At 44.0% G+C, this 115,343-nt stretch carries 100 protein-coding genes and 5 pseudogenes (1 of these 105 running past the window's edge); 56 read left to right on the top strand and 49 right to left on the bottom strand.

Going from position 1 to position 115,343, the window contains the following annotated elements; translation table 11 throughout:
• A protein-coding gene (locus BG32_RS16105) for a heavy metal translocating P-type ATPase (protein ID WP_259459460.1) crosses the window boundary here: on the top strand, positions 1-733 show its 3' portion. Its footprint begins 527 nt before the window's first position; only the last 733 of its 1,260 coding nucleotides appear in the window; its start codon lies off the left edge, out of view; its stop codon occupies positions 731-733.
• Positions 733-1,521, top strand: a complete 789-nt coding sequence (locus BG32_RS16100) for an HAD-IC family P-type ATPase (RefSeq protein ID WP_259459459.1) — start codon at positions 733-735, stop codon at positions 1,519-1,521. Before BG32_RS16105 ends, BG32_RS16100 begins: the two co-directional genes overlap by 1 nt.
• Positions 1,522-1,632: 111 nt before the next feature.
• Here the strand turns inward: BG32_RS16100 and BG32_RS02670 are convergent, their stop codons facing one another.
• Genes BG32_RS02670 through BG32_RS02660 form a run of 4 tightly spaced genes read right to left on the bottom strand, consistent with a single transcriptional unit; the run spans position 1,633 to position 5,019 of the window.
• Positions 1,633-2,298 (bottom strand): nitroreductase family protein, encoded by a 666-nt coding sequence (locus tag BG32_RS02670; protein ID WP_014731545.1) that lies wholly within the window; start codon positions 2,296-2,298, stop codon positions 1,633-1,635.
• Between the two features lie 17 nt (positions 2,299-2,315).
• The gene (locus tag BG32_RS02665) at positions 2,316-3,215 is read right to left on the bottom strand and encodes a metallopeptidase TldD-related protein (protein ID WP_259459458.1); all 900 of its coding nucleotides are present in this window, start codon (positions 3,213-3,215) and stop codon (positions 2,316-2,318) included.
• Positions 3,216-3,235: 20 nt separating this feature from the next.
• Positions 3,236-3,589, bottom strand: a complete 354-nt coding sequence (locus BG32_RS16095) for a hypothetical protein (RefSeq protein WP_259459457.1) — start codon at positions 3,587-3,589, stop codon at positions 3,236-3,238.
• The gene (locus BG32_RS02660) at positions 3,589-5,019 is read right to left on the bottom strand and encodes a TldD/PmbA family protein (protein ID WP_099771289.1); all 1,431 of its coding nucleotides are present in this window, start codon (positions 5,017-5,019) and stop codon (positions 3,589-3,591) included. The genes BG32_RS16095 and BG32_RS02660 overlap by 1 nt, the downstream gene beginning before the upstream one ends.
• Positions 5,020-5,278: 259 nt before the next feature.
• Here BG32_RS02660 and BG32_RS02655 point away from each other — a divergent pair, with 259 nt between their 5' ends.
• From BG32_RS02655 to BG32_RS02645, 3 genes are all read left to right on the top strand, one after another.
• On the top strand, positions 5,279-6,028 hold the full coding sequence (locus tag BG32_RS02655) for an ABC transporter ATP-binding protein (protein ID WP_099771288.1): 750 nt from the start codon (positions 5,279-5,281) through the stop codon (positions 6,026-6,028).
• The gene (locus tag BG32_RS02650) at positions 6,021-7,208 is read left to right on the top strand and encodes an ABC transporter permease (RefSeq protein ID WP_099771287.1); all 1,188 of its coding nucleotides are present in this window, start codon (positions 6,021-6,023) and stop codon (positions 7,206-7,208) included. The genes BG32_RS02655 and BG32_RS02650 overlap by 8 nt, the downstream gene beginning before the upstream one ends.
• Positions 7,209-7,334: 126 nt before the next feature.
• On the top strand, positions 7,335-8,615 hold the full coding sequence (locus BG32_RS02645) for a DUF3887 domain-containing protein (protein ID WP_099771286.1): 1,281 nt from the start codon (positions 7,335-7,337) through the stop codon (positions 8,613-8,615).
• A gap of 61 nt (positions 8,616-8,676) precedes the next feature.
• Here BG32_RS02645 and BG32_RS02640 read toward each other — a convergent pair whose 3' ends face one another.
• The 7 genes from BG32_RS02640 to BG32_RS02610 all read right to left on the bottom strand — a co-directional run bounded on the left by BG32_RS02640 (position 8,677) and on the right by BG32_RS02610 (position 17,095).
• On the bottom strand, positions 8,677-9,672 hold the full coding sequence (locus tag BG32_RS02640; protein ID WP_099771285.1) for an ABC transporter ATP-binding protein: 996 nt from the start codon (positions 9,670-9,672) through the stop codon (positions 8,677-8,679).
• A complete protein-coding gene (locus tag BG32_RS02635) occupies positions 9,669-10,655 on the bottom strand; it encodes an ABC transporter ATP-binding protein (protein ID WP_099771284.1) in 987 nt (328 codons plus the stop codon). The genes BG32_RS02640 and BG32_RS02635 overlap by 4 nt, the downstream gene beginning before the upstream one ends.
• A gap of 5 nt (positions 10,656-10,660) precedes the next feature.
• Positions 10,661-11,593, bottom strand: a complete 933-nt coding sequence (locus tag BG32_RS02630) for an ABC transporter permease (RefSeq protein WP_014731537.1) — start codon at positions 11,591-11,593, stop codon at positions 10,661-10,663.
• Between the two features lie 2 nt (positions 11,594-11,595).
• Positions 11,596-12,582, bottom strand: coding sequence for an ABC transporter permease (locus tag BG32_RS02625; RefSeq protein ID WP_041928219.1), 987 nt, complete (start codon positions 12,580-12,582; stop codon positions 11,596-11,598).
• Positions 12,583-12,587: 5 nt separating this feature from the next.
• On the bottom strand, positions 12,588-13,955 hold the full coding sequence (locus tag BG32_RS02620) for a M14 family zinc carboxypeptidase (RefSeq protein WP_099771283.1): 1,368 nt from the start codon (positions 13,953-13,955) through the stop codon (positions 12,588-12,590).
• 65 nt (positions 13,956-14,020) lie between these two features.
• Positions 14,021-16,108, bottom strand: coding sequence for a peptide ABC transporter substrate-binding protein (locus tag BG32_RS02615; protein ID WP_099771282.1), 2,088 nt, complete (start codon positions 16,106-16,108; stop codon positions 14,021-14,023).
• Positions 16,109-16,243: 135 nt separating this feature from the next.
• A complete protein-coding gene (locus BG32_RS02610; RefSeq protein ID WP_099771281.1) occupies positions 16,244-17,095 on the bottom strand; it encodes an aminotransferase class IV in 852 nt (283 codons plus the stop codon).
• 135 nt (positions 17,096-17,230) lie between these two features.
• On the opposite strand from BG32_RS02610, the gene BG32_RS02605 reads away from it, so the two are divergent.
• The 4 genes from BG32_RS02605 to BG32_RS02595 all read left to right on the top strand — a co-directional run bounded on the left by BG32_RS02605 (position 17,231) and on the right by BG32_RS02595 (position 21,705).
• The gene (locus tag BG32_RS02605; protein ID WP_014731532.1) at positions 17,231-17,692 is read left to right on the top strand and encodes a hypothetical protein; all 462 of its coding nucleotides are present in this window, start codon (positions 17,231-17,233) and stop codon (positions 17,690-17,692) included.
• 52 nt (positions 17,693-17,744) lie between these two features.
• Entirely contained in the window at positions 17,745-17,876 is a 132-nt protein-coding gene (locus tag BG32_RS16090) for a hypothetical protein (RefSeq protein WP_259459456.1), read from the top strand.
• Positions 17,877-18,037: 161 nt separating this feature from the next.
• Positions 18,038-20,194, top strand: a complete 2,157-nt coding sequence (locus tag BG32_RS02600) for a hypothetical protein (RefSeq protein WP_259459455.1) — start codon at positions 18,038-18,040, stop codon at positions 20,192-20,194.
• A 434-nt stretch (positions 20,195-20,628) separates the two neighbouring features.
• The gene (locus BG32_RS02595; RefSeq protein WP_014731530.1) at positions 20,629-21,705 is read left to right on the top strand and encodes a hypothetical protein; all 1,077 of its coding nucleotides are present in this window, start codon (positions 20,629-20,631) and stop codon (positions 21,703-21,705) included.
• On the opposite strand, the gene nadE is transcribed toward BG32_RS02595, so the two are convergent.
• On the bottom strand, positions 21,692-22,531 hold the full coding sequence (gene nadE, locus BG32_RS02590; RefSeq protein WP_099771279.1) for an NAD(+) synthase: 840 nt from the start codon (positions 22,529-22,531) through the stop codon (positions 21,692-21,694). The genes BG32_RS02595 and nadE overlap by 14 nt on opposite strands.
• Before the next feature lie 166 nt (positions 22,532-22,697).
• On the opposite strand from nadE, the gene ggt reads away from it, so the two are divergent.
• The 3 genes from ggt (at position 22,698) to BG32_RS02575 (ending at position 26,826) form a co-directional block, all read left to right on the top strand.
• Entirely contained in the window at positions 22,698-24,380 is a 1,683-nt protein-coding gene (ggt, locus tag BG32_RS02585; RefSeq protein ID WP_099771278.1) for a gamma-glutamyltransferase, read from the top strand.
• Between the two features lie 177 nt (positions 24,381-24,557).
• On the top strand, positions 24,558-25,010 hold the full coding sequence (gene mscL, locus BG32_RS02580; protein WP_099771277.1) for a large conductance mechanosensitive channel protein MscL: 453 nt from the start codon (positions 24,558-24,560) through the stop codon (positions 25,008-25,010).
• A gap of 169 nt (positions 25,011-25,179) precedes the next feature.
• On the top strand, positions 25,180-26,826 hold the full coding sequence (locus tag BG32_RS02575; RefSeq protein WP_099771276.1) for a S8 family peptidase: 1,647 nt from the start codon (positions 25,180-25,182) through the stop codon (positions 26,824-26,826).
• A gap of 50 nt (positions 26,827-26,876) precedes the next feature.
• On the opposite strand, the gene BG32_RS02570 is transcribed toward BG32_RS02575, so the two are convergent.
• The 6 genes from BG32_RS02570 to BG32_RS02545 all read right to left on the bottom strand — a co-directional run bounded on the left by BG32_RS02570 (position 26,877) and on the right by BG32_RS02545 (position 33,154).
• On the bottom strand, positions 26,877-27,317 hold the full coding sequence (locus tag BG32_RS02570; protein WP_099771275.1) for an OsmC family protein: 441 nt from the start codon (positions 27,315-27,317) through the stop codon (positions 26,877-26,879).
• Positions 27,318-27,691: 374 nt separating this feature from the next.
• A complete protein-coding gene (gene cysS / locus BG32_RS02565; RefSeq protein WP_099771274.1) occupies positions 27,692-29,080 on the bottom strand; it encodes a cysteine--tRNA ligase in 1,389 nt (462 codons plus the stop codon).
• Between the two features lie 30 nt (positions 29,081-29,110).
• Positions 29,111-30,364: an adenylosuccinate synthase gene (locus BG32_RS02560; RefSeq protein ID WP_099771273.1), complete on the bottom strand. Its 1,254-nt coding sequence runs from the start codon at positions 30,362-30,364 to the stop codon at positions 29,111-29,113.
• Entirely contained in the window at positions 30,365-31,666 is a 1,302-nt protein-coding gene (purB, locus tag BG32_RS02555) for an adenylosuccinate lyase (protein WP_099771272.1), read from the bottom strand.
• A gap of 231 nt (positions 31,667-31,897) precedes the next feature.
• Positions 31,898-32,233, bottom strand: a complete 336-nt coding sequence (locus tag BG32_RS16085; RefSeq protein WP_259459454.1) for a hypothetical protein — start codon at positions 32,231-32,233, stop codon at positions 31,898-31,900.
• A 477-nt stretch (positions 32,234-32,710) separates the two neighbouring features.
• Positions 32,711-33,154, bottom strand: coding sequence for a CGGC domain-containing protein (locus BG32_RS02545; RefSeq protein ID WP_099771271.1), 444 nt, complete (start codon positions 33,152-33,154; stop codon positions 32,711-32,713).
• A 140-nt stretch (positions 33,155-33,294) separates the two neighbouring features.
• On the opposite strand from BG32_RS02545, the gene BG32_RS02540 reads away from it, so the two are divergent.
• Positions 33,295-34,626 (top strand): MATE family efflux transporter, encoded by a 1,332-nt coding sequence (locus BG32_RS02540; protein ID WP_099771270.1) that lies wholly within the window; start codon positions 33,295-33,297, stop codon positions 34,624-34,626.
• Positions 34,627-34,700: 74 nt separating this feature from the next.
• Here the strand turns inward: BG32_RS02540 and pepV are convergent, their stop codons facing one another.
• Genes pepV through BG32_RS16080 form a run of 3 tightly spaced genes read right to left on the bottom strand, consistent with a single transcriptional unit; the run spans position 34,701 to position 37,102 of the window.
• Positions 34,701-36,086, bottom strand: coding sequence for a dipeptidase PepV (gene pepV, locus BG32_RS02535; RefSeq protein WP_099771269.1), 1,386 nt, complete (start codon positions 36,084-36,086; stop codon positions 34,701-34,703).
• A 12-nt stretch (positions 36,087-36,098) separates the two neighbouring features.
• A complete protein-coding gene (locus tag BG32_RS02530) occupies positions 36,099-36,803 on the bottom strand; it encodes a mannose-1-phosphate guanylyltransferase (RefSeq protein ID WP_259459453.1) in 705 nt (234 codons plus the stop codon).
• Positions 36,773-37,102: a sugar phosphate nucleotidyltransferase gene (locus tag BG32_RS16080; RefSeq protein ID WP_259459452.1), complete on the bottom strand. Its 330-nt coding sequence runs from the start codon at positions 37,100-37,102 to the stop codon at positions 36,773-36,775. Before BG32_RS16080 ends, BG32_RS02530 begins: the two co-directional genes overlap by 31 nt.
• A gap of 222 nt (positions 37,103-37,324) precedes the next feature.
• Between BG32_RS16080 and BG32_RS02525 the strand changes: the two genes are divergently transcribed.
• From BG32_RS02525 to BG32_RS02480, 10 genes are read left to right on the top strand one after another with little or no spacing between them, the layout of a single operon-like run.
• Positions 37,325-37,717, top strand: coding sequence for a hotdog domain-containing protein (locus tag BG32_RS02525; protein WP_180274795.1), 393 nt, complete (start codon positions 37,325-37,327; stop codon positions 37,715-37,717).
• Positions 37,710-38,534, top strand: coding sequence for a 3-keto-5-aminohexanoate cleavage protein (locus tag BG32_RS02520; protein ID WP_099771266.1), 825 nt, complete (start codon positions 37,710-37,712; stop codon positions 38,532-38,534). The genes BG32_RS02525 and BG32_RS02520 overlap by 8 nt, the downstream gene beginning before the upstream one ends.
• Positions 38,531-39,562 carry an L-erythro-3,5-diaminohexanoate dehydrogenase gene (locus BG32_RS02515; protein WP_099771265.1) on the top strand — a complete coding sequence of 344 codons (1,032 nt, stop codon included), beginning with the start codon at positions 38,531-38,533 and terminating at the stop codon, positions 39,560-39,562. The genes BG32_RS02520 and BG32_RS02515 overlap by 4 nt, the downstream gene beginning before the upstream one ends.
• Positions 39,563-39,572: 10 nt before the next feature.
• The gene (ablA, locus tag BG32_RS02510) at positions 39,573-40,841 is read left to right on the top strand and encodes a lysine 2,3-aminomutase (RefSeq protein WP_014731519.1); all 1,269 of its coding nucleotides are present in this window, start codon (positions 39,573-39,575) and stop codon (positions 40,839-40,841) included.
• Positions 40,838-41,248 (top strand): MaoC family dehydratase, encoded by a 411-nt coding sequence (locus BG32_RS02505; protein WP_099771264.1) that lies wholly within the window; start codon positions 40,838-40,840, stop codon positions 41,246-41,248. The genes ablA and BG32_RS02505 overlap by 4 nt, the downstream gene beginning before the upstream one ends.
• Positions 41,245-42,249 carry a hypothetical protein gene (locus tag BG32_RS02500; RefSeq protein WP_099771263.1) on the top strand — a complete coding sequence of 335 codons (1,005 nt, stop codon included), beginning with the start codon at positions 41,245-41,247 and terminating at the stop codon, positions 42,247-42,249. Before BG32_RS02505 ends, BG32_RS02500 begins: the two co-directional genes overlap by 4 nt.
• Entirely contained in the window at positions 42,246-43,622 is a 1,377-nt protein-coding gene (locus tag BG32_RS02495) for a MutS-related protein (protein WP_099771262.1), read from the top strand. The genes BG32_RS02500 and BG32_RS02495 overlap by 4 nt, the downstream gene beginning before the upstream one ends.
• On the top strand, positions 43,619-45,181 hold the full coding sequence (locus tag BG32_RS02490; RefSeq protein WP_099771261.1) for a lysine 5,6-aminomutase subunit alpha: 1,563 nt from the start codon (positions 43,619-43,621) through the stop codon (positions 45,179-45,181). The genes BG32_RS02495 and BG32_RS02490 overlap by 4 nt, the downstream gene beginning before the upstream one ends.
• Positions 45,174-45,950, top strand: a complete 777-nt coding sequence (locus tag BG32_RS02485; RefSeq protein ID WP_099771260.1) for an OAM dimerization domain-containing protein — start codon at positions 45,174-45,176, stop codon at positions 45,948-45,950. The genes BG32_RS02490 and BG32_RS02485 overlap by 8 nt, the downstream gene beginning before the upstream one ends.
• 48 nt (positions 45,951-45,998) lie before the next feature.
• Positions 45,999-46,901 carry a diacylglycerol kinase family protein gene (locus BG32_RS02480; RefSeq protein ID WP_099771259.1) on the top strand — a complete coding sequence of 301 codons (903 nt, stop codon included), beginning with the start codon at positions 45,999-46,001 and terminating at the stop codon, positions 46,899-46,901.
• Here the strand turns inward: BG32_RS02480 and BG32_RS02475 are convergent.
• Together BG32_RS02475 and BG32_RS02470 are read right to left on the bottom strand one after the other, a co-directional pair.
• Positions 46,893-47,765, bottom strand: a complete 873-nt coding sequence (locus BG32_RS02475) for a hypothetical protein (RefSeq protein WP_099771258.1) — start codon at positions 47,763-47,765, stop codon at positions 46,893-46,895. The two genes, BG32_RS02480 and BG32_RS02475, sit on opposite strands and share 9 nt — an antisense overlap.
• A gap of 4 nt (positions 47,766-47,769) precedes the next feature.
• Positions 47,770-48,213 (bottom strand): PspC domain-containing protein, encoded by a 444-nt coding sequence (locus tag BG32_RS02470; RefSeq protein ID WP_006487862.1) that lies wholly within the window; start codon positions 48,211-48,213, stop codon positions 47,770-47,772.
• A 363-nt stretch (positions 48,214-48,576) separates the two neighbouring features.
• Here BG32_RS02470 and BG32_RS02465 point away from each other — a divergent pair, with 363 nt between their 5' ends.
• From BG32_RS02465 to BG32_RS02385, 17 genes and pseudogenes are all read left to right on the top strand, one after another.
• Positions 48,577-49,590, top strand: a complete 1,014-nt coding sequence (locus BG32_RS02465; RefSeq protein ID WP_099771257.1) for a LacI family DNA-binding transcriptional regulator — start codon at positions 48,577-48,579, stop codon at positions 49,588-49,590.
• Positions 49,591-49,608: 18 nt separating this feature from the next.
• The gene (rbsD, locus tag BG32_RS02460) at positions 49,609-50,055 is read left to right on the top strand and encodes a D-ribose pyranase (protein WP_257211844.1); all 447 of its coding nucleotides are present in this window, start codon (positions 49,609-49,611) and stop codon (positions 50,053-50,055) included.
• 67 nt (positions 50,056-50,122) lie between these two features.
• On the top strand, positions 50,123-50,971 hold the full coding sequence (locus tag BG32_RS02455) for a BtpA/SgcQ family protein (RefSeq protein WP_014731511.1): 849 nt from the start codon (positions 50,123-50,125) through the stop codon (positions 50,969-50,971).
• Positions 50,964-51,908, top strand: a complete 945-nt coding sequence (gene rbsK, locus BG32_RS02450; protein WP_099771256.1) for a ribokinase — start codon at positions 50,964-50,966, stop codon at positions 51,906-51,908. Before BG32_RS02455 ends, rbsK begins: the two co-directional genes overlap by 8 nt.
• Positions 51,909-51,911: 3 nt before the next feature.
• Positions 51,912-53,405 (top strand): sugar ABC transporter ATP-binding protein, encoded by a 1,494-nt coding sequence (locus tag BG32_RS02445; protein WP_099771255.1) that lies wholly within the window; start codon positions 51,912-51,914, stop codon positions 53,403-53,405.
• Between the two features lie 5 nt (positions 53,406-53,410).
• A complete protein-coding gene (locus BG32_RS02440) occupies positions 53,411-54,376 on the top strand; it encodes an ABC transporter permease (RefSeq protein ID WP_257211843.1) in 966 nt (321 codons plus the stop codon).
• Between the two features lie 29 nt (positions 54,377-54,405).
• Positions 54,406-55,296, top strand: a complete 891-nt coding sequence (locus BG32_RS02435; RefSeq protein WP_006487874.1) for a substrate-binding domain-containing protein — start codon at positions 54,406-54,408, stop codon at positions 55,294-55,296.
• Positions 55,297-55,831: 535 nt separating this feature from the next.
• Positions 55,832-56,236, top strand: coding sequence for a hypothetical protein (locus BG32_RS16075; RefSeq protein WP_259459451.1), 405 nt, complete (start codon positions 55,832-55,834; stop codon positions 56,234-56,236).
• A complete protein-coding gene (locus BG32_RS02425) occupies positions 56,229-57,086 on the top strand; it encodes an ABC transporter ATP-binding protein (protein ID WP_099771252.1) in 858 nt (285 codons plus the stop codon). Before BG32_RS16075 ends, BG32_RS02425 begins: the two co-directional genes overlap by 8 nt.
• A complete protein-coding gene (locus tag BG32_RS02420) occupies positions 57,083-58,129 on the top strand; it encodes an ABC transporter permease (protein ID WP_099771251.1) in 1,047 nt (348 codons plus the stop codon). The genes BG32_RS02425 and BG32_RS02420 overlap by 4 nt, the downstream gene beginning before the upstream one ends.
• A gap of 4 nt (positions 58,130-58,133) precedes the next feature.
• Positions 58,134-59,144, top strand: a complete 1,011-nt coding sequence (locus tag BG32_RS02415) for an ABC transporter permease (protein WP_099771250.1) — start codon at positions 58,134-58,136, stop codon at positions 59,142-59,144.
• Positions 59,145-59,460: 316 nt separating this feature from the next.
• Positions 59,461-60,624, top strand: coding sequence for a Gfo/Idh/MocA family protein (locus BG32_RS02410; RefSeq protein WP_014731502.1), 1,164 nt, complete (start codon positions 59,461-59,463; stop codon positions 60,622-60,624).
• Between the two features lie 15 nt (positions 60,625-60,639).
• Positions 60,640-61,631 (top strand): annotated as a pseudogene (locus tag BG32_RS02405) (sugar phosphate isomerase/epimerase family protein).
• 11 nt (positions 61,632-61,642) lie between these two features.
• Positions 61,643-63,136, top strand: coding sequence for a sugar ABC transporter ATP-binding protein (locus BG32_RS02400; protein ID WP_099771249.1), 1,494 nt, complete (start codon positions 61,643-61,645; stop codon positions 63,134-63,136).
• Entirely contained in the window at positions 63,137-64,111 is a 975-nt protein-coding gene (locus BG32_RS02395; RefSeq protein WP_014731499.1) for an ABC transporter permease, read from the top strand.
• 36 nt (positions 64,112-64,147) lie between these two features.
• Positions 64,148-65,110 carry an ABC transporter substrate-binding protein gene (locus BG32_RS02390; protein ID WP_099771248.1) on the top strand — a complete coding sequence of 321 codons (963 nt, stop codon included), beginning with the start codon at positions 64,148-64,150 and terminating at the stop codon, positions 65,108-65,110.
• Positions 65,111-65,303: 193 nt separating this feature from the next.
• Positions 65,304-67,418, top strand: coding sequence for a VIT domain-containing protein (locus tag BG32_RS02385; RefSeq protein ID WP_099771247.1), 2,115 nt, complete (start codon positions 65,304-65,306; stop codon positions 67,416-67,418).
• A 146-nt stretch (positions 67,419-67,564) separates the two neighbouring features.
• Here the strand turns inward: BG32_RS02385 and BG32_RS02380 are convergent, their stop codons facing one another.
• Together BG32_RS02380 and BG32_RS15740 are read right to left on the bottom strand one after the other, a co-directional pair.
• Complete coding sequence (locus BG32_RS02380) at positions 67,565-70,657, bottom strand: S8 family peptidase (protein ID WP_099771246.1); 3,093 nt, start codon at positions 70,655-70,657, stop codon at positions 67,565-67,567.
• Positions 70,658-72,148: 1,491 nt separating this feature from the next.
• On the bottom strand, positions 72,149-72,532 hold the full coding sequence (locus BG32_RS15740; protein WP_306556628.1) for a PfkB family carbohydrate kinase: 384 nt from the start codon (positions 72,530-72,532) through the stop codon (positions 72,149-72,151).
• 37 nt (positions 72,533-72,569) lie between these two features.
• On the opposite strand from BG32_RS15740, the gene BG32_RS15735 reads away from it, so the two are divergent.
• On the top strand, positions 72,570-72,707 hold the full coding sequence (locus tag BG32_RS15735) for a hypothetical protein (protein WP_218962678.1): 138 nt from the start codon (positions 72,570-72,572) through the stop codon (positions 72,705-72,707).
• Positions 72,708-72,751: 44 nt separating this feature from the next.
• On the opposite strand, the gene BG32_RS15730 is transcribed toward BG32_RS15735, so the two are convergent.
• The 10 genes from BG32_RS15730 to BG32_RS02325 all read right to left on the bottom strand — a co-directional run bounded on the left by BG32_RS15730 (position 72,752) and on the right by BG32_RS02325 (position 82,346).
• Entirely contained in the window at positions 72,752-72,955 is a 204-nt protein-coding gene (locus tag BG32_RS15730; RefSeq protein WP_218962677.1) for a PfkB family carbohydrate kinase, read from the bottom strand.
• 139 nt (positions 72,956-73,094) lie between these two features.
• Positions 73,095-73,973, bottom strand: coding sequence for a D-ribose ABC transporter substrate-binding protein (locus BG32_RS02365; protein ID WP_014731494.1), 879 nt, complete (start codon positions 73,971-73,973; stop codon positions 73,095-73,097).
• 49 nt (positions 73,974-74,022) lie between these two features.
• On the bottom strand, positions 74,023-74,946 hold the full coding sequence (locus BG32_RS02360; RefSeq protein ID WP_014731493.1) for an ABC transporter permease: 924 nt from the start codon (positions 74,944-74,946) through the stop codon (positions 74,023-74,025).
• On the bottom strand, positions 74,946-75,863 hold the full coding sequence (locus tag BG32_RS16065) for a sugar ABC transporter ATP-binding protein (RefSeq protein ID WP_259459448.1): 918 nt from the start codon (positions 75,861-75,863) through the stop codon (positions 74,946-74,948). The genes BG32_RS02360 and BG32_RS16065 overlap by 1 nt, the downstream gene beginning before the upstream one ends.
• Positions 75,854-76,327, bottom strand: a complete 474-nt coding sequence (locus BG32_RS16060) for an ATP-binding cassette domain-containing protein (protein ID WP_259459464.1) — start codon at positions 76,325-76,327, stop codon at positions 75,854-75,856. The genes BG32_RS16065 and BG32_RS16060 overlap by 10 nt, the downstream gene beginning before the upstream one ends.
• Before the next feature lie 99 nt (positions 76,328-76,426).
• Positions 76,427-77,407, bottom strand: coding sequence for a LacI family DNA-binding transcriptional regulator (locus BG32_RS02350; RefSeq protein ID WP_014731491.1), 981 nt, complete (start codon positions 77,405-77,407; stop codon positions 76,427-76,429).
• 966 nt (positions 77,408-78,373) lie between these two features.
• A complete protein-coding gene (locus tag BG32_RS02340; protein ID WP_099771245.1) occupies positions 78,374-80,140 on the bottom strand; it encodes a diguanylate cyclase domain-containing protein in 1,767 nt (588 codons plus the stop codon).
• A 48-nt stretch (positions 80,141-80,188) separates the two neighbouring features.
• Positions 80,189-80,863 carry a protease inhibitor I42 family protein gene (locus BG32_RS02335; RefSeq protein ID WP_099771244.1) on the bottom strand — a complete coding sequence of 225 codons (675 nt, stop codon included), beginning with the start codon at positions 80,861-80,863 and terminating at the stop codon, positions 80,189-80,191.
• Positions 80,864-80,875: 12 nt separating this feature from the next.
• Positions 80,876-82,126: a M24 family metallopeptidase gene (locus tag BG32_RS02330; protein WP_099771243.1), complete on the bottom strand. Its 1,251-nt coding sequence runs from the start codon at positions 82,124-82,126 to the stop codon at positions 80,876-80,878.
• A complete protein-coding gene (locus tag BG32_RS02325) occupies positions 82,119-82,346 on the bottom strand; it encodes a hypothetical protein (protein WP_014731487.1) in 228 nt (75 codons plus the stop codon). The genes BG32_RS02330 and BG32_RS02325 overlap by 8 nt, the downstream gene beginning before the upstream one ends.
• Positions 82,347-82,464: 118 nt before the next feature.
• Here BG32_RS02325 and BG32_RS02320 point away from each other — a divergent pair, with 118 nt between their 5' ends.
• The 7 genes and pseudogenes from BG32_RS02320 to BG32_RS02290 all read left to right on the top strand — a co-directional run bounded on the left by BG32_RS02320 (position 82,465) and on the right by BG32_RS02290 (position 90,548).
• Positions 82,465-82,836: a hypothetical protein gene (locus BG32_RS02320; RefSeq protein WP_099771242.1), complete on the top strand. Its 372-nt coding sequence runs from the start codon at positions 82,465-82,467 to the stop codon at positions 82,834-82,836.
• Between the two features lie 44 nt (positions 82,837-82,880).
• The gene (locus BG32_RS15475; RefSeq protein ID WP_257211850.1) at positions 82,881-83,177 is read left to right on the top strand and encodes a GNAT family N-acetyltransferase; all 297 of its coding nucleotides are present in this window, start codon (positions 82,881-82,883) and stop codon (positions 83,175-83,177) included.
• 96 nt (positions 83,178-83,273) lie between these two features.
• Positions 83,274-84,449, top strand: a complete 1,176-nt coding sequence (locus tag BG32_RS02310; protein ID WP_014731485.1) for a threonine synthase — start codon at positions 83,274-83,276, stop codon at positions 84,447-84,449.
• Between the two features lie 309 nt (positions 84,450-84,758).
• Positions 84,759-86,602: pseudogene (dnaK, locus tag BG32_RS17030) on the top strand (molecular chaperone DnaK).
• A 37-nt stretch (positions 86,603-86,639) separates the two neighbouring features.
• Positions 86,640-87,089, top strand: a complete 450-nt coding sequence (locus tag BG32_RS02300) for an Hsp20/alpha crystallin family protein (RefSeq protein WP_014731483.1) — start codon at positions 86,640-86,642, stop codon at positions 87,087-87,089.
• Positions 87,090-87,145: 56 nt separating this feature from the next.
• Positions 87,146-89,530: an ATP-dependent Clp protease ATP-binding subunit gene (locus BG32_RS02295; RefSeq protein WP_099771239.1), complete on the top strand. Its 2,385-nt coding sequence runs from the start codon at positions 87,146-87,148 to the stop codon at positions 89,528-89,530.
• 64 nt (positions 89,531-89,594) lie between these two features.
• The gene (locus BG32_RS02290) at positions 89,595-90,548 is read left to right on the top strand and encodes a D-glycerate dehydrogenase (RefSeq protein WP_014731481.1); all 954 of its coding nucleotides are present in this window, start codon (positions 89,595-89,597) and stop codon (positions 90,546-90,548) included.
• Here BG32_RS02290 and BG32_RS02285 read toward each other — a convergent pair whose 3' ends face one another.
• Positions 90,549-90,983, bottom strand: coding sequence for a hypothetical protein (locus BG32_RS02285; RefSeq protein ID WP_099771238.1), 435 nt, complete (start codon positions 90,981-90,983; stop codon positions 90,549-90,551).
• Positions 90,984-91,056: 73 nt separating this feature from the next.
• Between BG32_RS02285 and BG32_RS02280 the strand changes: the two genes are divergently transcribed.
• Entirely contained in the window at positions 91,057-91,182 is a 126-nt protein-coding gene (locus tag BG32_RS02280; RefSeq protein WP_099771237.1) for a desulfoferrodoxin FeS4 iron-binding domain-containing protein, read from the top strand.
• Between the two features lie 28 nt (positions 91,183-91,210).
• Here the strand turns inward: BG32_RS02280 and BG32_RS02275 are convergent, their stop codons facing one another.
• Positions 91,211-91,732: a hypothetical protein gene (locus BG32_RS02275; RefSeq protein WP_099771236.1), complete on the bottom strand. Its 522-nt coding sequence runs from the start codon at positions 91,730-91,732 to the stop codon at positions 91,211-91,213.
• Between the two features lie 300 nt (positions 91,733-92,032).
• On the opposite strand from BG32_RS02275, the gene BG32_RS02270 reads away from it, so the two are divergent.
• Positions 92,033-92,638 carry a xanthine phosphoribosyltransferase gene (locus tag BG32_RS02270; RefSeq protein ID WP_006487935.1) on the top strand — a complete coding sequence of 202 codons (606 nt, stop codon included), beginning with the start codon at positions 92,033-92,035 and terminating at the stop codon, positions 92,636-92,638.
• On the opposite strand, the gene BG32_RS02265 is transcribed toward BG32_RS02270, so the two are convergent.
• From BG32_RS02265 to BG32_RS02245, 5 genes and pseudogenes are all read right to left on the bottom strand, one after another.
• Entirely contained in the window at positions 92,635-93,258 is a 624-nt protein-coding gene (locus BG32_RS02265) for a hypothetical protein (protein ID WP_259459445.1), read from the bottom strand. The genes BG32_RS02270 and BG32_RS02265 overlap by 4 nt on opposite strands.
• 65 nt (positions 93,259-93,323) lie before the next feature.
• Entirely contained in the window at positions 93,324-95,021 is a 1,698-nt protein-coding gene (locus BG32_RS02260) for a DUF4910 domain-containing protein (RefSeq protein WP_099771234.1), read from the bottom strand.
• A gap of 12 nt (positions 95,022-95,033) precedes the next feature.
• Positions 95,034-95,783, bottom strand: a pseudogene (locus BG32_RS02255) (SDR family oxidoreductase).
• 51 nt (positions 95,784-95,834) lie between these two features.
• A complete protein-coding gene (locus tag BG32_RS02250) occupies positions 95,835-97,127 on the bottom strand; it encodes a hypothetical protein (protein WP_259459444.1) in 1,293 nt (430 codons plus the stop codon).
• A 129-nt stretch (positions 97,128-97,256) separates the two neighbouring features.
• Positions 97,257-97,841: a hypothetical protein gene (locus BG32_RS02245; RefSeq protein ID WP_099771232.1), complete on the bottom strand. Its 585-nt coding sequence runs from the start codon at positions 97,839-97,841 to the stop codon at positions 97,257-97,259.
• Positions 97,842-97,980: 139 nt separating this feature from the next.
• On the opposite strand from BG32_RS02245, the gene abc-f reads away from it, so the two are divergent.
• The gene (gene abc-f, locus BG32_RS02240) at positions 97,981-99,798 is read left to right on the top strand and encodes a ribosomal protection-like ABC-F family protein (protein ID WP_099771231.1); all 1,818 of its coding nucleotides are present in this window, start codon (positions 97,981-97,983) and stop codon (positions 99,796-99,798) included.
• Here abc-f and BG32_RS02235 read toward each other — a convergent pair.
• Positions 99,793-100,227 (bottom strand): hypothetical protein, encoded by a 435-nt coding sequence (locus tag BG32_RS02235; RefSeq protein ID WP_099771230.1) that lies wholly within the window; start codon positions 100,225-100,227, stop codon positions 99,793-99,795. The two genes, abc-f and BG32_RS02235, sit on opposite strands and share 6 nt — an antisense overlap.
• Positions 100,228-100,870: 643 nt before the next feature.
• Here BG32_RS02235 and BG32_RS02230 point away from each other — a divergent pair.
• On the top strand, positions 100,871-101,236 hold the full coding sequence (locus tag BG32_RS02230) for a hypothetical protein (protein WP_099771229.1): 366 nt from the start codon (positions 100,871-100,873) through the stop codon (positions 101,234-101,236).
• A gap of 306 nt (positions 101,237-101,542) precedes the next feature.
• Here BG32_RS02230 and BG32_RS02225 read toward each other — a convergent pair whose 3' ends face one another.
• From BG32_RS02225 to BG32_RS02200, 6 genes and pseudogenes are all read right to left on the bottom strand, one after another.
• Positions 101,543-102,751 carry an ATP-grasp domain-containing protein gene (locus BG32_RS02225; protein ID WP_014731473.1) on the bottom strand — a complete coding sequence of 403 codons (1,209 nt, stop codon included), beginning with the start codon at positions 102,749-102,751 and terminating at the stop codon, positions 101,543-101,545.
• A 454-nt stretch (positions 102,752-103,205) separates the two neighbouring features.
• Positions 103,206-104,857, bottom strand: a pseudogene (locus BG32_RS02220) (phosphoenolpyruvate carboxykinase (ATP)).
• Positions 104,858-105,108: 251 nt separating this feature from the next.
• Complete coding sequence (gene pepT, locus BG32_RS02215) at positions 105,109-106,347, bottom strand: peptidase T (protein WP_099771304.1); 1,239 nt, start codon at positions 106,345-106,347, stop codon at positions 105,109-105,111.
• Entirely contained in the window at positions 106,343-107,701 is a 1,359-nt protein-coding gene (locus BG32_RS02210; RefSeq protein WP_257211838.1) for an MFS transporter, read from the bottom strand. The genes pepT and BG32_RS02210 overlap by 5 nt, the downstream gene beginning before the upstream one ends.
• A 380-nt stretch (positions 107,702-108,081) precedes the next feature.
• Positions 108,082-108,942, bottom strand: a complete 861-nt coding sequence (locus BG32_RS02205) for a DegV family protein (protein WP_099771227.1) — start codon at positions 108,940-108,942, stop codon at positions 108,082-108,084.
• Between the two features lie 133 nt (positions 108,943-109,075).
• Complete coding sequence (locus tag BG32_RS02200; RefSeq protein WP_099771303.1) at positions 109,076-110,407, bottom strand: GH1 family beta-glucosidase; 1,332 nt, start codon at positions 110,405-110,407, stop codon at positions 109,076-109,078.
• A gap of 269 nt (positions 110,408-110,676) precedes the next feature.
• Here BG32_RS02200 and BG32_RS02195 point away from each other — a divergent pair.
• The 4 genes and pseudogenes from BG32_RS02195 to BG32_RS02185 all read left to right on the top strand — a co-directional run bounded on the left by BG32_RS02195 (position 110,677) and on the right by BG32_RS02185 (position 114,923).
• Positions 110,677-111,728, top strand: a pseudogene (locus BG32_RS02195) (sodium ion-translocating decarboxylase subunit beta).
• Between the two features lie 13 nt (positions 111,729-111,741).
• Complete coding sequence (locus BG32_RS16035) at positions 111,742-111,873, top strand: hypothetical protein (RefSeq protein ID WP_014731466.1); 132 nt, start codon at positions 111,742-111,744, stop codon at positions 111,871-111,873.
• Between the two features lie 72 nt (positions 111,874-111,945).
• Positions 111,946-112,983 (top strand): 3'-5' exoribonuclease YhaM family protein, encoded by a 1,038-nt coding sequence (locus tag BG32_RS02190; RefSeq protein ID WP_099771302.1) that lies wholly within the window; start codon positions 111,946-111,948, stop codon positions 112,981-112,983.
• Positions 112,984-113,075: 92 nt separating this feature from the next.
• Positions 113,076-114,923: a CehA/McbA family metallohydrolase gene (locus tag BG32_RS02185; RefSeq protein ID WP_099771225.1), complete on the top strand. Its 1,848-nt coding sequence runs from the start codon at positions 113,076-113,078 to the stop codon at positions 114,921-114,923.
• The last annotated feature ends 420 nt before the right edge of the window (positions 114,924-115,343 follow it).

Raw genomic sequence — 115,343 nt, 5'->3', positions numbered from 1 at the left:
GAGAAGATCGGTGAAGGAACTGATAGATTTAAGGGCTGAAGAAGTAAATCAGATCATTGACGGACAACTTCGGACTGTACCGGCAAGTCAGATCCAGCCGGGTGACAGATTTGTTGTCAAACCAGGAGAGAGAATTCCCATAGACGGTCTTGTTAACTCTGGAAGCACCTGGATAGATAAATCACTTCTCACAGGAGAAAGTAGTCCCGTACCTGTAAAAGAAGGCGATATAGTTCTTGCCGGAACCATAAACAAATCAGGTGTAATAGAAGTCACTGCATCCACAAATCTTCAGAAATCTTACACTAGCAGAATGCTGGAGTTAGTTGAAGAGGGAACTTCTAGAAAATCTAATAGGGAGCGGTTCATTACCAGGTTCTCGAAGCTGTACACTCCCACTGTGGTCTCCATTGCTACCGCAATAGCGGTATTTCCCCCTCTGCTGTTCGGAGGGGGATTCTCAGATTGGGTTCATAAGGCCTTGATCCTTCTTGTCATTTCCTGCCCTTGCGCATTAGTCATCTCTGTTCCCTTAAGCTATTTCGTCGGCATTGGAAAGGCCTCAAGAGAGGGAATATTATTCAAGGGGAGTAATTATCTGGAATCTCTTGGCAAGATTGATTCGATTTTCATAGACAAAACGGGAACATTGACCAAGGGAAAGCTAGAGATCTCTCAAATAGAGACTTCTGGCCGATATGACAAGAGAGAATTATTGGAATACGCGGCCTGATGGAAAGCTACTCCACCCATCCAGTGGCAAGTTCGTTTAGAAGTTTTATCCCAGAGATTCCCGAAGACATGAAAATCTCTCACCACTCAGAAATCGCCGGGAAAGGTATCACAGCAGAAATCAACGACAAGAAAATGGGCATTGGCAACTCCTCTCTGCTAAAAGATCTCGGAGTTGATTATAAAGAGCGAGGCGAATCAGGAAAGATATTTCTTTCCATCGATGGCAGAGTAGAGGGAGTATTCACTCTGTCCGACGTTCTGAAGGTTGATTCTGCCGATGCCATCATCAAGCTTAGAGAACTCGGAATTCATGAGATAGTTATGCTCACGGGTGATAGTCATGATATTGCTGGTTCTATATCGTCCAAACTGAACCTTGACGGTCTGATTTCCGAAGCAACTCCTGAAGATAAGATGAGAGCAGTAGAAGACGCTATCAAAAGCGGGAAGCGTACTGCATTCGTCGGTGATGGTATTAATGATGCACCGGTAATTGCAAGGGCCGATGTTGGAATCGCTATGGGCTTCTCTGGAGCCGACGCAGCTATAGAGACGGCCGATGTTGTTCTTTCAGGCGAGTCTCTATCTAAAGTCGCAAGAGCTATAGAGATATCGAGATCTACGAACAGAAATGCCATCCAGAATATTACAGCAGCCCTCGGAGTGAAAATGGCATTTATCGCTCTAGGCGCGTTTGGCTTAATGAACATGTGGGGGGCAGTATTTGCCGATGTTGGGGTAACTTTGCTTGCGGTTCTGAACTCACTCAGAATGTTGAACAAATGAGGTACTGTGAGTCTTCAAAGCTCTTCCCGCATAAACCTCTCGGGGATGCTACCATCTCAATGTGCACATCAAGTCACTCCAAATGTAGAGGATCTGGTCTGGCATTAGGGATTACTTCATTATCACTCTGTAACGATCCCCGGCAGCCTTTTCTATAGAGACATTCTTAAAGAACTCTAAAGCAGTTATGTATGCATGTGAAAGAACAATTCCAAGATCTAACCAGTGACCTCCTCCAATCATGTTTGCCTTTGTCCAGATGTAAAGATCGCCTTCAAGAACACTGAATCTCCACGGCTGCCTGTTCATGGACGAAGGGGCTAGTCTACACGATTCAAGTATCTGAAGCAGTCTCTCGTCTTCGGGAACTGGTCCATCAATCAGAGCTCGAAGTTCCTTTCTCCTACCCATACCCGTAAGAATGTCGTTGATACTAACTTTCCCCTGGTCTTCCTTACCGATAATTATACCTGCCGGCGATCCCGCCTCTCTGATACCGGCATTCCAGCAACTACCAAAGCCCATTTTCGTCACTTCCAGGACAATAATCTCTCCCTGAAAGCCATACTCCACGAGACAGTTTGGCTTATTGGTACAAGGTGCATAGATCGCGGATGATCCTTTATTTAGATCCTTCAAGGCCCATTTCAGACGCAAGGAATGGAGAGTGGGAATAACTTCAAAAAAATCGACAAGCCTTTCCCGCTCCTCAGAAGAGAGTCCATATGGAAGGAACTTTCTAGTCGAATGTCTCATCTTTATTGTCTCGATTATCATATGAACCTCCAGAAACCCTATTCTCCCGAGATCTTCATTCCTTTCATCATCAGCGAAACAGGCCCGTAGTAGTCTCCATTTAGCTCTGTCTCTCTAGAGAGATAAAGAGAATCAAGACTCTTCAAATTTCCTGTCACAGAACCCCCAGTAACGGGAATTCTCTTTGAACCATCGAAATACCATCCGAGTCGGATTTCTCCACCGAAATCTCCTGTCGTCTCATCGACATCCACTGCAGAAAAATGTGTGACTTCTAAATGAGATTCTTTTCTCATCTCTTCAACACTGAGACTTCCTTCTCCGACAGAGAAGTTCATTGCAGCGCCAGTAGGTTCGATTCCTATGTAATAAGAGTATCTTATGTCACCCCAGAAACTATTCAAGATACCGTTCTCAATTACCTTCCTTTTCTTCATAAGAAGACCATCATTATCGAATGGAAGGCTGTAGTATGAACCCTCCAGTTCAGGTACAACCTCTACTGTTATTCTGTCCCCTGCTTCCTCAGACTGAACAGAGTTACCAAGCTCGGCTTCAGAAATTTTGTCGTACTTGAGATGGGCATTAGACTGCATCAAGTAATACCTCAATGCCTCTTTAGCAGGTTCTCCTGTAAGTATTACCGGAACTCCTTTAACTGCGGGAGTGGCAGTAGCATTAGCTCTCTCACGGACCATTTCCAGCAGTCTTGAAATTCTCATACTAATCCGCTCGTGATCAGGAACTGATAGGAGAAGTTGATCATAAAGCTCCACTTCTTCTCTACCTGATGAGCTCACTATGCTTTCTATATAGGTTCTGTATTTCGAAAGTGAGACATCTACTCCCTCGGAACTGAGAATTCTGTCCCTGTTTTTTATGACGAAAATCTCGACGGAGTTCAACCAGGAATTTACGGGTTTCGATTGAGAGAACACTGCCCCAACTGCCTCGCTTGCTAGTTCGGATAACTCATACTCCTCTGAACAAAATTTTCTCGAAAGGCTGGAGCTAATGGATACCAGGAATTCTTGACAAACCCGGCAGCGAAGAATGCCTCTTCAATTGCTTTACTGATTTCAGCATCTTCCATCCCCGGGCTAATGTAGAATACAGAACTACCCCTGTATTTCTCGTTCTTATCTTCGAAATCCTTATACAGGGTAACCTCGTACTTACTTACCTTCTTGGATCTTCCGAGGTCAACCTTGTCCTTAACAAAAAAGTATTCCTCACTTTCGACGTTTTCTTCCTTGATCTTCCATCCACTTATCGCAACCGACTTAAGCTGTCTAGAAATCTTATCTATCATTATCCCAACCTCGCTTTCGCTTTTATGTATGGACCACCAGCAGAGACTTTAACGAACTCTTTGTGTCCCTTGCCACAGGCTCCGGTGCCAGAAAGTCTGAAATCCTTTGACACCATTGAAATCGACTTAAGCAGAGTTGGAACATATCCCGTCATCATAACCGGTGATACGATTCTTCCTGTCAGCTTTCCCTTTACGATTTCTCTACCATAAGCTATGACACATTGGATACCCCAGTTCTTGGGATCTTCCATTCCACTATAATAATCTTCGAGAAGAAATCCATAATCTATCGAAGTTATCATTTCCACCAGATCATCCTTCCCTGGCGAGAAGTAAGTATTGGTCATTCGAGCATACGCCTTCCTCTCAAAGGACTGCCTCTTTCCGTTTCCCGTTGGCTCAGTTCCAAGAATGGATGCTGAGATCACATCAGATATTCCCGTTAAAAGAATCCCCCTATCAATTATCACAGTATCTTTTGCTTCGCATCCCTCATCGTCAAAAGCGTAGGAAGACACTTCTCTTACACCAGCCGCGCCATCATGCATAGTAACTAACTCAGACGCAACCTGTTTCCCCAAATACTCGACAGCCTTTGCGCGTTCCTTCACAAACATATCCATTTCCACTCCATGGCCAAAAGCTTCGTGAGCAATGAGTCCAGCTACGTCGGGGGAGCATATAACGTCGTAAGTACCGGGATTTATTCGTTCCGCAGAGAGCAGCATTCTTGCGTTTTCTACAACTTTCTCCACATACTCATCCATTTCATCTAGAATCTCTGCTCCCTTGAGACCTGAAAATCCCTTCATGCTGTACTTTGTCATCTTTCCCCTTCTCGTAACAACATACAAGTATCCCTGCGACCATATGTAAGATTGAAAGAGGTCTTTCTTACTTGATATGAAGAGCTTGCTCACCTGTACGTTCTCCATTAAAGTCATTACGTTTATTACTTCCACAGATAATGAATGAGCCTTACCTTTTAGGTTGGATAATCTGCCCAAGATCTCTTCGGCCGACAGCATACCCGGCAGGATCTTAACTTCGTCGTTGAAACTGAGTTTCCATTCCTTCTCCTCTGGAATCGGTGTCTTTGCCGCCTCAAGATTGTTCTTAACCATGGCCTTTCTGAAAACGGCGACTCTCTTCTTCACAAGCTCAACAATTCCATTAAGAGATTCACTATCTATTTCATTGAAAGAAAATTCAAAATAGCCTGTTCCATCATGAACTCTCAGAACAAAGCCCCTTTCTGACCATCTGGAATCGTTGACGCTTATCCCAGTAGTAGTTACCTGGAATAACTTTCCCTTCACATCGGTACCCAGAATAGAAACGTAGGGGAAATCATTCTCCAAAATTGAAACAAGATTCCGCAACAAGTCACGTCTATCGTCTAGATACTTTGAACTGGCTACCTTCATTTAGAACCTCCCATTATCAAAGGGTTATTTTTCATACTAAGAACTACTGTAGCATCGCATGGAAGCAAATCGATACCCTTGACTTCCAATATTATACTATAATTCATCTTAAAATGAAATAAATGAATCTAACACTCAATATAATTGATAATTATTTCTTCAATTATGAAATAATTTTTCTGATATCTTCACTACTAAACTCTAATGTAACATACCAGTGTTATTCTTCATTAAGAAAGATAGCTGGAGGTTAGGATAAATGGTAAAGGTTGAGAGAGTCACGAAGACCTTCGAGAATCGAAGGAAAAAAGTAACCGCTGTAGATTCACTCAGTTTTGTCGCAGAACCAGGTAGCATATACGGACTACTGGGTCCCAATGGAGCGGGAAAGACCACAACACTAAGAATCATTTCCACTCTCCTTAAGCCCGATAGCGGAAGAGCAACCGTTATGGGGTTTGATTCTGTAGATGCCCCCACAGAAGTGAGGAGGAGAATTGGATTCCTGACGAGCGACATGAAGCTATCGGGTAATCTCACCCCAAGAGAGCTTCTTCGATTCTATGGAGAACTAAGCCATATGCGAGAATCTGATATTTCTGAGCGGACGAAATTTCTTTCTGACTATCTGAACATGAATGATTTTCTCGACAAAAGAATCGGGAAGCTATCATCGGGAATGAAGCAAAAGGCTGCTATTGCAGTCAGCCTGATCCATGATCCCGAGGTAATCGTGTTTGATGAGCCGACCAATGGTCTAGATATTATTACAGCAAGAACCGTGACCGAATTTCTAAAGGACTATCGCAAGAAGGGAAAGACAATAATTATCTCCACACATATCATGTCCGTGGCCGAGAAGCTTTGCAACAAGGTGGGAATAATCTTCAAAGGCAAGCTGGTCGCCGATGACACTCTTGGGGGACTTTACAGAAGATTCGATGAGTCCAGTCTGGAGGATGTCTTCTTCAAGATCGCCGATTTGGAAGGGGTGACTGAGAGTGTTTAGAGACGCCCTAATAATCTTCCGCAAAGAATTAAAGAATGTGTTCAAAGATCCTAGAACAATATTCGCGGTACTAATACTGCCGATGTTGATTATGCCTATAATCTTCCTGGTTATGAACGCCGTATCTCAATCACAGGCAAAAACTTATGAAAACGCCGTTTACAGTCTGAAGGTGACCAACCTGCCCGACGAAAGATTCTTGAAGATTCTCGAAGGAATGATCTCCTTCGAGCTCGTAGATGAACTAAACGAAGAGACGGTAAAGGACTTCGAAAACTCGATAGTGGTTGAGTTTCCTCCAAATTCAGCTGAGAGAATTGAAAACGGAGAAAGAATTGATGCCCTCGTCTTTTACAACTCTACTTCGAGAGGATCGGCGTATGGAGCACAAATGGTTCAGAACGCTCTGGCTTCTTATTCTTCGTTTCTCTTATCGGAGAAGCTCTTGGAACACGGTTTAACCATCGAAGACCTCAACCCTGTTAATGTAGAGAAAATGGATGTTGCTCCCGAGGAATCTCAGGGAACGGAAATGCTCGCGACACTGATCCCATATTTTCTACTTATCTATATCTTTGCCGGAGCAATGAACATTGGGCTAGATACAACCGCTGGCGAAAAGGAAAGAGGAAGCATGCCTGTGCTCTTGGTGAATCAGGTTTCTAGATCATCGATCGCAACGGGCAAGATTCTCTACGTAATGACCATAGCGATTCTGAACAGCATTTTCACTTTCATAGGATTGATAATTGCCTTCAAATTAGGAGGCCCGGCATTTGGGGCAGAGAATCTAAATTTATCATCTCTTTCGGCCTCGACTCTTGTGGGTCTTTTCATTACACTGCTTACCATGTCGGGAGTTGCCGCCGCTCTGATCGTTCTTCTGGGTTCCATTGCAAGAAACGTAAAGGAAGGAAGCGGATACGTGATGCCGATATATATCATGGCTATTGTCCTCGGAATAGCAACGATGCAGATGGAATCGCCAGATAATCCGCTGCTTTATCTTATCCCTCTGGTAAATTCAATCTTCGTAATGAAGGATATTATCACCGTCAATTTCGTAATTGCTAGATTTCTGCTTATGCTAATCAGTAATCTGGCATACGTTTCGATTTTCATTTACTTTCTTACAAGGGTTTTCAACAGTGAAAGGATAATGGATAGTTCCGGATCATGAAAGGTTCAAGATAAACTCGAGTGTAATGCCATTGTAGAGCCGAGGCTCTCCAACTCTTTCTCCATTCAAGGCAAAGTGAGTTATCATTGAGATAGAACGTTAATAATTGTAATGGGAGAAATCCGGTTGAAGAGAATCTTTTCGATTGGCGCTTTTATATTTCTGATTATTGCTACGCTTTTTGGATCTGAGGTACTTGCTGACAGGTACCTTCAGCTTTTATTGCGAGGCAATTACCATCTCGCTTACGAGATGCAAAGCGTTAGAGCCAGAGCTCTCTATACCGTCGATAACATGGTGCAGGAGTTTCAGCAGTTAGAAGAGGAGTATGGCAATTATCTGTTCATCTTCTCCACCGAAACAAGTGTATTGAGAGGCTACACGGTATATATCTTCCACGCTCAGTTTGAGAGAGGATTCATTGACTTCAACGTGGTGGTAGATGATCAGGGCAAAATCGATACATTTGTGGTCCAACCGACGTCACAGCCGGGTGCAATAGCTGAATATATAGATACTAGCAAGTTCGATGAATTTGAGATCACTATAGGTGAGGGAAGATACCGTCTCCCAGCAGTAATAACGGTCCCCAAGGAGATAGACAGGTACCCGCTTGTCATTCTGATTCACGATTCCGGAGCTCTTGACAGAGATTCGACAATAGGTCCCAACAAACCCTTCAGACAGATTGCATGGGGCCTTGCGACCCAGGGCGTGGCCGTTCTTCGTTATGACAAGAGAACATTCGTGTTCGGAGAGCGCTTATCCCAGACTTCTCCAAGTATCGAGACGGAAGTAATAGAAGATGTAATCAAGGCTATAACTGCCGCTTCAAGAATTCCTTCGGTTTCTTCGATCTTTCTTGCCGGTCACGGACTTGGAGGAAGAGTTGCCCCCACCATAGCAATGAGAGATTCAAGAGTCGATGGAATAATTCTGATGGCTACTCCCTCTAGAAGAGAGCTCCAGGTAATAATTGACAAACAGAAGTACATTTCCTCGCTCAACAAGGGGGAGATTGGACAACAGACTCAGCTCCTAACAGATTATCTGCAGATCGCTTTGGAAGGGAAGCTACCTCCAGGAGCTCCCGTGCTTGCAGCGACAGCCGGTTACTATTATGAACTCGACAGGATGAGCCCAATAGAAACAATAAGGGAGCTGGAAATACCTGTGTTGATAGTGCAGGGTGACGCCGACTTTGAGTCGACCGTCCAGGATTACATAATGTTCATGAACGCACTCTGGACAAAAATCAATGTCTATTTCCAGTTGTTGCCCGGCCTCGATCATTACTTCATGCCTGTAGAGGGTGAGATATCAACGCCTGACAACTACTATGAGTTCCGACATGTCGATGGTCGTCTCATAGATACCCTATTTTCATGGATCTATATTTTCGATTGAGAGATTTGCTCACAGCGGTTCGCAATTCAAGACGGGTCGAGAACTTCTTCAGAACAATCTATTAATCATAAAGAAAGCACGAAACAAAGTGACCGTCACTCACTTCCTTCAATGAAGGGCTTTCTTTCCAGCATCTATCGAATGCCCTTGGGCATCTCTTAACGAATCTGCACGTTTCTGGTGGATCGACAGGTGAGGGAATATCCCCTTTCACTATCTCTCTATTTCTGGCACTTCTTAAGTGGGGATTCGGGATAGGAATCGAGGATAACAATCCCCTAGTGTAAGGGTGCAGAGGATCGTTAAAAAGGCAATCGGTTTCGGCCGTTTCAACAATCTTTCCAAGATACATCACAGAAATCCTGTCACAGATGTGTTTTACGACTGCCAGATCGTGAGCAATGAAGAGATATGTGAGGCCAAAATCATGTTTCAGATCCTCGAGAAGATTTATCACCTGAGCCTGAACTGAGACATCGAGAGCCGAAACCGGCTCATCACAAATGACCAGACTCGGGTTAAGAATTATTGACCTTGCTATTCCAATTCTCTGTCTCTGACCACCAGAGAACTCGTGAGGATAGCGGAACATGTACTCCGGTCTAAGACCGACCTTTTCAAGTATCTCGGCTATCATTGCCTTGCGCTCTTCTTTGCTCCTACCAACTGAATGGACTCTCAAACCTTCTGCAATTATATCGAATACAGTCATGCGTGGATTCAGAGAAGCGTACGGATCCTGGAACACCATCTGTATCTCTCTTCTGAATGGCCTCATTTTGGATTCAGAGAGGGAAAAGATATCAATGCCACCTTCGGGGGAGCCTTCTCCTCTATAGAGAAACTCACCTCCAGTAGGCTGGTAAATCTTTATCAAAGTCCTTCCTATCGTTGTCTTACCGCAACCCGATTCTCCAACCAATCCAAGAGTCTCTCCCTTTACTATTTCTAGGTCAACACCATCCACGGCCTTCAAATGGGACTTCACTTTAAACCCACTCTTCACGGGAAACCATTTTCTGAGATCCCTAATCTCTACCATCGGAAAGGCTTTCATAATACATCACGCCCTTCGAAAAGCCAACATCGAACGGAGTGCTGTCTCTCAATCTGAACTACTGGCGGCTGCTGTAAGCACTTTTCGAACGCTATAGGACATCGGGGCCTGAATCTGCATCCTTCCGGAAAATTCGATGGATGTGGTACGTAACCGTTTATTACATTGAGCTTCTTTTGATCCTTTTTTGCAACATCTATCTTAGGTATAGAACTTATGAGACCTTTTGTGTAGGGATGAACTGGTTTGTCAAAGATATCGAATACTCCTCCGCTTTCAACAATCTGGCCGGCGTACATCACAACAACCCTGTCGCACATTTCAGCGATTACGCCCAAGTCGTGAGTAATTATTATAGTTGCGGTGTCAAACTTGCTTTTCAATTCGTTCATAAGTTCAAGCACCTGGGCCTGTATCGTGACATCCAGTGCAGTAGTCGGCTCGTCAGCTATCAGTAGCTCAGGACTGCAAGCAAGAGCCATGGCAATCATTACCCTCTGCCTCATCCCCCCGGATAATTGATGAGGAAACTCCTTCACTCTCTTCTGGGGTTCCGGAATTCCTACAAGTCGCAGCATTTCAATGCTTCTCTTCATCGCATCATCTTCATCAAGACCTTCGTGCAGTCTGTACACTTCCGAGATTTGCCATCCAATTGTATAAAGAGGATTCAAAGAAGTCATGGGCTCTTGAAATACCATGGATATTGACTTTCCCCTGATTTTCTGTAGCTCTTGTTTACTCAGCGTAGAAATGTCCCTTCCCCTGAAAGAGATCTTAGTTTTGTAGCCCAGGAATGCGTTTTTGGGAAGTAGTCTAATAATTGAAAAGGCTGTGATCGTCTTCCCACACCCGGACTCTCCCACGATTCCTAGAGTTTCGCCTTTTGACAATCCAAAAGAAACGCCATCGACCGGTGTTATTTTTCCGAGCTGTGTCCTGAAAGAGATTTTCAGGTCATCAACTTCTAGTATTCTCTCCATGAACTTCAACTCTCACTCACAAATTTGGGATCTAAAGCGTCTCTAAGCCCATCTCCCAGGAAGTTTACGTTCAACACGGTTATGAAAATAAAGAACCCTGGAAAGACGGTAAGCCACCAGGGATTAGTACCAGCAGTGGTTCCCAATATGTAATTCATTGCCCTCTGAAGCATATTTCCCCATGAAGGCATCGGAGGTTGAATGCCAAGTCCCAGGTAACTCAGCGATGATTCGGCAAGAATTGCGTAAGACATGTTCAAGGTGGCAGAGACAATAACTATCGGTATAACGTTGGGCAGAACATGCCTCAATATGATTCTTCCATTTCTCACACCCATAGCCCTTGCTGACATTACGTACTCAGTCTCTCTTATCGAAAGAACCAGTCCTCTAACCAATCTTGAAACTCCCATCCAGCCAAACACAGTAAGTACAAGAATGATATTCATAATTCCCGAACCAAAAACAAGAGTAAGGGTTATCAAAATTGGGAACATCGGTATAGAAAGCATTACGTCTACGAATCTCATCAACAACCTATCAACGATTCCACCGTAAAAACCCGAAAACAATCCCACGAGCGTTCCTATTAGAGTCGTAATGACTGCTGAAGCAAAACCCACAAATAACGATATCCTTCCGCCGTACATAACTCTCACGAGTACATCATGTCCAAGTTCATCGGTACCAAAGGGATGACCCTCAGTCAACGGTGGAGAAAAGAGATTTGAAAAATCCATATCTTCGTACCCTACCTCAACGAAGAGGGGGCCAAGCAGAGTGAAAAACGCTACACCAATCAACACCACGGCACCAAAAAGGGCAAGTTTGTGGCTCTTGAATTTCGTCCACACGAGTTGTTTGTAGCTGTTTATGTGAACAGGTCGCGCTTTCTCCTCTATCTCATCCAGTTTTCTCTTGTAAAAAAACTTTGCCATAACTAAGCTCCCTTTCTTCCCATTCTGATTCTGGGATCGACCATCACGTACAGGAAGTCGGCAACAAGATTCGAAATCAACGTTATTATTGCCAGAAACATTAGACAGCTGATCGCAAGATTATAGTCGCTGGAAATAACTGCATTGTACATAAGCCTTCCCATTCCGGGCCATGAAAAGACAGTTTCAATGATCAACGCTCCACCGAAGAAATACGGAATATCAAGTGCAATTATAGTGATTATCGGTATCATCGCATTTTTCAGCGCATGTTTAATGATTACTTTTCTGTCGGGCACTCCCTTAGCGTAAGCAGTTCTTACATAGTCTTGATCGAGAACTTCGAGCAGCGACGTCCTGATGTATCTTACCCATGATGCCACCTGAACCAATCCCAATACAAAGGCAGGCAGCACAAGGTGTCTCACTCTGTCTGCAAAGATATTCCAAAAACCGGTTATTCCATAGGTTGCCATACCCGAAACGGGGAACCAGCCTAAATTAACACTGAAGATAATGATTGCGATCAAAGCAAACCAGAAGCCCGGCAATGAAATGCCGATAAAAGCAAATATGGTGGTTGCGTAGTCGAAGGTCGAATACTTTTTAACGGCTGAAATAATGCCTATTGGAAGTGCAAATACAAGCCCGATTAGCCAGGCAGTGATCGTGAGCACTAGCGTGTTGGGCAAACGTGAAGCAATCAGATCTATTACAGGAGACTTGTACATACTTGAATAACCCAGGTCACCGGTTAGAACACTCTTCAACCAGGTAAAGTACTTAACCGGAAGAGGGTCATCAAGATGATAGTACTCTCTGAGTTCCTTCATTCTTTCGGGGTCATTGGTCATTGCACGAGGGTTTTGCATTCTCATTTGCAGTAGTGGGTCACCTGGCATTGAGTTCATTATGACGAATATTATTATTGAGATTGCGAAGAAAATCGGGATAAGTTCAAGAAACCTCTTTAGAAAATACACCTTCACGACTTCTAGCTTTCCCTTCTCTGAATATAGTCGGCGACGTTCAAACCTGCAATCAACTGAACACTGACAAGGCTCTTTATGGGGACTGCAGTGTAGTTCAGATTGTTTTCAAGATACTCCATTTTTCTCTCAAATGCCTCATCTGCCATCTTGGAGATCGCCGCTAGCTCCTTAGATCCATTGTCGTTTTCTCTTAATAGCCTTCTTAGCATCCCGAGCATCAATGATTGATAGAACTGGCTGACTATCTTATTATCAAAGACCTCTGCCACACTTGCCTTTCTCTCCAGAGACGGATCGTTTTCAATCCAGTTCTTCTGCGCCTGCATTTGATCGGGATAGGTTTCAAGAACATTCTTGAAGACCCTGTAGAACGGGGAATTTCTGTCAATAACATATGGTTCAACTGCTTTCATCACTTCGCTGACGAACTCAAAATTCTCAACGGACCTTTGATAATTGAATCTCTGCGCTTCCTTCCTCGTAATATCGGCTTCAGACATGTCTTCTACCCTTGAATCATAGTAATATGGCATCTCACAAACTAAGGAAAACGTATCGGCTACGGATGAAGCAAAATCATCAGAACTAGTCCCGGCCTTGATGACCTCTGCCGGGTCCTTGTCGGGACCAAGATTCTTCTTCAGATAATCGTACTCTTGAGCCATTCCGAAAAGCTTGAAAACGGCTGGTTCAAGCTGCTCCAAAAAAGGTGCTTCGGGCTCTCCAAGAGAAAGCGGTAAATCAAACAAACCGGGAAGTTTCCTGAAAGTCTCGTAGAGTTCTGGAACTGCGTCACTCACATAATAATAGACGCCTCCAAAACCAGAATTGTGAAGAGAATACATGAACTCGGGTTTCTTCTCCTCGATAAGTTTCATGAGCACTTGCGTCTCTGGTAAAGGCGAGTGAAAGTGAAGCGTTTCATAGTCGACCGGGAAGGTCCATTCAACTTGCTCATGACCGGGCGGTCTGTAGAAGTTGGCTGCGTATTTCCTTATGGATGAAGAATCCTTGAACCAACCTTCATTCAATTTAGTACCGTCAACATCTATTACCTTAATCAAATGCCAGGTGTAGTCAAACTGATCCCGAAAGGTATCGTCGCTGGCAAGTCTTTCACTTAGGAAGTCCAGCATCATTGCGCCAATCGGTTCGTTAGGGTGCGGACAGCCAAAGAGAAGAGCATTCTTCTTTCCGCTGCCAATTTCAAGTACGTAGATTGGATTTTCTCCGCGTGATTTTCCTGCTTCGTAAACTTTGACTTTTCCAGGATATCTCTTTGCCAGCTCTAGAGATCGCCGATCCATCTCCTCAACGGTGAAAAACTCCTTATAATCGGGAACAGAATCGATAAGCTCGATGAACTTCATATCTAAACCTCCGAAATTATGAAAATGAAGATGGGGGAGAAGATCCTCTTCTCCCCCAAAGATTCTTATTGCTCGTCAATGTACCAGTTCTGAATTATCCAGCCCAAACCGTTGTCGTAGCCGGAATTGAAGCTCTTAATGTATTTCTTTGCAAAATGGGGTGTCGGCGCAACAACCAGGGGTAGAACAGGGAGTTCCTCGGTCCAAAGCGCGAAGTGCTTTTCATAGAGTGCCAGCTTCTTTTCCGGATCGAGCTCCCTGGCGGCTGCGTTGACTATTTCATCGTTTTCCGCATTTGCCCAGCCGGTGAAGTTCATTCCTCCCCAATAATTCTCTTCAGAGGGTATCTGATCAGTGGTCCAATAATTCGCCGCTTCGTCGCTGACTCCATACCCCCAGCCTGAGATATGTGCATCAAAATCCCCATAGGGGAATATCTCGGTCCAGATTACCAGCGCTGGCATCACCTCAATTTCTACTTCCATTCCAATTTGCTTCAACATTCCCTGGATCATCTGGGCCATCATCTGGTAATCGCCGCTGCCAGAGGCGAGAGAAAGGCTAAACTTCAGAGGCGTTCCGTCCTTTTCGTATATGCCTTTACTGTTAAGCTTCCAGCCTGCCTCTTCGAGAAGAGCTTTGGCTTTCGCGGGGTTGTACTCGTAGTGCTTAACCTCCGGGCTCTTGAGAGCATCTCTCATCTGGTGCAGATCGGTTATCCAGGTATCTACGACTTCGGCAAGGCCTGCGTAGACTACATTGCTTATCTGTTCTCTATTTAGACCATAGAGAACGGCCTGCCTTACTCTCTTGTCTCCAAAGATCGGATGTGGCTTAGATGTATCCTCTGGATCTCTCAAATTCAGATTCAGGTTATCATAAGCAATGTTTGGTGTGTAGAAAACGTTGAACATATCTGCTCGTTCATTCTCAAGCTGCACTGATTGTTTTAGAGTTAGAGTGTATCTTCCGAAATCGATTTCCCCATTAAGTGTGGATGCGAATACGACATCCATGTCTGGAATAATTCTCATAACCAACTGGTCGATGTTCGGTCTACCCATGTAGTACTCATCAAAAGCTTCCATTATCACATACTGGCCTTCCACGTATTCTTTTAGCTTGTACGGTCCTGTCATAATCGGATTCTTTGTCGCATTTTCCACGAAACTGTCCCAGCTTCCAGAATGCTTCGCTTCCTCGTAACTATCTCTGAAAACGTGTTCGGGGAGTTGGAACCATCCAAAGTAGTAAGCGTAAACAGAAGAACCTAGCTCTGCATTACTCAGAGGTTCTGGAAGAGTGATAGAGTATGTGTAATCGTCGATAACTTCTACTTCCGAAACGGAACTTTCGAAGTAGTTCGTCGTAACAGGAGCACCACTGTTCATTACTTCCCACTGGAATTTCGCATCGTGAGCAGTAACGGGTTCTCCATCATGCCACTTCATACCCTTTCTCAGTTCATAAGTTATGGTGAGAGAACCATCTTCATTTATTACCATTAGACCGTTCTCAAGAGACGGCATTCTCTTTATCATCCTGGGGAAATAGAACCCATCCTTATCTGTGCCGGTGACTCCATCGCCGATGATATTACAGATTGTCCATGTCAAACCCGCAGAAGTAAACAGCGTGTTGAAACCGGGCGCATCTGCAGTAACAGCTGTAGTGGCCGTACCACCCTTCGCGGGTGGATTTATTGCCATATAAATGGATATTGCCGCCTCTTTCCTAGTGATTGGCGAACTGGCCTCGATCACATGGCCGTACCTGAAGTCAAGAAGCTGGCGGTTGCTTCTGTAAGCAACGGTAAGCGCTCCCCAAGCTTCCTCCGGAGCTTCCCACTCATCGAGAGCAGTCGTACAAATCTCGTCAAATGCCTCTGCTTCGGACTGCAGTCCAAGAACTTCAACCATTGCAACTGCAAAATCCGCTCTTGAAACTTCACCCTTCCCCTTAATGATTTCTTCCTTACCAGGGAAGGCCTTTTCAATAGCCGCCTTAAACTCTGTGAAAGTTAGTGGTGACTCGTCAACTGAAGTCAAAATCCCTCTAGATTCAATTACTGGTATCGCTTCTTCTGCGGAAATCTGCGCCAAAGACAGACCCGAGAAAAAAAGAACGAGCATACAGACAAAGAGTTTCTTCATCGCGTGACACCTCCAAGAAAGATGATGTGGAACATGACAGATTTATGCAATTATATACTGGCTTAGCTTACGAAAGGCCAGTAAGCGGAATTTACACCTATTGTTTACTTTAATCGAAAATTCGAACCGAATCGTTCATCTGGCAGAGAAAAAGAGATCCTCATAAGCTCTCATGACCTTAGCAGTATGCTTGCCGCATACTTCGAAGGAGACATCATCTATAGCCCTAACGGGCATAACACGAGAAACTGTGCTGGCAAGGAAGACTTCCTCTGCATTGAAGAACTCTTCCAAGGCGATGCGCTTTTCAACGACCTCATAACCAAGATCCTCGACAAGAGAGATCACCTTCCCTCTTGTGATGCCGGAAAGAATATTGTCAACCTCGGGAGTGTAGAAGACGCCGTCTTTCACAAAGAAGTAATTTGAGCTTCCACCTTCGGTAGCGTACTTTTTTCCGTTTGACTTTCTGAACATCAGAGCTTCATAACCTCCTCTGGCGTACGCAAAATTCTTGGCAAGAACATTTGGTAATAAGTTTATCGTTTTGTGTTCACAGAGTCCGTGGCGCAAGTCGGGATATGTAAGAAGCTTGACTCCATCTCTCCAGCTAGTAGAATCTATCTTTCTTAGAGGAAGTGCAAGCATGAAAAACGTGCTCCTGGTTTCTTTCGGCGGGTATCTGTGATCTCTGTGAGGGTCGGTGCCCCTAGTGAGTTCGATATATAATTCCCCGTCTTCTATACCATTTCTTTTGACTAACTCAACTGCAATCCTCCTTGCCTCTTCAGAAGGGAATCGCATTTCAATATTGAAGAATTCGGCACTTTTTTTCATCCTTGAATAATGATCCTCAAAGAACAGTATTCTCCCTTCCAGTGTTCTAATAACCTCAAAGAGACCGTCTGCAAAAGTCAGTCCGCGGTTCTCCAGCTGAACAAGCCTTTCCTTTTCCTGAACAAATTCACCATCAAGAAATGCCCACATAGAAACCTCCTTGGGTTTTTGAGTCTCTGCAACAATATTATGCATCAAACTGGCTATCGATTTGCGGTAAGACAGCTCATCAGTGTTAGAATATAACGTAACTGTAAGCAGACTTTTCATTTGGAGGGTTTCTTTATGGACAACGTTTTGGCGCTTTTTCCCGGGGGCTCTACAGGACTCTTTGGAAGTAAGGTGTACGATGTTGTTTTAATTCCAGAGGGAATCATGTTGGTGCAGTTGACCAGAGAACTAACGAATGAAGCCATTAAAAAAGCAAAGGATGCCTCTGAAGAGCGGAAGGAAGGGTTCTTTAAGAAGATGGCATCTGTGATGTCGTCAGGCTATTCCCTGCTTGACAGATACAACGAGAAGACAAAAGAGGAGATCTTGAATGAAACACCTGGTAATCTCTTTATTCCAAAAGAATCACTCAGAAAAATCAAGGTCTCCAGCAATACGAATTCTTCTCAGGGAACTTCTTCCGATAGCACAGTAATCAAAATCGTATGGAATGAAGGCAAGATTAAGCTGACTTTCAGAACGGATTTGAATGAAAGAAAGGTTAAACGCGTTTTTGAGGAGACGTTTGGTTTGTAGCTTCATCTTGGGGAATAGTCCTTCATCGATGGTCTGAGGCGGGAGGTATAAAATGAGGAAATCTTTACCATTCTTTGCAATTATCACTCTTATCACGGCCACCTTAATGGCTAATTGTGTTCTTGAATTCCCAAATGCTGACATTTACTATCCCGAGGATATGAGGAAGTTGCCGTTAATGTAGGTAATACATTCGAATCGATAAGATCAAAAGCCATTGAACTAATCGGCAACGATCCTGGCAGGATAAACATTGTTCTAGCCGACTTCGGAGCGAACACAAACGGTCTGGCTCAACCTCACAATCACAAGACTATTCAGATCTTCGTGTGGCCTGCCGATACAATGCTTTCGACTAGAATGAATGGATCGAACCATTACAGGCTGCTTCTTATGCATGAGTTCACACATATTGCTCACCTGACCTACACAACGGGTTTTCCAGCCTTTGTCTCCAGGGTGATTTTTGGAACGGAAATGCTTTCACCTCAGCAGCTTTCACCATTCGTAGAAGGAGTGACGCTTTTTGCAGAATCGTCTAACTTCTTCTCCGAAGGCAGATTGAACAATCCAATGTGGGGAAGGGAAATGACTTATCAGAATTCGAAATCAAACTCTTTTCCCGGTCTTGATTATGCGCTATCCGTATCTGGCAAAGATTACCGAGGAGGGGCGCTTTATTACAATTATTTGGCCACTTTCTATGATTATCTTGTGAAAAGATTTGGAATAGAATCCGTTAAGCAATTTCACAAAGAAGTTTCCGGAAGACTTCCCATTATCGGTCCCATAAACGCCTCAAGGATTGCATTTGGTGAAACTCTCGACAATCTCTATTTAGACTGGAAAGAAGAGACCGAGTTGAGAGCAACAAAGTATGCCACTCTTACGGAAGTCAGGACAATTGAGAACGGGCAGATCTATGATATTGCAAAGACGGCAAATGGTGTAATCTTCTCTTATTCGATTTTTGGGGAAGCTACTTCCTGGAACGGTTCTGTGGAACGCGGGATCGAAGAGTACGTCGATGGGGGCTTTTCCCGAAGGCTTTCCGATTTTGGAGCACTGACTTTGAAATGGCACGAAGGAAACATCTACTTGATGACGTCTGTTACTGAAAGAAACACAACGTCAAGAGAGATATGGTCTCACAAGCTGCCTCTATCTGTTAGACTTCTCGACAAAGGTATGATTACCGCATTTGAAATCTACAATGGAAGACTGATCAAAGCAGTTTATGATGCAAAGACAGAGATTTCAACGATCTTTTTTGATGAAATGCAACTTATCAGAATCCCATGGGTTGTCAAAGATATGCTCATCCTTGAAGATGGAAGTCTGATAATGATGCTATCCAGCAGCGGTATTAATGGAGCCATAGCAACTTTCAAAGAAGGCGAGTTCAGAGTAATTCTCGATGATCCATACCTAAAAGGAAGAGGGATTGACTATTATGAAGGCAAAGTGGTCTTCACTGCTGCCTATGAGGAAGGGTTCATGGATGCCTTCGCAGTAGATTTAGAGTCTTTGCAGATCTCTAGGCTTACTCACGGTGCAAATCTTGAAAAAGCAGTCGTTCTAGACTCCAAAGTCTACGGGTTCGGACACTCTCGTAGAGAAAAGGGTATGTCTGTTTTTGCTTTCGATTTTGAGAGTACCCCATATGTCGTGACAGCAGTCGAGTCTGATGACTTTGAGCCTTTACAAGTAGAGTACACGGTTGGGGACTACCTGAAGAAGTCCTTCCTTCATTTTTTGAATCCCGTCCTAAGAGCGCCGTTTGTATCATATGATGGCGAAAACATTTCCCTAGGATTACTTACCGTTCACCTTTCACATGATTCGAAGCACTCTATGGAGCTGAAGCCTCTATTCACTTTTGGTACCAACAAGCTTTCCTTCCAGGGGGAGTATACCGGGCAGTTCTTGGAAGGAGTAAATGTCTCTCTGAAAGTAAACTTAGGCACTCCCAACGTTCCTGTGGCAACTGCAGAGCTATCTTCTGAACTCTTCCAGATGCCTTTGAACCCCTCCACGAGATTTAGATCATACGCGCACATTGGATTTGACACATCAGGGGGAATGACAACTTCAGTTCCTTTGAGTTTGAAAGGAAATCTCTTCGCGATCTCTCTGGAACCCGGCATAAAACTCTCTGATGGGGAGATCACTCCACTGCTCTCTCTTGATGCCGGTTTTGCCCCGACTTTGGGGACTTCTATCAATCTTGGTGTGGGTTTCTTCGACGATTTTTACTGGTATGCAAACGGCGCTCAGCTTCTGTATCGAATCGACTGGGGATGGAGTCCCATGTTCTTCCTGAAAGAGATTGGGATCGGGGTCGAAGTTAGTGGAACCAATACCAGCCTTGATCACTCTGCGCTGTACATGTTTGTGAACGTAGGTTCTACCCTGGGCTTGGGAGATGTTTTCCCGAAGATAGGAATTCAGCACAGCGACTCTGGTTTTGGGTTCTATTTCGAGTTGGATGCTAAACCTTGATATAAGACCTGGCTTTTTATAACGATCCAGGTGAAAAACTACGAAAGAAAGGGGGAAACCCTTTTCTTTATCTTTCTTCAACGATTCAAAAGCTACATCTGGAGGTTAAGAGGAAGGCTCTCAATTCATCAAAACACTTACAGATAAAAGAGCTTCGGGAGCCGAAAAGAGCTTATTCTTTTCAGGTTCCAATAAGAGAAATCCGTCGAGATCATTTCATGTGATTTTCTCATAATCAATTGGTTTCGATGAAATCTGATTTAGGTCCGTTTTCAGTTATATTTCCGAGTTTTCTCCTAGTTTTGACCACGGCGGAAGGGCGTTCACTCGAGAAAACTCGGTAGCTGCCCTTTAGTTAACTTTGCTTAAGAGATGACGAATGTATAAGGTATAATGCTTTTATCGGAGATAGCAAAAAGAAAGGGGGAATCAACATGAAGACAATGGGGTACTCGGCTTTTCTTATAAGCGATGCCGGTTCAGTGATTATTGAGGAATCAAAACATGACGGAATAACGCTCACATTTCCTTCCGATCCAGTATTTGCGAAGTACAGGGGCCGTCTCATGGCTGTTATCGAAGTCAAAATGGAATCATCAAAGTTCTCTCTCACAAAGAGCAAGCTTGACCTTAGCGGGGTTAAGCTTCATGGCGTCAAGATAGTTGAAGACAAGTTATTTGAAGATTCGGTTGCTCTTTGGGCCTTCGAGTCGAGAACGCTCGGCAAAACTCTGAGAATTGTGTCAGATGGAGAAGCGTCAAAGATACCTGCAAAAAGGGATACGAATTTCGTTGTTCCAATTATTGTGAATACAATAGAGTTCTCCTCGAAGGAAGCGCATACTGGGAGATTGATCTTTCCGTTGCCAGATGAATGGTTTGTTCTTTCCAGTGTATATTTTGGCCAGGATGGCGCGAAAATCCGCAGGGAGAACGCAAAGATCGACTTAGATTCTCTTAGTACAGGAATAGTTGTGGAAGAACTTAGAAAACACAGGGTCTTCACCGACAACCTTTGGGACCTGTATCAACTGTACAAATCATTGGAGAGCTTTGAAACGAAAAACGAGTCTCTTCCCGAACCACTGGGAGAAGAAATCACTGTTTCGGATCTAGACCTTGAAGACTCTATACCTCAGGCTGCCGACCTTTACCTTTCAAAGGACAGAAAGACAACCGACTCTCTTCATCGCGAAGTAGTTATTCAATCGAGCATAGAAAAGGTGGGAACTTTCAGCAAAAAGAAAGCGGTTGTCCTACGGATTATGAACAATTCCGACCTCGGAACGATCAAGGGAATTCATATATCGTTCAGGCTCATAGATCCTATGGGTAAAGAGCTTTACGTTGCAGAAAAAGAACTTGAGGGATTGAGTGTCGGACCGGGAGAGGCAAAAAAACAAGTGTTCACAGACTTTCCGGAATTTGCCGACCAGCAACTGGAACGAGTAGTTGTGAATCTCATGAGTATTTCGTGGAGCAACGGTCTAAAGACGCTTAGTGATTCCTAGAAATAGCTAGATTTCTTAGTTCTCGATACCTGGCTGATTCAAGTATTCTCAGGACCCTCGTGGATTTCGTATCATGGGGGTCTAGAACTTCTCCTCCTTCAATACGCCGAAGAGATTTGTCCAGATCGTCAATCGTCACTCCAAAAACATTTTCGTCAGTAACACCAGGTATGAGATCTGGACTTGGAGGTTTTTCTATTATCCTGCTTGGAATTTGCAATTGCCCTGCTAGTTCGATTACTTCGGTTTTAAACAAATGCCTTATTGGCTCAATATCGCTTGAATCGTCTCCCCATTTCACATAAAGCCCACATAACAGCTCGGTCTTGTTGGTGGTTCCCAGCACCGCGTATCCTCGTTTTTCAGCTTCAAGGTAAAGGGAGATCATCCTTACTCTGTGCTTCGATCTATAATAGGCCAGTCCCCTTCTGAATTCATCGTTTCCTTCATTACAAAGATCGTCAAGAAATGGGTCAGAAGACAGCTCCTCCCACTTGTGTTTAACATACTTCTCCTTAATTGTCTGAGGGATTAAGAATGCGGGAGGCTGAAGCTTATAAGAGCCAATCGCTCTGAGAGCTGAGCTTATGTTTTTGACTTTGAAGTCTATCCCAAGAAACTTTGCGACGAGCTTCGAATCCTTAATCGTATCTCTTGAAGAGTCGCGTTCTGGCATGAGTAGCCCGAATATCTTCTCCTTTCCAAGAGCTTCGACGGCAAGTTTTCCAACAACGGCAGAATCGATTCCTCCGCTGATACCTATCACAGCTCCCTTATAACCATATTTCGTAACAGAATCTCTTATGAAGTTTATGATCTCATCCATAGTGTCCACCTAACAAATTATACTAGATAAATGGTCTTTTCCCCTGAAAGGGTATATAAGTCATATCGCAATGAGCAACTAGACTCTCTGGCTGGAAAGGTTCCGTCGGATGAAAGTGCTAAACTAGTGATTATGAAGCTCTTAAGCTTAAATTAGGAGGTCAATAATGAAGAGAATTGTATTTGTACTTACCATCATAGTAGCTGCCGGAACTCTCATGGCTTCAAATCCAATCAATCTTTATGGAAGAGATGCAGAGGGCAGAAACGGAGTTGTGGCGGCAGCAAAGCCTGAGGCCTCACAAGTCGGTGTTGCAATTCTAGAAATGGGTGGGAATGCGGTTGATGCAGCGATCGCCACTGCATTTGCGCTGGGTGTTCTGGAACCTAACGCATCAGGAATAGGGGGCGGCGGATTCATGATCATCCAGCTGGCTGACATGGATGATGCTGTCGTCATAGACTTCAGAGAAACTGCACCAGGAGCAACGAGTCCTTCATTCTTTAATCTCGACGAGAACAATCGTCCCATTAACTATGAAAGTACTGTTGGTGGAAAAGCCATAGGAGTACCCGGTGAAGTGGCCGGGCTTCTATATGCGCTTGAGCACTATGGAACGCTCTCCCGCGAGCAAGTTATAAAACCGGCTATAGACTGGGCGAAGAAGGGAATTCCGGTAACAACCAACTTGTTCTCGATTATCAATGACAACTACGAAAAGATAATGATGATGGAAAACGGCGCCGATATCTACCTTAAGTATGGCGGCATACCCTATGAAATAGGTGAGACTATTGTTCTGAATGATTTGGCCAACACTCTCGAGCTAATCGCCGAGAAAGGAAAAGATGCATTCTACACCGGTGAAATTGCCGAGAAGATCGTCGCCGAGGTTCAAAAACGTGGCGGAGTTATGACTCTAGAAGACCTTTCAAATTACGAAGTGAAGATCCGGAAACCAGTTTGCGGAAGTTATCGCGACTATACAATTCTTTCGGTGCCTCCCGCCAGTTCGGGTGGAACTCACGTTATCGAACTGCTAAACATTATGGAGAACTTCGATCTTGAATCACTCGGAGACAATACCGCTGAGACTCTGCACATTTGGTCTGAAGCAATGAAGCTGGTATTTGCCGACAGGGCCAAATACATGGCCGATACCGACTTTGCAGAAGTACCCCTTGAGGGCCTAACTTCAAAAGATTATGCGAAACTGCTGGCCGACAAGATTGATATGAACAGACCAATCGAATCGGTGGAGGCCGGAGATCCCTGGCAGTTTGAGAGCGGCAGCACCACGCATCTTTCCGTAATGGACAAAGAAGGAAACATGGTTGCGATAACCAAATCGATTAACTACTTCTTCGGGTCAGGTGTCGTTGTTCCTGGAACCGGCATTCTGTTAAACAATCACATGGACGATTTCGTTAAGACCCCAGGTTCCGTCAATTCAGTTGAACCAGGCAAACGACCTCTTAGCAGCATGAGCCCCACTCTGGTTTTGGACCCTGAGGGAAGACCATATATGACGATTGGCGCTCCGGGTGCCACAAGAATTATTACCACTGTGGCCCAGACAATTAGCAATATCATTGATCACGGGATGACTGTTCAACAAGCGATTCTGGCCCCTAGAGTCTTCAGATCTCAGTCTGGGCCATTTTACATTGAAGGCCGCATCTCAATAAATGCTTACAGCAAACTGATCCAAATGGGTCATGAGATATCAATAAGGAATGATTATGATCCTTATTTTGGAGGGGTTCATGCAGTGCTTTTCAACAGAGATATAGGCATTCTTTTTGGCGGAGCCGATCCCAGAAGAGATGGACAGGCTGTTGCGTTCTGATGTAGCACAGAAGATCATCTCTTCGAAAACAAAGCAACGATCTTTTTCTTTTTAAGGATGAAACTCAGTAATCAAATCGGTAATCGCTCTTTGATTGTGTTTCAAATCCTTGATTATAGAACGATACATGATCATAATCTTTTCATAACGTGCGTATTGTAGAGGGGGGTGAGTGGTGTGTGGAAGGAATTCAAGAAGTTCATTAGTCGTGGTAATGTGATTGATCTTGCGGTCGGAATCATTATCGGCGGTGCGTTTCAGGTCATTGTCAAATCGCTGGTCGAAGACATTATCATGCCTATTGTCAGCCTATTCCTTGGTGGGATTGACTTTGCAAACATATTCATCAGTCTCTCCGGAGGAAGCTACGCAACTCTCGCAGAAGCAAAAGAAGCAGGTGCCGCAACTCTGAACATCGGCCTTTTCATCAACGCAGTCATAAATTTCCTGATCCTTGCGTTTGTAATCTTTATGATTGTGAGGCTCATTAACAAGATACGGGAAAGGCAGAAGAAGGAAGAGGCAGCGGCAGCGCCAACGACGAAGATCTGTCCTTTCTGTCACACTTCGATTCCGATCGATGCAATAAGGTGTCCCAACTGTACGTCTGAACTTGAAAAGAAGGCTTGAGACCCTTTTCGAAGAGAGCGACCTACGGGTCGCTCTTGTTTTTGCATGTTTCCATTCGTCGCTCTTGTCCGTACCGATTTACAGACCGGATCCATTTCATCAAAAATGAATAACACGAAAACTCTTGCGATGATGGTACAATCATTCCATCTAGATCCGGAGGTTCAAGATGCGGCTTATTAAAGTCTTAACGCTTATAACAGCTCTTTTTGTGGTTCTTTGTTTCTCTCTCACTGGATGCATTAAACCTGAGGTTTACTACTCTCTTTCAGGCCAGGTCGTTCCTTACTTTCCAGAAACCTCAGCTCGCAATAGTTTTCAAAGAACTGCAGCATACACTCCCATATTTTCCAGTAAAGACATAGAGCAGGGTTTCATGAGTAATCAATTTATTGTCCTCTTCGATAGAGGGTTTGATTCAACAATAATATCGGGCGTTTCTGGAGTAGAGATCCTCGATGAGTTCTTTTCAAGAGACGGTTCTGTTGGTTATGCCGTTGTGAAGACAAACGATCCATCTTCGCTGTCTGGAATTGAAGGAGTCAAGTCAGTCGAGCCTGAGAAGATCTTCACTCTTCAATCCGAGGAGAGTGTCCCCAACGATCCGCAATATCCGAAGCAATGGAACTATCCGATGATTCAGATGCCTCAGGCCTGGACAATTGCAAAGGGTTCTTCCACTGTCGTTGTAGCTATAATAGACTCCGGTGCTAGACTGGATCATCCAGATTTGCAAGGTATCTTTCTTCCGGGATACGACCTAATAAACAATGATGACGACCCTACAGATTATGACCCCGTTCAATCCCACGGGACACATGTGATAGGAACGATTGCTGCAAAAACAAACAATTTTTTGGGCGTTTCGGGGATGACATGGGGAGAGTATCGTGCTATCATGCCAATCAAGATTTTCGAAGCTGGAAAGGAAACGACAGCAGGAATACTTGCAAGCAGCATAATCTTCGCAGTTGAGCACGGCGCAAAGATAATTAACATGAGCCTTGCAGGGCCGGACTCTTCGGTTGTAGCGGCAGCCGTTCAATATGCATCGGAAAATGAAGTTTTAATGATCGCCGCCTCAGGCAATTACAGTTCCTCAAGCCCATACTATCCGGCTTCTTACGAAGAAGTGATATCAGTCGGAGCAGTCGACAATACTATGCAAAGGGCGAATTACTCAAACTATGGATCACACCTTGATCTTGTCGCCCCGGGCGGATCAAGCAGCGTTCAGATACTTAGTACAGGATACTCAGCGATTAAGGGGAATACATACTCATACATGGCTGGAACATCCATGGCGGCGCCACATGTTACAGGGCTTGCAGCACTTCTTATGGCAAAAGGATATGCGGGCAAGGACGACTCGGGTGAGGAGATAATAAGGAAGATCCTGAGAGAAACGGCCCTTGATCTAGGAGAACCGGGATGGGATCAGTACTATGGCTTCGGACTAGTTCAGGCATATGATTCTCTTCTTACCTACGAGGAAGAACGCAGGCCACTATTGGTTCAGATCTTGTCCACCTCGGGCGAAGTCATTAGGGAGACCGAAGTCAATCCGGACGGATCCTTTCTATTCGATGGACTCACCGAAAACGACATAAAGATAAGGGTATGGAGAGATTTCAACGGAAACGAGGAGATAGACAAGGGAGACCTAATTGGTTATTACGGGTATCAGAAATCCGACCAGTATCACGCCTGGAACCCCCCTCTTGATTACGCGGAAACTTTATCTTATCTCAGCAGTGGTAGTTACGAACTCACTAATCCCTTACACTTTTTTCCAATAATAGAATTTCCGGAATAGGATCAATTAAAAGGGCTCCCTGAAGGGAGCCCTTTTTTAAACTAAGTCTCTTAGAGTTCCTTAGCAATGACCTTAACTGGTGTTGGATTACCAAGATTGTCGGAAACCGGACATCGATCCTCTACGGACTTTACCCACTTTTCCAGGGTTTCTTCTTCGGCATCCGTATCGACTTTCATTTCGGCTATAATTTCCTTATAACCGGCCCTGTCTTCGTAGGACTTCCCATTAAGCCTTGCCGGATTCAACGGGCCATAGACGTCTATCTCCAATCTTCTTATCTTGAAACCCATCTCATCTGCAACGAGATGTCCTACTACATTCAGACAACCGGCCAGTGCGGCGAGAACGTATTCCACTGGATTGGCACCCTTATCCTCTCCGCCGAGATTGGGTGGCTCGTCAACGATCATAGTGAAGTTTCTTGCCTTTACCGATACTCTGGCTGCACTTTCTGAAATTGCCTTTACTCTGAAACTTGCATCTGGCATACTATTTCCTCCTTTGTTGTTACTTCTTTCACAAATAGTGTAACCGTCATTGGGCATGAAAGAGTTAAGCCGAGATAAATTATCCGTAAATAAGGCAACTATCACTCGTTGTTTGATTAAACAGCCCCGCATCCTGCGTTTTTTCTCCGCATGCTTTTTCTTAATCTTCAAGGAACTCTTCGGTTTTGAATTTAGATACTTTTGCTGCATAAAAAACAACGAAGAAAAGACCTTCGAATTTTTGGAAAGGATTTTTTCTGTTTAGATTCAAGTAATGAGGTTATCCTTCTTACATAGAGAGCAAATCGGGAAATCCCAATTTCAGGAAGTATCCATATAATTCAACGCTCGTAGCGGGAGAAAGGAGTTTTTGATTACCTTCTTCTTATCTTATACCCATCTCTCTCATCGAGTACTTCATATCCCTTTTCTGAGATCAACTGTCTAAGCTCATCGGCCTTCTCCCAATTCCTTTCCTTTCGAGCAGCATCTCTCTCATTGGCCAATTCGATAATTTCTTCTGGAATGGTCTTGCTTTCGACCTCAGAGAGGCCAAGGCCAAGAACTTCGTCAAATCTGTCGATTAGGGAGAGCTTTTCACCAGGTCGAAGATCTTCGCTATCGACGACTTTCCAAAGAACGGCGAGGGCCTTTGGAGTATTCAGATCATCATTTATGGCCTCATGAAATTCATTCATAAGATCACCATCGGGTCTGGTTTCTGACTCATTTAATTCCTTTAGCTCCTCAATTCTAGTGATGAGTTTTTTCATGGCGCTCTTCGCGCCATCGAGAGCTTCCATTGTAAAGGTCAGCTGCTTCTTGTAATGGGCGCCGAGAAGATAGTAGCGATAATCTGCAGGCTCGTACCCCCTGTCAATAAGAGTCTGAAGAGTAATGAAGTTTCCAAGCGATTTAGACATTTTTTCCCCTTCCCCAATGACGAGAAACTCCGAATGCAACCAGAAGTTCACCCATTCATGTCCGAAAGCCGCCTCACTCTGAGCGATTTCATTCGTATGATGAACTGGAATGTGATCTATACCGCCTGTGTGTATGTCAAATCTCTCTCCAAGATACTTTGAAGCCATCGCGGAACATTCAATGTGCCATCCGGGAAAGCCCCTACCCCATGGTGAATCCCACTGCATTGCGTGGTTTTCATATTTATATCGAGTGAACCACAAAACGAAATCAAAGGGGTTTTTCTTGAAGGGGTCGCTCTCAACCCTTGAACGAATTTTCTCTTCATCAAGTTGGAGCCTTGCTAGTTTTCCATAGTCGGGAACCTTTGAAGTATCGAAGTAGACATTACCGCCGGCTATGTAGGTGTAGCCGTTGGCTTCAATTTTTCGGATCATGTCTATCATATCTTGCACGTGCTCGGTCGCCCTGCATGTAACAGTTGGAAGAATGATCCTCAATCTTTCTAGATCTTTGAAGAAAGCCTTCGTATAGAAATCAACGATTTCCCACACTGTCTTTCCCTCACGTCTTGCACCGGCTTCCATCTTGTCTTCGCCTTCGTCTTCGTCTCCCGTAAGATGGCCAACATCAGTTATGTTCATTACGTGTCTTACTTTATAGCCATTGAAAAGAAACATCCTTTTGAGGGTATCGGCAAAGACGTAAGCTCTAAGATTGCCAATATGGGCAAAATTATATACTGTCAGTCCACACGTATATATTCCCACCTCGCCTATCTTCAAAGGCTTGAAGATCTCTTTCCTTCTTGACATGGTGTTCGTCAGTCTTATTTCCATACTCTGCCTCACCTCATTCCCAGTTGCCTTCTAAATATTCATTATAAGGTCGTTTCTAGTCTTCATTTCCTCTGTTCTAGGACCGTACGATATGTAGTCTATCTCCACACCGGTTTCTCTTTCAATGAAGGTCATGTATTTCAAAAAGTTAATATGATCCGTGGAAGGCCAGCCGCTAACAGTTTCATAAATCGGTCTTGCCTTGAAGAAATCATATGAAGTTGAAGGCATTTCCTTAACCGCACCCTCAACATCATAAGCCACGCAAACCTTGACTTCATCCAACCCATTTAACACATCGCCCTTAGTGATGACGAAACCTGTCAGGCCTGACCTTATCCTTGCGTACCTGAGTGCCGGAAGGTCAAGCCAGCCCACTCTTCGAGCCCTCCCCGTTGTTGCACCGTATTCCTTTCCTCTTTCGCGAACGAGGTTCCCCACTTCAGAGAACTCTTCGGTCGGGAAGGGTCCAGAACCCACTCGAGTCGTGTAGGCTTTCAGAACCCCATACACGTTGTCAAGCTCGAAGGTCGAAAAACCCACCGATGATACACCGTGAGCCATACATGCCCCGGAAGTGACAAACGGGTATGTCCCGAAATCAAGATCGAGAAGGACACCTTGCGCTCCCTCAAAGAGTATGGAAGTACTCCTGAAGACCCTGAACATGTCTACTGCGCTGGTGAAATTGACGCTGAGCCTTTCGAGCTTAGTCTTGAGCCCAAGCAAATAGGTCGTCATTTCGCCAAATGAAAGTGTGAAATCCCTGTTGTATTTCATTCTTTTCATGTGATAAAGAGCTTCAAGTCTTTCTTTCAAGAGTGATTCATCAAAGAGAACATAGAGCTTCAGCCCCTCCCTAGAGACCTTGTCAGTGTATGAGGGGCCTATTCCTTTTCCTGTAGTCCCTATTGGCACCTTTCGCATCTCTTCTATGAACAAGTCCTCTTCTTTGTGCCATGGAAGAACTATAAAGGCTTCAGGATCAAGATAGAATCTACTTGAAATACCTGGAAAGTCCGCTTCCAGTGTTTCGAGTTCATCGATCAGCTGTTCTACATCTATCACCATCCCGGCACCAAGAAAACCCTTTGAACAACTACGAGGATTGATCGAAGGCAAAAGATGGTTCACGTATTTCTTGTCTTCCACAAAAATCGTGTGACCAGCGTTTCCTCCCCCAGAAAATCTGACTATCCACTCGAAATTCTTGGAAAAGTAATTGACCACTTTCCCTTTCCCTTCATCGCCCCATTGGGCACCGACAACGGCAAGTTTCCTCACTTAGTTACCTCCATCAAAAGCTCTTTCGAATATTTGGCCGACGTTTCTCAAATAATACTCAGGTTCAAAAAGCCGTGACGCTTCTTCTGAATCAAGATACTTAGCTATTTCTCCGTTTGATAAGACGACCTCCTTGAAATCCAGTCCATTATCCCAGCAATTCATAGAGAGATTTTGAATTAATTGATAAGCGTCTTCCCTGGACATACCCCTGTCAACAAGTGACAACATAACCCTCTGTGAGAAGACAAGGTTTCTAGAGGCCTTGAAGTTCTCCCTCATCCTGTCTGGATATACAACAAGATTGCTAACCAAATAGGCTGACCTTTCTGCCATGTAATAGAGAAGCATAGTGGCGTCCGGAAAGATTATCCTCTCTACACTGGAATGCGAGATGTCTCTTTCATGCCAGAGAGAGATATTCTCTAATGACGCTAGCACATAACTCCTGACTATTCTTGCCATACCTGTAAGTCTTTCGCAAATAATCGGATTCTTCTTGTGAGGCATTGCGGAAGAACCTCTTTGACCCTCTCTGAAAGGCTCCTGAACCTCCAGCACCTCGGTCTTCTGAAGATGCCTGAATTCGGTTGCCATTCTCTCTATCGACGAGGCGGCTATTGCCAGCGCCGCAAAAAAATCTGCGTGAACATCTCTCGGTATCACCTGAGTAGAAACAACAGTGGGTTTCAAGCCAAGTTCCGCAAGAGCAATTCTCTCAATCTCGAGTGAAATGTTGGCGTAGTTCCCAACGGCCCCACTTAGTTTCCCAACCGCGCAATTCTCCGTGGCCTTCTTCAGACGATCTATTGCCCTCTTTATCTCCACGTAAAAGGATAGAAGCTTTAAACCAAACGAAGTGGGCTCTGCATGAACGCCGTGTGTCCTTCCCATGCAAACAACATCTTTGTAAGCGACCGCTCTTTCTTTCAACGCCTCTGAGAGCTTTTCCAAAGTATGGATTATGAGCTTTCCCGACTCCGTAATTGCAAGTGAAAGCGCTGTGTCTACAACATCGGAAGAAGTAAGTCCGAGATGGAAGAATCTCGCCTCGTCCCCCATATTTTGTGTCACTGATTTGATAAAGGCTATTACATCATGATCAACTTCGCTTTCAATCTTCAGTATTGAGTCTAGATCCACTCTTGCTGACGATGCAATCTTATCATGCGTGCCCTGAGGGACTAACCCTGTCTTCTCGTAGGCCGCAACTACAGCCAGCTCCACTTCAAGCCATCTTTCGTATTGGGCTCTAAGCTCCCAGAGGTCTTTCAGGGGTGAAAGCGCATATCTTTCTATCATGATCCACCTCCATGACCAACAAATAATAGTTTACATCAAAGCTAACATCAATGTCTTTCGGAAATGTCATCCATTTCAAAAGATCCTTCGGCCCGACCGTTGAACCAAGAAAGCGAAAACTCGCAACACATAGCGACGCTTTTGCACGTCACAAGAAGTATGCGTAATTAGCTGAAGAGACTATTCACACGATCAAATCGAATACTGAAAATTCTCCAGGAGAATGAAATGTCAGTAGATTGTTCTGATTATCCATTCAAAGAGAGTGCTTATCTCTACCTTTCTAGATGTCACAAAGTCTTTTGTCTGATCGGCTATCTTCGGTAATCTAAGTAGATAATCACCAGTCCCTGTCTGCCAATAGATGGTGATAGCTCCTCTGGCGTCTTCTCCAATGGCAACATTTGCCACTGAAAAGCCTCCAACCGCGTAGTTTCTGGCGATAGCCATTCCACCGAGGGCAAGATCATAGGAAGCAACGAGACCTCCAGCCGCAAAATACAAAGAGAAAGCAAGACCACCAAGTGTAAACATCAGGCTTGATGATACTCCTCCTAGGGAAAGCAAAATGGAAAACGCCAAAGCTAAATAGACCGAATGAGATACCGCCAGTCAAGAGTACACCTACTGCAATGTTTCCAATTGCGATGATCCCCTTAGCAATACAAAAGAGCTGGTATTAATATTAACAATCGAGTGTCCGGCAGCGGCACTCTTTGAAACACACTCATGTCCATAGAGACTTCTCTTACGACCAGTAACCGAAGCTCTTGAGTATGCCTTTGGATAAAGCGGCTTCCTTTCTTCCAAAAACCTCCTTGCATATTCATTGGGGGAGGCTAACACCTTGAAAGGGTTATCCATGCCACTGTCGAAAACTCTGTTTTGGATATCGTAATACATCTCTCTTCTCAGGTCTTCTTTGGACATTCTACGAATAGAATTCGAGCTCAAAGAGATCCGGAAGTCAAGTACTGAGAAGCCCTCTTCTTGTTGATCATTTCACTCACCGGTGTCCCATACTACAGAACCCAGCTATCACACTCAATCATATGCTTTCATTATCGCCGGGTCTTCCTTCATCAAGTGTTCTGCGATAGAAAACATATCGGTTTTTTCCCAGAATGAAAGCTTCTGATGGGCAATGAGATATTTCATGGGAATTGGATGAGTGCCGATTACAACCGATACTTCATAATAGCTTTCGATGAACTCCTTGAAATGACTCAGTCTCGGACATGGTGGATATCCCACTACCATTCCCGTCGCCAGGTGTATGACTTCTGCACCGTTTTTTATCATTTCCTGCGGTACGTATTCTACATTTCCACCGGGACATCCTCCACAGTAGGAATAACCAACAAGCTGCAGTTCTTCATCTTTCGGATATAATGCAAAACCCCCGACATGTTCTCTCATGGCCCTGAGACACTTACCACCACCGCAATTCTGATAACGCCCACAAATAATTATCCCTATCTTCTTCACATGAACACCCCTTCCACTCTCGAGTATCTATCATTCTCATTATAGCAAGTATTAGCAACGATAATCCTTCAACATGCATCATTGCCTATCTTCAGAAATAGCTGTATAATTTTACGGCGTTAATCTCATCGGAGGTAGTTATGAAGGATTTCACGAAGCGAATGCTCTCCATTGCCGTACCAATTACTCTTCAGAACCTTATATCTACCGGCCTTAATCTCGTTGACAATTTGATGATCGGGCAGCTGGGTACAACTGCCATAGCTTCAGTGGGTTTGGTCAATCAAGTAGTATTCATTCTCAACATACTTACATTTGGTGTGTCCAGCGGAGCCGGGATATTTGTCGCTCAGTTTTGGGGCAAGAGAGACGAGAAGAGTATTGAGAAGACCATTGGACACATGCTATATATAACCATAGGAGCCTCTGCCTTATTCTTTGTCCTACTCTTCTTCTTGCCTGAGAGAATACTCATGATCTTCACGACAGATGTCGAAGTGGTCAAGACAGGGGCAGTATATGCAAGGCCTGTCGCTTTCTCCACATTTCTAACATCCTTTTCCTTCATTATTGCAATGGCCTTGAGGACTGTGGAAAAGGCTAGAATTCCAATGTATGTTAGTCTTGTCGCTCTCTCGATCAATACGGTGGCAAATTACATTCTGATTTTCGGTCTTGGCCCGATTGAACCTTTAGGGGTTTTTGGAGCGTCTTTTGCAACGCTTCTCTCTAGATTTGTGGAATTCGCAATATTCGTCAGTATTGTTTACCGCAAGAAAACTCCAATAAGGCTTTCTAGATCAGCCTTAAAATTCGAAATTCCATTTTTCAGAAGGCTTATGAAATATGCTACTCCAGTAATCATCAATGAATTCTTGTGGAGCCTTGGTATTACAATGTATTCTCTGGTTATGGCAAGAATGGGCACAGAATTCATAGCTGCCAGGAATATTTCCAGCACAATTGAGAACTTTGGTTTTGTTATCTTTGGTGGACTTTCCTCGGCGACGGTTGTAATGGTGGGAGCAGAACTTGGAAGGAACAATTTCTCTCAGGCAAAATACAATGCGAGAAAATTGCTTCAGCTTACCGTCATCACCGCAGTGGCCACGGGCTTTATTATCATCCTTTTATCAAGATTTATAGTGAATCTCTACAATATAGATCAATCACTTAAGAACACCGTTCTCACTGTGCTAATTATTGTTGGCCTTTCACAGCCGATCAAGATGTTCAATGCGGTAAATATAGTGGGGGTTCTTAGAAGTGGGGGTGATTCCAGAGCAGCAATGATAATTGAAATTGTCTCACTATGGGGAGTTGGAATTCCCCTTGTCGCGATAACAGGTCTCGTTCTTAAATGGCCGCTTACTCTAGTTTACATTGCAATGATGGTCGAAGAGCTTTTCAAATCAATCCTGGGAATTAGGAGAACATTAACCTGGAAGTGGTTGAAAAACGTAGTTGATTGAACGCATGCAAATAACAAAGGGACCGAAAAAAATTCTTCGATCCCTTGATTATCATATCTAAACAATTAAAACGATTATGACTGAAGGAATCTCAAGAACAGCTGAGCGTATATTCTCGAAACAAGAAGGAGATCTTCGATCGATACTCTTTCATTTGGCTGGTGTGCCATCTCAAAATTTCCAGGAAAAAGCGCTCCGAAAGCCACTGCGTTTGGTACGGCACGCGCATAAGTGCCACCGCCGATAGCTATTGGTTCTTCATCATGTCCCGTTACTTCCTTGTACACCTCTCTGCACATCTTAACGAGTTCAGAGTCTGGAGAGATATAAAGCGGCTTCTGGTGATGAAAAGTCTCGACGCGAAATCCTTTGAAGGCTTCTTCTATTTGTGATCTAACCATCGATTCGTTGAAGAAAACCGGATACCTTATATTGATAACCAGCTTCAATACACCTGCCTGAAGTTTTAGTGTACCTGCATTCAAAGTCAGTTCACCAGACATAGAATCCTTTCCAGAAATTCCTAGAGATTCACCATAGAACTCATAACCGATCTTGGACTTTATAGCAGTAAGAAAGTTTTTGATTTCAGAGTCTCCAAGTCTAAGATCGGCCAGAAGATCTACAATAGCAGCTATAGCACTTTGCCCTTTGTAAGGAGTCGACCCATGAGCGGAAGAACCTGTAATCAAGATTTCGACTTTATCCTCCGATCTGGTTAATTTCAGTTTTGTATCATTTTTCGGCGAAAAGGCTTCAATCTTCTCATAAGTCTCGGCATCCACACCCCGGAGTACTGCCCTGGCCGAAGATGCAACCATGTTCGGAGCCTCACCGGCAGAAAGAACCTCTACTGATATTCCTTCCCCTCCGTTGTGCGCGGGTGCTGATATCCCGTAATTAACGATACCTTTCTCTGCAAATATAACAGGAAAATCAGCATCTGGAGTCACTGACATGTCCGGGATCTCCTCGTGTTTGACGTAGTATTTCATGCACTCCCACCCAGATTCTTCGTTCGTGCCAAAAATCAGTCTTATCCTCTTCGAAGGCTTCTTTACGTACTCTTTTACAGCCTTCAGAGCGTAAAGGGCTGCTATCATAGGACCTTTGTCATCCTGGGTCCCTCTTCCCCAGATTTCCCCGTCCTTTACAAGTCCGCTGTATGGTGGAACTTCCCAGCCTTCTCCTTCTGGAACTACATCGAGATGTCCTAAAACGCCGAACGTCTCTCCAGATCCGTAATCAACTATCCCAACGTATCCATCAGCGTTTCTGGCTTCAAAACCGAGATCCTTTGCCAACTTTACTGTCTTTTCAAGAACTTCCTTAACACCTTTACCAAAGGGGCCGCCATCAACAGGTGTGTCCTGAACTGACTTGATCCTAACTGAATCAGACACAGCACTTACCAGCTCATCTTTAAGGGCGATCACCATTTCGTCAAGTTTCCTATCCACTTTTTCTCCTCCTTACTTTATTATCTTCTTTATATCTTGTGACTCTCCTCGTCTGCAAACCAACGTTCCCTCACTGGTTGCTACCAATATGAAGCCTTCAATTCCCGATACGGCTAGTTTCTTCTGGGTATGATTTATCAAAAGGCAGTTCTTCACGTCCTTTAGAGAAAACTCCCCCTCGACGGCATTCCCGTTCTTGTCTTTGATCAACAAATCATAAACTGCATCCCACGAGCCAATATCGTTCCAGTAGAAACTTGCCGGTACAGTTGCTACTTTTGAGGACCTCTCCATCAAACCATAGTCAATTGAGATCTTTGGAAGCCTTTCGTAGATCTTTTCTATGTCTTCTGGTCTCTTACTAATCTCTGAAATTGCAGAAAACAGATCCGGGAAGTTCTTCGAGAGCTCCAAATCGAAAACGCTCTTCTTCCAAACAAAGATGCCGGAATTCCATAGAAATCTGCCGGACTGGACATAATGCTGAGCAGTTTCATAGTCTGGTTTTTCATGAAACTTCTTTACCGAATATACTTCTTCATTATCATCAACAGCATTTCCCCGCTCGATATAACCATAACCAGTGTAAGGATGAGTGGGGGTAATCCCTATCGTAACTAGCGAATCATTTGATTCGGCGTATTTGATTGCCTTATTCAGAGTCTTGAAAAAACTCTCTTCATCTCTTATAACATGGTCGGCGGGAACGACAACCATGATGTCATCAGGCTAAATCTGGTACTGCCCAATGCTATTGCGGGAGCTGTATTTCTTCTCATAGGCTCAAAGATTACGTTCTCTCCCGGGAAGAGCGGTAGATAGTACTGCATTAAAGGAAACTGCTCCCTTGTTGTAATAATGATTATCTCATCTGTTACCTTTTCCATTCTTTCAATAGTCTCTTCAATCATTGTCTTCGATGAACCAAACTTGTGAAACTGCTTTGGCCTTTTCTTAACACTTACAGGCCAAAGCCTCTCACCTATGCCGCCTGCCATTATCAAGGTCCTTACCACATACATCTCTCCTTCCCGCCGCATCCCATTATCTATAGCATACCAGAAAGTCAGACCTTTACCCCGTGAAGTTCGGGAGGCTATTTTCGGAAAAATCGTGTATAACAGAATAGGAAGAAAGACTTAGAGACGAATGTTCGACTCTATAAGCCTTTAATCACTGGCCTCAAGCTTTGCGACCGTCACAATTTAGAGGCAAAATTAAATAAGGGGGCGAATTTGATGACAAAAGTCATGATCAGGCTGCGAATGAGTCTTAACGATGCTCACTATGGAGGCAACCTAGTTGACGGGGCAAGAATCCTTCAGATGTTCGGCGATGTCGCCACAGAACTTCTTATAAGAAACGATGGAGACGAGGGCTTATTCAAGGCCTATGATAATATCGAATTTATCGCGCCGGTCTATGCGGGAGATTACATTGAAGCCACAGGAGAGATTATTTCGACCGGAAATACATCCAGAAAAATGTTGTTTCAGGCATTCAAGGTCGTACAGACCAGACCAGAAATAAGCGATTCTGCCGCAGAGTTACTGCCAGAACCAGTACTGGTATGCAGGGCAAGTGGAACATGCGTTGTCCCGAAAAGCAGACAGAGGAAGCGCTATGAATAAACTCATAATTACTGCTGCATTAACGGGCGCAGAAGTAATGAAGGATCAGCAACCCGCTCTTCCGATTTCTCCTGAAGAGATTGCTGAGGCAGCGTATGACTGCTTTCTGTCAGGAGCAAGTATTGTTCATATTCACGCTAGGGATTCTTCGGGGAAACCTACGCAGAATTTAGAAGTTTACCGAGAAATCAAGGAGAGGATCGCAGAGAAATGCGATTTGATCTTTCAGCCTTCAACTGGCGGAGCAGTATGGCACAGAGTAAGAGAGAGGGCTCAGCCTCTAGAGCTCAATCCTGAGATGGCGACTCTTTCGGCAGGTACTTGTAACTTTGGTGAAGATGTTTTTTTCAATTCACAGGATACTATGGAGACTTTCGCACAGGAGATGAAAGCAAGAGGAATTAAACCTGAGATTGAAGTTTTCGAGAGGGGAATGATCGAAAACGCTTTGAAATTGCTTAAGAAGGGTTTGATAGATAGCCCCATACATTTTGATTTTGTCCTCGGTGTTCCTGGAGCTTGCCCCGGGAATATTGAAGATCTGATCCACATGGTGAGAGCAATTCCTCAAGGAAGCACGTGGACGGTGGCCGGAATTGGAAGGAACGAGCTTGTTCTGGCAACTGCCGCTATTCTTCTTGGAGGGCATGTCAGAGTTGGTTTCGAAGACAATATCTACTACAAGAAAGGTGAGCTGGCAATTTCGAACGCTCAACTAGTCGAGAGGGTTGTAAGAATTTCGAATGAACTGGGTAGGGACGTAGCCAGCCCCGAAGAAGCGAGAGAAATCCTTGGAATCAGGAGGAAGAATCAGTGAAAGGATGCCCTTATGGAAGTCACAGAGTAATCGAGCCCGCGGGATTCCTTCCGCAGGCAGCATCAAGGATCGACAACTCTTTGGACCTATACGATAATGAAATCCTGGTGGACGTCACAACTTTAAACGTAGACTCGGCAAGTTTTACTCAGATAAGAGAAGCCTGTGAAGATGATGTGACAAAAATCTCGTCCATGATAATGGATATAGTAATGAAGAGAGGTAAGCTGCAGAATCCAGTTACGGGTTCGGGGGGGATGTTTATCGGAAAAGTGTCAAAGATCGGGAAAGACCTTTTGAAACGAGATTTAGAGATAGGCGATACTATTGCGTCTCTTGTTTCGCTATCGCTGACACCTTTGAATATCGAAAGGATTGTTCAAGTACATCTCGAAAAGGACCAGATAGATATTGAAGGAAAGGCAGTGTTATTTGAAAGCGGAATTTATGCACGGCTACCGTCAGATATCCCCCCTAAAATGGCCCTGGCCGTACTTGATGTTGCTGGTGCACCGGCACAGGTTGACAAACTAGTAAGAAAGGGTATGAATGTAGCAATTCTTGGAGGCGGCGGGAAATCCGGCTTACTCTGTTGTTATGCAGCTATGAAGAAGTGTCGCGATTCGGGTAAGGTTATTGTAGTAGAATATTCAGTGGAAAACGCAGAGAGAATTCGAAAGCTTGGCCTTGCCCACGAAGTTATCATTGCCGATGCAACAAAACCTCTCGAAGTCTATGAAAAAATCAGTGAGTTTACAGAAGGCGATCTCTGTGATGTGGTAATAAATAACGTCAATGTTCCCGGAACAGAGATGGGGTCTATTCTAAGTGCAAAAGAGAACGGAATTGTATATTTCTTCAGCATGGCTACATCTTTTACCAGAGCCGCGCTGGGGGCTGAAGGTGTTGGAAAGGATATTACAATGATGATAGGGAATGGATATACTAACGGCCATGCTGAGTTTGCGCTAGGAATCTTAAGGGAATCTAGTGAAATTAGAAGGCTTTTTCAGAAGCTATACATTTGAGGTGGCGTAAATGCGTGACTACAGAGAAATACCAATGTGGAGAGATGTAACACCTGCTCAGTGGAGTGACTGGCGGTGGCAGGTAGCCAACAGAGTCAAGACCGTTGATGCGTTAAGGCAGATTATCGACATCACCGAAGAAGAAGCTCATGGAGTCGCCGAATGTCTCAGAACGCTACGAATGTCAATAACACCTTACTACGCAACGTTGATGGACCCCAATAATCAAAGATGCCCTATACGAAGGCAGGCCGTTCCAACCGACAAAGAGCTAAAAATCGACAAATGGGATATGATAGATCCGCTTCACGAAGATGAGGACTCTCCTGTACCAGGACTCACTCACAGATACCCCGATCGTGTCCTCTTCCTTATAACCGACCAGTGTTCGATGTACTGCAGGCATTGTACTAGAAGAAGATTCGCTGGACAGCTCGACAGGGCGAGAACCCGGAAGGAAATCGATGATGCTATTGAATATATCCGGGAAACTCCTGAAGTAAGAGATGTCTTGCTTTCCGGGGGAGACGCATTACTTGTTGGAGACGATTATCTGGAGTACATTCTCAACGAACTCAGGGAGATCCCCCATGTTGAGATTATTAGAATTGGAACTAGGACGCCCGTCGTTCTCCCACAGAGAGTTACTCCAGAACTCGTGAAGATGATCAGAAAATATCATCCCGTATGGATAAATACTCACTTCAATCATCCTCTCGAAATCACTCCCGATTCAACCAGGGCATGCGAAATGCTCGCAGATGGAGGTATACCACTGGGAAACCAGTCGGTACTCCTCAGAGGAGTTAACGATTCTCCATATATAATGATGGAACTAGTGCATCAGTTAGTCAAGATCAGAGTGAGACCGTATTACATATATCAGTGTGATCTCTCTCAGGGAATCGGTCATTTCAGAACCTCAATTAGAAAAGGTATTGGAATCATGGAATCATTGATCGGCAACACGTCGGGATTATGCGTTCCAACATTCGTCGTTGACGCTCCAGGTGGGGGCGGTAAGATTCGAGTAATGCCTCAGTACAATATTTCCGAATCAGACAGAGTCGTCGTTCTGAGAAACTACGAAGGAGTAATCACCACATATCATGAGCCAGATGACACTTCTAGCGATGTTGATGACAGAGTGTACAGAGAGAAATACGAGTTCACAGGAGTATCAGATCTTCTTTACGGAAATTCGATGAGTTTCGAGCCTACGACACTTCAAAGAAGAGACAGGATAAAGAAGTGGAAGGAGAAGAAGGTGAGAAAATGAAATTCGAAGACTTCTTCGTGGGCCAGAGTTTCTCAACCAGAAGAAGAATTACAGCCGAAATGGTTGACTCCTTTGCGAACTTGACCGGAGACAGGAATCCCGTTCACACAGATGAGGAATTCGCAAGAAAGTCCCGTTTTGGCAGAAGAATCGCTCATGGAATGCTGTCTGTGGGGATAATTTCCGCGATTCTAGGAAATGAATTCCCTGGACCCGGCTCCATATACATGAAACAGGAGGTAAGATTCCTCAAACCAATATTTCTTGAAGAAGAAGTGTTAATTACTATAGAAATCCTCGAAATCAAAGTTGAGAAAAAGAGATTATCTGTAAGAACAACCGTAGAAAAAAACAACGGAGAGATGGCAGTTGACGGAGAGGCGCTTCTACTATTCGAGGGAGAATGAAGCGTCGGATCAGAATATCAGATTTGGCCGAGGGAATTGAAGTAATATCGGTGATCGGTCTTGAGAAGAATACAGGAAAGACTGTTGTTTTGAACCAAATGCTAAAAGAATTTCGAGAAAAGGGCACAACTGCAGGAGTAACATCTACCGGCCTAGAGGGTGAAAAGAGAGACCAAGTTTACCTTAATGAGAAGCCGGAGATAACTCTAAGCAGAGGGACTTATTTCGTCACATCTGAGAGGGATTTCCGTCATCGAAGTTTTTCTGCTACCGTAATAGATTTGAGAGACTACAGATCTCCTCTAGGAAGAACGGTTTTTGCGCGGGCGGAAGCCGATGGGAAAGTCATAATATCGGGGCCATCTATTCTTGAATATCTGAGTGAAGCTGTAAACACAATGAGATCCTACGGTTGTGAAAAGATACTGATCGACGGCTCAACTTCAAGAATGAGTCCGGGTACGCCTCTAGTTTCGGACGGAGTTATTCTCGCCACCGGTGCGGCATTATCGATGAATTTGGAGGAACTGTGTAGGAAGACCAGTTTTGTAGTGAGATTGCTTTCTCTTCCAGGCACAGAACTCGAGCTCCACAAAAGAATTGCTCCGCTAGGAACCGGTTTGTGGGTAGAGAAAGACGGTGTTTTCGAAAGATTAAGCCCTTCTCCATTAACAGCAAAATCCTTGAAGCATGAACTTGCCGGGAGAACGATTTACATTAATGGTTCGCTTACATGTTCAGTTCTTCTTGCCTTAGCAGAAAAGAATACTAGAATCATCTTGAAGGATTTTTCACGAGTTTTCTTTGACGAGTTAACTCTCGCAAAGTATGAAAGAGCGGGAGGCCACCTAGAAGTCTTGCATCCGACGCACCTGATCGCAGTCACAGTGAATCCGTTAGCACCGAACGGGTTCAAGATTCAATCAGATAAACTTATAAAGTCACTTGAAAGCAAGATTGATGTGCCAGTACTAGACGTTTTGGAGGAGAGTTCAAATTGAAGTATTTGGATTGTGGATTTGAGTACATCCTCTCTCTCATTGATCCCGTTACTCCTATGGGCAGAGAGGAATTGCGCGTTATGACCTTCTTGAAAAGGGATGAGGATATAGAGGCTTTTCACAAGAGACAGCTTGAGGTGAACGAGAGAAAATCACAAGTAGAGTCCCTCAAGTCTATTCTAGCGAGGGTACGGGACATTAGGGGAACTATTTCAAATCTCTCCCCTGGGAAGATTCTCGACGATATTGAACTGTTTGAGATAAAGAGCTTCGCCTATTGGTCAGAAAGACTGAGAAGTGAGATTGGAGAGTGCAGTTCGTGGATGCAGCTTCCCGACCTGTCAGTTGTGTTTTCTTTTCTAGATCCCGACGATGTTGGAACAGAGAGTTTCTACATTTCTGACAAGTTAGATAATGCTCTCGCGGTTGTAAGAAAAAAGCTTTATAGACTTCAGAGAAATAGAGAAGAGTATGACGAAGCGAGTCTCAATGAACTTATCCGTCTGAATTTTGAAATCGAAGAGAAAGTAAGAGCTGATCTTTCCGGCAAGCTCATCACTTATCGAGAAGACCTTCAAAGCTCTGCAACAACAATCGGGAAGATTGACCTGATCGTAGCGCTAGTAGAGTTCAATAGGAAACTCGGTCTCAGTAAACCGGAAATCAGTTCGGGAGAATATGAATTTGAAGAACTGGTCAATCCTGAATTAGCTGCATCCCTTAACAAGAGCGGCAAGAGTTTTCAACCATTTAGCGCCAGTTTTGACAGAAGATCCGTTATTATCGGAGGCAACATGACCGGCAAATCGGTTCTTCTCAGAACTGTTGCTCTCCTTCAGACAATGTTTCAGCATGGACTTTTCGTGCCAGCGAAGAGAGCCTTTATTCCTGTATATGATGCGATTGTCTACTACAGTGGCGACAAACAGTCTTTTTTGGATGGGCTGTCATCGTTCGCCGGAGAAGTAGACCATCTGAAGAAGGCTCTAGAGATAATCCATATGGATATCAGAGGCCTGTTTTTGTTTGATGAAATAGGAAGGAATACAAACCCCGTAGAAGGCCCGGCATTTCTTATGGCTTCGGCAGAGTATCTTAGTCGAAATCAGAGATGTCGAACCATCCTTACATCCCACTATGAAGAAGCCCTGGAGATTGAAGGAGCAAAGCTGTTTATTATTAAAGGGCTTGACCGTGAAAGAATGAGAAATGAAATCGGAAGGGAAATCTCTTATTATGTGGATCATTCACTTGTAGAAATAGAAAGCAATGCGGCCTTTCCTAGGGAGGCAGTAACAATAGCGCGTCTTATGGGATTAGACAGAGAGTTCGTTGAACTGATAATAAGAAAGCTGAAGGAGAGTTGCGAATGAATGGAAAGCTGAATCTGAACATGAACAAAGTCAAAGAAGCAAGAGATTATGCCCAAAGGATTGCCAGTGAAGTTCATAACTTTGTTGAAGAGCACACGACAGTAAGTATCGAGAGGGCGATCTGCAGGTTTTTTGGTATAGATGGTGTTGACGATTATGGAATTCCAATCCCAAATGTCGTAGTAGATCACCTTAAATCATCAAACCTAATTAATGATGGTGCTGCCTATGTGATCGGAAATGCGATTCTCGAAACGGGACTTTCGCCGCAAAAGATTGCAGAAGAAATCTCATTTGGAAGACTCGATCTCAGAAGTCTGAGTTACAGATCTCAAGATGAAGTTTTCGATCGCATCGACCGACTCGTGAATGATGCTGTAGGAAAAGTCCAGTTGAATCGAGAAAAACGTGAGTCTTTGATCGGTGAACTGGGTGAGGGAAAAAAGCCCTACCTGTATGTGATAGTCGCGACGGGAAACATTTACGAAGATGTAATTCAGGCAAGAGCAGCCGCAAGACAAGGAGCGGACATAGTTGCTGTAATCAGGTCTACGGGCCAGAGTCTCCTTGATTATGTGCCTTACGGGCCAACAACTGAAGGATTTGGAGGCACATACGCTACACAGGAGAACTTCAGAATAATGAGGTCGGCTCTCGACGACACCGGAAAAGAGGTCGGTAGGTACATAAGGCTTTGCAATTACTGCTCGGGTCTGTGCATGCCGGAAATAGCTGCAATGGGAGCCATCGAAAGACTGGATGTAATGTTGAACGATGCTCTCTACGGAATTCTATTCAGAGACATAAACATGAAGAGAACTTTGATAGATCAGTATTTTTCGAGAGTAATAAATGGATTTGCGGGCGTCATAATAAATACAGGAGAAGACAATTACCTCACGACGGCAGATGCTTTTGAAGAAGCGCACACAGTACTCGCTTCTCAGTTAATAAATGAAAGCCTGGCTCTCATGGCAGGTATACCCGAAGAGCAGATGGGGCTCGGTCATGCCTTCGAAATGGATCCATCAATTGAAAACGGTTTTCTGTATGAACTTGCTCAAGCACAAATGAGTCGAGAGATCTTCCCGAAGGCACCTTTGAAGTACATGCCCCCTACAAAGTTCATGACTGGAAATATCTTTATGGGCTACGCCCAGGACACCTTATTCAATGTGATATCTATAATGACAAATCAAGGGATTCAGCTTCTGGGAATGCTTACCGAGGCAATTCACACTCCTTTTATGAGCGATAGGTACCTTGCGATCGAAAACGCAAGATATGTTTTCAACAATCTGCGCGATCTAGGCGATGAGATAACCTTCAAAGACAACGGAATAATTCAGACTAGAGCAGCGACGGTTCTTGAGGAAGCTCTTCAACTGCTAAGGGAAATCGAATCGATAGGTCTTTTTGAAACGCTCGAAAGAGGCACTTTTGCAAACATCAAGAGATCCCCACATGGAGGAAAAGGTTTGGATGGGGTAGTAAGAAAGGGGTCGAAATACAGAAATCCATTTATCGAGAAAATGCTTGGGAGGCGCAATCATGGATAACTGCTCTGAAAAGAAGAATCAATTTCCCTCTGAAATAGACTTAACAAGAGTAATTCCATACGGAGACACGCTGAATGACGGCAAAGTCCAGCTCAGCTTTACTTTGCCAGTGCCTGGAGGGCCCGAGGCCGATGAAGCAGCTAAGCAGATGATACATAAGATGGGGTTGAAAAACCCGCAAATCGTCTTTTCAAAGGAAATAACAATCGGATTCACATTCTTTCTCGCCTACGGAGAGTTTTCTCACGCTATTGACTACACAGCAATTCGAGTGCCGAAAATTACGCTTGAAAAGATGTCGATGGAGGAGATCGACAGATTTATTGAAGAGAAAATAAAGAGAAGAATCGTTGTTGTTGGTGCTAGCACAGGTACAGACGCTCATACAGTTGGTATTGACGCAATTATGAATATGAAGGGTTTTGCGGGGCACTATGGCCTCGAACGTTACAGAAATATCGATGCCTATAACCTCGGCAGTCAGGTTGAAAATGAGGAGTTAGTCTCAAAGGCGATAGAACTTGATGCGGACGCAATTCTCGTGTCTCAAACTGTTACGGCCAAAAACGTCCATCTTAGAAACATGACTTCGCTTGTCGAGCTTCTCGAAGCTGAAAACATAAGAAAAAAGATCATTCTGATAGCCGGTGGAGCGAGAATTACTCATGAATTGGCCAAAGAACTTGGATACGACGCCGGATTCGGGCCCGGAACTTTCGCTGAAGATGTTGCAGCCTTTATAGTTCACAAACTGGAATCCATGATCTGAAAAGTTGTGTTAAAATCAACCATCGCGGCATAGGCGGAGGTAACACGATTGAAGACCCTCGTAGTAGTTAACCCAAATGCTAGTCACGGTGAAGCTGGCAGGGACTTTGAAAAAAGCATTTCCTCATTGCTCCGAGAGGAAATTGCTGACTACGACATCCACATTACTACTGGTCCTGAAGATGCTCTAAGTTTTGTGACAAAAAACCCGAACTACGATCGAATAATCAGTGTGGGGGGAGATGGCACACTAAACGAGATCGTAAATGGGATGATAAAGGGAAAATCGAATGCTTCGGTAGGCATCGTCGCTCTGGGCTCCGGTAATGATCTCGCTAGAACGATCAATCTAAAGCACAATTATCGAGAAATGGTCAAGATAGCTGCGGGTGAAAACGTACGACAAATCGATCTGCTTAAGGTGTCCTATGTAGACATGAACGGCGTGAAAGCTTCACGGTACGCTGTTAATGTAGTTGGAGCCGGATTTGACGCAGCAATTACAGTTAGAATGATTAAATCAAGATTCAAGACAAGCGGCAAGATGGCGTACCTTCTTTCTTTTTTGATCGAATTATTCACTTCGAAAACTTATCCTTTAACTTTCATTGTCGACGGAGAAGAAACTTCAGGCAGCTACTTCTTCTTGACCATGGCCAACGGAAATTACTTTGGCGGTGGAATGAGGATAGCACCCAAAGCCCTGGTGGATGACGGATATTTTGACGTTGTGGGTGTTTCAAAGATGTCGAAATTGCGTCTGCTTTATCACTTTCCGAAGATCTATCGAGGGGAGCATTTGGTAGTTGATACAGTAAGCTATCGAACCGCTAAAAACATCTCTTTGAAAAGCGACAGAGATGTAATTATTCAGATGGACGGAGAAGTCGTAGGAAGCCTACCATTGGAAATCTCGATTTGTGAAAAGGCTTTGAAGATAGCTTCAGCGTAAGACCTTCAAATTCATTATTGCGCTTTCCAAAGTAATGTAAGAACTGAAATCAAATGAAACACTTTCGAATACATATTCTTCATTGCCTGTATAAGGTAAATCCGTTTTTACGTTCTTTATTGCAGCGCTAGGTTTAAGAATCGCCCGAATATTCTCCGGTATGTGGATCTCTGAATTGATTATCGCGGCATTGACCTTCATATTCGTAAAGCCCGCTGCTGACATAGAAACAATTGCCTTGACGATCGCTCCGTTAATTCTAAGTTCATCAACTCTAAGCTCCCCTAGACTAAAATTGCAGTTCATGACAGCCCCGTTAAACTTTAGAACATAGTCATAAGCGGGATTAAGTTTCATAACGACTGTACTCGTTCCCAACCATGAAACGTTCGATTCCGGTTTCATTATGAACCTCTGCGACAGCTGAGTTATATCCTGTTCAATTTTAAGACCTGAACCACGTACGGCATAATCGACCACGGCAACCGTAGAAGATGCTACTTCATCTCTTAAGGGTTCTAAACTTATGTTCGACATTGCGAGGTCGACTTGAATTTCGATGCTCGTTGCAGAATCGGAACTCTCCAATACTACCGTATCGCTAACGGCCTTCTTACCGGCAAGAAATGGAGAGGGCCAGAAGAAAACGAACAGCACAAAAGCTACAATAAGTATTGTATTCAAGTATCTGATCCACCTGAGTCCCCTAATGCTAGCAAGTATGCTCATTCCTACCAGAACAAGAATGATCGGCCAGAAATTCGCCAAATTGACCAAAGCATTTAGGAGAGTGTCTCCCGTAAATAGACCGAAGATCAGCAAAACACCAACCAGGACAAAGATCAATCCCAATGCGATCTTCATAGGATCATCCCCTATTTATTGATTTATAGATCACAAATCCTCCACCTGCAATCAATACAACACCTATAACGGTTTTCCAGAAGATACCGCTGAAAATGTTCCAGGGAGTAAATGATCCTAAAAGAAGGGCTATCCCAAATACTATGAGAAGCGCCGCGATGATCAGTTTACTCTTGCTATCAGAGAATTCTTCCTTTTTTCCCTCTTCTATCGGCTTCCCCTCTTCATCCATTATCACGACGTTGTTCTCGCTATTGATAGGTGCCCTGGGTACTATAAACATACCAATTATGTATATAATCAATCCGGCACCACCTGCGAAGATCAGAGCAACAAACACCAGCCTTACAATCACCGGATCTACCCCCAGATACTCTGCTATTCCACCTGCGAGACCATCTATTACTTTGTCCTTTCTAGACTTGTATAACCTCTTCGTATCACTCACATAACCACCTCCGTTAATGCTTAAGTAAGTAACCGCATAACTTGATCTCATCCATTATAGTACGATCGATATTTTTCTAGCATAACCGGTTAATCATTCACTAATCTTTAACAGAAAAGGAAATTTGCACTTACTTGTTCCAAAACGTCTCGCCGTTATCCTTATGGATTTGCCCGTTAAGTGAACTGCGCGACTGCAGAAATGGATGCGATTGGGTGAGATAAAAGCACTTAATTGCCTTTCAGCATAAATGATCAGCTTCATTCGAAGAAAACCGAGTTTTGGCAAATAAAAGAATGATGATAGACTGTAGTTAAACGATTAACTAAACGTTTAACTGGCGAATCAGAAGGGATAGATTAAATGCCGAACATGAAAGATGTTGCTAAGCGTGCAGGGGTATCGGTTGCCACAGTGTCAAATGTTATGTCTGGCAAAAAATACGTCAGCCCAGAGCTAAAGAGAGTTGTTCTGGAATCTATAGACGCTTTACAGTACAGACCGAGCAAAATAGCGAGAAGCCTCAAAATCAGAAAGTCCTTTCTCGTTGGTCTCTTGGTTCCAGATATAACAAACCCCTACTTCGCCGAGATTGCCAGGGGGGTAGAGAGCATAGCTCTCGAGCACGACTACCAGATGTTTCTTTGTAATAGTGATGGAAGAAGTTACAGAGAAGAAGAAACCTTGATTTCTTTTCTTGGACATGGAGTAGATGGTGTCATAAATGTGGCACCGAGAATGGATGAGGAGCTTCTAGCCGATCTCTCCAATGGAATGCCTATGGTAATCCTCGATAGGCACCTCAAAATAGAAAACCCGTTAATTGATGTAGTATACACGAATAACTTCAAGGGTTCCGCTCAACTGGCAAGGCACTTGCTGGACAAAGGCCACAAGAGATTCGCTTGTATATCTGGTCCTAAAGATGTTCCAAGCGCAGTCAGGAGGCTTCAAGGCTTTTGTAGCGAATTAGAAAAGGACGGTATTAAAGGCGAAAACCTGAAGATTTATTTCGGTGGTTTCAAGTACGAAGATGGTTTCAAGATAATGAAGCAATACATTTTGAAGCTTAAGATAAGGCCTACAGCCGTTTTTGCTGGAAACGACATGATGGCGTGGGGAGCGATCGAGGCGGCAAAACAAAATGGTTTGAAAATCCCCGAAGATATCGCCATAGCCGGCTTCGACAACGTTCTGTATTCTTCGCTGGTGATTCCGTCAATGACCACTGTCGATCAACCTAAGTACGAAGCTGGACGGACAGCGATGAAACTGCTTCTAGAAAAGATTATTAAGAAGCAACATGGAGAATACGTCGACACAAGAAAGATTGAACTCGATTCACATCTTATTGTAAGAGAATCAACGCAAGTTTGACAAATCTTTGGAGGTGAAATGATGAAAACAAAAGGCATTCTTCACAACGATCTTTCGAGAGAAGTCGCGAGGCTTGGGCACGGTGACATGCTGGTAATAACGGATAGAGGTTTTCCCTTTCCTAGGCATGGGAACACTGTATGCATTGACGTGTCAGTCGGAAGAAATCTACCAAGATTCGTGGATGTCGTTAAAGTCGTTCTTGAAGAGCTCGAGATTGAAAAGGTAATCATTGCTGACGAGACCAGATCAGTAAGCCCCGAGATCTATTCTCAGCTAAAGGAGATAGTCTCTAAAGTGAAAAACAAGGGCAACGACATTATTGAAGAGAACATTCCTCATCCGGAGTTCAAGGATCTCGTTTTAAATGGAAGTCTCCAGGGCAAAGAGGTAAAAGTCTTCGTTAAGACTGGGGAATTCACCCCATATGCAAACATAATCCTGGTTTCCGGAGTCGATTTCTAGATTTCGGCAAAAGGCTCAGTTCAAGTATCACGATTTCATCTGCGCCAAAAGAAAAAGAGGTGGTTATGTGAGAAGAGATAGGGAAGTTCTAAGCAGCATATTCAAAAAAGGCAAACCGATTATTGGAATGATACATCTGCGTCCCCTTCCAGGATCACCGAGATACGATCCCGAAAAACTGGGCATGAAGGAGATTCTCAGGATCGCTATTGAAGAAGCGAGAATTATGGAGGGATGTGGTGTTGATGGACTTCAAATTGAAAACATCTGGGACTTTCCATATCTCAAAGGGGAAAGGATCGGTCACGAGACTTCCGCTGCCCTGGCAGTAGCGACTCAAAGTGTGAGAGAAGCCGTCAATATACCTGTAGGTGTGAACTGCCATCTCAATGGAGGAAAGGCAGCACTCGCCGCCGCAGTTGCTGGTGGCGCAAAATGGATAAGAATCTTCGAATGGGTCAATGCGTATGTTTCTCACGCGGGTTTGACGGAAGGCATCGGGGCAGAGCTTTCTAGATACAGAAAACTTATAGGCGCAGAAGAGATTAAGTTCATGTGTGATGTGAATGTGAAACATGGGAGTCATTTCATTATTTCTGACAGAAGTGTTGAGGAACAGGCTCATGACGCCGAATCGGAAGGGGCAGAAATTCTAATCGTTACGGGATTTGAGACCGGGCAGGCACCTAACGCAGAAAAAGTAAAAAGTTTCAGTGAAGCTGTAAGCATTCCGGTGATGATCGGAAGTGGTTTGACAAAAGAAAACGTAGGTGAACTTCTTAGGTTTGCCGATGGAGCAATCGTCGGAAGCTACTTCAAGAGGGACAACAACTGGAAGAATCCCGTTGATCCAAACAACGTCAGAAGCTTTATGAAAACCGTTGAATCCCTTAGAGAGGCGGGCTACGATGATTGATTACGCATTTAACGGAGAGATTCTCTGCATGGGAAGCATGAACATGGATCTAGTGATGGTAATGGATAGACTTCCTGAGCCTGGAGAGACTGTTCTCACAGACAACTTCAGTACATACCCGGGAGGAAAGGGAGGAAATCAAGCAGTTGCGGCGGCAATCAGTGGCGCGAGAGTTCAGATGTTTACGAAACTTGGTGGTGACGGATTCAGTGAAGAACTGATCCAGATGATGAAGGAAAAAGGGGTAGACACTTCCAGAATACTTAGGGATCCCGAAAGCACAGCGGGTATTGCAATGATAAGAGTTGACAAAAATGGGCAAAACTCGATTTCTTTTACCCCGGGTAGTAATGCGCGGCTTTCTCCTGAAGACGTGGAGAAAAACTCTGATCTCTTCAAACGCGGGCGTATTCTTTTGTTAACAATGGAAATAGCACAGGAGACAATCTTCAGGGCAATCAAACTGGCCCATGAAAATGGAATGTTTACGATCGTCGATCCCGCGCCTGCTCCTAGAAATGGGTTCCCCGATTCCATCGCGCCTTTGATCAATTTAATAAAGCCTAATGAATCCGAAGCGAGGATTCTGACAGGCATAGATGTTCACGACAGAGAATCTGCGCGGATTGCCCTCCAAAGACTAAGTTCAATGGGCTTCAATCTACCAATAATAACTCTTGGCGAAAAAGGCGTTGTTGGAGTTGATGGCAATAACTTCATGGACTTGAAGCCCTTTGACGTTGACTGTGTGGACACAACTGCGGCTGGAGATGTCTTTTCAGGAGCTTTGGCAGCAGCTTTATCGAAGGGTGTGCATCTGAAGGAATCTCTAGAGTGGGCAAATGCAGCAGGAGCATTGAGCACTACGATCTCCGGTGCTCAAACTTCTATCCCTGCTCCGAAAAGCGTCGAGAAGTTACTAAGAAGGCAGGTGTAACAGGTGCCCGATATTGCGCTGAAACTGGAAGGAATATATAAATCTTTTGGTGGAATCCATGCTCTGAAGGATGTCAACTTCGAGCTGAGCGAAGGTGAAGTACATGCGCTCCTTGGCGAAAACGGAGCTGGAAAATCTACACTGATAAAGATCCTGACCGGAGTTCATAAAATGGATTCGGGGACTATTCAGGTCCAAGGAAAAACAGTAACGATTGAAGACCCCGTAGACGCACGACACAAAGGAATAGGCGCAATATATCAAGAACTAAGTCTCGTAGACTCACTAACAGTAGCCGAGAATATATTTCTGGGTCACGAACCTACCACATCCTTCTTTGGAACTTTAAGAAAGAAAGAGCTCATTCGAAGAGCAGCGGAGTATCTATCTTCCTTCGGAATCGAAATAGATCCTAGCACTCTTGTCAGAGACCTAGGTCTTGGGCAGAAAAGGATAGTGGAAATAATAAAAGCGCTATCGATAAACGCCAATATCCTTCTTCTCGATGAACCTACAACCGGTATGAGCAGAGTGGAAATCGATACTCTGTTTGAGATTATGGATGATCTGAAACTAAAAAAAGTGAACATGATCTACATCTCCCATCATCTTGATGAAGTCTTTAGAGTGTGTGACAGAGCCACCGTACTGAGAGACGGTCAAAACGCCGGAACCTTCGAAATTGATAAGGTGGATCTAAAGACGCTGGTAAAATCAATGCTTGGAAGAACCTTGAAAGAAGAGTTCCCGGTACGAGAGGGGAGACCATCCGAAGATACACTGTTGGAAATAGAAGAGTTCAAGACCGACAAGATGCTTGCTCCAGTCAGTTTTAGCTTGAAAAAAGGCGAGATCCTCGGTATAACGGGAATAATCGGTTCTGGAAAAAGCGAACTTGCCCTCGGTTTGTTCGGAGCAGACAGGGCTATAAAGGGAAAGCTCTCAATTGCTGGCAAGGAAGTGAGATTAAACTCGCCCGATGATGCAAAGAGACATAGTATCTCTTTCATTCCAGAGGATAGAAAGGAACAGGGCTTATTTCTTAGGCTCAACGTAGAACATAACATCTGTGTTGCAAACATCGATCTCGCCATTAAGAACGGAATAATCTCGAGCAAAAAGAAATCAGAAATTGCAACGGATACGTCAGAAAAACTAAAAATAAGACCTTTAGACATAAAAATGGCAGTCCAGAATCTCTCTGGTGGAAACCAGCAGAAAGTTGTTATTGGAAAATGGCTTTGTGGTGAACCAGATATCTTGATACTTGATGAGCCGACTCGCGGAATTGACATCGGTGCAAAGACAGAGATCTATTCTCTGATCAACTACCTTGCCGATAGGGGTACAGGAATATTGATATTGTCATCTGAATTCCGGGAGATGAGTGCGATATGCGATCGAATCCTTGTGATAAGAAAAGGAACAATTGTCGCCGAACTTGAAGGTAAAGATTCATCTACAGAGCAGTTATTGACACTGGCGCTTGGAGGTTAATGCACATGGAAAATAGGATTGAGAAAAATGACAGATCGGCGTTTGTTAACAAATTTTTGAGATTGCTAAAGGGTGAACTAGGGCTGATCTTAATCCTTGTAGCATTAATGGTGGTTTTCTCATTGATGTCACCATATTTCTTCACCTCTAGGAATCTGCTGAACATTACCAGGCAGGTGTCGATAACTCTAATTGTCGCTATTGGAATGACCTTTGTAATACTCACAGGTGAGATAGATCTTTCTGTTGGTTCTTCTGCAGCATTAGTTGGAGTTGCAACTGCGGCGGTTCTTAATGCAACGGGCTCCATCTTCCTAGGCCTGATTGCGGGGTTGATACTTGGGGTCGGAATCGGGTTTGCGAATGGCGTTCTGACTGTTTACGGTCGAGTCCAATCCTTCATAGTGACACTTGCTATGATGGGGATTGCAAGGGGAGCCGCACTGGTTTGGACCGGAGGAAAGCCGATATCCAGATTGCCTGTAGATTTCGCGATAATGGGTGCTGGCTATCTCGGACCAGTACCGGTTTCAACGATAATAGCTGCCGGAGTCTTCATTCTCGCCTTCTTTGTTCTGAACAGAACAAAACACGGAGTGTATGTGAAGTCAATTGGAGCAAACAGGGAAGCAGCTAGGCTATCAGCAATACCAGTGAGGAAATACCGGGTTCTTGCCTTCGTCATTTCCGGTCTAATGAGTGCGCTTGGTGGTATTCTCATAACTTCCAAGCTTCTTTCCGCTCAGCCAACTGCCGCCGAAGGACTTGAGATGAATGTAATAGCGGCTGTAATACTTGGGGGAGCATCTCTTTCCGGAGGTGTTGGTACAGTTCTGGGCACTCTCCTGGGTGCCATGGTAATAGGAGTTATCGATAATGGAATGAATCTCGTAGGAGTATCATCGTTCTTTCAACAAATAGTGAAAGGAGTAATAATACTCGTTGCCGTACTGGCAAAACGTAGTGATTAAGATTCTCTATCAAAAAAAGGAGGGGTAACATGAAACGAATGTTTCTGGTAGTTCTTATTATCGGATTGTTAGCGCTAACGGGCTTTGCTGCAAAAACCATCGGTTTTTCAGTCTCGACACTTGCAAATCCCTTTTTCGTAACTATGAAGGAGGGGGGAGAGGCAAAGGCAAGCGAACTGGGTTTGGAGATGATCGTTTTGGATGCTCAGGATAAGCCGGAAACTCAGTTTGCTCAGATTCAGGATCTCATAACGAGAAGAGTAGATGTGTTGATTATCAACCCCGTTGACTCTGACGCAATAGTCTCGGCAGTTCTTGAAGCAAACGCAGCCGGAATTCCGGTTATCACTGTGACAAGACCTTCAAATGGTGGAGTAGTGGAACAGCATTTAGACATCGATAACAAGGAAGCAGGTATGCTCGCCGCAGTAGCATTGGCAGAAGCACTTGGCGGAGAAGGAAAAGTAGCCATCCTTGAGGGGATACCCGGAGCACCGTCGGCAGTTGACAGACAGAAAGGTTTCATGGACGAACTTAAGAAGTACCCAGGTATCGAAGTAGTAGCATCACTAACAGCCAATTACTCAAGAGAAGAAGGTGCAAGAGTTACGGAAGACATTCTTCAAGGTAACCCGGTGCTGGACGGAATCTACGCACACAATGACGAGATGGCACTCGGCGCGGTTAGGGCAGTGATTGCCGCGGGAAGACTGGACGAAATAAAGATTGTCGGAATTGATGCCACAGATGATGCAATTGCAGCCATAAAAGCCGGTGAAATGGTTGCAACAGTTCAACAGCAGCCTTACCTACAGATGCAGATGGCAGTTATCGCGGCACAGAGAATCATCAACGGCGCAACTGTGGAACCTAAGGTAATAATTCCACTGAAACTTATAACTATCGACGTTCTCCAGTAATTAGCTGATCTACAAGGAGAGCAGCGTACGCTGCTCTCCTTTTTTTTTTGTGAAAGCATCACGAAGAAAATGAAGAGCCCACTCATCTGATTTCTCAAAATACTCGCTTGCGATGATCCAAAACTCTTCCATTTCGTTTCCAAGCTACTAAAGAAACAATAGAGATCCAGGAGACGACTTTTGAACAATGGCCTCCTTAATTTCAAGTTAACAATGCTGTTCAGCTATATCGAATCTTTGCTTTCAGAATACCACAAGGAGTATAATGTGACTGATTAGTCATATGACTTATCGGTCACAAAGGAGATGTTTGAGTGCCAAAGGAAACTTTCTTCAACTTGCCGGAAACGAAGCAAAAACGAATTTTGGAAGCTGCCATAGATGAGTTTGCAGCGAATGGATATGAAATTTCAAGAGTCAACGAAATAGTCCGAAGATCTTCAATCCCGAAGGTAGCTTCTACCAGTACTTCGAAAACAAGTCTGATTTGTTCAGATATGTTCTGGACATTATCTACAAGAAAAAGATGGAGATTATGACGGGCATCGAAATCTCACACAGAGAGCTGAGTGTATTTGAAACATTAAGGGTAATGGTTGAAGCAGGAATAAAGATGGCCGAGGAAGATCCTCGGTTTTTGAAGATCAGTGACAGTCTCGTTGCAAACAAACCTTTGATGGATGAGGTTCTGATAGAGTATGCTCCATCAAGCGATGATTTAATTATTTCCTTGATTAGACGAGGAAAGAATAACGGTGAATTAGCTGATTGGGTGGATCCGGAGCTATCAGCGAAGTTGATTACTGCCTTCATGCTCTCACTGAGTGAAATGATAAGATCCAGCAGCAATGGGAAGATTACTGACGAAACGAGGGAGAAGTACCTCTCTCTAATTAATCTTCTTGAATACGGTATGAAGAGGAGAGAAGATTATGATTAGGGTATGTGATCTTTACTATTCTTACGGGAAAGACGAAGAGTTCGCCGTAAATGGCATCTCTTTCGAAGTCAAGGAGGGAGAGATTTTCGGTTTTCTCGGTCCAAACGGGGCAGGAAAGTCGACGACTCAGAGAATATTAACGGGCCTCTTACCGGTCCAAAAGGGGAAAGTAAGGGTCATGGATGTCGATGTTTCTGCAGCTACCCCTGACTTCTATAACAACATAGGCGTCTCCTTTGAAAATCCTAATCTTTATCTCAAGCTGACTGGTATCGAGAACCTTGAGTATTTTGCCAGTCTGTACGATGTACCGACAGAAGACCCAGCCCATATGCTCTACATGATCGGCCTGAAAGACGTTGCTAAAAAGAGGGTAGGAGAATACTCCAAAGGGATGCAACAAAGACTGGTCTTTGCTCGTTCTCTCATTAACAATCCGAAAGTCTTGTTTCTGGACGAACCTGTTTCCGGGCTAGACCCATCAACTTCCGCAGCAATAAAAGAATTAATCAAAGAGAAGAAGAAAAAGGGCACAACGATCTTTCTGACGACGCATAATATGCACATCGCCGATGAACTATGTGATAGGGTGGCATTCATTGTTTCTGGAAAGATTTCGCTCATTGACTCCCCGAGGAATCTAAAACTACAGCATGGTAAGAAACTGGTGGAAATTGAATACAGGAAAAATAGTTCTCTGAAGAGGGAAAGCCTTTCTCTTGTTTACGAAGCTGATCGGCAGAAGCTCAATTCTCTTCTTGACCATGAGGTGATTGAGACGATTCATTCTAAAGAAGCTACCCTTGAAGAGATCTTCATTAAAGTGACCGGAGAGAAGTTAGAAATATGAGACTCTTCACGAACACCTCTAAGGAAATAATACTAGGTTGGAGGAGTCACTTCTTCCTGCTTACCGTAATGCTGGCTGTGGCCTACTTCCTTTTGATGACATTTCTGATTCCCGAGGATCTTTCAACCAGCACACAGCTAATTCTTCTAACTGAAAACGAGGAAATCGCGAGAGCGATCGAAGCCAGTGATCGTAGTTCCGAATCGTCACTTTCATTTGTCAACAGTCGTGATGAGCTCTATGAATCACTCAATAGAAGTTTCAATAGTGTTGGCGTAATTATGAGAGGCGATACAGCTTCCCCATCATTTGAGCTGGTTTTCCAGGGACATGAAGACACGAAAACCAGAGAGCTTGTGAAACTAGTGGTTGCCCATCTTCTAAATGGTTCAGATAATCAGCCGATTTCCAGCAACAGTGTCCAGTACCTTCAGGGAAAACAAGATGATGGACTCGATATCCCCTTTAACAAGTCTTTTCTTCCGATCTTCCTGATGTTTGAAGCCGTAATGATGGGTATGATAATGGTCTTTGCAATGGTTTTCAGCGAAAAATCTCAGAAGACCCTCGACGCATTTGCGGTGACACCGGGAAGAGTCTGGGAATATCTGGGAGCCAAAGTGATCTTTCTCATGATTCTAGGGATAGTTTTCGCGATCATTCTCACGGCTCTTACGGTTGGTCTCCAAGCTGAGTACCTACAGCTTGTTTTGATTGTCTCAGTTGGGAGCTTCCTCTCGACATCTGTTTCTCTAATAGCTGCAAGTTTCTATGAGAACCTATCTCAGTCAATGGCCGCTATTCTGACGTTGACGGTAATTTTCTCATTACCGATACTTTCATATTACCTGGAAGGATTCTCTCCCTGGTATCTGAGAATACTTCCTACTTTTCCCATTCTCTTCTCGTTGCAAGGAGCTGTTTTTCCTCATCAGGGTTCAACAGATATTTCCTACATGATATTGGTAGCGGTCGAAGCGGTGCTGGCTTTTGTGATAGCCGTCAATCTCTACAAGCTTAGAATACGAAGGGTTAGGATGTGAGATCATGAGAATGAAGAGGATACTCAATGTTTTCAGAATAGACACCATCAACGGTGTTAGAGATAAGATGGTGATATACATACTCGTGGCCCCGATAATCTTCTCATTCTTTTTCAGAATCATAGCACCTGATTTTCAGAGTCTTTCTTTATCGTTCGTTACTCTGAAAGACCAGAAGGCCACTTTGGAAGCTCTTGAGAAGTTTGGTAGCGTCGAACCCGTCTCATCCGAAGCGGAAATGAAGGAAAGAGTCGGACGTTCTGATGACTCTGTGGCTATATACAAGAAAGGCGAATCATTTAATCTCTTTCTTCAGGGTAACGAATCGGAAGAAATAGAAGAGATTGCAAAGATCATCCTCACAGGACTTCAATCTGATACGATGAGGCATATCGATTTTAAAGAAAGCGATCAAGGAAGATTTGTCGCACCGGTAACAGTATTCGGATTCACTTTCGTTGTAATCATCTCCTTTGTTTTGGGAGGAATGGTAATAGGGTTTAATATCATCGAAGAAACAGAATCAGGAGCAATGAGAGCTCTCATGGTAACACCAATAAAAAAGAGCGAACTCATTCTCGGAAGAAGCATCCTTGGGATTATCATTCCTTTGATTCACGCATTTCTGGCCGTTCTGATTCTCGACTTGCCCACTATGGATTATCTGAAACTAATAATAGTTACTATTTTAAGCTCAATTATCGGTATTGTCGTCGGTTTTCTCATCGGAGTAATCTCGTCTTCACAGATGAGCGGGATTGCAAACATGAAGATAAGCGGCTGGTTACTCCTGATGCCTGTAATACTTGGCTTCATACTTCCCGAAAGACTACATTTCATATTCTTCTGGTCACCTACATACTGGTCATTTGTCGTACTCAAAGACATCGTAAATCGCAGCATTAACTGGTCAAGTTTCGCCATTCAGATTCTCTGGATATGTCTAACGACTGTCATATTATTCCTCTTGATGATGAGCAGAATCAAGAAGGGACTCCAGACTTACCTCAACTAAGGCGGGTAGCCCGCCTTAGTCTTAAACTGATAAATATTTTTATGGGGCAAAAAATTAAATCGATGCTGCCAGAATTCACTTGAACATCCTATAGGCGCTTCAGGAACGATCTGAGATGATTATTCTTCATCTAATGAAAACAGCAAAAGTCAATGCAGTTTCTCGCAAAATTCTTTCGTTTTTCACTCGTTCTTTTGGTCAGATGCAATGCAAGAATTAGGTCTGGTTTTAGCTATAATTTTAGAGAATAGGAGAAATTCCTTATCTTCTTAGTGTTTTGTTCGTAAGAAAACATCATATACGAGAGGTGAGAGAGATGATTGAAGGCAAGGAAGTCGCCTCTGCTGGTCAGCTAAGATATGGAATGGTAGGCGGCGGCGAGGGTTCGTTTATCGGTGACGTTCATAGAAAGGCAATAGCAATCGACGGCCTTGCAAAGCTTGTAGCCGGATGTTTTTCGATTTACTATGACGACACTGTAAGAACGGCCAAAAAGCTTGGAGTTTCTGATGATAGAGTATACAAGGACTACAAAGAAATGGCGAGAAAAGAATCTGAGCGAGAAGATGGAATTGACTTCGTAAGTATCTGTACTCCAAATGTCACTCACTTCCCAATTGCCAAGGAATTTCTTGAAGCAAATATAAACGTCGTTTGTGAAAAGCCTCTTGCAATCGACGAATCTGAAGCACAGGAACTTGCGGATTTGGCAAAAAAGAAGAATTTGCTTTTTGCCGTTGCATACGCTTATTCCGGTTATGCAATGGTAAAACACGCAAGGGAAATGATACAGAATGGAGCAATAGGTGAAATTCGGGTTGTCATGGGTGAGTACGCTCAGGACTGGCTAGCTACAAGACTGGAAGATACCGGCAACATGCAGGCAGCATGGAGAACGGATCCCTCACAGACCGGAAAATCGAACTGTGTCGGCGATATTGGAAGTCACATTGAAAATACAGTTTCCTACATCACGGGCCTCAAGCTCAAGTCGCTTTGTGCCAGTCTCGACTCGTTCGTCCCGGGCAGAACCCTGGATGATAACGCCGAAATCCTCGTTAGATTCAGCAATGGGGCACGGGGTGTCTTCTGGGCTTCCCAGGTTGCTGTTGGTCATGACAATGGCCTTAAAGTCAGAATATTCGGAAGCAAGGGATCAATAGAGTGGGAACAGGAAAATCCAAACTACCTGAAGATAGCATACGTTGGGGAACCGGTCCAGATTCTCTCAAGGGGTGGTGGATACATGCTGCCCAATGCTGCAAGCGTTTCTAGAATTCCGGCGGGACATCCAGAAGGATATTATGAAGCCTTTGCAAACATCTACCGGAATTTCGCAACAACTCTTATAAAGAAGAAGAGTGGAGAAGACATGTCTGGAGCCGATTTCCCAACAGTCGAAGACGGCTTGGCAGGAGTGAGGTTTATCGGAAAGGCAGTTGAAAGCTCTCAGAAGGGGAGTATCTGGGTAGACATCTAGTCAGGAGGTTATGATATGGGAAATAGACCAGTCACATTGTTTACGGGGCAGTGGGCCGACCTCACTTTTGAGGAAATCTGCAAGAAAGCCAGTTCGTGGGGATATGATGGCCTTGAGATTGCCTGTTGGGGAGATCACATGGATCTCGAAAAGGCCGCTAAAGATCCAAATTATGTCGAAAAAAGGAAGGAGATTCTCGAAAAGTACAATCTGAAATGCTGGGCCTCGGTGCCCATCTTATGGGGCAGTGTGTGGGAGATCTTTATGACGTAAGGCTTGATGGATTTGCTCCTGCCAGCTGTAAAGGTAATCCCGAAAAGATTCGAGCATGGGGAATAGAGCAGATGATGTACGCTCCTACAGCTGCAAAGAACATGGGCTGTTATACTGTAACAGGCTTCACAGGCTCTCCTGTATGGAAGTTCTGGTACTCGTTCCCCCAAACAACGGAGAAGATGGTTGAGGACGCCTATCGGGAAATCGTTGATCTCTGGACACCTATTTTTGAGAAGTTCGATGCTGAAGGCATTACATTCTCACTTGAAGTTCATCCCACCGAAATCGCCTTTGATTATTACACCGCAAAGAGGCTGTTAGAGGTATTCAATTACAGAAAGACGCTTGGATTCAATTTCGATCCAAGCCATCTCATCTGGCAGGGAGTAAAACCCCACCTCTTCGTAAGAGATTTCGCAGAAAGGATCTATCATGTACACATGAAGGATGCAGCAGTTACATTGGACGGAAGGGCAGGGATACTTGGATCAATGATGACCTTTGGTGACACTAGACGGGGATGGAACTTCAGGTCTCTCGGTCACGGCCACGTCAATTTTGAAGAAATCATCAGAGAGCTAAATAACATCGGTTACAGCGGTCCCCTCTCGGTGGAATGGGAAGACAGTGGAATGGAAAGAGAATTCGGTGCCAAGGAAGCTGCCGAGTTTGTCAGGAAAGTTGATTTCGAGCCTTCAAACATCGCTTTCGACGATGCAATGAAAAGCTGAGGAGTGAACTAATGGGTGAGGTCCTGATAGAGACCAAAGGGATTTCAAAGGAATTCTCAGGGGTTAGGGTTCTCGATAACATAGACATAGGAATAGAGAGGGGCGAGATTTTCGGGATCATAGGTGAAAATGGAGCCGGAAAGTCGACTCTCGTTAAGATCCTAAGCGGAATCTACACACCTACCGAAGGAAAGATCTTTTTCGAAGGCAAGGAAGTGGAAATCAAGGACCCTTTGCACGCGAAAATGATAGGAATCTCTATTATCCCTCAGGAATTCAACTTGATCAATGAGCTCAGTGTCTATGAGAACATCTTCCTAGGAAGTGAGATTACACGCAAGGGGTTCCTCAACACAAGAGAGATGAAGAGGCGAACCATTTCTCTTCTGGAGGAGTTGAAGAAATCAATCGATCCCGAAGAGAAGATTGAGAGGTTGAGCGTGGCCCAAAAGCAAATGGTTGAAATTGCGAAGGCCATAGCTTACGATTCAAAACTCCTGATAATGGACGAACCGACGACTGTTCTTACTCTCAATGAAATTGAAATCCTCTTTGACCTCATGAGCAGTCTAAAGGAAAGAGGGGTTACCATCATCTACATCTCTCACAAACTGAAAGAAGTCAGAAAAATCTGTGATAGAGTGATGGTTCTAAGAGACGGCCAAACGATCAGTGTAAGTCAGACTGGTGAGGTTGATGAAGAAGAAATGGCAAAGAGAATGGTAGGACGCGAGCTGAGCCAGATCTTTCCAGATAAAGTTTCACCATCTGACGAAGTTGTATTCGAAGTCGAGAACCTGACAATTAATGGTCTTCTAGAAAACATTTCCTTCGGACTTCGTGAAGGGGAAATTCTTGGCTTTGCCGGTCTAGTGGGTGCGGGAAGAACTGAACTAGCCGAAGCTATAATTGGTATCAGAAAGAGAGATTCAGGCAAGATCAGTATCAAAGGCAAACCGGTGGAAATCAAGTCACCCAACGATGCTGTGAAGAACAAGATTGCTTACCTTTCGGAAGATCGTCAGGGGAGTGGAATATTAACATCCTTTGATTTGATAAAGAATACAACGCTTATTTCGCTTCCGGCTTATTCTAAAATACTCATTAACAGTAAGAAAGAGCGGGAAAAGACGAAGAAGTATGTCGACAAATTCAATATCAGAGCAGCATCTCTCAAGACAAGACTGGAGTTTTTCAGTGGTGGAAACCAGCAGAAAGTCTCCCTCGCAAAATCCCTTGACCCGGAGCCCGAGATTTTCATTTTCGACGAACCCACCAGAGGAATAGATGTGAACGCTAAGAGAGAAATATACAGATTCATGAACGAACTGGTAAATGAGGGTGTGTCCTGTATTCTCATTTCCTCCGAACTTGAAGAGATAATAGGAATGTGCAACAGAGTCGTCGTGATGAAAGAGGGAAGAATTACGGGAATCCTTGAAGGTGAACATATCAACGAGGAAGAGATCATGCTTCATGCCACGGGACTCAAGGGGGTTGCTTGAATGGCAGGTGAAAATGTAAAGAGACGCTTCGAATATGAAAGATTCGGCCCGTTAATAGCCCTTGCGATACTTTTTGTAATATCCGCTATTGCCAGCCCGTACTTTCTTCAGACTCAAAACCTTTTGAATATCCTGAGACAGGTTTCCTATACAGGGATCATAGCTCTAGGAATGACTTTTGTGATTATTTCGGGAGGGATCGACCTTTCGGTTGGATCTATGGTCGCTCTTGTTGGTGGAGTTGTGATTCTTGCGCTCAACTGGCTTCTGACCGTATTTGGCGAGGGTGGAGAAGCATGGGCTATACTGTTCGCGCTGATAATTGGTTTGCTTTTTGGTGCAGGATTGGGCGCGTTGAACGGACTGATGGTAACAATTGGAAAGATCGCTCCCTTCATTGCAACACTCGGTACTATGGCCATTTTCAGATCAATGGCGCTGTATATAGGAAGCGCCGGCGTTTTTAGATCTGAAAGCAATCTCTTTCCCGATCTGGGAATGGGTAATGTCCTGGGCATTCCAAATCCTGTAGTTGTATTCATAAGTCTTGCGGTGATTTTTGCCATTATCCTCAATAAGACTCGTTATGGAAGATACCTTTGCGCCGTCGGCTCCAATCCAAAAGTTGCCAAGTATTCTGCCATCAAAGTGAACCTCACAAGGTTCATTTCATACGTTGCAGTAGGTATTACCGTTGGATTCTCCGCCGTCTTTCTCTCTGCGAGATTGAATTCAATGAGTTCCACGAATGGCGGCTTGAACTATGAACTTGATGCCATAGCCGCAGTCATCATCGGTGGAACGCCAATGACAGGTGGAGCGGGTTCGATATTCGGAACTGTTATCGGTGCCATCACACTCGGCATAATAAACAATATGCTTAATATGCTGGGGGTATCGCCATATCTTCAGGGTACAGTCAAAGGTGTGGTAATTATCGGTGCGGTACTAATACAGAGAAAGAGATCTCAATAACCCCAAGGGGGTCAAAGGAAACAGGAGGTGTTTCTTGTGAAAAAGGCATTTGTTCTTACAATCCTCGTAGTGTTCATTCTCTCGGCTTTTGCGATGGCTGCCGAGAAGATCAAGATTGGTGTTGCCATTCCAAGTGCGGACCATGGTTGGACAGGTGGAATCGTATGGTGGGCACAAAGAGCCATAAAGGACTGGAGTGAGAAGGATCCCGACATTGAGTTCTTCCTGGTGACGGCCGACTCACCTGCAAAACAGGTTGGAGACGTTGAAGACCTCATGGTAAAGGGCATCGACGCTCTGGTTATTCTTGCTCACGATTCGGAACCACTCACACCTGTTGTCGAGAAGGCCTATAACAGTGGTGTTTTTATCGTGTCAGTCGACAGAGGTTTGACGAAACCCGTTGAGAATGTCTACGTAGCCGGTGACAACCCGGGCCTTGGAAGAGTATCTGGCGAGTGGCTGGCTGAGGCTCTCAATTACAAAGGCGACATAGTTGTTCTGGAAGGCATCCCTTGCGTTATTAATAGCGAAAGAGTAGACGCATTCAACGAAGTAATGGCGAAGTATCCGGACATAAGAATTCTGGATTCACAGCCAGCTTACTGGGATACTGCACGTGGATTAGAGATCATGGAGAACTACCTTCAAAAGTATCCGAAAATCGACGCTGTTTGGGCACAGGACGATGATGTTCTTGTTGGAGTCCTTCAGGCATACAAGGAATCTGGAAGAAATGACATCAAGCTATTTCTCGGCGGCGCCGGATCGAAACAAATGATAAAGAAGATCATCGACAATGATCCTCTAGTGAAGGCAGACGTTACATACCCCCCATCAATGATAGCGACAGGAATTTCTATGGCGGTATTCGCAATGAGAGGCCAGCCTTTAGAGGGGTTCTATCAGCAGCAGATCCCATCAAAAATAATCCTCGCTGCAGAGCTGATTACTGCTGAAAACGCCGAGCTTTACTACGAACCTGATTCAATATTCTAAGTTTTCACTTCACGAATCTAGACGCCCGGAGACCAAGGTCTCCGGGTTTTTCGACTACAAAGCCTTACTAACTATCCAGAGTAATTAGAAAGGGAGTTTTTCTCCTCCCCGTATCTCTTCTAAAAAATCGACTGCATAAACCTTCAGGCTCTTTGAGATGTCATAAGTACTAGACAAAAGAGGGGGCGATGTAATGAAGAGACTTGGAATGATTTTGCTTTTTGTTCTGGCAGTCACTTCAGCGTTTTCAAACGGTGTAGTAATCCCGCAGTTTCCTTTGGAACAGGATTCAGGGGGATTCGTGATGAATACCCACAACGTTCATATAACAGTCGAAGATGGAATTGCGACGGTAATAATTGAGGAGGAATTTGAGAACACATCAACCAGATTGCTGGAAGCTGTTTATCTGTTCCCAATTCCCTCTTCAGCTGTAATAAGTGATTTCACAATGAAGATCGGAGATCAGATTCTGAAGGGTGAAGTACTTCCAGCAGATGAAGCGAGGGAGATATACCAAGAGATAGTGGCGAAAATGAAGGACCCGGCATTGCTGGAGTACGTTGGGACTCAGCTTATCAGGATGAGTATCTATCCCTTTGAACCGAGCGAAAGAAGGCAATTCTTTATTGAATACAGCCAGCCACTGGAAATATCTTCCAATTCATACTCGATGATTTATCCTCTGAAGATCGACAGTTTTCTTTCGGCTCCCATAGGCTCAGTGAGTGTTAGAATTTCGGTTCCTCTTCAGATCGCCGAGGTTTATTCGCCGACCCATCCATTCGTGGAAACAACAGGAGTCAGCGGCAGGGAGTACGTCTTCATAGGAAATGATCTGATTCCCAATTCAGACGTCGCTCTGGTTCTCACTTCATCCGAAGATGAGATACCTTCCTCTCTGGCAACCCATTGGGATGAATCAACAAATGAAGGATATTTTCTCTTAACACTTATCCCTAGAATTAAGGAGGAAATCGTTATCCCCAAAGATGTCGTCTTCGTTCTCGATATTTCCGGTTCGATGTACGGAGAGAAGATTGAACAGGCTAAGCGCGCTTTAGAACAAGTACTTCAGATGCTAAGACCGGGGGACCGCTTTGCACTTGTTACCTTCGATGGAAGAGTGCACAACCTTACTGGAAGTCTTCTCGATGCTTCAGAAAAGGCTGAGTGGATAGAAAAGGTCAGAAGGATTCAGGCAGATGGAATGACAAATATCTACGACGCACTTCAAACAAGCATAGATATGTTCAGCAAATATGATACTGGTAGATTCAAGGCACTTCTCTTCCTGACTGACGGAGAGCCGACAGAAGGAATAACCGATATTGGAAGGATCATTAGCGATGCAACTCCCGAGGCAAGAGCCAGAAATGTTCATCTCTTCTCTTTTGGAGTAGGCACCGGGGTTGTTGCCGAACTGCTGGACCGACTTGTCCAGGAAAATGCCGGAAGAGTAAGTTATATTGTTGAAGGAGAAAGCATTGAAGCAAAAGTCACCGATCTTTACAGATCCATAGAGACACCTGCTCTGGAAAACGTGACTGTTTCCATAGAAAACCTCGATGTAAGGAAGACTCTTCCTGAAGGTCCATACTCTCTCTTTTCAGGGCAAGCTTTGAGGATATCGGGAATCTACTTTGATGAGGGAGATATGAGAGTGACAGTTGAAGGTACCAGAGGCGGTGAAAAGTACAGATATGAGTATCTCTTCAAAACTTCCAAGAGATCTGACAGCCCATTTATCGAGAGAATCTGGGCTCAGAAGAGAATTGCTCATCTTGCAAATCTTTACCGATATGATCCTTCCCTCACTGAAGCAGAGAAAGATGAGTTGAAGCTTGAAATTATCGCTCTCTCAAAAAAGTTCAACATCATAAACGAGTTTACTTCGTACCTGATCGCACCTGAAAGAGTTCAAACATACACGGCAGGAGACAGAGGAGGCCTGGGCGCTGCACCTCCTGCAGATTCGGTCATGGCAGCGAAATCCGTTGCGGAGATGGAGCAGGACCAGTTCGTTGAAGGTGGCTCTTCTGATTACACATTCGTTGATGGAATAGGCTTCACTCTTGAAGAAGGGGTGTGGATCCAGGACGATGAAGAGGTAAACACTCTTGAATCGTTAGGTTTGGCTGCATACAGTGAAGCATACTTCGAGCTTGCCAACAGAAGCGACTGGGTGGCGAAAGTCTTTGCACTCGGTGATAGAATAAGGTTCATCTACGAAGGAGTTCTAATTGAAATCTCAGATGAAGGTATACAAACTCTGGATGAGCTGCTCGATGCTTTGAATAAGCAGTAATCTTCGTATAGAAATCCTCGTCGTGTACTGGAATATTTGCAAAAGAAAAGGAACGCGATTGCGTTCCTTTTCTCGTTCATTACAAACCTACCTTGCGTTGAAGAACGTCAGCCAAAGAAATACTAACTTCTTTCAGAAACGGCTTATCAATCTCCAACTATCGGAGCAAACTCAAAATCAACCCAGTTGTCGCCACCGGAAAGGGTCACTGTCTGGGCATTGTCAAGATCCGGAGTGCCTCCTGAATAGTTGAAATACCCGAGAAGATCTCCAGTGTCAATCGTTCCGCTTTCGTCCATATCCCTCCAGGCGAAGATCTTGACCTGAGTACTGCTTACGTCACTGAAATGGTAGGCACCTGAGTCAGATAGGTTAGTGCTGGCAATATTGGTGCCAGTTGACGGATTTCTCAAGAAGACTTTGAACTCCTGTGGCGAGGCAATCGAATCAAGCGCAGCTTCGGCATCTACAAGTCCCCACCCGTAATCGTCATCTCTTCCAGGAGATCCAAGATCTATGGCGGTGTTGTGCAGTACATTTCTAATGTCATCCGGATCAGTCAATCCAGCTCCCATTAGAAGAGCCACAAGGCCTGTGACATGTGGCGTAGCCATCGATGTTCCCTGCATGTACATGTAGGTGTTGCCCGAGGGAGTCCATCCGGTGCTGTATATTCCGTTTGGATCGGTGCCTGATCTCATATACCCTCCGGGTGCCACAACATCAAGCTCAGACCCATAACATGAGTAAGGAGATATCTTGATTGTACCTTCGTCTTCCCATATCGCTCCAACGGCAATAGTCTCTGGATAGCGAGCAGGATAAAGAATATTACCGTCTCCATTGTTGCCGGATGCTGCGACCATCACTACTCCATTTCTGGCCGCGTATTTCACAGCGTCGTGAACGGCAGGACTGTCTACCGCTCCTCCTAGACTCATGTTAATTATCTTCGCTCCATGATCGACTGCATAGATTAGGCTGTTCATAAGTGCGGCAGCGTCCTTTATTCCTCTGATGGGTATTAGTGTGATTCCCAGTCCTCCCCAGGTAACGCCGGAGACACCCAGTGCGTTATTCGTGAGCGCGGCGATCGTTCCAACAACGTGAGTTCCGTGGCTGTCCTCGGATTCGAGAGGTTCTGAGACATCTGTATTGCTGTCTATGAAGTTATACCCAGATTCAAAGATTCCGGAGAGATCGGGATGGCTAGTGCTGAATCCCGAGTCAATTACCGCTACTACAACGCTTCTAGATCCAACCGTGTAATCCCAAGCTTGAGGTAAATTTATGACAGGGTAGTTCCACTGAACGGGGTATGAGGGATCGTTCGGGGTGGTACTAAGTGCGTAGAATAGGCTGTTCTTCGACACCTGAACAACTCCCGGGAGTCTTTTCAATTCCTCATCGCTTGCTGTTGTTCTAACGTGCAGGTACTTCAATTCACCATAATAATTCTCTATTCTTTCTATTACATCGATCGACGCGATAGAGGCACTACTGAATGAAGACTCCACCTCTTTGAATGATTCCACCTTTAGAAGATATTCGTTTTCTATGAATTCAGGTCTGTCATACGTGGTTCTTATCTCAGTATTGGAGAGTATCTCTATCTTATTTAGGTCCGCAGTCTTTATGTTTCCCGTGTATGGAGTAACGGTTCCAAAGATATTCTTGGTCGTAGTCTCAGCATTGTAGTATGCAATCACATTCTTGGGAGAGTTGACATTAACAGCTATAGGGTTTGCATCTCCCATGTTTGCTCCGTTAATAACCCAGTGTGAAAAGGTGTAACCGGCTCTTACTGGAGCAGTGAAATTCTTCACGGTTGCAGCTACATGCCAACCTGCGCCGTCAATTGTTCCGCCTGCAGGGTTTGTTCCCGTTGTCACCTTGTACTCTACTTTCATCTCTGCGGTATAGGTCATATCTGAGTTCAAGGTAATTGTTCTTGGATTGTTAGTATTGGTATCGCTCCAGCGTACAAAGGTGAAACGAGTGTCTGTTCCCGTTACTTGACCAGATTTCTCCTTTTCCTGCGGAGAGACAACTTCTATTTCTGCTTCAGTACCACTGTTGAGAACTACCGTTTTTGGGGAGACATAAGCAATACCAACGATGATTATGTTTAGTCCGGTTTCCGGAGATGTAGTTACCGTTAATGTGTATTGTGTTTCTTGCTCGGCAAAGACAGCCGTGACATGATAGGGTTTGTCAACAACAATCTCAATAGGCCTTGCGCTTCCAAGGTTCTGACCATTTACATACCAGTAGCTGAAGTTGTACGGGCCCAAATCTCCGCTGAAATCGAACAGCCACACATTGCCTCTAGCCGTCCAGAAATTTGCCACTTCCGATACTTCTGATGGCGAAGAATCGACTGTCACCCTGTATTCTGCGTCCATATTTGCGGTATATGTTATATCTGTGTTTACTATCACGTTTCTAGTATGCGAGGTGTTTCCATCATTCCATTGATCAAATATGTATCTCGAATCTATTCCCGAAAGCCACGGGGATATGTCTTTCTCCTGAGGAGTAATTACTGCGATTTGCTTCGTTGTCCCACTGTTGACAATCATCCCTTTTGGAGAGGTGAATGACACACCGTCTATTTCAATGTCCAGCGCAAGATCTGGAGAGGTGGTAACAGTTAAATTGCAGGGGACCGGGTCAGTAGTGTAAACGGCGACAATATTCTTGGGCTCGTTAATTGTAACACCAATAGTGATCGATGAACCCGAGTTTGTACCGTTTACAAGCCAGTGACTGAAGGTATAACCGTCCATGACGAGAGCTGTCAGTGTCGCGTATGCATTCTTGTTATGCCAACCACCGCCCGTGACTACTGCACCCGCAGGGTTTGAAGAGGTTTCGACTTTGTACTGTACGCCCATTTGAGCGGTATACGTAACGTTGCTGTTCACGGTAACGTTTCGAGGATTCGTGTTGTTTGCATCATTCCACTGCTGGAATGTGTACTTCGTATCGTCACCCCCAACGAATGCCGAAGTATCCCTTTCCTGAGGACTCGTTATTTGAACCTCGACATTTGTCCCCTCCTGATATTTCTGACTAAAGGGAGTCACTTTGTTTACCAAATCGACGATAATCTGAATTCCTGCGTCCGGCAAGGTCGTAATAGTAAGCGTGAAGCTTTTAGGGCCATTCGGACAGCCAGTCAACATGAGTATCAGAAAGACCGTTAGCGATGCAAAAAGCAGTAACTTTCTCTTCATTGTTTCTCCTCCTCTCAAAGTAGCAAAAGAATTTGGAAATGACAGAAGTCTGGCGCGGATTAATGGAAATGAGCAGGCAGATCAATGAAGACAGAAGAAATGGCAATATCCTGCGCCAATGCTGTGTATACATAGAAGAATAGTAGCATTTCCGGTGCCGTAAATAAACTCTTTTCTCTTCTTTTACTAGGAGTAGATTGGTAGGAGCGACAAAAAATGCGGCCTTCATGGCCGCTTCTGCTTTGTAAAACTTACTGCTTAGTCTTCACTGGAATATATCTGTCGAATTCCGAATCGTCGTTGCCGGTGTATCGCTCGTCGTACAATTCGGACTCGTTAGATCCAATCGGTTCATATTAAGAGTTATGGAACCATGTGACGTAGATATACTCGTAGGTCTCAACTGAAGATGGCCACAAGAATTGGATCATCCTGGTTATTCTGCCTATCTGATTTTCAATGACCTTCACCGATTCATTCTCGAGAAGACTAAGTCGGAAACAAAGGTTATAAAGTCTTCGAAACAATTCATAGAGCAATCTCCACGCTCAGGTCTTTACTCCTCGAACAGGTCAAAATCGACTTCCGTCTTCTCCATTCCAGTATCCGCTCTCCTTCTCTTGCTCCTTTCTATTAGTTGTTACGCACACGCACTTCGTGAGTAAGAGATAAAGAATCCTACAACAATCGTGAGGTAATTCCAAGAACCCCATTTTTTGTGCGCCTTATTCACAAGTCACCTATGACCTGAGTTCCACGAGAATATGCAGTAGAGTATTTCTCATCGGTTAGTAGCCTCACTATCGATGCCAGTTCGATCTTTATTACCGCATAGGCGTTTGAAGTCTGCTCTCTCCAATGCTGTCGTCTATAGCGATCGAGACTATGATGCTGTCCCCAGAAGACAAGGCTTTGAAGGGTCTATCTTTGGGAACTCCAAAACCCGCCATATATTCAAAATCATCGCCAGAACGGCCGATGATAATCTCTTCCTTAACTATGCTTGCCCCAGATATATAAGAATTGTGAAAGACGAGATGACCTAGAAAATATGAAAGAAATTCATTGTCTTCGTCTTCATTTCCACCTCCACCGCTTCTTTCATTCTATCCCAATAAAAGAGACGTAGAAAACTGTTCTTACGTTGTCCTTCGCGATAATTTTCACGAAAATGGAAAGTTGCTTCTCCAAATTGGAGTACCGATTTTCAATCATAATTGCTGTTACAGTAGACAGAAACTGTGCACCCATAAGCTCTATAAGAACGCGACATGAATTCAGCTCTCAAAAGAGTACTTCGAGCAATAAAACTTAGATTCATATCTTTCTAATACTTACAAGGTATCTCCACACTAAATTAGTATCAGTCAAAATAAGGAAACAGCCTGAGCCTACTTTCGCAGAGAGTTACACGGAGGAGAAGTTTCTCAAATTAGATCAGTTTCATAAGCAATGTAGTTTTTTGAAAGGCACCCAGTAACTCTCGAAATCTCATTCGCCAAGGAGACTTTCAATCTCTTCATTTCGAGGAACCGACTTCTGGGCTCCCCTTCTGGTAACCGATAATGCTGCGGCTGCACAGGCATACCTGAGAGAATCGTGAAGATCGAGTTTTCTGTCCAGCGAGCAGGCAAAAGCCCCACTGAAGACATCGCCAGCTGCGGTTGAATCTATGACTCTTACTTTGAAGGCCAGGACTACCAAACTCTTCGATCTTCCAGAGAAGAAAACCCCTTTATTTCCTCTCCTCAGAAGCACATCCTCACATCCCATCTTGTGAAGCTTTGCAGTAGCGTCTTCAATGCCGAGATTGTATCCAGCAAGCTCAGCCATTTCCATTTCGTTTGGGGTTATGATGCTTACGTATCGTAGAATTGACTTGTCGATATTACTTGATGGTGCAGGATCAAAAATGACCGTCTTTCAGGCTTCGCTGAAGAGTTTCGCTGCAAAGAGAGTCTGTTCGAACGGGATTTCGTTCTTAAGAAGAAGAATGTCGGCTTTTAGCAGCCTTTCTCTTGAATCGGCGATGATCTCCGGAGACAGATGAGAGTTTGCACCTGGGTATACTATTATCCTGTTCTCTCGTGATCTTTAAACCTCTATCAGGGCGGCTCCGTTTGGAGAATCGACATATCTTATTCCACTACCAAGATCAATGGCTTCCAGTTCTCTTTTCATCATCTGGGCATTTCCATCGTTTCCCAGACAGGTAAGGAAGAAGACCTCTCTACCAAGTAGTCTTGATGTTACTGCCTGATTAGCACCCTTGCCTCCTGTACAGTAAGACAGCTCCATCCCTTCTGAGTCTGACCCGGTAAAGCGAAGTCATCTACGTTTATTCCCATATCGACATTGCTGCTTTCTATAACTGCTATCATAAGAGCCTCTAAAAGAGCCGGAGGGAGATCCCCGTCCCCCCGGCCTCCTCGTCTTATTACTTCGACGTTACTAACTGTAGATCTACAGGAATGTAAATCGTACCGATAGTCAGATACTCGAACGCTTTGACGACAGCCAGCTGACCCATCAAAAATGGTTGCTGGGCAACAGTAGCCGCCATTTCACCGGCATTTACCGCTGCAACAGCATCGTCAATGGCATCAAAGCCTACGACTTTGATCTTATCTAGAAGACCGGCTGCTTTTATGGCTTCGATTGCTCCAAGAGCCATCTCGTCATTGTGAGCAAAAACAGCATCGATATTGGGATTCGCCTGAAGGATGTTCTCCATTACCACAAGTCCTTCGGCTCTGTTGAAGTTTGCAACCTGTTTCGCAACTATCTTGATGTCCGGGTATTTGGAAATAGCTGCACCAAAGCCCTCTCCGCGATCTCGCGCAGCCGATGTTCCAACGATTCCTTCAAGTTCAACTACGTTACCCTTTCCACCGAGAAGCATTGCGACGTACTCACCGGCCATCATACCGCCTGCAACATTGTCGGAAGCAATATGCGCAATCACCATTCCGCCACTGGCTCCTCTGTCAACTGTTATCACAGGTATTCCAGCCTTATTAGCTTCCTCCACAGCAGTGACAATCGCGTCGCTGTCGGTCGGGTTAATAACTATTAGATCCAATTTCTGCTGCACAAAGTCTTCGATATCACCTAACTGCTTGGCAGGGTTGTCTCGGCCATCAGCCACGATTACTTCTACTCCTAGACCAGCCGCTGCCTGAAGGGCTCCGTCCCTAAGCGTTACAAAGAACGGATTATTGAGAGTGGATAGAGAGAGTCCAATTCTGTAGGTTGCTCCGAAAAGGAACGCCGATGCTGCTACCAGAAAAACGGTAATTACAAGTAGTTTCTTCATTTCAGTACCTCCTTATCAAAAATTGGCCTTGAAGGCCTAAAACAAATACCTAATCATTGTTTCTTTCCGCCATGACTGCCAGGAGTATTACGGCTCCTTTTACTGCCTGTTGGTAGAATGGTGAGATAATAACAAGATTCATACCGTTGTTTATTATTCCAAGGACCATAACACCGAAAATTGTTCCTATTATCGATCCCTTTCCACCGGAGAGGCTTGTCCCTCCTAGAACCACCGCGGCAATGGCATCCAATTCATAACCCTCTCCAAATATTGGCTGGGCACTATTGAGTCTAGCAGTCAAAATGAGTGCGCTCAGCGCGGCAAGAAGACCGCTTATTGTATAAATAACTATCTTGTATCTATCTACTTTGACACCGCTTAGTCTCGTTGCCTCTTCGTTTCCACCTATTGAGTAAGTGTAGAGACCCAGCTTCGTATTAAAGAGAAGATACCAGGCGAAAACAAACACTCCGAGCATTATTAAAACAGGCACGGGAATTCCGAAGATCTCTCCACGCCCGATTTCCCTGAAACTTGCTGGAAAACCAGTTACCGGTCTTCCCTGAGTGAATGCCTGCGTAAAGCTCCTGGCGATAGCCATAGTGGCAAGAGTTACTATGAAAGGCTGAAGCTTCATCTTGGCAATGATTACGCCGTTGAAGGCGCCCATAAGAGCACCTATTCCGAGTGCCGCTAGGATTCCAAGAAAAGTAGAAGTGCTCTTTATAACGCTTGCACCGACTACTGCCGAGAAAGCGAATATCGAACCTACTGAAAGGTCTATGCCTCCAGAGATTATTACGAAGGTCATTCCGAATGCGATTATTCCGTTAATAGATACCTGCCTAAGAACATTCATGAAATTTGAAACGGTAAAAAATCTATCGCTTAGAAAGCTAAACACAAGAACGATTCCAACAAAGCCAACAACGATTGGAAATCTTCTTAAAAGACTGAGGGTCTTCTTCATCATTGTTCCCCCATTGCCGCAGAAATTATGTTCTGCTGATTAATATCCTTTCTTTCAAATATGGCTACCTGGCGACCACGGTGCATCACAAGTACTCGATCGCTCATGCTCGTTACTTCTGGCAGCTCAGAAGATATCATGATTATCCCCTTACCCTGATTTGCCAGTTCGTTCATTAGCCGGTAGACCTCAACTTTTGCTCCAACGTCAATTCCCCTGGTGGGCTCGACGAAGACTACTATTTCAGGCGATTTTGTAAGCCCCTTTGCAAGAACTACTTTCTGCTGATTTCCACCTGACAGGTTGTTAACTCTTTCATCTGAAGAAGGTGTCTTTATAGCCAGTCTATTTATCATCTTTTCGGCAAGTTTCCTGCTCGCTCTCCAGCTAATATTGCCCAGTTTGCTTACGAGTTCTGTATTTGGTAGAACAATGTTCTTTGTAATACTCAAAGATGTCACCAACCCCTGTGTCTTCCGATCCTCAGGTATGAGAATTACTCCTCTAGACAATGCTTGGTCAGGCCTAATTGGAAATGGGAATGATTTGCCGCAAAGCTCGGCCTTATTCGCAGTTGCCTTTATGCCACCGTATATGGCTAGAGCAATCGCGCCCTTGCCAGAGCCCACAAGACCCGCTATTCCGAGGATCTCACCTCTTTTCACTTCGAAAGAGACATTTTCGAAGTGACCTGGTGCTGAAAGACCATCAACCGCGAAGACGGTTTCTTCCGTTACGAAGTTCTCTTTCGGGAACATATCGTCGATTCTTCTTCCTACCATATCCTTTATCAAACGGTCGCCAGTGTAGTCTCCAATAGGAGCGGAAGATATTAATGATCCATCTCTCAATATCGTGACCCTGTCGGCTATTTCGAAAACCTCTTCAAGTTTATGAGAAACAAAAACTATCGACACACCTTTTTCTTTAAGTTCCTCATGAGCTTGAACAGTATCGATGTCTCATGCTCGGTTATCGTTGCAGTAGGTTCATCCATTACGATTATCTTTGCATCGGAGGCCATAGCTCTAGCGATCTCGACAAGCTGTCTTTCCGAGACATTAAGCTTCCTAACTATCGCGCCTGCCCGTACTGGAAAGTTGAGCGAGCTCAGAAGCTTTTCGGCCCTTCTTCTGAGGCCTCTACGATTAAGATTCCACCATGAGCTCATCTCTCTTCCCAAATATATGTTCTCGGCAACTGTGAGATCTTCACTAAGATTCAATTCCTGGTAGATTACCGCTATTCCACGCTCTATAGAATCTGAGGGTCCCTCAATACGAACTTCATTACCTTCGAGAATTATCTTCCCCTCATTTTGCCTGTAAACACCACTCAATATCTTCATGAGAGTCGACTTGCCAGCGCCGTTTTCGCCTATCAGAGCAAGAATCTCTCCTCGCTTTAGATCGAACTGACGTTATCCAGCGCCTTTACTCCGGGAAAGCTCTTGGAGATACCCTCCATCTTGAGAATGAAATCATCCATTGCTGCTCCCCCTGATTTGAAGTGAAGTCTTCAGAAGAATCTTGTGGTTTGTTTTCTGACCGCTAATCTTTCTCAGAAGTATCTCACCGGAAACCCTACCCATAGCGTATCCATCTTGACGAACGGTAGTCAATTTAGGATTGGTCATACTTGAGAAGAGTATGTCATCGAATCCTGTAACCGATACTCTTCCAGGTACATCGTATTTCATCTCAGTCAGCTCCATTATAGCTCCGAATGCTATCATATCGTTACCGCATACTATAGCATCGGGTATTCTCTTGAGTTTTCTTAGCATATCTCTACCGCTTTCAAAGGTATAGTCTCCGAAATGTATCTCGAAACTCCTATTCTCTTCTGAGATAACATCTTCAAATGCCCTAAGCCTTTCTCTTGAGGAAAATGTGTTCGCGGGACCATTTAGAAACGCAAAGCTTTTGTGACCCCCTCTAATTAGATAATTCATCATCTTTTTCATCCCATCGTAATTGTCTGAAAAAACATAAGAGACTTCATCCCAATCTTGATAATTGTCGATAATCACAATGGGCAGATTTGACGAAATCGACCTAACAAACTCAGGAAGCTCTCCGAGGATTATTGCACCAATTCCCTCAATATTCCGAGAATACAGAGCCTTAAGAAGCTCCTCCTCTTTCAGAGAATCGCCAGATGAACTGGCAAGAAAAATGAAGTATCCCTTCTCGCGCAGATAATCTTCAGCTCCCTTTACTATTTCCGAGAAAAAGGGATTCACTATATCGGGGATAAGGAAACCTATCATACCGCTACTGCCGATTCTGAGGCCTCTGGCAAGCCTATTGGGAACATAACCAAGCTCCCGAGAGGCTCTAATGACTTTTTCTTCGAGCTCGGGCCTTACATATAGGCTCTTGTTAAGTACTCTGGAGACTGTGGCCGTCGAAACCCCGGCCCTTTCTGCTACTTCACGTATACTGATCTTTGTCTTCAACGATATTAAAGATCCTCCTGTAAACGTTTGCGTAAACGATTACACACCAATATAAACACTCCCGTATTGTAATAGCCAAATCCCATCGAATCTAATCCTGTCCGCTCAGCGAAAACACAAGGCGATTATCGGTGAATTACTCTTCTATACTTTTCCTTTCTCGTTCAGTCATATCTGGTCATGAGTGCAGTTTCGATCGATAGAAAGTGTTATTATTCTTCAGATCGATGAGATGAACGGACCTGTTTCGGTCATGATTCCAGTTATTCTTGCCGCAGGAATGGGGAAACGTCTGAAGTCATCAGTTCCAAAACCTCTGATGAAGATGAAGGGAAGACCTATGGTAATGCATATTCTTTAAAAGGCTTTCGAGGTCTCGAAATGTGACAGAGCGGTAGTAATAATAAACCCTGATTTTGAGAGAGATTTCGCAGGTAGCATAGTTTTCCCGGTCAGTTATCCATATCAAAAGACTCCAAGAGTAACTACCGATGCCCTGCAAAAAGCTCTCGAACTCATACCGAAAGATGAGGATATTCTCGTTCTATACGCCGATCTTATACTTATATCTCGAGAGTCACTGAACTCTCTGGTAGAGCTTCACAATAAGAGCAGTTGTGAAATCACCTTTATTCAGAAATTTCTCAAGAGAAGTATCCATACGCTCGAGAAGACTAAGTCAGAAACAAAGAAGCACAAAGTCTACCAAACAATCCGGATAGCAATCTCCATGCTCAGGTCTTTACTCCTCGAACAGAACAGTTCAAAATCGTTTTCCATCTTCTCCATTCCGGTTTCCGCTCTCCTTCTCTTGCTCCTTTCTATTAGTTGTTACATACGTACTTCGTGAGAAATGAATTAGTGAATTATTTGGCACAGAAGAAAGCGTGTTTCTTGTGAGGTAAAAGTGTCTAGATGCATTTTCTTGTAACCTAAGTAAGTTTGAAAAGCAGTTAGATCAAATGATCAGGTAATAGTCACCCTCTTTGACTCTCTTGAGAGCTTCTCCTTGTTTTCATACATCTTTTCGTCGGCTACGATCAGCAATTCTCTAATAGTCTTTCCATCCTCGGGAAATACTGCAATACCGACACTGGCAGTCAGTTTCAAGCTTCTTCCCTTGACAGAAAAGGGGTCTTCAAAGGCTTGATGGATTCTCGTTTCCGCTTCTCTAGACCCTTTCTTTCCCGTTGAAGGTAGTACGTACACAAATTCGTCGCCGCCCATCCTTGCAATGAGATCACTTTTACGGCAGACGGTACTAAGGCGCTTGCCAACACTTTTTAAAAGCTCATCACCAACATCATGTCCAAGAGTATCGTTGACTCCTTTGAAATCATTTAGATCAAGATAAAGAAGAGCCATTGCCTCAGACTTTCGTTTCGAAAACTCAAGCTGCCTTTCCGCGCAATCAAAGAAGGCTCTGCGATTCGGAAGACCGGTCAGGTGATCCTCCATAGATAGCTTTTCCATCAGCTTTCTCTGTCTTCTCAGTTCATTTACTGTCTGTATCCTCCAAAGAAGAACTGAAATCGCCTTTCCAAAACCGATTGCAGTGTTCACTACCTCTTTGTCATCAAAAGCCGTTGAAGAGGTAAAACTGTCCAGATTGAAGTACATTCTGATGTCATCATCTATCTTTATTGGTATCGAAAGCGTGCTCTTTATTTCCTCAAGCCTTCCTCCTTTTACAATCTTCTCCAGTCGCTCACCATCCATTTTGTAATCAACACTGTAATCCTTTATTATAACCACATCATCGCTACCTTTTTGAATAAGCTCTTCGGAAGAAAAAGAGACCGTCTTCAGTTTCTCAAAGTCATAGTTGTGAGTGGCCACGAAATGATAACGATTATCCTCCTTTTTTAAAAGAAAAGCTGCTGCATCTGCTTTTGGGAAGACCTCAACACATCTCATCAAGAAGTACCTGTAGGTCTTTTCATCGAAATCGCTTTCCAATACTTCCGTGATTAATTCGTTGAGAAGTCTCTGGAACTTGTTCTGTTCAATGAGAGTCGACTCGATCTTCCGCAGGTGAGTGACATCTTTGAAGGTCATGAGAAAGGAATCGGGATCTTCTTTCGTATCCCTTCCAATCACTAGATTGACCTCAGCAACTAACTTGAGTTGTCTCGCGGTAATGAGTTCCAGTTCAATCTGAAAGGCATTCTTTCCAGCAAAAAGGGAGGACTTCGCCTTCTCGAATCTCTTCTCGCTATCTTCGGAAAGCAAATCAGATACTCTCTTTCTCATGAGTTCTTCGCTACTATATCCAAGCAAGCTGCAAGCGGCCCTGTTCGGATAGAGTATTTCTCCTGACAGACCCAGAAGCAGAATGCCGTCCAGTGAATTGTTTACAACGGCCCCGAACTCTGAGATTCTCTTCTTTCGCTCCTTGATGTGATAGAAAGCACTTATCAGGAGCATGGGTAAACCAATAAGCAGAAGTACTACTGAAACGAATTCATACACTCTCGTTTCGGTAAGCGCTTCAAGCAAATCAAAATATGTTGAAACCGAAAGAAAGATAAGGCCCAGAGGAATCCCTTTGTGGAGCTCGCGATTTCCCAGTAGGTAAGCCGCGACTAGCGAAACACCAATAACAACCATTTCGCTAAGTATGGCGAAAAACTTAACTGGCTGAATAGAGTGCAGGGAAAAGACTACTGCTGAAACAACGACTATCAGAATCGATGTCAGATATACCTGCAACTTGCTTCCTGGAATGCTCAACAGTATTTCACCTCGGCAGAACTAAGCGTCATTCAATGATATCAGATCCTATTTAACGGAAATATTGTAAGCTTTATAATCAACCGCCGATTCTTTTCCTTCCCACGATCTGAAGTATCTGAAGATGATCGTCGAATACCCTTCATCCACCGCTTGAAATGTCCAGGTAACCTTGGAAGGAGCTCCTACCTTGTCGCTTTTATCGACTGAGATCTCTTTGTTTTTTTCCATGATCCCATCTCCAAGAACTACATACTGCCATGTGTACCCAGTGCTAGCATTCTCCTCCAGGGTGACCGTGAAGATCGTACCAAGCGTCACTTCATTAGTGAGAATCTTCAGATCTACCTGACCCTTCCCTTGGCCGGTAACATCCACCGTCAATGCCCTGAAGTCCACAGAGTGTTTCTCTCCTTCCCACTGCCTGAATAGCTTCAAAGTGATCAAAGCCTTTCCTTCCTTTGCCGCTGTCATTATCCACCCTTTGACAGAAGGGGCGCCCGGCATCATACTGGGCGCATTGTGCTCTTCAAGGAAGTTTCTCAACACACCTGTCGGTTCCGCAAAAATATGCCAAAGATATCCCGTGGAAGGATTCTCTTGAATCTCAAGTATGGCAAGATCATTTACACTCATTGAGTTAGCCGACTCTTTCAATTCAATCGCAAGCCCTAATGTAATTATCAGTGCAATATAAAAGAACGCCGTTAGTGTTTTCTTCATGGTTAACACCTCCTATATTAGAAAAAGCTCTTTCTGCCTTCCATCTAGATAGTCTATCTCATTATCGGTGAAAGCAACCGTTTCTTCCAAGAAACCGTAGACATTCTGTCCGTTCCACAGTGACAGTCGCGTCCTGCAATTTAGCTCCATGGCAAAGCAGGTCATGTTTCTGATCTTCAGATCTCCGGCTCCGCTTATTCTGTCTTGGTTGTTCCATAATCCAATAACTGGCCCCGCACCGTGTCCATGATAACCAACTGGATGTGAGTATATTGCTGCTTCCAGACCCTTTACCTTCGCGTCTTCAAGAGAAACTCGAAGCAATTCATTTCCAGTAATTCCCTCCTTGAAATTTCGTGCCAGAATATTCTGAACCTCGTTTGTTCTTCTGATGACTTCACCGAGACCTAGCTTCAAATCGTCATACCCTTCCTTCTTCAGATAGAATACCTGCTGTGTATCAGTTGCGAGGCCGTTGTACATAAAGCCAAAATCGCAATGCAATAGGTCACCTTCCTCAATTAGACCCGTACACCTCGCATCCTCCACGCCCTTTCTCTGGAAATCTACATCTGGGCCAAACCATGTTTTCAGACCAATATCGTATGCCAGCTTTTTTAGCAGGAGCTCGATATCTCTGGTTTTCGTGACTCCCGGTGTAATGTTGTCTCTCGAAAAGGCATTTCTGATTATTACGTGAGCTATTCTGTCGAGATTCCTGTAAACCTCAATCTCCTTCTCGCTTCTGGTCTGCAACCAGTTGACTGCAATGTTTTCGGCACTCACCAGAGTAACTTCATCAGAAAGCTTTCTCTTGAGAGACTGGAAAAGTGAAACCGTAATCCCATCGGCGAGTGCAAAGTTGTCCGAATAGTCTACTCCTAGTGTCTTTACTTTCAAATCACTTAACAGCTTTCCTATAGAATCGAAGATATCTCCGTCTTCAACTTTCCATGCGGATTCATAATAGCCGCTCAACTGACTACCATGTGGAGACAATACAAATCTGTTGTTCTTCGTGAACAAGAAGGCCGTTATTCTGCTCGCTCCGTAAAACGAACCGGGAAGCAACGTACTGATAATAGGATCTTCGTTGTTCTCTCTTCCTATTACCATCCAGGCATCAAACTCCTCTTCCTCAAGAAGCCGCGGCATAATATTTTCAAGCCTGTCAAGAAGGAATTCGTTGTAGCTGGCAATTCTTTCGTCCTCGGAGGGCATTGTGGAAGCTATTTCTCTATATTGATCTGCAAATTCATTCATCTTGGCCCCCACCGTTTTTTCCAACTGGAATGGCAACTTCCGAATCGTTTAAGAGACTCTTTAGATAATCACAGTTCTTTTTCAGAAAGTTCTCCTCTTCTAAAAGGTGAACACCGGTCTGGCCCTTGCTTCTTATCCTAAGTTTCTTGTGAGCACTCTTCTGTCGACTGATCAGTTTGTACGTAACCCCATCGATTTCAACATATCCTTTGATCTCCAATTTTCCACCTCCTGAGATAATCTAACATTTATAAATAGCAAAACAAAGAACTACACACGCTGCTTTGCTTAGCAGAAACGGAGTAGAATTTACAAATCCCCGGAAGAAGGAGATCAAATTGTATCTTAAGAGCGAAGTCAAGATGATGAGTAACGACAAGACTTTAATTGAAACCCTTTCACAGAGCCTAATGGGTCTTTCAATAATCGAGAAGAACACCAGAGGAATGATCTTTGTTGACAATCAAAGAAGTCCGAACCTCATAGTGGTCTGGAATTATTGTGATACAGTTCTAGTTGGGGGTGAAAGTGAAAAGATTTCAGAAAACCAACTTAGTAGATTTCTTTTCGAGACTCTTCGCCCGCTAGCAAGAGAGAGAGGCGTTTCTTTTGTGAATTTCTGTTCTTATCCCACTGTTTTGCATAAACTTCTAGCTATCCTAAAAACAATAAATCCAAGACTGGTGAAAAGACGCTTCTTTCAACTTTAAGTAATACTGAACGAAGCCATTCAGTTGAATTTGCCGCGTACAGAATTAATCGGGAGTTACTAAATCTGCAGCTGGATAACAGTAGCGTTCTTAGAGTCTGGCTATATTTTTTCTGGAAAGATCTGGATTCATTCGAGAAGTTTGGTGGAGGTTTTGCATTGATCAAGAGTAAGACAATAATTAGCTGGTGCTTGAGTGTATACAGATTTCGAGATAGAATCGAAGTGCGCCTAGAAACCGTCAAGGATTTTAGAAATCAAGGCCTCAGCCTAGCTGTGGCGAAAACATACGTCAATGAATTCCTTTCAAGCAGGTTGGTAGTAGACTGGCCCTGTGATTAAGAAAATTACCCTTCTTTGTCGATTGCCACCAACCTTGGATTGAAGGAAAAGATGAATTATGAAGTTTGTCAAATAAGCATTTAGAAGAGGATGAAGATGAGAGAAACGAAAATGATTTGCACTATGTGCGGCAAAGAATATTTAGGAGAACATTTTCGCTGTTCGTGTGGGGAACCGCTTGAGATAGTAATAGAAAAGAAAACGGCTGTAAACATCTCCTGGAGAAAATCAGGGATTCTCGAAAGCTTTTCGGATCTCTTACCTGAACTGAAGGATTTTAACTCTCTTTCAATGGGTGAGGGGCTCACCCCCCTGACGAAGATAGAACATGCTATGACAGATGGTTTAGAACTGTTCATAAAGAACGAGACAATAAATCCGACATGGTCTTTCAAGGACCGCGGAAGTTATTTGGCCGTTCTCGACGCCATTAACAAGGGCTACAAGCATATCGGCACAGTCTCCACGGGTAACATGGCCGCCTCAGTTGCAGCCTACAGTATGAGAGCGGGACTGAAGACTACAATTCTTATCTCTGATTCAATCCCTGAGGAGAAAATCTCGCCAATCGCCATCTATGGTCCTAGAATACTGAAGGTCAAAGGAGATTATGACCGTCTTTATTTCAAATCACTGGAACTAGGAAAAAAGAAGAACATCTACTTTGCAAATTCCGACATTCCAATGAGAGTGGAAGGATCGAAGACTATCGCCTTCGAGATATTCCTTCAGCTGGAAGGTAGAGTTCCCGATTTTGTGATCGTTCCTACAAGCTCTGGTGGAAATGTTAGAGGAATAGAAAAGGGATTTCGCGAACTCAAGGCATGTGGGCTCTCTAATAGCATCCCTCGAATGATCGTGGCACAGGCTTTGGGATGCTGCCCTATACACCAAGCCTTTTCTTCCAACGATAATCAGATAGAGAAATTCGCCCACGCACATACAATTGCACACGCAATCGAAAATCCCTTCCCCCCAAGCGGAAATGCTGTTCTGAGAATGCTAAAAGAAAATCAGGGAATCACTGTTGCCGTTAATGAAGACGAGATCCTCACAGCTCAGAGACAACTAGCCAAAAGAGGTCTCTTTGGACAACCTGCCAGCGCGGTAGCATTTGCCTCGATTTCAAAGCTGAGAAAAGAGATTGGTGTCAAGAGGGCTATTGTTGTTGCAGTTCTAACGGGCTCCGGCTTGAAATACCCTGCAATTCTTAAAGAGCAACCTTCAGTTGTGGAAGTAACCGATATCGATTCTCTTCAGGACTTGCTTTAGAGTAATCGGTAATACTTCTATGCGGGTTTCTTTGCATGCCAACTTCATTATTCTTGTCCAAATAAACTGATTTCATCCGATTTCTCGAACGCTTGCATGGGGTAATTCTAAAAGAACGCAATTTTTATTATCAGTCTTACGCTAAGAACGCTATACAAAAGTATGTCACTATTATTTATTATCTTGTAGTGCTTATGCAATAAGTCTTATCATAGATGTACATTATGGAACTTTGGTGTTGACAGCTTGATTTCTCTTGCCTATAATAGTGTTGTAGATGTTGAGTTTGCATGCAAGGAGGGAAATCAGATGGCAAATAAGGAATACACAGTAGGTATCGACCTTGGAACGACTAATTCCGTTATTTCATGGGTCAAACCAGACGGAAACGTCGAGGTAATTCCTAACGCAGAAGGAAATCGTACAACGCCTTCTATAGTATCGTTCAGCAAGACCGGTGAAATCATTGTGGGTGAGCCTGCAAAGAGACAGACGATTCTGAATGCGGAGAGGACTGTAAGATCGATAAAGCGAAAGATGGGTTCCGATTTCAAAGTAAGGATAGATGACAAAGAGTACACTCCTCAAGAAATCAGCGCCTATATTTTGAAGAAGTTGAAGGCAGACGGGGAAGCTTACCTTGGCGGAAAAATTACTAAGGCAGTTATTACATGTCCTGCATATTTCAATGATGCTCAGAGACAGGCCACTAAAGAAGCCGGAATAATTGCTGGTCTTGAGGTCCAGAGAATAATTAACGAGCCTACAGCGGCAGCCGTAGCATACGGAATCGACAAGAAAAAAGGTGACAAAAAGATTATCGTATATGATCTCGGAGGAGGAACTTTTGATGTTTCCGTCCTGGATATTGGTGATGGAGTAGTTGAAGTTCTTTCAACTTCAGGTAACAACCACCTCGGAGGAGATGACTTTGACCAGAGGCTAATAGATTACATAGCTGAGGACTTCAGGAAGAAGAACAACGTCGATCTCAGAAAAGACAAGCAGGCCTTTCAGAGATTGAAGGACGCCGCGGAAAGAGCCAAGATTGAGCTTTCTTCAAAGTATGAAACTGAGATTTCCCTGCCTTTCATAACTGCAACGGCTGATGGCCCATTGCACCTCGAAATGAAAATAACGAGGTCCACGTTGGAATCCCTAATAAAAGATCTTGTCGAAGGCACCAGGGAACAGATAGAAAGAGCAATGAGCGACGCAAAGCTTTCGCCAAAAGAGGTTGATGAAGTACTACTTGTCGGAGGCTCTACTAGAATTCCAATGGTTCAAAGCTTCATCAAGTCGATCTTCGGCAAAGATCCTAACAAGAACATCAACCCAGACGAAGCGGTAGCAATTGGTGCAGCGCTTCAGAGCGGTATTCTCTCTGGCAGCGTGGAAAGCGATCTGGTGCTCGTAGACGTAACACCTCTCACTTTGGGAGTCGAGGTCATGGGCGGTTTAATGGAGCGATAATCGAAAGAAACTCCACGGTTCCCGTGAAAAAGTCTAAGGTTTTCACAACCGCGGCAGACGGTCAGACCGAAGTGGAAGTAGCAGTGTTCCAGGGAGAAAGGACCATGGCCAGAGACAACATGTCTCTTGGAAGCTTCAAGCTTACAGGAATTGCACCGGCACCTAGGGGAGTGCCTCAAATAGAAGTGACTTTCGACATCGATAGTGATGGAATTGTACATGTCTCCGCAAAAGATCTCGGAACGAATAGAGAGCAGTCGATGGTGGTTAGTGGAAGACAGAAGATGTCTGAAGAGGATATTAAGAGAATCGTAGAAGAGGCAAAGAAATACGAAGAGCAGGATAAGCAGAAGAAACAGGAAGTAGAGCTAAAGAACCAGGCCGATCAGTTGGCATACAGCATGGAGAAGCTTCTCAACGAAAGTGGAGATAAGATTTCGTCCGAAGACAGAGGTAAACTTGAAGGACTGGTGAAAGATCTGAGGGATGCTTTAAGCGAAGACAATATTCAGAGAATTAAGCTCCTGTTTGATCAGCTCCAGAAAGAGAGTATGAGAGTCGGACAAAGCGTTTATCAGAAGGCACAGGCACAGGCTCCAGCTGATGGTGGCCCACAGGAAGGTGAAAATCATGACAGTGACACTGGTACCGAATACATACCGCCGGAAGACAGCAAGTAACAGAATCTATAGAAACCCAGAAAATGGAGGTGTTAATATGTTGGCAATCAGAAGAGGAAGCGATCTTTTCAGACCCTTTGAAGAGATTCAGAGAGAAATGGACAGACTCTTTAACGACGCCTTCAAAGGGCTGAGCGACCAGTCAAGAGAAACAACCATGTTTAGCCCCGAAGTTGACATCTACGAGAAGGACAACTCTGTCTTCATTGAAATGGACATCCCGGGAATCAAGAAGGATGAACTGGAAATCAAGGTGGAGGATGATGTTCTCTCTATCAAAGGAGAGAAGAAACTTGAGAGAGAGCAGAAGGAAAGAGATTACCACCGCTATGAGAGATATAGCGGAGCATTCCAGAGGATCTTCAGACTTCCGGACTACGTAAAGAGTGATGAAGTCAAAGCCAAATACGAAGATGGTGTCCTTAAGCTCGAGCTCCCCAAGAAAGAAGAAGTCAAAAAGGAAGCAATTCAAGTCAAGATCGACTGAGAAAAAGTTTAAACTGAGAGGGCGCTTACGGGCGCCCTTTTTTTGGAGGTGTAATGATGATTAACTATGAAGAATACACCGAGAAAGCTAAGAAGATCCTTATGGATGTACAGGATATTCTAATGCGGTACAAACAGAATCAGCTTGCTTCAGAGCATATTCTCCTCTCTATGCTGGAGGATGGCGACAATATTGCAATTGACATTTTGAATGAAAAGAGGGTAAGCATCGATTCTCTCAAAAAGGATGTTGAAGAGGTAATCGGTCGTTATGGGAGCGGAGGTCAGATAGGTAACCAGATATACATTACTCCGGATGCAAGGCACATTCTGGAGAATGCCAGAAGCGAAGCTAGAAGAATGCACGATTCAAAGACAGGGACCGAGCATATTCTTCTTGCCATGGTACGGGAAACCTCTGCAGTGGCCAGCAGATTGCTCTCGAAGTACGGAGTCAATCTCGACAATATATATACTTTGATCCTTAAGGGTCGTACGAAAGGCGATGCAGAGGAAGACGAGAATCTCTCTTCTTTGAAGAAATTCACGATAGATCTCACTCAGCTCGCAAGAGAAGGCAAGCTAATGCCCGTTATTGGAAGAGAAGACGAGGTAAGAAGAGTAATACAGATTATTGGAAGAAAGACCAAGAATAACCCTGCCCTGGTGGGAGAACCTGGCGTTGGCAAAACCGCAATTGTAGAGGGTCTCGCGCAAAGAATTGTGAGCGGTGATGTGCCGGAATATTTGAATAACAAAAGCGTTCTGGCCCTTGACATGGGTAGACTTGTAGCTGGGACCAAGTTCCGAGGGGAATTTGAAGAGAGAATGAAAGGTATAATAGACTCTGTTAGAAAGCTCTCCGGCGAAGTAATTCTCTTCATAGATGAAATTCATAGTGTCGTTGGAGCGGGTTCAGCAGAAGGTTCCATGGACGCCGCTAATCTGCTGAAACCTGCCCTTGCAAGGGGAGAGTTGCAGTGTATTGGAGCTACAACTCTCGATGAATACAGAAAGTATATTGAAAAGGACAGGGCGTTAGAGAGACGCTTTCAACCCGTTATGGTAGAACAACCGACAGTTGAAGAGGCCTACAAAATCCTCGAAGGGTTGAAACCCACTTATGAGAAACACCACGAAATAAAGATCGAAGACGATGCACTGAAGACGGCCGTTGATCTGAGTGTCAAATACATAACAGACCGCTATCTTCCTGACAAAGCGATCGATCTCGTTGACGAGGCTGCTTCATTTGTGAGACTGCAAACAGGCTATATGCCCGAAAAACTGAGATCGCTCGATCGCGAGCTCAGGGAGCTTGATGGCGAGATAAGTGCTCATGCAGAAAAAGGCGAGTATCGGACCGCTGCCGAGTTAAAGACCGTGGCAGAGAAAAAGAGAAAGGAATTCCTCCTTGAAAAGGAGAAGTGGGAATCGGAAGAGTCTTTTGGAAAGACCGTGACATCAGCAGTTGTGGCCTCAATTGTTGAACAATGGACTGGAATTCCTGCCGGAAAAATGCTTCAGTCTGAACGTGAGAAGCTCCGTGATCTCGAGTCAATTATCCACGAAAAGTTTGTCGATCAGGAAGAGGCAGTCAAAATCGTTTCGCAGACGATCAGAAGAGCAAGAGCCGGTTTAAATGCTGCTCATAAACCCTGGGGCTCTTTTCTGTTCATGGGACCCACAGGGGTGGGCAAGACCGAACTTGCCAAGAGGCTCGCATTCATCCTCTTTGGCAGTGAAGAGGCAATGGTAAGAATTGATATGTCTGAATATATGGAGAAGCATACCGTCTCGAGACTTATTGGAGCGCCTCCCGGATATGTGGGCTACGAAGAAGGCGGTCAGTTAACAGAAGCAGTCAGGAGAAGACCTTATTCAGTTGTTCTTCTTGATGAGATAGAGAAGGCTCACAGAGAGGTGCACAGTGTTTTGCTTCAGATCATGGATGACGGACGTCTTACTGATGGAAAAGGAAAGACAGTTTCTTTCTCAAATACAATAATTATAATGACCAGTAATATTGCATCTGAAGAATTGGCGAGTACCTCGGAACTGAGCCGAGCAATGGATCTTGCTGAAGAAAGCCTGCGGAAAGCCTTCAGGCCAGAGTTCATTAACAGGCTTGATTCCATCGTTCTTTTCAGACCTTTAGATAGCGAAGCAATGGAGGGAATTGTTAAGATGAGAATAGCGGAAATGGAAAAAAGACTATCTGATCAGCGCATTTCCGTTGAGATCAGCCAGAAAGCGGTCGAGTATCTTGCTAAGGAGGGTTACGACAGAGAATATGGTGCTAGACCGGTTAGGAGATTAATTGAGAAGTTGGTGGAAGGGCCTATAGCAGATTTGATCATTGATGGAGCCCTGGCAGAAGGAATGAAAGTTATTATTGATTCAGACGCGTCCGGAATCTTGGTGAAGGCACAAGAGGCTTAGTAGAGTACCGTTTCTTGGCCTAATGATACAGAAGTAATGATATCATTTTTCTAGGAGGTGCTTAATGGACAAGATCTTCTTCACTTATAAGATTCCCGACGAAGGTTTGCTTCTTCTGAAAGGATACGACATCATGATCAACACTGAGGATAGGTTCCTCTCAAAAGAAGAGATTATTCAGAAAGCCAAGGATGCGGTAGCACTGGTAACACTGCTATCGGATAAGATTGATGCAGAGCTTATCAAATCACTTCCGAAATTAAAGGTGATTGCAAATTACGCGGTCGGCTATAACAACATCGACGTTGAAGAAGCCAGAAAAAGAGGTGTAAGAGTTACCAATACTCCCGATGTTCTAACAGACGCCACGGCGGACTTAACGTTAGCTTTGATTCTCGCTACAAGCAGAAGAATCGTTGAGGGCGACAGATTCGTTAGAGAGCATAGGTTTGCTGGATGGAAGCCAGACCTGTTAACAGGTCCCTCTCTCAAAGAAAAGAATTTGGGCATTATCGGCCTCGGAAGAATAGGGAGGGCCGTTGCAAAAAGAGCTCAAGCTTTCGGGATGAAAGTAATTTATCACAACAGGAAACCTCTTCTAACTGAAGAAGAAGAGAGACTTGGCGTGAATTATAGGAGCCTCGAGGAACTGCTTAAAGAATCTGATTTTGTGTCTATTCACGTCCCCCTTACAAGAGAGACACACCATTTGCTTAATGAGAAGCGACTTTCTATGATGAAACCTGGTGCGATTCTGGTGAACACTGCCAGGGGATCCATTATCGATGAAGCAGCACTGATAAAGACTCTTAAGAATGGTAGATTAGCTGCCGCCGGTCTTGATGTCTATGAAGAAGAACCAACTGTACCACAGTCTTTGATAGATATGGATAACGTGGTCCTTCTTCCACACGTAGGGTCTGCAACAAGAGAAGCAAGGACGGAAATGGCAATTATGGTGGGGCGCAACGTGGCCGCAGTTCTAGAAGGAAAGGAACCTCCCAATGCTGTGGTCTGATTATCTCGTTTCAAAATACCATATCGGTCCATAATATCTATTTCCATTTTTGTCAATGGCAACTATTTGCCAGTAATAAACAGTATCATTTGAAAGTCTATCGACGAAGTAACTATTCGATCCAGTAGATGCATAAAGCTTTGGCGTCGAAGATGTTCCCAGATAAAGATTGTAGCTGGCTATTTCGATGAGAGGGGAAGATTCTAGGCCGACCCTGGCTCCTGAATCTCTGTTTGAAACCCATATGTCCAAGTTGCTCAATATGATAGAGTTGTTTCTGACAACGACGTCCCAGCTAAGCATCACACTACCGCCATAAACAGGCGTCCCATCTTGAAGATGACTGGCGAAGATCACCTGTGGTTCCTGGTAAAGGGTACCTGCGGCGGCAACAATGAATATAGTGAAAAGAACGGCGAAAAAGACTCTTTCCATTGTCAGCACCTCCAATCCATTTGACTGTGGAAACAGTAACTAAGTTTACTATCAAAAAAAGGAGAGTGAGATCATGAAGGTAAAGAACGTTGGAGAAGTCTACAGATGTGAGATATGTGGAAACATAGTTGAAGTGAAAGAAGCTGGTGGAGGAGAACTAGTCTGCTGTGGAGAGCCGATGAAGCTTGTGCAGGAATAAAAGAAGCCCCGATTTTGGGGCTTCTTTTTTAGAAATACATGTCGAAACCCGAAAGGACTGGAAGCGGCCAGAAAAAGAGAGAGAAGTTGAACCTGTCCGTCATTTTGGTTACATCTACGAAGCTGATCTCAGGAGAGAGTCTTGTTTTGAAATTATCGGTTGTTTCGAAGAAAGAGTACATAGCTTGTCCTCTCAGTCCGAGCGCGAACATGAATCTTCTTCCAAACAAGTTAAAAGAAAGATTCTCGATCCCCGCCAGCAATCGTGCATCAATCCCTGCTTCTAGTCCCGAAACCTCCCCAAATGCACCCGAATACGAAACCGAAGGCCCAATATAAAGCATGGCAGGAGTGAAACTCAAACTACCGGTTTTGGAAGCGCCAAAGACTTGAAAGCCCAGTCTGTAGTATCCATTCACCGAGAATATTCCAAGAAGAAAAGGGAAATAAACAACCGAACCGCCGATATTGTTCGCGTTGAAATAGCTTCCAAAAGACGCAGTAGAAATTAGAAGAAATGCTATAAGTATTACGAGTGTCTTCCGCTTCATAAGAAACCTTCCGCTTTAGTTACGTAGCTCAATTATACATTTTCACTATCAAATGAAAAAAGACTTTTTGGTAGATTTAATCGTGATGAATAGGGGCATTTTGAATGATCGGTATCACCGGGAGTAAACTAGATCTCTCGAAAAAAATCACACTAGGCGATTCCGAGCGTCTTGATTTTGAATTCCTGTGCAATTTCGATCTGTTTTGAGAACATACCTTACATAAAAGGAATTTCTCCTTCAAGAAAAGGATACAGAAATAGTCGATCATTGTACCATATACCTTTTGGAGGTTAATCGATGGACGAAGTTGTTCTTTCCAGGCAAGAGATATTTTCTTCCTTTGAGGAAGCTGTAAGAAACAAGGGCTCCGTTCTGGGCAATGGCATTCTTCGAGTAGATTCCTTTCTTAACCATCAGATTGATCCACAACTAATGAAAAATGCTGGTGAACTAATCGCTGACTACTTCAGAACTTATGGAGTAACAAAAGTCTTGACTGCAGAGAGTTCTGGGATTGCTCCCGCATTGATGGCAGCTAGCAGCCTTGGTGCACAGCTCGTTTTTGCTCGTAAGAGTAGACCAATAACAATGCAAAGGTATCTGAGTGAATCCGCTCCTTCGCACACAAAAGGAGGGATAGTGGAACTCAACGTTTCCCTGGACTATATTGATGAGAAGGACAGAGTCATTATCGTGGATGACTTTCTGGCAAGCGGTAAGACCATAGAGGCCCTGGCCCGGCTTGTATTGAAAACGGGAGCATCGCTTCACGGCTTTGCGGCAATCATTGAAAAGACCTTCGAAGAAGGTCGAACTTTGCTGGCGAAGTTTGGCGTTCCTGTCCTGGGGATTGTAAGAATATCTTCACTCGACCCGCTCTCATTTGTGAAAAATGGAGTCTAGAAAACTGCGCAGAACTGCACTCCCAGATTCACAAAAGACAGGAAGAAGCGATCGTTATCAAAGGAGTTCGTTACGGACCAATATCTTGTGCCCGCTCTAACATAGTAGAATGGCCCTTCAAAGTGAAGTCCAGCGAACATATCTATGAATCCGTTCCCTTTTCCCAGTCCAGTAGAGACATCTAATCCAATGAAGACCTTATCGTTCATCTGCAGCCTCAAATCTGCAGCAGGGCCAAAGGACAAATCAGAAACCTTGCGGTCAAATGTTTTCGAGCCAGTGAGCGTCAGTTGTTTGAACCACAACCTACCTTGAACACCCAGTTGAAGAGAGAAGCGATCAAGCTCAGGAAGTATATACATATAAGTGAGCGAAAGTACATCCTGCTTAAACATTGATTCGTATGAAGCCAAAGGGTCAGTGTCCGTCGCCTCGAATGTACTTTTAACGGTGAAGTGAAAAAAACTCAACTCTATCAGATGTTCACCGCTGATCTCATACCCCACAGTTGGTAAGAAATAAGCGCGGAAGTCGTTTTTCATCAGGAGCTGGGTTCTCTCAGAATCACTGCCTTCAAGGAACCCACTCCACGGCATTGATACACCACTATCTACCTTCATCTCCAAATTTGCAAAACAGGACGCTGTTAAGATAAGAAAGATTATTAAACAAAATCCCCTGATGTTCATGATCTCAGCAAACCTTTCTCGATCATCCAGCCGGTAAGTACCCTAACCTTCCCGATCTCGACTCCGTAGTGAATACTTGCCAATAGTTCTACGGCTTCCCTACCTCCAACAACAGCCGCACCTCCCACCACGAAATCGGCGATACTTACGAAATCAATTTCGAGCTCGTCTTTAAGTTCCTGAGGGAATGTCCTGATCCATTCCAGACCTAAAGAGCTATCGAAGGTTGGCTCCAGTGGGCTTAGTGAAGGAAGATTCCCAGAATTATTGAAAACCTTTCTGAGTACTTCTCCCTCGTAATTAGAAATCAGAAGATCGAAAACATCATCGCTTCCTTCTCTCCCTGAAATTCTGTTTAGTATACCGAATAGCTCTCCTATCATCTTGCTTCTGACACTTATGAGCAAGTCCTGATCGGGCTTGACTAGCTGATCCAAAGTATTGAGAGCCGACAGACCTACCCACTCCAGTTCTTTTTCATCCATCATCTGGGGTGTGTCTAAATCCGAGTGGTAGTATCTATCTGGAAGATGGCCCATGAACGGAGAGGGAATTCCAAGAGTTGTGAAGACACAGTGATCTGAACCGGCCATGAAGGGAATCTCTCCAAATCTCTTCAGAGGATAACCGGCATTTGAAGGCATAAGAGTCTTGATATAGAATTCCAGGATATTTCCCCACCTCTGTGGCAAATAAGGTGGGACCTTTGAAAGAATAAATGTAGAACCCGTTTTGTTCTGATCTGCACCAACCATATCAAGGTTTATAGTATATATCGGAAGGTTATTCTCGCTCTTGAGTTGGAGAGCATAAGGTACGCTTCCCAAATATTCGGGAACAAGTGCAATTTTCACGGAATATGGGAAGTTCTCATCATTCAACACCCTTGCTATCTCAACGGCGAGAGCGGCTCCACTCCCGTTATCATCGGCCCCAGGCGAAGGATGACACAAATGCGCAGTTATGAGAACCTGAGGGCCATCATTGAAACCAGTCGCGTCTATTTGCAGAACATCAAAACTACCTTTCGACATATTTGTTTCAGCCCTGAACCCAACGATCGCACTTCCTTTTTTCGAGTAATTGAAGAGAAGATCGTACTTCTCTTTTGTAACCGAAAAAGCAACAGCGTTTCTATCGGCCGAATCTCTGTCGTGGGGGATCGTCAAGAAGTTTGTCATTTGAGGTAAATCATTGAGACTGCGACCAATTTCCTCAAAGACCTTTCTCATATGGCACAGAATTAGACACCTCGCCCCGCCCTCAACTACCGCATGCTGAAAAACCTTGACAGGATCTTCACTAGCAAGAACTGCTTTTCCGGAGTAATCTCCTTTACCGTCATATACAACTAGAGGTAACGATTCCCAGCCTTTGCTGCTTCCACTACCGGAAACCAGGGAGACTTTTGTGACTTTTGTTGAAGTGACGAAAACCCTCTCTGGATTCTCAAGCCACAGCTCCCCATATACTGGTTCCCATGCAAGTGTAGAGACGATGTTTCCCGTCTTTGTGACCCCATCGGCTGGATACTTCAATACCCGGAATCTATTTTCCGGAAGACCGGAACGGATAAGATAGTCCATTATCGAGTTCATAGATTCCTTATAGTCACGACTTCCCCGCATTCTGTGATATCCCGAAAGCATTTCTATAAGAGATTTAACCTTTTTTCCATCCAGCCTTTGACTCAACTCTGATCACTCCTATTCTAGATAAATCATCTTGTGTGTCATTTCACCGTCAACAACTAGATTTGCACCTGTGATAAAAGAAGCTTCATCACCGCTAAGAAAAAAACAGGCATCTGCAACGTCTTCCGGTCTACCAACTCGCCCGGCCGGGTGTTGATTATGTGCAACATCGCTTCGTTCGGATGGCTTACTGGGCTGGCTTTCAGTCATGTCGATCTATCCCGAGCATATCGCATTGACTCTGACTTTTAGCCCAAGAATAATGGCAAGTAAATGTGTGTGAGCCAGCAGACCACCTTTCGAAGTAGAGCATGGTTCCGAACTGCTTACCGACATCAAAGCCCGAGTCGAAACTATGTTTATTATGCTTGAGCCTTTCGAAGTGGCTAAATAAGGAGAGCAGTATTTCGCCATCAAATAAGAGCCCGTGAGATTGACCTCGGTTACTTTCCTCCAATCATCTGTTGACCTCTCTAGAAGTGTTCCGGTCCATCCTATCCCCACATTGTTTATGAGAACGTCTATCGATCCGAATAGTCCCACCGTACCAGTAACAACTCTCATTAAATCATCTTCAGAAGAAACATCTCCATAAATAAACGTCACTCGGCCTCCGTCGGAAATCATCTGGCTCACCAAGCGATTCCCAGCTTCCACATCGATATCCATAATCAACACAAATGCACCACATCTCGCGAAACCAATGGATATGGCTTTCCCGATTCCTTTGGCTCCACCAGTAACAAGTATGGTTTTGTTCAAGAATCTCAAAACGCACCCCCAAAGGATCCCAAAAGAACCATCTCAACAAAGCTAAACTCCGGTCAACCTCTCTGCCTGAATCGTTGCACACTTCTCGATCGCCGTAAGCTTTACTTCCTGCTCCTCAAAAGTCTCCGCAATCGCATGATAATGATTGTAAGTCCTTTTCCAACATATCGAAGCCTTAACTGGATCACTTTCATTACGTGCTATTTTCTCCAGGGTCATTCCTTTGACAAGCCACAGAGATATGTCATCAGCCTTCAATCGCAACCCCTCTTCGAAGACTTCAAGTGCTTTGTAGGGTTCTTCAAGACGATCCCGAAGCAAGGCTCCCAGCTTCCTAATGTATAACAGTTTCTCCTCAGGAGACTCAAGACTGTCAATAATTCTCTCGTAATCACTGGCGAGTTTTCTTAGAATCTCCTCGCCCGAATCTCTTTTCCTTGCTTTAAACTCGTAGTTAGCAATGCTTTTCTTAAGAAATTCAAGGTAATCTGATTCACCAGAAAAATCGGAATCATATCTTTTATCCGATATCGACTGTCCCAATATTCGAAGCTTTTCTATCAAAGCTCTTTTGATTTCTTCTTCTTCTATCTTCGGAAGAATGAGATCTAGTTTGTCAAGAAGAGTCACTTCATTTCCTTTGAAATAAACTACAAAGCGGTCAAAACTACCCGATAATTTCTTTGCGATTCCATCTAAATCTTCGCCGGAAAGCATAAGATCAATATACTTCACCGCAAGGTTGGAAAGTAATTGTTCGTCTTGAATCAGCGATTTGGAAGAGTCTAAGGCTCTCTCGAGAAGGCGAAGCTGTTCTACTCTAGAGATCTCTCCGACTTCCGAAATTGCTGAAATGTACATCTCTCGTAGCCGCACAAGCCTATCGGGCTCTTCGTTATAAACAGCATTCTCAAGCTTCTTAAGAGCAATCTCGGCAAATAATGCTTTCGAAGAGATCCTGTAGCAGCTTAAAGCAAATTTGATCGCAGCCTCAGGTTGGTCCTCAAAGAAGACTGATATGAATTCTTCCCAAAGGCCTCTATCAAATTCGCAGGCAAACTTCTCGATTTCTCGGGCAAAAGAGTTTTTCGAGGACCCGTCAATCTTCTCAAAGGTTGAGATAAGGTCTTCAAATGACTCAGGATCTTTGAGAAATGCGAGCCTTTCTAGTGCAGCCTTCATAGCGCCTTCATTATCTCCTTTTCCTCTCTTCAAATTCCAGAGTTCATATAGCAACCTACCTTTTTCCTCTTCTCGAGATTTCGAAATCCTTCTTTCTATCTTAGTAATCCTATTCTCTCTTCTTCTATCATTAATCTTCTTAAAGAACATCATATCCTCCGGCAACAAGGGAATGAATAGCTTCGATAAAAGGATACCAGAAAACCTCGTCTGGAGAACGTTGGCTTATCCTGAGGAGCGTTTACCCAAAAGCGAGTCGGCCTTCTGTGAAAAAACAAAAGATTATACCGAGACAGACGAGAAATCTACATCCAGAATCAAATCGATCAGGGATCTGCTCCATTCAATCTTGTAACCCCAAATTGTCTTCTGAAGGAAGTAAATCCGCGCTCCTCTGAACTCTCTGAAGACACTCTCTTCGGAAACTTCAGGGACAAATATCAGGCAGTAACTTTCAGGATCATCCTTCAATTCGTAGAGAGCGAGAAAAGTATCATACTCTGGATCGTCTTGAGTATATATCGATCCCGACAATCCATCTGTGAACCAGATGCCTGAACTTTGGGCATACTGTAGATAATACTTCTCAATAATTGACCAATACTTAGGGAAGTCAAATATCAGATTCCTCATGTCTCCTTCAAGCTCGACAATGGCTACCTTTCTCAGCGACACAATTTCATCTTCACTTAATCCGGCTTCAAGGCCGGAATCTTGCTGAAGACGAATTTGATTTGCATAGTCGATCATTGCCCTCTCATATTGCAGGAAGACTTGGTCTGGACTCCTGAAGAAGTTGAATCCCCAGATGTATGAGACCGCTAGAAATCCTGTAAGAACTATAAGAAAAGGCAACCAGAGTTTCAAAGAAATTCACCACCCGGTTTCACCACATAATCAAAGATATCACATGTCATCGAACCATGAATGCATGAAGACCCCTTCCCACAAAAGAAACTGTTATGTTGTATTATTATCACTGACCGGCAGATTGGAAGGGAAATGTATGCTGATTACTCTGAGCAAAGTTGGACACGATTATGGTCAAGACTTCCTCTTTGACGAAGTCTCAACCTCGATAGATAGGAAAGATAAGACAATACTTCTTGGAAAAAACGGAAGCGGAAAATCAACCCTCATGAGAATAATTTCAGGTGATCTTTTGCCGTCTGAGGGGGAGGTTTTCCTATCCACAAACGTGAGAATTGGTTATCAAATACAGAATAGAATACCCAATTCTGAGTTGACTCTTATGGATTACTACATGCAGGACAAATCGAGTGTCCTTCCTGACACCGAAGAATACTATTCCTTCGACAGAAGAGTAAGGAGTATCCTCGTAGGGCTCGAATTCGGCGAGGAAGATTGGGAAAGACGTCTCGAAACCTTCAGTGGTGGCGAACTAACCAGGATCTCTCTTGGAAAGCTTTTTCTGGTTGATTACGATCTACTGCTCTTGGATGAACCTACAAATCATCTCGATCTCGAATCGACTGAATGGTTAGTAAGCTTCTTAAAGAATTACAAAGGAGCTCTGCTTGTCGTTACTCACGACAGATACTTGATTAGAAACGTTGGCAATCGCTTCTGGGAGCTGAACGGCGGCTCGCTTTGGGATTTCTCCGGACCTTATGACAGATACCAGGCAGACAGAGAGATTATGTTAAAGAGCGGCCTGAGAACACGGGATAATCTTTCAAAAGAAATCGAAAGACTTGACTCTGTCGCAAAACGCTACAGATTGTGGGGGCAGGAAAAATTCATCAAGCAGGCGATCAACAAAGAAAAACAAAGGGACAGACTAATCGAGCAGCTCGAATCGATAGATCTCCCAGATGAAGAAATCAGAGGGACAAAATTCCGCCTGCCACAGCCAGATAGAACCGGCTACTCAGTTTTGAAGATCGAAAAACTGTCATTCGGCTTTGGCAGCAAGAATCTTTTCAGCAGCGCCACCACAGAAATACACAGGAGAGATAAGATCGGCCTTCTCGGCCCAAATGGCAGCGGGAAGACAACACTCTTGAAGATAATTACTGGGAATTTAAAGGGATACTCGGGAGAAGTTACCTGGGGCCACAACGTCCGTTGGGGCTATCTTTCTCAGCTGACCGAGGATCTAAATTCGTCAAACGATGTGCTCACGGAAATCTGGCAATTGATGAGGGGGCAACCTGATTACGAAGTTAGAAAGTACTTAGGAAGGTTTGGCTTTCCCGGCGACGATGTCTTTAAGCCAATACACACCTTGAGTGGTGGAGAAAAAACGAAACTCGCGCTTGCGAAACTGATATTATCGCGTCCAAACGTTTTGGTCATGGATGAACCGACGAACAATCTCGACATCTGGTCCATTGAAAGCCTTGAACAGGTACTGAAAGAATACGAAGGCTGCATAATTCTTGTTTCTCACGACAGAGAATTCGTACAGAATATTTGTGATCGTTTCTTGATGATCGATAGGCATAAGTTGAAGAGTGTATCCACTGTTGATGAGTATTTGAGTAGAAATCAAAGCTATACCGGTTCGGTGGGTAATGATGACGGGCGAGTCAGCTTTCAAGAAAGAAGGAGATTATCCAACAAGAAGAAGTCGATCATTGAAAAGTTGCAACAATTGGATGCTGAAGAAGAAGCTCTGTCCAATAGTCTGGAAGAGATTCACGCAAGAATGGGGCTTTACGCTAGTGATTACGAGAGGCTCCAAGAATTTCAGAACACTTTGGATCAGGCTGAAGAAAGGATTCTTGAGATTCTTGAAGAAAGAGAGATCCTGGAACACGACCTAGAGGAACTTTCTACAATGATGGGAAATCAATCATAACAGCATAAACGCAACTGAAAGCATTGAAAGAAAGATCGAAATATCTGCCATAACCAGATAAGCGTGGAAGCTTCTCTTATGGACCTCGACCATTGATCTTGGATCGCTTCCTCCTGATTTCATAAACCTGTCCGCCATAAGCCAGAACAAGAAAGTGAGAAACCATGACAAAGAGAAAATTGAGCTCCAAAGCAAGGAAGCTGAAACGATTATTGCCATTGTAATTGCTGCTCCCAAAACAACGAAAGAAAGAGCCGCTGCCGGTATTCTTATGGTTTGCCAGAAAGCGTGAAGGTAACCCTGAACCTGAGGTTCAGTTCTGGGATCCTTCATAGGTATCATCAAGAGCGAAACCGTGAGCCCCCCTCCAGCCCATAAAACGTAGGAGATCACAAATACTATCTTGCTAAACCCTTCGAAAAAACCCATAACATCACTCCAAAATAACTCTTCGTCACTGTCCTGCTAAGCGCCAGAAGAGCACTTACGTCTGGACAAATCTCTCTTTCAACGATCCCTTCAGGATAGATTATATCAGATAATTGTCTTCGTACCCTTTGACCTCGCTTCTGAAGAAAACTAGATAAACCGGAGAAATCGCCTGTATTTCTCGCAAAGTCACGCTTTTTGTCATTCGAAGATCTTGCATTCACGTAGTTTCTTGAGCAGTATCATTGTTCCATTATAGAGATAATCGCGAAGACCGTTGTTTCCGCTCTAGGCGGGCAATTTTCGGCGTTTATAAGATCTACAAACTATCGGCGTCGTGGGTGTCAACACTGCTGCACACACTGTGACTCTGGGAGTCAATGCTAAGGAGTAGACGGTTTCGAAAATGTCGGTTACAGGTCAAATGCAGTGGATTTTCCGAAATTCGAGCTCAAGCGTAAAAGAGATAACGGCATAGAATCGACCGGATAAAAGAGCGATCCATGTACTCCGCCAAAAAGATGAAAATAACGAAGAGATCTCTTTTGGTTAGTCGAAATCTCGCATACGGAGTCCAGATAACCACAAAGGACCACCTTCAATTAAAGACGTTGATATTCTGAATGTCTCGAAGCGTTGCTCGGTGGTCTTCACAATAACAACTCCAGACGATAAGTTGGCAAACAAACTCGAACCAGGAGTACCCTGGCATTCGAGAGGAATCGAAGTATTCAAGGCTTTATCTAGAGCAGGCATTGATGTCGAAATCGTGTTGATGCCGATCCTGCCATTCACAGAAGATAGTACGGAAGACATCTTGCCCATACTTACTAGAGGAAAAGAAGCTGGAGCCAAGTTTATCTATCCTTCAATGAGAATGACTTTGAGGGATAGGCAGAAAGAATATTACTATCTAAAACTCGACGAGCTCTTTCCGGGAATGAGTAATCAATACAAAAGAACCTACGGAAATTCGTACTTCTGTAGCTCTTCAAACGACAATATATGACAAACCACGTCCGTCATGAGGCAAAGCTGCTGAACCTGGATTTGCTTCAATTTGGAAGACCCTTCGGCGAGCCCAATCTTAATACTCAAATGATCTCATTCTAGCTTTCCAAACAATTCTTCGGGACTATTGATTCAGTCTCTCGAAACCAGGTTTCAATAGACTTTTCGTGCGTCATATGAATCAACAGTCTAACATTGTCTTGGACCATTTGAAAATTTCCATTGTGAGGTAGAACTTCTATTAGCTAACTCTAAGACCGTTTTACTATCCATAGCAGTGTTTTTTACGACCATGGTTTGATTTCTACACAGCTTTTTTCTTCTTGATTAACTCGTCCTCGGAACCTAGACTTTCTGTATCACAGGTTGCTCCGAGAGAAAAACTCTTCGTCTGGCCACCTCTGAGAGGTCCAAAGACAGCAGTGTTCAACATGGACAGAAGCATCACAAAAAAAGGAATCGGATCGCGAACATCCCATGAATCATCCTTTAGCTTCTTCCTGCTCTTGAAAAAGCCCTTCAGGTTCTTAAACTTGCCTTTAAACAACGTACTGAAGAACCAACCGATCTCCATTGCCGTTGTAAAAGTACCATAACCGGTTTTCGGCGATCTAGCCACGCTGACTTCACTTCCATTTGCTAATTCAAGATACGCCTTTACCATGTCAACACCAGAGTTATAAGCAATGAGCAGCCCGGGGCTCATCCTGGGATTTACATCAACCAGATAGTATTCACCATTGATTCTGTCATGTAGGAAATCCATCGAAATGAATCCAGAGTAGTTGAGATCGCTGACGATTTTCTTAACTTCTCCAAGCGCTTTTTCGCAATCTATAGAAACTCTGCAGGTACCAATTCCTCCAGATTCAGGGTATTCTCTTATGTTGTGATAAATGACGTTTCCAATTAATCGACCATTGTGAGCCAACCCTGTTGTACAAATCTGGTAGGGCTCTTTCCACTCTTGGACCAGATATCTGTCTTCTTCAAGATTCCTGCATCTTTTCTCGAACTCACCTATGGAATTAACCTTGAAAATCCCTTCAGCAGATCGCTGATTTCTGGGTTTAATTATTACCGGGAATTCACACCCCTCTAAGCTGAAATCCTTCAACAGCGCCGTCTTCGGAACACTTATACCAAGTGATCTTGCGTAAGTGGTCATTGAGTACTTGTCGTGAAGGAGAGTAATATGATCGTAAGAAGGAACCAGTACATTTACACGACCTTCCAACCTACCAATATATTTGCTGAACACAAAACCCTCTTCAAAGGTTGGACACAGAACATCGATCTTCAGTTCTTCTATCTTTTCAATGACGCTTTCGACAAAAGCACTGCTATTCTCACCGACTGAAGGATAAATGAATTTCCCTTTGAGATATCTGGAGTAAAGACCCCCGCTAAGTCTACTGCTGTCCGCTGCGAAAACCTCATGACCGCTTCTAGCCAAAAGCCTTATAGTATTAATTGCATACCACATTCTAGCGCCCGTAACCAATACCCTCAAACTCAAAACCTCCCGAAAGAGAATGAATAACGAAGATTATCAAATAAAATCTTATACCATCGAAGTAACAAATTGATTTTTTACCACCGTTCTATGAGCCCAGTATTTCCCGGGCTTGTTAGCCAACTGCGCAATACGTTAAATTAAGGCTAACTGAGACACCGACTGATGAACCATGCAATTGTCGCCTCCATTTACATAATAGAGACGATTTGATTTCTTTGAGAATAAATTGTATAATAAGTTTGAAAGGTTAACGGTTAACTTCGGTTACAGTGTATTCACAATGCACTCGTTTATACGGTAAAGTTAGCCGCAATCCGGACAACTCCTCGTTTCGTAGCAATTCCCCCTTCGATTCCTGACGCCAGTCAGGAATCCTTTTTTATTGTAAACTAAGATTGAATAAACAAATGAAAAGGCCGCCAAAGGCGGCCCCATGATAAAACCAAAACTACTCTACGATTTTCATCAAGGACGAAATCGATTCGACTGCCTCCTGGGGAAGTCTATCGAAGCCACCTCTTTCAACTTCTCTAGACCGAAGGAAGTTGTACCTGTCAACGAGTCTCTCCCTCAGAAGCTTCTTGTAGCTCTCATCAGAAAGATCAGGCAAAAAACCTTCAATAAACATTATCTCGAGTTCCTCGAATGGTTCCCACGGCAAGAACTCTGCTCGGTTCTCTACTATAGACTCGAGGATTTGAAGGGTGAGTTCCTTGGGAACCTTCTTCTCGCCAAAATGCCCGGTATTGAAAATATAACAGTTAATCCCTCTGTGAGTAAACAATTCAAGAAAACGATTAAAATCGTCAGAAAGCGGATAGGTTCTGAATGGATTCGCGTAGGGCTCTATTACCAGCGCATTGGGATCAACTCCTGGTGCCAGGCGTTCAGCGAGGTCCTTTTTGTAGCAAGAGTCGCGCCCATAACAGATGCGAGAACAGGATCGTTGACTTTCACTACCGGAGGAATTGATGGGTCTTTCATCAACCAGATGATGGCTTCTACTGGTTCATCGAATTTGTCTACTCTATTTGGAGACCAGATTTTTGACTTGATTGCCCTTCCGTTTCCGTTTCTAATGTCCTCCGTCACAATAACAATTCGTCCTTCGTCGTCCTGGGTCGCACCAACGTTCTGAACAGAAAGAAGGAACTTGTTGTCTTCACTATTTAGAGGATAGTCGGACGTCTTGTCGAAATACGAGGGTTCCAGTGCTACGGAAGATCCATCGGAAGATGAAATCACGAAGGCATCATCGTGCAACACTGTAACATCATACTTTCCGTTGTGCTTAGCATGAGTAAGCGTTGACTTTCCGGAACCGGACAGTCCAAAGAAACCCACAACAAATTTTCTGTCCTGGAGATTGTACCTTTTCTGACCACCATGACAAGCAGCAAAACCATGCCTGTTGGCACATCCCCACGCAAGGGTAAGCGTTCCTTTTTTGAATTCACCGAAGTATCTCATTCCGAGAATTGCGGCGCAATTGTGTTCCGGATCGAAGAATGAAAGCCCCAATGGATGATCTGGATGATGCCATTCCGGGTCGGAAAACACAAAAATATCGCCCTCGTTTTCACACCTTTCTGAGGACTCATACATTTCGTTGTAGAATTCGTTTATCGGCTGGAAATTTAACAACCAATTATAAATCAGGTTCTCGTGGGTTTCAGGAACCAGAAGATGTGCCTTTACCATGAAATCTCTATCGAGCCCTATATACGCCTGGGCATGGTACATCTTCCTGTTTCTTGTTTTGTAGACTGCTTCTCGCAACTTCGCTCCGTATTCTGTTTCGTTTACTCCTGGCTCTCCCACTATTCGCCTCGCCGAGGCACATCTTCCAGTCACGGCGCCGTCATTGAAGAGAAGAACTTTTGAATCTGAATCAAGACCGGCTTTTTCGGGTTTATAAACTGGAAGGTCAGTGACTATCGTACCTGCCGAGTTCTTCGCGAGCTTGTAGGCCTCACTGGGCGAAACGACCGGTACTACGTTATTTCCGTAGAAAGCTGTTTCTATCGTTACACGGCTCATTGAAAAGAGAGGGTTATCTCTTCCAATTCTTTCTCTCACAAATCTGGAACTAGTAGACATCTTTCACCTCCAAGAGATCCCAGAAAATCTGTAGAGCCTTACTTACAAGACTCCTTGAACTAAGAACCACGAATGTTCGCATAATCTACAAAGATCGTGCGAATCAAAGCAAATCTAACGTCTTTGAACATAAATCTCTATATTGGGGTGTGACTCTTACCAAAAAAAGCTGTAGAGTTATACTGGGTTAAGGTGATCGTTCTTTAACTTCAAATCTTCGTCTCCAGACTTTGAACTTCCATAAAAGAGTCCTAACTTTCAAAGGTTGCCTCCTCAGAGAACAACTCTACTATCTTCGTAATTACCTGAACCGACTTTTCCATAGATCTTATTGGTATGTACTCGAATCTTCCGTGAAAATTGTGCCCTCCTGTGAAGAGATTGGGTGTAGGAAGTCCCACAAAAGAAAGACGCGCACCATCAGTTCCCCCTCGCACAGGTTCTATTTTCGGTTCAATTGAAAGACTCTCCATTGCCCTTTTCGCGGTCTCAACAACAAAATACACTTCCTCTATCTTCTCTTTCATATTGTAATAAGAGTCTTCAGTACAAAACGTGACCGTATTTTCTCCATATTTGTAGTTCAATAAAGCCGCTACTTCGGAAATCATCGTCTTTTTTCTTGAAAACTTCTCCCTAGAATGATCTCTAATGATGTATTTTAGTATTGTTTCTTCTACAGAACCTTGAACACTGATTAAGTGGAAGAATCCCTCTCTCCCGCAAGTAGTGGCAGGTATTTCATTTGAGGGCAGCATTCCGTTGAATTCACATGCAATGAGCATTGAGTTTTTCATCTTATCTTTCGCGCTTCCAGGATGGATATTCAGTCCTTTAATCACAACCTCAGTGTTGGCAGCGTTGAAAGTCTCGTACTGCAGTTCTCCAATGCCTCCCCCATCTACTGTGTACGCGTAATCGGCTCCGAATTCTTCTATGCTGAAATGATTAGTTCCTCTCCCGATCTCCTCGTCCGGTGTAAAGGCTACTCTTATCTTGCCGTGTTTAATCCGGGGATTCGAAATTATAAATTCCATCGCGGTTAAAATCTCTGCAATTCCTGCCTTGTCATCCGCTCCAAGCAAAGTAGTTCCGTCAGTAACAATCAGATCTTCTCCAACATATCTTTCAATTTCTGGATACAGATGAGGATCAATATAGAGGTTATCTTTCTTGTTAAGGAGCAACTTCCCTCCCTGATATTTAACAATTGAAGGTCTTACATCTTTTCCGCTCATTTCCGGGCTCGTATCCATATGGGAGATAAATCCAATCACGGGTAGTTTCGTTTCAAGGTTTGAGGGCAGGGTCCCCATCACATAACCAAAATCGTCAATAGTAACTTCAGACAATCCTATAGATTCCATGTCCTCCTTGAGAGTTCTGGCAAGATCTAGCTGACCAGTTGTAGACGGGAAAGTCTTAGTTTCAAAGCTTGAAGTGGTTTCAATCGATATATATCTCAGAAATCGCTCAATCAATTTCTCAATCACTATTATCACTCCTTCTTCTTGATTTGTTCTTCTCTATCATCACTTCAATAAACTCTCTCGGCCTCGCTGCAAGTCGATTAGCTATGACAACTGCCGAATTGAAAACCATTCCAGGTACTGATACGACTTTCTTCGTCTTTACTCTCTTCAATAGCAGAAAAGAAACACCTCTCAAGACCAGAGTAACTAGGAACAAAATCTGAATGCCAAAAAACGTATGTCCACCGAGTGTCCAGGTAAACTTGTTAAGATAAAAAGCAAGAACCCCTCCAACGAGTGAACCAGCAAGAGCGGAAGCCCCATTCGAAAAAGAAAGCAACGCATAGTAAGTTTCCGCATCAACCCCATTTAGTAATTCGAGCATTGTAGTGAAAAGACAAAGATTTATTGCGCTCCACGAAGCGGTACCAATAAAAGTATCTACGTAAAGTAAATAGACCGTTCCCCTGTCCATGAACAACCAGAGAAATGTCTTTAAAAATGCACCGAAGATGCCGAATTCCAATACCGCCTGTCCTCCAATTCTATCAGCTATCCTCCCCCACAAAAGATAAAACACCATCGTAAGAGTTGAGCTGAAGATGTTAAGTAAACTGAGAAACGAATAATCCAGTTCCATATTCACCAGCTCATGATAGGCAAAGAAGGGTGAAGCAATCGCAATTGAAAAGCTCCAGAAGGAATAGAAACGGAGATAGGTCATGAATTTCTTATCTCTTGTAACAGCCTTAAAAAGGCCACTTCCATAGCTTATCTCGTGTGGAGGATCGTTGTGAAGACCCAGTAGAACAAGGCTGACCAACGCACTGACTGCCCCCATAGTGGTTATTATCACAAAACCCGTTTTTCCAGATGAATGGTCAAGAATGAAAGAATAAAGAAGCGTTATCAACATATTTGTTATTGTGAATATAACGTTTCTCAGGCTGAAGAACCTTGCCGATTTATCTGGCGGAACAACATCCCTGATAATTGATACCCAGAAATTCCCTGCCAAACTTGCTGCAAATGAAAAGAATGCAAGAATTACCAGTAAAAGTGACTGTTTGTTTATTCCTAATGCGAGTGTTACTGGAATAAACGCCGTCGATAGTCTCCCCGCAGACGCACATATCATCATTGCTTTCTTTCTGTTTCCAACCAGTCTTAATATAAAAGGAGCAATGAGTTGAATTAATTGTGAAACTGAAGGGAGAACTCCAATCAAAGCAATAACTGGTTCGGACGCCCCAAATTCAAGAGCAAGCCCCGTCCCAAGGAATCCCTGAGTAATTAAGAAGAACCCATTGTAAATGGCACCCTCAAAAACCGATAGAATTCTAGTTTGACTGTTCCTGTCCAATAGATACATCTCCGGCTGAGTAGAGCACTAAATGTCTCTACCACCAATAATTGCAATCTTCAAGGAAAGCTAAACAAAATATATAACTAAATCATCGGATCACAGTTCGTCCTACACAATATGGATTTTGACTTTACCGAATGTTTACAAAGAAAAACCGATAATTATGATCCAGTATATTGACAAACCCGATAGTTTTGGGTAGAATTATATCAAATAGATAAGAAACCCTTGCACCCCAAAGCTCAACCGGTCATTAAAAAAGACAAAACAACTTAGCAACAATATGCTTGTTCACCATTACCCCCCATGTTATGGATGACGGACAAGGCATGAGAAACCCCCTGGAATATCCCGATTTTTAAGCCGCCACTCCGGCGGCTTTTTTTTTACTCCAAGATCGCAGCAACTCCGATCAGACCGGGACCTGTATGACAAACAAGAGATTGAGATATCTGTCCGGTTATTATATGGCTAAGTCCAGCGGCTTTAATCTCTGAAACCGCCATCCTGAAAAGCTCCATGGTTTTCTCACTCTTGTCAGAAGTATAAGCCGCAATGTTCAGCACCCTATTGCCGTCGATGAAATGAATCAGTTTCTCGACGGAGCTTTTCACAGCTCTCTTCATACCTCTTTCTTTAGAAACGCTGTGATAAACACCGCCTTCTCCGACAGTAATTACGGGCTTCAGATCAAGAATATCACCGATGGTGGCGGTAACCTTTCCTATTCGCCCTCCTGCTCTTAGATATTTCAGTACGGGTATGCAGAAGAAAACCTTCGCTTTCCTGACAGAACCCAGAATGTCTTTGACGACTCCTTCAAAAGACTCCCCACTTTTGATCAGCTCAATTGCTTTCATTGCCAGAAGACCAGATCCAATTGAAATATTCTTTGAATCCACTACTTCAATTTTCGAATCGCCATGCTTTTCTGAAAAATCGCGAACATAAGACTTAACCTGATCAAGTGTGCCACTCAGGCCACTTGAAATCCCTATGAAGAGGATCTCGTTGTATCCCTTTTCATAAAGGCTTTCGAAAGCTTCCCCGATTTCGGGCGGTCTTGGAAGCGATGTCTTCGGAAACTTGTTTTCCATGTACTCAAGAAGATCAGAAGTGGAAATATCAATATTGTCCCGATATTCCTTACCATCCAGGACTATCTTCAGTGGCACTTCCCTTACATTGTCTTTTGCTTTAACCTCATCAGGAAGATCACATCCTGAATCCACGACAACTCCGATCATTTCAAAACCTCCTATCAAACAAACTCTTTCACAGTTCTTTATAAGACCTTTGGTATCTTTTCTTCGTTCAGCAGGGCTCACAATGAAAACCACAAATGGAACCCGGCAGTATTTTTCTTAGAAGAGAGCTTTCTCAATCCCGTTCGAGGAAGTCTCTGTAATAGTAATAGCTGCGCTTGGGGATACGTTTAAGACCTTTTTCGTAGTCAACATACACTAATCCGAACCTTTTCGAATAGCCATAAGACCATTCGAAATTATCCAGCAGCGACCAGACATAAAAACCCCTCAGATCTACTCCTGCCTTCAAAGCACTGAGAGCGGAAGAGAAATGCCTCTTCATATAGTCAATCCTTTCAAAATCTTCAACAAAGCCATCAGTCAACTTGTCCTTGCACGCCATGCCATTCTCGGTAATGTATATTGGTTTTTTTCCGTATTCTTTGAATGTCTTGTAAAGAAAAGCTTCAAGCCCCTCGGGGTAGACTTCCCATCCCATTTCTGTCTTAGCAAGTTCACCTTGAATAACCTCACTACCTAGAATACTTGATTCTTCCTTTCTTACCACGTTTCTTGTGTAGTAGTTTACACCCCAAAAATCAAATGGCGTCGATATTAAATCCATGTCACCGTCTTCGATGAGCGGTTGTACTCCTGCATCGTTGAATCTCTTGAAGAGTTCAGAAGGATACTCACCTGTTATGGGTGTCTCAAAGAACCATCCGTTAATGAACTGATCTCGAATTCTTGCAGCCCATCTGTCTTCTTTGCTATCGGTGGCCGGTTCGACGAAAATTGAGACATTAGCAAGACCAATAGTCCCATCTTTGACGACTTCCCTAAAACGTCTCACAGCCTCTCCATGAGAGAGTAACAGGTTGTGAGCCACGGTAAGTGAAGTTTTCAGATCTCTCTTGCCCGGGGCATGTTCACCCCAGAGATAGCTTACATGAGAGGAACAATAAGGTTCGTTCAGCGTGATCCAGTGTTTTACCCTGTCCCCAAATTCGCTGAACACCAAGCTGGAGTAATCGCCGAAATAATGTCTCATATCTCGGCTCTCCCAGCCATCTATTTTCCTATGCAACTCAAGAGGAAGATCCCAGTGATACAGTGTGACCATGGGTTGTATCCCAACTTCCAGAAGTCTATCGATAAGTTTGTTGTAAAAATCCGAACCCTTACGGTTTATCTTTCCTCGACCTTCGGGGAGCACCCTCGACCAGGATATTGAGAATCGATATGAATTAACACCAAGTTGCTTCATTAGCTCAATATCTTCGGAGAACCGGTGATAATGATCGCAAGCAACGTCACCATTGTCTCCGGAATTTACTTTGCCGGGTCTGTGAGAGAAATCAGTCCAAATCGATGGCCCCTTTCCATCCTCAAAATCAGCTCCTTCAATTTGATAGGAAGCCGTTGCTACACCCCAGAGAAAACCCTCAGGAAATACTGCCCTCAAAGCGACCGCCTCCTTGAGATCAACCTCAACTGACAAATCCTACCACAACTCAAAGAATTGAGCAGTGATTGTTTGCTTTTCAGAAAATTAGTCACAAAGACTTTTCGACCCGATCAAAAGCTTTCCGTATGTATTAATATTGTATTTGAAAAAGGGGCAATCCGCTTCCTTTCACACAAAAGTCGAATGTGAAACTTTGAAATACAATTCGGGAGGCATCACCAGTGAATCTACTATCGAACTTTTCTATTCCTTTAGGGAATCTAGTAATGTTTGCAATAGGAGCAATCCTGATCTACTTAGCAATAAAGAAGGAATATGAGCCAATGTTGCTTCTTCCTATCGGGTTTGGAGCTATTCTTACAAATATTCCTGGGTCATCGGCTATTGGAGAGCATGGTGTGCTCACTATTCTTTACGAGGCCGGGATTGCGAATGAACTTTTCCCAGCCTAATATTCATCGGGATCGGAGCCATGATAGACTTTGGACCTCTATTACAGAAACCCGTTATGTTCTTTTACGGAGCGGCTGCTCAGCTTGGGATCTTCTTGACCATTATTGTGGCAGCGTTACTGGGATTTGACATAAGGGAAGCGATTTCTATAGGGATAATAGGTACAGCCGATGGTCCAACGTCTATTTATGTCGCAAGTAGACTGGCAATCCACATGTTGGGACCGATTTCAGTCGCCGCCTATTCATATATGGCTCTCGTTCCAGTTGTGCAACCACCAATAATAAAACTGCTGACCACTAAGGAAGAGAGAAGGATCCGAATGGACAACAGGACCGAGAAGGTTCCCAAATACGTGAGGGTACTTTTCCCGATCCTAGTGACTCTGTTAGCGGGAATTATTGCACCTGTAAGTGTAGCGCTGATAGGGATGCTGATGTTTGGTAATCTTATAAGAGAGTCCGGCGTACTAAACAAGTTGAGTAATGCCGCTCAAAACGAACTGTCAAACATTATCACTCTCTTTCTTGGGATTACCATTGGCTCAACTATGACTGCAGAAGCATTTCTTAATTCAAGAACCTTGTTGATTCTCTTTATGGGGCTTGTCGCTTTTGTATTGGATACGATGGGCGGAGTTGTTTTCGCCAAGATCTTGAACGTTTTCAGAAAGCAGAAGATAAACCCCATGATAGGTGCTGCAGGAATTTCTGCTTTCCCGATGTCTGCCAGAGTTGTTCACCGTATGGGACTGGATGAAGATCCGAACAACTTTCTCATAATGTATGCAACCGGAGCAAACGTTGCAGGTCAGATAGGTTCTGTACTGGCCGGTAGCATTGTTCTGGCACTTTTTCTTGGATGAAAGGAGTTAAGTGATGAATGAAGCCGTTTCCAAAAGCATAATGATCTTTGTTGAGGGCTATCCGACAATGTTTCTTGCTACTGTTGCCTTCTTTATAATGATAAAACTGCTGATGAAGTCTGCATCAAGAAAAGATGCAGGCTAGTCTGTTTCTGACTACCGGTACTATGAAACTCGTTTCAGAGAGTTTTAAATGTTGCAAAAGGAGCAAGACACGATGATTGATGGAAAAAGTGGAAGTTATCCCGTGCTTTCCGAAATCCTCAGAGAATACAACTCTGCGCTCGACAGGGTCGAAAACTATGTTAATTCAAAGCAAGGTTTCTTCTTCATATTCAGTTCAAAGAGGATAGAGGGAAGCAGAGGCCCATACTATGACTGTCTCGTAGGGGATTCTAAGTGTAGAACTGAAGCAAAGGCATGGATCAGTGAACAGGGCTGTTTGGAACCGGTTGAGGGCTGGATAGGTCTTGCAGACTACCTTATAGATAACAGGTTTGGATTGAGCATAAAAATCAGGAAGCTCTTCTCAATAAGTGAAATGGAAAGCTACAGCTCAGGCTCGATAACCCAGCTGCTTCCAATTGTTGAAGACTTAGAAAAGATAAAATCCGAAGTTCTGGAACTTGTAGAGTCGATCAAAGATAAGTATCTGAACACTCTTGTAAAGCGGATGGTTTCTGATGATGGGGTTTGCCCTGACTTCTTTGAAGCGCCTGCAGCAAAAGTCTATCATCATGCCAGAATCGGTGGTTTGGCGGAACACAGTCTCTCTGTTGTTAGATATGCACTGGCTTTAAGAGAAGCGTCAAACTCCAGACCAAACATTGACAGAGATCTAATCATTGCAGGAGGTTTTCTGCACGACATTGGAAAGACAAGGACCTACATAACGGAATCTTTCAAGTTTGATTATTCCGATGATGGTTATCTAGAAGAACATATAGCTATTGGCGCCAGGTTGATCGAATTAGAAGTCTCCAAAATTAGCGGCTTTCCGGAGGAAACCAGAAGAAAGCTAATGCACATAGTGTTGAGCCATCACGGGGAACTGCAGTTCGGTTCACCGGTAACACCGAAAACCCGAGAAGCAATACTGATATGGCTTTGTGACAATATTGATTCAAGGCTTGACAATTTTGAAAGCCATGCTTTTTCTGCTTCAAAAGAAAGCAGATGGACAGACTTCTCAAAGATGCTTCAAAGCAGATTATACTTAGGTAAAATCGAAAACGAAGAAGAGATTGGAGACTGATATCCTATCTAGATAGGAAAAACAAGATGTGTTGATTCTCCTGAGCTTCAGTGATCTTACATAAAAAACGTTGATTGTGAAAGGGTGATTTGATGAAAAGGTTTGTATTGGTGGCGCTGCTTCTCCTATCATCTGTCGCCTCAGTTGGCGGCAATCTCAACCTTTACTTCGGGAACCCCCACTCCCATACTTCTTACTCGGATGGCTCAGGAATTCCGGAAGAGGCTTATTCCTACGCCAAGGAAGTCCCGGACCTCGACTTTCTAGCAATAACCGATCATGCCTATTATTTCGCTCAAGATCTTCCTGATGGCAGGAACAAACTAGCTGCAACAATAGAGGCGGCTATTGAAGCAACATCTGAAGACTTCCTATCATTTGTGGGGTTCGAATGGACGGCGACAGGAACAGGACACATCAACGTTTACGGCACAAGTGATTGGACCGATAGAGTCAAATCCGATCTCTGGCAGCTCTATGACTGGATAATCGAGCATGATGCCGTCGGTCAATTCAATCATCCAGTGAGAGATTTCGGTGACAACTTCAAGGAATTTCAGTATTCCCCGGAAGCCGATCTCTATATGAATCTTATAGAAGTAGGCAATGGAAGCTGGTGGGAAAACGATACAATTGTCGAAGAGATGTTCAGTGCATATCGGGAAGCACTTCGTAAAGGATGGCATCTTGGTACGACCCTTGGTCAGGATAACCACAAACCTAATTGGGGAGGTGCAAATGACTCCAGAACAGCCGTCTTCGCAACCGATCTGAGCGAAATATCGATACTGGAAGCATTTAAGAAGAGAAGAACATACGCGACGGAAGACAGGAACATTGAGATTCATTTTTCAACCGAGGAAGCATTCATGGGAGACATAGTACGTGATGCCGATAGAGTTGAACTTAGAATACTTATACGTGATACCGCGGATGATCCTTTGGAAATTGTCCAAATCTACTCGAATGACGGGGTTATTGCAAATTTTCTTGTAGACAGTCACGAGTTCTATATTGAGATGGCAACAAATATTGAAGTTGGATTTCAGTACTTTTTCGTATACGCAAGAGGCCATGACGGCGAGGAAGCAGTTTCTTCTCCGATTTGGGTAGAAAGATCTTGCCCTATTCACCTCTATAATTCAGCCGCATTTCCGGAAAGTGTCAAGCCCGGAGAAAGAGTGACTCTTTCATTCCAGATCTCAAACCTTTCCTCTGAAGAAGCTTCTTCTTTGCTTCAGATAGAGAATCTAGAAGGGATTATCCACGAAGAGATTGTGACGCTGGAGGGATTCGAATCGAAGATAGTTCATCTCGAAAGGACCGCAGAAGAACATGATGCAAGGATACTTTTCCTTCTTGATTCAGTTCCGTACTCTAGCACCTGGTTAGAGATAAGAAGTTCTGCCTCTCTCAATGTTCTGGTGGATAGGAGTCACATCAATTACGCAAGTGACGAGCGAGAAAAACTGAAGATGCTACTCGAAGAAATGGGCAACAGGGTTTCCACTGCAGATAGGATCTTCAAAGTTGGTGAACTCGATACTATAGATGTCCTTCTACTTCCACTTCCTGGAGCAGGTGGGAGTTTTGATCGTCTGAAAATACTAATGCCTCAGCAATCGAATATCATAAAGGAATTTATTATGAACGGTGGCAGACTGATTATAACAGGCACAGGAGATGAAATCAGCAATGAAATTATCTCTTCCTACAATAAGCTCTTGGAAGAGATGGAAATTTATGCAACCTATGAAAAAGCCATTACTAGTGATGCAGTTGAACTCGACGGGATCGTGTTCGATGGACTTTCCGTTCTTCGGGGAGAGTCAGGCAGGCATGTTTACGGGAAGGGCGAGATTCTTCTCTTTCCCGGTGATCCATTCACAGACAATGTGATCGAAAACAACAAAGAGCTTCTTGACCAGTCATTTAGATGATCGAGACCTTTTTGATTAGACCAACCTGAACAGAATTGTCTATACAGTCATCGGAAACGTTTGATAACCGCCTTGATCTTTGGATTACTTTAGACATAAATTCATCGACAAGAGACGGATTATTTAGTCATCGTGTGAATAAGGTTATCAAATTTAAGAACCACTTTAGGAAATCTTAGAGTTTAATATTTGAATTTCTCCCCCATTATGCTATAATTCCTTAGCAACAGGTACATTTACTACGAAGGAGGCACAGTTTGATGACCATGAGAGCATACGTTCCGGCAACCGTTTCCCTTAACCGGGTATCCGGCGATGCCGTACTGTGCCACGCCTTCTTCCGTCGTGTGAGGTATAAGATCGTATAACGACAATTGGATTATGAAGGACCGTGGCTTGCAACAGCCGCGGTCTTTTTTT

The sequence above is a fragment of the Mesotoga sp. HF07.pep.5.2.highcov genome (assembly GCF_003666285.1).
Taxonomy (GTDB): Bacteria; Thermotogota; Thermotogae; order Petrotogales; family Kosmotogaceae; genus Mesotoga; species Mesotoga prima.
Note: the sequence above shows the minus strand (reverse complement) of the source record. Positions and strands in the feature narration are given on the sequence as shown.

Bases quoted from the DNA above. Each gene is read 5' to 3' on its own strand.
- BG32_RS16100 (WP_259459459.1), top strand. From the start codon at position 733: ATGGAAAGCTACTCCACCCATCCAGTGGCAAGTTCGTTTAGAAGTTTT.
- BG32_RS02670 (WP_014731545.1), bottom strand. From the start codon at position 2,298: ATGATAATCGAGACAATAAAGATGAGACATTCGACTAGAAAGTTCCTT.
- BG32_RS16095 (WP_259459457.1), bottom strand. From the start codon at position 3,589: ATGATAGATAAGATTTCTAGACAGCTTAAGTCGGTTGCGATAAGTGGA.
- BG32_RS02660 (WP_099771289.1), bottom strand. From the start codon at position 5,019: ATGAAGGTAGCCAGTTCAAAGTATCTAGACGATAGACGTGACTTGTTG.
- BG32_RS02655 (WP_099771288.1), top strand. From the start codon at position 5,279: ATGGTAAAGGTTGAGAGAGTCACGAAGACCTTCGAGAATCGAAGGAAA.
- BG32_RS02640 (WP_099771285.1), bottom strand. From the start codon at position 9,672: ATGAAAGCCTTTCCGATGGTAGAGATTAGGGATCTCAGAAAATGGTTT.
- BG32_RS02635 (WP_099771284.1), bottom strand. From the start codon at position 10,655: ATGGAGAGAATACTAGAAGTTGATGACCTGAAAATCTCTTTCAGGACA.
- BG32_RS02630 (WP_014731537.1), bottom strand. From the start codon at position 11,593: ATGGCAAAGTTTTTTTACAAGAGAAAACTGGATGAGATAGAGGAGAAA.
- BG32_RS02620 (WP_099771283.1), bottom strand. From the start codon at position 13,955: ATGAAGTTCATCGAGCTTATCGATTCTGTTCCCGATTATAAGGAGTTT.
- BG32_RS02615 (WP_099771282.1), bottom strand. From the start codon at position 16,108: ATGAAGAAACTCTTTGTCTGTATGCTCGTTCTTTTTTTCTCGGGTCTG.
- BG32_RS02610 (WP_099771281.1), bottom strand. From the start codon at position 17,095: ATGTGGGCATTTCTTGATGGTGAATTTGTTCAGGAAAAGGAAAGGCTT.
- BG32_RS02605 (WP_014731532.1), top strand. From the start codon at position 17,231: ATGGACAACGTTTTGGCGCTTTTTCCCGGGGGCTCTACAGGACTCTTT.
- BG32_RS16090 (WP_259459456.1), top strand. From the start codon at position 17,745: ATGAGGAAATCTTTACCATTCTTTGCAATTATCACTCTTATCACGGCC.
- BG32_RS02600 (WP_259459455.1), top strand. From the start codon at position 18,038: ATGCTTTCGACTAGAATGAATGGATCGAACCATTACAGGCTGCTTCTT.
- BG32_RS02595 (WP_014731530.1), top strand. From the start codon at position 20,629: ATGAAGACAATGGGGTACTCGGCTTTTCTTATAAGCGATGCCGGTTCA.
- nadE (WP_099771279.1), bottom strand. From the start codon at position 22,531: ATGGATGAGATCATAAACTTCATAAGAGATTCTGTTACGAAATATGGT.
- ggt (WP_099771278.1), top strand. From the start codon at position 22,698: ATGAAGAGAATTGTATTTGTACTTACCATCATAGTAGCTGCCGGAACT.
- BG32_RS02575 (WP_099771276.1), top strand. From the start codon at position 25,180: ATGCGGCTTATTAAAGTCTTAACGCTTATAACAGCTCTTTTTGTGGTT.
- BG32_RS02570 (WP_099771275.1), bottom strand. From the start codon at position 27,317: ATGCCAGATGCAAGTTTCAGAGTAAAGGCAATTTCAGAAAGTGCAGCC.
- cysS (WP_099771274.1), bottom strand. From the start codon at position 29,080: ATGGAAATAAGACTGACGAACACCATGTCAAGAAGGAAAGAGATCTTC.
- purB (WP_099771272.1), bottom strand. From the start codon at position 31,666: ATGATAGAAAGATATGCGCTTTCACCCCTGAAAGACCTCTGGGAGCTT.
- BG32_RS02540 (WP_099771270.1), top strand. From the start codon at position 33,295: ATGAAGGATTTCACGAAGCGAATGCTCTCCATTGCCGTACCAATTACT.
- BG32_RS02530 (WP_259459453.1), bottom strand. From the start codon at position 36,803: ATGGTTGTCGTTCCCGCCGACCATGTTATAAGAGATGAAGAGAGTTTT.
- BG32_RS02525 (WP_180274795.1), top strand. From the start codon at position 37,325: ATGACAAAAGTCATGATCAGGCTGCGAATGAGTCTTAACGATGCTCAC.
- BG32_RS02520 (WP_099771266.1), top strand. From the start codon at position 37,710: ATGAATAAACTCATAATTACTGCTGCATTAACGGGCGCAGAAGTAATG.
- ablA (WP_014731519.1), top strand. From the start codon at position 39,573: ATGCGTGACTACAGAGAAATACCAATGTGGAGAGATGTAACACCTGCT.
- BG32_RS02505 (WP_099771264.1), top strand. From the start codon at position 40,838: ATGAAATTCGAAGACTTCTTCGTGGGCCAGAGTTTCTCAACCAGAAGA.
- BG32_RS02500 (WP_099771263.1), top strand. From the start codon at position 41,245: ATGAAGCGTCGGATCAGAATATCAGATTTGGCCGAGGGAATTGAAGTA.
- BG32_RS02490 (WP_099771261.1), top strand. From the start codon at position 43,619: ATGAATGGAAAGCTGAATCTGAACATGAACAAAGTCAAAGAAGCAAGA.
- BG32_RS02485 (WP_099771260.1), top strand. From the start codon at position 45,174: ATGGATAACTGCTCTGAAAAGAAGAATCAATTTCCCTCTGAAATAGAC.
- BG32_RS02475 (WP_099771258.1), bottom strand. From the start codon at position 47,765: ATGAAGATCGCATTGGGATTGATCTTTGTCCTGGTTGGTGTTTTGCTG.
- BG32_RS02465 (WP_099771257.1), top strand. From the start codon at position 48,577: ATGCCGAACATGAAAGATGTTGCTAAGCGTGCAGGGGTATCGGTTGCC.
- rbsD (WP_257211844.1), top strand. From the start codon at position 49,609: ATGATGAAAACAAAAGGCATTCTTCACAACGATCTTTCGAGAGAAGTC.
- rbsK (WP_099771256.1), top strand. From the start codon at position 50,964: ATGATTGATTACGCATTTAACGGAGAGATTCTCTGCATGGGAAGCATG.
- BG32_RS02440 (WP_257211843.1), top strand. From the start codon at position 53,411: ATGGAAAATAGGATTGAGAAAAATGACAGATCGGCGTTTGTTAACAAA.
- BG32_RS02435 (WP_006487874.1), top strand. From the start codon at position 54,406: ATGAAACGAATGTTTCTGGTAGTTCTTATTATCGGATTGTTAGCGCTA.
- BG32_RS16075 (WP_259459451.1), top strand. From the start codon at position 55,832: ATGACGGGCATCGAAATCTCACACAGAGAGCTGAGTGTATTTGAAACA.
- BG32_RS02425 (WP_099771252.1), top strand. From the start codon at position 56,229: ATGATTAGGGTATGTGATCTTTACTATTCTTACGGGAAAGACGAAGAG.
- BG32_RS02420 (WP_099771251.1), top strand. From the start codon at position 57,083: ATGAGACTCTTCACGAACACCTCTAAGGAAATAATACTAGGTTGGAGG.
- BG32_RS02415 (WP_099771250.1), top strand. From the start codon at position 58,134: ATGAGAATGAAGAGGATACTCAATGTTTTCAGAATAGACACCATCAAC.
- BG32_RS02410 (WP_014731502.1), top strand. From the start codon at position 59,461: ATGATTGAAGGCAAGGAAGTCGCCTCTGCTGGTCAGCTAAGATATGGA.
- BG32_RS02400 (WP_099771249.1), top strand. From the start codon at position 61,643: ATGGGTGAGGTCCTGATAGAGACCAAAGGGATTTCAAAGGAATTCTCA.
- BG32_RS02395 (WP_014731499.1), top strand. From the start codon at position 63,137: ATGGCAGGTGAAAATGTAAAGAGACGCTTCGAATATGAAAGATTCGGC.
- BG32_RS02385 (WP_099771247.1), top strand. From the start codon at position 65,304: ATGAAGAGACTTGGAATGATTTTGCTTTTTGTTCTGGCAGTCACTTCA.
- BG32_RS02380 (WP_099771246.1), bottom strand. From the start codon at position 70,657: ATGAAGAGAAAGTTACTGCTTTTTGCATCGCTAACGGTCTTTCTGATA.
- BG32_RS15735 (WP_218962678.1), top strand. From the start codon at position 72,570: ATGACCGTCTTTCAGGCTTCGCTGAAGAGTTTCGCTGCAAAGAGAGTC.
- BG32_RS15730 (WP_218962677.1), bottom strand. From the start codon at position 72,955: ATGGAGCTGTCTTACTGTACAGGAGGCAAGGGTGCTAATCAGGCAGTA.
- BG32_RS02365 (WP_014731494.1), bottom strand. From the start codon at position 73,973: ATGAAGAAACTACTTGTAATTACCGTTTTTCTGGTAGCAGCATCGGCG.
- BG32_RS02360 (WP_014731493.1), bottom strand. From the start codon at position 74,946: ATGAAGAAGACCCTCAGTCTTTTAAGAAGATTTCCAATCGTTGTTGGC.
- BG32_RS02335 (WP_099771244.1), bottom strand. From the start codon at position 80,863: ATGAAGAAAACACTAACGGCGTTCTTTTATATTGCACTGATAATTACA.
- BG32_RS02330 (WP_099771243.1), bottom strand. From the start codon at position 82,126: ATGAATGAATTTGCAGATCAATATAGAGAAATAGCTTCCACAATGCCC.
- BG32_RS02310 (WP_014731485.1), top strand. From the start codon at position 83,274: ATGAGAGAAACGAAAATGATTTGCACTATGTGCGGCAAAGAATATTTA.
- BG32_RS02300 (WP_014731483.1), top strand. From the start codon at position 86,640: ATGTTGGCAATCAGAAGAGGAAGCGATCTTTTCAGACCCTTTGAAGAG.
- BG32_RS02295 (WP_099771239.1), top strand. From the start codon at position 87,146: ATGATTAACTATGAAGAATACACCGAGAAAGCTAAGAAGATCCTTATG.
- BG32_RS02290 (WP_014731481.1), top strand. From the start codon at position 89,595: ATGGACAAGATCTTCTTCACTTATAAGATTCCCGACGAAGGTTTGCTT.
- BG32_RS02285 (WP_099771238.1), bottom strand. From the start codon at position 90,983: ATGGAAAGAGTCTTTTTCGCCGTTCTTTTCACTATATTCATTGTTGCC.
- BG32_RS02280 (WP_099771237.1), top strand. From the start codon at position 91,057: ATGAAGGTAAAGAACGTTGGAGAAGTCTACAGATGTGAGATATGTGGA.
- BG32_RS02275 (WP_099771236.1), bottom strand. From the start codon at position 91,732: ATGAAGCGGAAGACACTCGTAATACTTATAGCATTTCTTCTAATTTCT.
- BG32_RS02270 (WP_006487935.1), top strand. From the start codon at position 92,033: ATGGACGAAGTTGTTCTTTCCAGGCAAGAGATATTTTCTTCCTTTGAG.
- BG32_RS02265 (WP_259459445.1), bottom strand. From the start codon at position 93,258: ATGAAGGTAGATAGTGGTGTATCAATGCCGTGGAGTGGGTTCCTTGAA.
- BG32_RS02250 (WP_259459444.1), bottom strand. From the start codon at position 97,127: ATGATGTTCTTTAAGAAGATTAATGATAGAAGAAGAGAGAATAGGATT.
- abc-f (WP_099771231.1), top strand. From the start codon at position 97,981: ATGCTGATTACTCTGAGCAAAGTTGGACACGATTATGGTCAAGACTTC.
- BG32_RS02235 (WP_099771230.1), bottom strand. From the start codon at position 100,227: ATGGGTTTTTTCGAAGGGTTTAGCAAGATAGTATTTGTGATCTCCTAC.
- BG32_RS02210 (WP_257211838.1), bottom strand. From the start codon at position 107,701: ATGTATCTATTGGACAGGAACAGTCAAACTAGAATTCTATCGGTTTTT.
- BG32_RS02205 (WP_099771227.1), bottom strand. From the start codon at position 108,942: ATGATCGGAGTTGTCGTGGATTCAGGATGTGATCTTCCTGATGAGGTT.
- BG32_RS16035 (WP_014731466.1), top strand. From the start codon at position 111,742: ATGAATGAAGCCGTTTCCAAAAGCATAATGATCTTTGTTGAGGGCTAT.
- BG32_RS02190 (WP_099771302.1), top strand. From the start codon at position 111,946: ATGATTGATGGAAAAAGTGGAAGTTATCCCGTGCTTTCCGAAATCCTC.
- BG32_RS02185 (WP_099771225.1), top strand. From the start codon at position 113,076: ATGAAAAGGTTTGTATTGGTGGCGCTGCTTCTCCTATCATCTGTCGCC.